Here is a 115,343-nt window from a genome sequence, read left to right on the forward strand (position 1 = left end):
GAGCTCAGATGGGCCCGGAAGATACGTAGCTGCCGCTCCGACTCCCCGACGGTCGACGGCAGCATCAATCGAATGCCCACGGCGGCCGCGACCATCGTGAGCAGCTCCTCGTGGGTCGACGCGGCGAGGGTTTCCGTATCGGCGGGCAAGTCGAAAATATCCGCGAGGTCAACGATCGAGGAGCGCACGGCCCTACGGTGGCTCGGCTCGGGCATGTCCCCGAGCACGAGCGCCTCGACACGCTCGCCGGCGCGGCGCAGGACCTGCGCCATCTCGAACGCGGCCAGCGAGCCGAACGAATACCCGCCGAGCCGGTAAGGGCCACGCGGTTGCACCTTGCGTAGCTCTTCGAGATACCGAGCGGCGATGACCTCGATCCGATCGCAGGGAGGCTCGGCCGTATCGACGCCGGGCGCGTTGAAGCCATAAAAGGGCTGATCGGGCCCGAGCTCTTTGGCAAGCGATTGAAAGACGAGCGCCGATCCCGTCGAGGGGGGCGCCATGAAAAACGGGGTCCTCGTGCCTTCGCGGACGAACTCGACGAGCAGGCCGCCCCGGCTCAGCGGCCCCGTCGCGGCCCCGTCGTCGCCAGTGCGCAGGTTGCCGAGGATTCGCTGCGACAAACCTTCGATGGTCGTGCGCGTGAGGAGTGCGCTCGTCGGCAGGTGCACGCCGAAGGCCGCGCCGAGGCTCGTGAGGAGCTGGACGCCCATGATCGAATCCATGCCGAGCGTCAGCAAATCCCGGTCGGCCGGCGGCGTGTCGGTGGGGTTCAGGTCGAGCACGCGCGCGACCTCGCCACGGACGACGTTTTCGACGAGCCACCGCGCTTTGTCGAGCTCCGCGGCCGCGACCCGCCTTCGCAGCGTGGCCGTGCCGGTTCGCGCGCCGCGCGCCTCGCCGAGGACCTCGAAGAGGGGACGGTCCGTTCGCGCGTGGTGGGATTGCTCGAAGAGGTCCCAGTCGGCCCACGCGACGAGGGTCGACGTGGGGGACCCGGATGCGAGGAGCTCGGCCGCCTGCAAGGCGAGCGGCGGCGGCATTCCCTGGAGGCCGGCGGCGAGGAGCGCGTCCTCGTATTCCATATGGCCGGCGCGATGTTCCTCGGAAAACGAGAGATGAACGACCGTCGCGGGCAGACCCGCGCGGGCGCGGAGCCGCGCGAGGCCGCTCGCGTATTCGGCGCCCACAGCGTCCGCGCCGAGGCCCTCCCAGCCGAGCGCGGCCGGCGCAGAGGAGAAGACGATGAAGAAATCGAGAGGGAGCGTCGCCGTGGCCGCGTGGAGCGAAAAAAGAGCGAGCAACGTTTGTCGCTGCGCGGCGCGGAGCGCGTCGAGGGAATCGCGGCTCGTCAGGCGATGCAGGCCGCCTTCACGGGCATGCGCGGCGTGGACGACGCCGCCGAGCTTCGATGTCGCGAGCGACAGGGCTTCGCGCACCACGTCCGCGCGGGTGAGGTCTGCCTGGGCGAGGAGGATCTTGGCCCCACGAGCTTCCAGCGCGCGTACGGCCGCGTCTCGCTCGGTCGTATCGCTCGGCGTGGCGGCCGTGACGAGGAGCAAGGAGCGCGCGCCCCGCGTGACGAGCCAATGCGCAGCCTCGATGCCGAGTTTCGATTCCGCGCCCGTCAAGAGATAGGTTCGGTCGGGACGAACCTCGATCGGCTCTTGCACGGGCGTGGCGGCGCGCGTGAGCCGTGCCACGTAGCGTTTGTCGCCGCGGAGCGCGAGGTGGTCCTCGGATCCCGCGACGGCGAGGATCTGCGCGAGCCGCGCTCCCTCTTCGGTGTTCGGCGCGGGATCGAGGTCGATCATGCCGCCCCACATATCCGGACGTTCGAGCGAAAGGACGCGGCCGAGGCCCCAGGGGCCGGCCTGCGCGAAATTCCCCGCCGCCACGCCGCCGGCCGCCTGCGCGCCCCGCGTGACGATCCAGAGGCGAGGTACCTGGACCTGCGCCGCGAGGAGCTCCACGACGGAAAGGAGCGCGAACGAGCCTTTTTGCAAGGCCTGTTCGAGCGTCTCGTCGGAGAGCGAATCGTCCGGGGCCGCGTCGAGCGCGCCGAGGTACACGACGCCGAAGAACGGCCCGGAGATCCCGAGGACGAGGGCGAGGTCGTCGACGCGCTGCTGGACGCCGGCCGCGGGCAGCGTCACCACGATGTCCCCGGCCGCGTCGAGCTTTGCGGCGAGGGAGGCGCCCACGCCCCCGGCATCGGCGATCACGACCCACCGCCGCTGCGCCGCGGCGGGCGCCATCGGGGGAGGCATTTCGCGCCAAACCATTTCGACGAAAGCTCCCTCGAGCGGCTCCTTGCCCGCGGCGCGGAGCGCGGCGGCAGGGTCCTCCGCGCGGACGTCGATGCGCCGCGCGACGCCGGAGAGCTCCCTGCTCTCGCCCACGAGCTCCATGCTCATGCGCGCGGTGAAGCCGTCGTTCGAGATCCAGTTGAGCCGCAGCCACGCGCGGCCTTCGAGCGACGTGGGCCGCACGTTGACGCCCTCGACAGCCTCGATCATCCACGCGCGGCCATGCGCCGCGGGGTGCGTGATCGACGCGATCGCGGTCGCGGCGCGGAGGACCGCCGCGGCAATGCTGCCGCTTTCGAGCGTCACGCGGGCCAGGGTCTCGACGTCGCGGCGCCAGAGCTGGTCGACGCGGAAGGCCTGCGTGTCGACGCCGAACGCCTCGAACCGCCGCTCCCAGAGCGCCGTGGGCACGCCCTGTCGCCGGCCGGGGCGCATGCTCGGCGGGGCGCTTTCCTCCTCCGCCTCGTACGTGGGCGCGATCTTGCCGTGGGCGATCCGCCTCCAGGGGCTCGCGTCGCGCTCCCGGCAGAAGATGCCCACGGAGGCCTTGCCGGGCCCCTCGGGGGTGGCGATGACCTGGAGCATGCCGGGCTCGTGCTCGTGGAGCACGGGCGGGTCGCCGAGCGAGAGATCGACCTCCCACGCCGCGTTCCCGAAGAGCTCCCTCGCGGCGGCGCACGCCACCTCGACGAGCCCGCCGGAGGAGAGGCGCACGGTCCCGGCGACGCGCTGGACGCCGATGCTGCGGCGGCTCGCATCGTCGAGGACGACCTGCCACGTGCGTGTCTCCGGGCGGTCCGCGCGGGGCTCGAGCGCGTGGCCGAGGAGGGGATGGCCGTCCGTCGCCGGGCGCTGCGGAGCGGACCGTGCGGCCTCGCCAAACCAGTATTTTTGTCGCTGGAATGGATAGGTCGGCAGGGCGATGCGCCGATAGGGGTGCGGCGCATCCATGCCGGTGAAGCGTATTTCCACACCGCGCACATACAGGGCGGCGAGGGTTTCGTGGAGGACACGAATGGGGGGACGCGAGGGCCGCAGCGATGGAAAAACGGGCGAGGAGGGCGGGGCGGCGGTCCGCGTCGCGAGCACGGGCGCCGGGCCGATTTCGAGGAGCGCGGTATATCCCTGCGCCGCGAGGTCGTTTGTCGCGGAGCCCACGGACATCCCTTCGCGAACCTGACGCTCCCAGTAGGTCGTCGTGCCGAGTGAGCTCGCCGAGAACGCGCCGCCGAGGCTCGGAAGGAAATTCCGTTTCGGAGCGCCGAGCTTCACGCTCGCGAGCGCTTGCGCGACGGACGCGACGTCCCGGCCTTCGCTTTCGAGGAGACGCGCCCGTGCCGCGGCGAGGCGGACCGCGTCGGGGAGATCGAGCATACCGGCGGCCCAGGCGGCCACGCATTCGCCGGTGCCCTGGCCGATCACCGCCGCGGGCTCGATCCCCCACGAGCCCCAGAGCTCGACGAGCGCGTATTGCAGGGCGAAGAGTGCGAGCTCGGCGTCGACAGCGTCGAGAGGGGCTCGCGCCGCCCCCTCGTCGTGCAGGATCGGCAGGACATGGCGCCCGAGGTGCGCCTGGACGGCCTCATCGGCGCGCTCCGCCGCGGCTCGGAGCGCTGGGGGCGCCGCGGCGAGGCTGCCGAGCGCGCCGGCCGCTTGCGCCGCGGTCCCGTCGAGCACGAAGGCCACGCGTTTGCGCGCCGGGCCGCCTTCCACGCGCCCGCTGACATAGGCGCTCGGAGCGCCGTCCATGAAATCCGCGAGCTGCCCCGTCACCTCCGCGACCGTGCCGACGACGGCCGCGAAGCGATGCTCGAAATGCGCCCGCCCGGCGCCGAGTGTATGACAAATGTCGCCGAGGGATTGATCCGGGTGCGAACTGACGTGATGGAGCATTTGTTTCGCTCGATCGCGCAGTGCCTCGGGAGTCTTCGCGGAGAGGACGAAGAGGTGCAGCGGCCGCTCGGGTTTGTCCTGGGCGAGCTGGGCCCGGGGCGGCTCCTCGAGGACGGCGTGGGCATTGGCGCCGCTCAGTCCCGTCGAGCTGACGCCGGCGATCCGGGGCGTCGCGCCGCGCCTCCACCGGAGCTCCGAGGTCGGAAAGACGAACGGCGTGCCGTCGATCGACGCGTTCGGATTCAGGCTCTCGAAGTGCAGGTTCACCGGGATGGTCTCGTGGTTCAGCACGAGGACCGTTTTGATGAGCGAGGCCATCCCCGACGCGGCCTCGGCGTGCCCGATGCGGGTCTTGATCGAGCCGAGCACGCATTTCGAGCCATCGGGGCGCGGGGGGCCGAGTGCCTCGCGGAGGGCCTCGAGCTCGACCGGGTCCCCGAGCGGAGAGCCATTGCTATGGACCTCGACGTATCCGACCCGCTCGGGTCCGATCCGCGCGTCCTCGAGCGCCGCGCGGACGCAAGCGGCCTGCGCCTTCGCGTTTGGCGCGGTCAGGCTCGTCGAGCGGCCGCTCTGGTTCATCGCCGAGCCCCGGACGAGCGCCCAGATTCGATTCTCGCGGCGCTGCGCGTCGGAGAGGCGCTCGAGCACGACGACGCCCACGCCCTCGGCCCGGACATACCCATTGGCGCGCGCGTCGAACGTGCGGCATCGCCCGTCGGGAGACAGGATCTGGAGCGCCGAGAGGAGATTCGACGTATGGGGCGAGAGAAGCAGGTTCACCCCGCCGACGATGGCCAGGTCGCATTCACCCCGGCGCAGGCTTTGGCAGGCCAGGTGCAGGCAAACGAGCGAGGAGGCGCAGGCCGCGTCGATGACCGTGGTGGGGCCGCGGAGACCGAGATGATGGGCAATGCGACCTGCCACGAACGAAGTGCTGATGCCCGTCGGGACATAGGCCCTCGGCTCGGGCGCATTCGCGGCGAGCAGGTCCGCGTAATCGTGCGTGCTCGTGCCCACGAAGACGCCCGTCTTGCTGCCGAGGAGGCGATCCGGGGGGATCGCCGCGTCTTCGAGGGCCTCCCAGGTCACTTCGAGCAGGAGGCGCTGCTGTGGATCCATGTCCGCGGCCTCGTTCCGGCCAATGCCGAAGAAGGGCGCGTCGAACTGGTCCACGTGGTCGAGGAGGCCGGCCCACCGGGCTGCGGCCTCGGGGGTCGTCGTCGTGGGGGCCCACCGCTCCGGCGGGACTTCCGTGACGGCGTCGATGCCGGCGCGGAGCATCTGCCACAACGTCGAGGGGCCCCTGACGCCGCCCGGGAGACGGCATCCGAGCCCGATGATCGCGAGTGGTTCGGTCTTGGCGCGCTCGGCGGCGAGGAGCTTCGCCTCCATCTTTTCGAGCGCGAGCAGGGCCCGCTCGAGCGTGGAGCCGCCGGAGGGCTGCCGGGAGGTCACGACGCCTCGCGGCCTTGCGTCGATCGTGAAGGAACGAAAGGCTCAACCATCAGCGACGAAGGCTCCGTCGACGCAGAGGCAAGGCCGGCTTGGAAGACGTGCGAACGAGGTTCGGGGGGAGGTGGCGGCTCAGACCTTCGCGCCCTGCTCGAGACCGATCCGCACGGTGTCCATACACATTCTGCAGTACCAGTTCCGGAAGAACGTAGCGGCCTGGTTGCGGTGCTTTTCGCTCATCGCCGGAATGAGGACCGATTGAAGCTGTATCGCATTGATCACGATTTGACCTGCGATGGCGGAGAGCGGCTGGCCGCCTGCGACGAGCCCGGGGACGACGGAGTTCATGTACGTATCCCGGAGCTCCGAGCTCTCCCCGCCGAGGTCCTCGGCCATCATCGCGCGAGCCCCGTCGAAGATCTGCATGAGGTCTTCCCGCGTATACTTCACGGGGAGGTACGGGTTGTTCGACGTTGCATCGAGCATCGTGTCGGCGATGACGTCACGGTTCCGCGTCCACACTTCGAGGAGCTCAGTTGCCCACGCTTCCATAGAGCCCTGGTACCACGGCACCTGTCCGTCCACAAGGGGCTAGCGGGGCGTGGTCCGGGCGCGTTCACGTGGAACCGAGGCGGAACCATGCGCTTCCGAAGCGCGCCGAGGCACCCGCGTTGTTCAGTAACAAAACGCACAGACGTGTGCGTTGTTCAGCGGCCTTCCCACACGAGCATGCCGGGCGCTCGGATTATCGCGTCCCGTCATGTATGCGGGATTCTGGCGCGAAAAATTCCTCTTGACAGGTGCGTCGAGTCGTTGGGTGGGTTTGGACGGTCCGTACACGCGAGCGCTTCGCGAGGCCCCTCGACAAACCCCTTTTTCTGCCTTTTTACGCCCTGCAGCACGCTTGTCGGGAGGAGTGTGAGGTGGATCTTGGGGAGGCATGCTCGACGCCCGGATGGTCCCAGTGAACGGTATTCTCAGGACGTACGTTGGTGGTAGCATGGGTCGATGCTCACCGAAGGCGACCGTCTGCAGCTCGCTCAATTCGTTCAAGGGAACGTCGAGAAGTACACGGACGCGCTCGCCCGCGCCGTCGAGCTCACGCAGGCGAAGGATTATCAGCGCCAGGATCTTCACCAGATCATCGCGGGGTACGTCGCGATCATGTCCGAGGCCCTCGTCGAGGATAGCAACGAAAAGCGGACATTCTACCTGGAGACGGTCATCCCTGGTCTCGTGACGAATGGGGAGACATTGCCCAAGCTCCTTTACGGCGCGGCGAGCGTCAGCCTGATCATCTCCATGGATGTGATGCACGCATTCCCCAGCGCCTCGCCGAGGAATCTCTCCGACTGGGTCGCCGATTATTTTGCATCGTTCCTCCGAGACATGATGGCCTCCGCGATCGCCACGGTGATGCACCCCCCGTCGTATTCGTCCCGCTAGAAACATCGCTGCTGCGCGACAATCATTCCACAGGCTGCTGGACCGCGACCCTCGGCGGCAACGTGGGAGATACTTGATACCGCCCGTTGTCATAAGCCCAATCCAGATGGCCACGGAGCAGATGCCCGAGCGCGGTGACGAAGCGGCGCGTGCTCTCGTCGGGATCGTCCTGGCGTAGTCGCTCCGAAAGCTGGAACCACTGGCGCATGCGCTCGTTGTGCATGCCGATCACGAGCTCCTCCGCCTGCGCGGCGCCGATTCTTTTCTCGCGCATGAGCACGAGGACGAGGTTGTGGTAATCGCCCTCCTCGAGCTCCCGCGCATACGTGAACAAATCGTTCGCCATTCCCACGAGCAAGCAAGCCAGGCTTTCGAGCTGCGAGACCTCCGGCCGCTTCCGGGCCGCCGTCCCCGCGGGACGGGCACGATCCGCGTCGGCGAGCTCGATGAGCGGATACAGGCCAATCGTGGTCTTCCGCGCCTCCAGATAGAGATCCCCGTGCGGGACGAACCGGTTCCGTCGATTGATCGCCTCCCACGCAAAACCGGCGAACAGATCCGCGACCTTGTCGACGAAACGAGCGAACCAGGCTTCGGAGAACGTATTCGTCATCCGCAGCCGGAGATCCTCGAACGCGTGCGCCATCGGTACGTCGCTCCGCGGCGGCTCGGTCCCACGCAGGACGCCCACCTGTCGACCTAGCAATGTGGCGGTATCGATCGGATGAACCTCCGCCCGCTCGCTCAGGTCGTCCGTCAGGAAAAACACCGCAAGCCAATCCGTCGCAATTTGCAACGCTTTGGCATCGATATGGGGGAAAAATCGCGCGGCGAGCGTTCCAAGCTGAATTTTTTCGAGCCGCGCGTAGCCGGTCTCCGTCGCGAGAAGGTCGTGGCTGCGCGCCCACCGGAGGGTCGCGGCCTGCGCCTCCGCGCCGTTCGGATGGAGCGCCGAAGGTAGCGGACAATATAAGGCAGAACCCATGAGGTTCATGAGGCCCTCCAGGCGCGACCGTGTTTTGCCAACGATTCCCACTTCGAGTAGAACGGAGAAAAACCCCAAAGTCAAGGGTGTTGCAGGGTACGGAAGCACAGCACGGCGCTGCGCTGATCTCGGGGCTCGCACGAATATTCGCAATGCGAGGCTCGGCCAACCGAAAATGGCGCTGGCGGCATTGGTGCTATTTCCACCGCATCTTATCGAAAAAACGAGGCGCGTTCGGATCGCCGCCGCCCCCCGCGATCCCGATGCGCTGTGCCACACCACGAGACCTCCGTTTCCCCCGCTCCCTGCCATTGCCCTCCACCCTCGTTCGGTGTCACAACCACGCCCCCGATGGCCCGCCCCCAGCTCCTCTCCATCCCCGAGCGCCTCGACGCCAACCCCCGCTTCACCGGCCGCGGCGTCGTCATCGCCCTCGTCGACAGCGGCTTCTATCCACACCCCGACCTCATGCGTCCGAAGCGCCGTATCAAGGCGTACGCCGACGCGACCCGCGACGAGGCCGTCGCCGACGACTTCTTCACGCCGCGCGCCGCGTCCTGGCACGGCACGATGACCGCCTGCACCGCCGCAGGAAACGGCTACGTCTCGGGGGGGCGTTACCGCGGGCTCGCCTCGGAAGCCGAGGTCGTGCTCATCAAGGCTCTCAGCAGCGAAGGAAAGATCACGGGCAAGAACGTCGCCCACGCGATCCGCTTCCCGCTGCGTTATCCGCACCTCGGCATCCGCGTGCTCAACGTGTCGCTCGCCGCGCCGTCGAGTGATCCCGACCAGGCCGAGGTCGAGGCCGCCGTGGCCGAGGTCGTCGCCGCGGGGATCACGGTTTTCGCGGCCGCAGGCAACACGCCCGGTCGGCCCTCGCGCCCGCCCGCGTCCGCGCCCGAGGCGATCACCGTGGGCGGGCTCGACGACAAGGGCGAGCGCGAAGGCGACGCGTCGCTCTGGCCGTCGAGCTACGGCACGATCCGCGCGGGCCTCGACAAGCCGGACCTCGTCGCCCCCGCGATCTGGGTGCCCGCGCCGATGCTGCCCGGCACGCTCGTCGCACGTGAAGCGGTCGCGCTCTTCCAGCTCCTCTCCGTGCTCGAGGAGCTCTCCGTGGAGCAGGGCTTTTCCGAGCAGAAGCAGCGCGCGAGCCACGACGAGCGTAGCAGCGTGAACGGGCTCATCGACGCGGTGAGCGCGCGCATCAACCGGCAGAAGTACATCGGCGTCGACTACCAGCACGTCGACGGGACGTCGTTCGCCGCGCCGATCGCCGCGAGCGTGGCGGCGCAGATGCTCGAAGCGAATCCGAGCCTCACGCCCGCGCAGATCCGCGAGGGCCTGCTCGCGACGGCCGCGCCCATGCCGCAATACCCGAAGATCCAGCAGGGCGCGGGTTTCATCCGGCCGCGTCAGGCCGTGATGTGGGCGCAGCAGAAGAAGCAGGACAAGTTCGTCGCCGTGGTGGAAGAAGGCGCGCTCGAGTAGCGCTCAAGGCGCCGCGTACACGGTCTCCCACGTGCGCGGAAAGACGCCGTCCTTGCCGAAAAGCTTCGGCACGACCTCGTTCCAGCCGCCGAGCGAATCGATCCGCACCGGGTCTTCGAGCTCGGGGAAGGCGGCGGCGTGCGCGGCGCGCACCTCGGGGTCGTCGCTGCGGAAGCCGTACGTCGCGAGGATGTGCTGGGCCTCGTTGGAGCTCAAATAATCGACGAAGGCCTCGGCCTCGGGCAAGCGGGCGTGCTTCTGGGCGTTGACGTCCACCACGGCCGCCATGACCTCGACGACCATGGTCGAGGTGGGGATCACCATGTCGTAGGTGCGGCCGGCGGCGCGGCCCGCGAAGACCTCGCTCTCGTAGGTGACGGCCACGTCGCCGACGCCCTTCTCGAAGGTGATGAGGCTCTCGCGTGCGCCCTTGTCCGCGATGGCCACGTTCTTCAAGACGCGGTGGAGGTAGCCCTGCGCGGCGGTCTCGTCGTTCGCGGCGACGCCCGCATGGCCGCGGAGCGCCGAGGCCCAGAGCGCGCTGACGTTCCACATCGCGCCGCCGCTCGTCTTCGGGTTCGGCATGAGCACGTCGAGGCCAGGGCGCGCGAGATCGGAAAAACCCGTGATGCCCTTGGGGTTGCCCGGACGAACCGCGAGGGCCACGATCGAGGTGGTGAAGGAGCCGCGCCGGCCACGCTTGCGCCAGTCGTGCGTGATGAGCTTTTCCTTTTCCAGGCGCGTGACGTCCGGGGCGAGCGCGAGCACGACGACGTCGGCCGGAAAGCCGGAGGCGACGGCGCGAGACTGCGCGCCGCTCGCGAGGTACGAGGTGCGCACGCGGATGCGCTTGCCCGTGCGGGCCTCGTAGTGCGCTTGAAAGGCCGGGAGGACGCCGCGGTCGAAGGCGTCACGTGGCGCCGAGTACGAGGCGAGGACGAGCGTGACGTCCGCCTCGGGTTCGCGCTGCGCGCTCGTGCACGACGCGAGCCCGAGGAAGGACGAGAGCGCGAGGGCGAAGCGCGCCCAGTGCATGGATCAGGGGAGGATCGACGGATCGAGGATGCCGCCGGTGTTCGTGACGCCGCCGCCGGGCGTGACGCCGCCCCAGATGACCATCTTGCTCCCCGTGCTGATGGCCGTGTGATGCGCGCGGCCGATGGGCGCGGTCGGGATCGGCTTCGCGCTCCAGGTGTTCGTCGCCGGGTTGTAGAGCGAGCCCGTGTTGAGGTAGGTGCCGTCGACGTTCTGGCCACCCCACACGATGAGGCGCGGCGCGATCCACACGGCCGTGTGGTACTGCCGGAGGTCGGGCGCGCCCTCGGTCGTCATGAAGCTCCACTCGATCTTCGGCTTGTACCGCGCGCCGATCGAGGCCGGCCCGAGCAGGTCGTAGCCGCCCCAGACGATCATCTCGGTGCCCGTCCATTCGGCCGCGTGACGCGCGCGCGCCGGCGGCTGGCCATCCTTGACGGCGCTCCAGACGCCCGTGCCCGGATCGAACTCGGCGCCGTCGCCGAGGTAGGTGACCTCGACGCCGTTGAAGCCGTAGCCGCCGAACACGATCATGTCCGAGCCCGTCCACACGGCCGAGTGATCCGAGCGCGGGCTCGGCGGCGCGCCGCCCGCGGGGAGCGGATCCCAACGGTCCTCGGTCACGTCGTACGCGCCGCCGTCGCCGAGGTAGTTCGTCCCGTCGAACCCGCCCCACACGATCACCTTCGAGCCGGTCCACACCATCGTGTGACCCGAGCGCGGCGAGGGCGCGCCGGCCGTGGCCATCGACGACCACGTGTTCGAGATCGGGTTGAACACGCCGCCCGTCTTGACGGGCATGCCGTTCTCGCCGCCCCAGACGACCATGTGCGTGCCGGTCCAGACGGCGCGGGCGCGGGCGCGCGGCGGCGGGACGTTCGCGGTGCTCATCGGCGTCCACGTGCCCGTGTCGAGGTCGAGCATGCCGCCGGTGTTCGTGGTGCCGCCGGCGGTGTTGCCGCTCCAGACGATCATCGTCGCGCCGGTCCACACGGCGACGTGATGCGAGCGCGCGGCGGGCGCCTCCTGCGTCGGCGTCGGCTCCCAGGCGTCGGCGCACTTGCCCTCGGTGCATGCGCCGAAGCATGCGTGCCCGCAGGTGCCGCAGTCCTGGCTGCTCGTCTGCCGATCGACGCAACGCGCGGGATCGCCGCAGAACGACTCACCCGCGGTCGGACAGACGCACTCCCCCTGGGAGCAGATCGTGCCGGGGCGGAAGGCGCAGTCCTGGATTTCGAGGCACTCGACGCACGTCGACTTCTTCGTGTCGCAGACCGCGGTGGGCGCGGGGCAATCGGAGTTCGAGATGCAGGTCGTGGGAACGCCGCCGCCATCGCCGCCGCTCCCTCCTCCTCCGCCGGTGCCTGCGCCGCCCGAGGCTCCGGGACCCTCGGGTCCCAGGGTCAACGCATCCGGGCATCCGCCGAGCAGCATCACGAGCGCTGCCGAGACACCCACGAGCCCCCACGGCCTTTGGCGAGTCGCACCCATCTCGAACCTTCCCATTCTCACGGCCTCCGAGGCGCGCCGAGCGGCGCGACAATGGATTCGAGACGTTACCAGAACGCTCGAATTTCGTCGCGGTCGTCAGGGCGCCCGGACGATCAGGGGTTCGTCGCCCGCCCGAGCCCGTCGACGAGCCGCTCGATGTCCCGCTCGGGGACCGAGCAAATCCCGACCCGGAGCGCGCCCTGGACCGGCACCACGAAGATGCCTTCCTGGCGCAGGCGCGCGGCGGCACCCAGCGCGTCCTCGCAAAACACCGTGGTGAAGAAGCCGCCGTCGTAGCGGGGATAGCCGAGGCCCGCGGTGGTCGCGAGCGTGTTCCAGCGCTCGACGCGACGGTCGAGGAGGTCCTTGTACGCCGCGCGTTCTTGATCGACGCGGGCGCGGAGATCCGGATCGGCGAGGACCCGGGCGATGGCGTTCATGCCGGCGGCGTTGCAGTTCGACCACGTGCCGCGGCTCGCGTACGTGAGCGCATTCTGGACACGCGCGCGCTCGCCGTCGTCGGGGCAGAGCGCGACGAGCGAGCCGACGCGCAGGCCGTACTGCGTGAACGACTTCGACGCGGACCAGGCGAAGAGGACCATGGCCTTGTCCGCGAGGCGCAGCGCCGGCGCGAACGTCTCCGTCAGGTTTTGCTTCGCGTACCGCCCATAAGCGACGTCGAGCAGCACGGTGATCGGTCCACGCGTGGCGGCGCGCCCGACGACGTCGACGATGCCGTTCCAGTCTTGCGCGTCGAGCGAATAACCCGTCGGGTTGTGGCAAGGCGTGTTCAGGAAGACGAGCGCGCGGCCTTGCGCGTCGAGGACGCCGGCGAGCTTGCGCTCGAAGTCGGCGACGTCGAGGCGGCCCTTGTCGTCGAACATGCGGAACGTCGCGAGGGTGCGATCCGCCTCGTCCGCGAGGGTCTTGTACGGGCTCCAGTAAAAGCCGGTCGTGAGCAGCATCTGCTGCGGTTCGAGGAACGTGGTGATGGCGTGGCGGAGCGCGCCGGAGCCGCCGGGCGTGGCGACCGCGGTCGCGAAGGAGGCCTCGGGGCGGCCGGCGAAGAGGTCGTCGATGACGCCCTGCAAGAAGGCCGGCGGGCCGGCGATCGGGGCGTACGCGGCGCCGACCTCGGGCGGCACGGAGCGCAGCGCTTCGACCACGGCGCCGATCACCGCGAGCTTGCCGTCGTCGTCGAGCAGCACGCCGACGGTCGCGTTGATGACCGGCTCACCGGACTTCTTTCTCGCCTGCGCTTCCGCGTTCAGCGCGAAGATGGGATCGTCCGCGGGGCGCGCGGTTCGCGAGGGAATCAAGAACTCCATGGAAGCGGCCGCTACCACGACTCAGGGAGCGCTGCCAAGACGCGACACACGCCGCGATGCGTCCAAGGTCGTCCCGCTCGCCGGCTCGATGCGCACGGGACCCGGCTTCCGCGCTGCGCTAGGATAACGCCATGCGAACGTCTGCCGCTCTCCGGACCACGCTCGTCGCGACCGCGCTCGTCGCCACCGCAAGCGCCGCGAGCGCCCGAGGACCTGAGCGCCCGCTCGTGGATCCCTCCCAAGCGAACGGCATTCCAGAGGTCTACGCAGACGCGCTCGGCCCGCTCTACGAGCCCGTCGCCATCGCGACGGAAGGGTTTTTGTCGACGCCGTCGGATCTCGGCGAGACGAGCTGGGACGTGCCGGGGCAGATCGTGGTGGACGCTCGGGACGACCTCGACGTGTCTTCGCTGCTCTCGCTCGCCACGGACTTCGGTCTCACGTTCACGCCGACGCAGCTCGCGCCGTCGACGAAGATCCAGATCGCGACGGTGTCCGCGGGCGACATGGCGCGTGTGCTCGACCGGCTCTCGCGCGATCCGCGTGTCGAGTTCGCCGAGCCGCTCGCGCGTGTGCGCGCGTCGTTCGTCCCGAACGACCCGCTCGCCGGCGAGCAGTGGCACATGCAGCGCATCGGCGCGCAGCGAGCGTGGGACTTTTCGGTCGGGCGCGGCGTGACGGTCGCCGTCGTCGACACGGGCATCGCTTGCGAGGACCACGGCCCGTACATGAAGGGCACCGACCTCGCCGCGACCGAGTGCGTGGAGGGCTGGAACTTCGTCACAGGCAACGAGCACGCGAACGACGATCAGGGCCACGGCACGCACGTGGCGGGCACGATCGCGCAGTCGACGAACAATGGGATCGGCGCGTCGGGCGTGGCGTTCGGCGCGCGGCTCATGCCGGTGAAGGTGCTGAACGAGAACGGCTGGGGCACGACGGCGGACGTGGCCGACGGCATCCGCTGGGCCGCCGATCACGGCGCGCACGTGATCAACCTGAGCCTCGGCGGCCCGCGCAACTCGAAGGTCTTGCAGAAGGCGATCGAACACGCGCACCGCATGGGCGCGGTCGTCGTCGCGGCCGCGGGCAACACCGGCGGCAGCGTGCAGTACCCCGGCGCCTCCGACGGCGTCATCGGCGTGAGCGCGACCGATCCGAACGACAAACTCGCGTCGTTCTCGTCGCGCGGCGAGGGCGTGGATCTCGCCGCGCCCGGCGTGAAGGTCGTGCAGCAGACGGTGTGCAACAAGGGCCGCAACAAGTGCGAGCAGTTCCCCGGCTGGAACGGCACGTCGATGGCCTCGCCCCACGTCGCCGGCGCGGCCGCGCTCGTGATGGGCCTCGGCGTGACCGATCCGGCTGCGGTCGAGGACGCGTTGCGGAAGAGCGCGCGTGTGGTCGATAGCTCCGATGGTGGAAAGCGCCTCTACGGCGCGGGTGTGCTCGACGCGGCCGAGGCGGCCGTGTCCGTGACGAAGCAGCACGCGCTCACGCGCCTCGTCGCGCTCGTGCTCATGACGGCCTTCGTCGCGCGGGCAGCGCGCAAGAAGAACAAGGACGCGAAGAGCCCGCTGCGCCTTGACTTCCTCCTGCCCGCGCTCGCCGCGGGCCCGGGCCTGTTCTTCTTCGCGCCGTGGCTCCTGCCGCGCGCGGACTTCTGGGTCGACGTCGCCGCGCGCCCGATCGCGGATCTCGATCTGCTCGTGGGCGTCTCGCTGCATCGCTTCCTGCCGCTCGCGAACGCGTTCGTCCCCTTCGCGCTCACCGCGGTGGGCTTCGGCATCAAGCGCCTGCGCCCGGCGATCGCCGGCCTTTCCGTGGGCACGGGGGCGTACCTGCTCTCGCTCGTCGCGCTCGGCGACGCGGGCGGGCCCTTCGGCCGCGTCGCGCTCGTCGCCTGGTGCGTCCTGAACGCGGCGATCTGCGCCTGGATCGCGCGTACGAACCTCGCCGAGACCCGCTAGCATCCCCGCCGGCCGAGCTCCCTCGGCTCGGTTATAGTCCGCGCATGCGTTCGCGATCCCTCCTCGTCCTGCTCGTCTTCTCGCTCTTCGGCTGCGGCGGCTCTTCCAGCGAGACGCCGTGGCCCGCGGAGCCCGAGGGGCCTGCGCTCGGTCCTGCCGGCGAGACATCGCGCGGCGAGCTCGACGACATCCGCAGCGCCGCGCCCGACGCAGGCAGCGGGGGGCCGGGCGTCGAGCCGTGACCGCGCCCCGGCGCGCCTGGTCGTTTGCGCTCGCGACCTTCGTCGCGATGCTGGCCGTGCCGCTCCTCGTGTGGCTCGTGCTGCCGAGCCCCGGCGCGCCACCTGCGAGACAGCCGCGCCCGCGCGCCACGGCAGCGGCCCTCGCAACGCCCGTGGAGACGGCGCCTGCGAGCACGACGCCTACACCACGTGCGACGTCGAAGCCGGCGATCGCCAAGGAAGATGAGCCGCCGGCCGACGACGACGTGACCGGGACCGTGCTCGATTCGGACGGGCAACCGGTCGGGCGCGCGGCCGTCGGCTGCGACGATCGAAGCGCGCAGCTCACGACGACGACCGACATGGAGGGTCGTTTCCGGCTTCCAGCGGAGGCCTCGGGCTGCATGGTCGTCGCGCATCACTCGCAGCATCCGTCGTCCGAGCGTGTCCGTGTCGAGGCGGGCAAGGACAACGTCGTGAAGCTCGGCGCGGGCGGCGCGATCGAGGGTGTGGTCGTCGACGAGCAAGGCGCAGCGGTGACCTCGTATCGCCTCACGATCGAGCTCTTCTTGCCGAACACGGAGGGCGTCGACATCGGCGCGCGTGGCCGGCCGAAGACGGTGGAGGATCCGGCAGGCGCGTTCCGTTTGGAAAAACTCCCGCCCGGGAAGTACGTGCTCGGCGCGAGCGCGGAGGCGCATCCGCCGGGCAAGAGCGAGACCGTGGAGGTCGAGGTCGGACGAACCGCGCGCAACGTGCGGATCGCGCTCCCGCGCGCGGCGACGCTCTCGGGCACGGTGCGCGACGAGGAGACACGCAAGCCGATCGTGGGGGCGACGGTGCGCCTCGACGGCATGGCGGGCGGCGGAGGTTTCGACATCGCGGCGCCCGTCACGACGGACGCGGAGGGTGCGTTCTCGCTCGTGGGCGTGCCGCCGGGGCCGTTCTCGGTGCGCGTGGAGCGCGACGGCTACAAGAGCCGCATCGTACCGGGTTTGACCACGCGCGGCGCGTCGGTCATCCGCGAGGACATCACGCTCCGCGCGCGCGGCGACGGCGGCAGCGAGAGCGAGCTCGAGGGCATCGGCGCGATCCTCGCGCCCACGCCTGGCGGCATCGTGATCACGTCGCTCGTGGAGAACGGACCGGGGGCGAAAGCAGGGCTCCGTCGTGGCGATCGTCTCGTCCGCATCGACGGCGTATCGGCCCAGGAGATGACGCTCCCCGACGCGATCCAGAGGCTCCGCGGGCCCTCCGGATCACGCGTCGTGGTGTCGGTCGCGCGCGAGGGCGAGGGCAACGCCGAGGTCACGGTGACGCGCGAGCGCATCGAGCGGTAGCGCTCGGCTGCCCGACCAATCCGCCTCGCGGCCGTGCTACATGCTCGCCCCATGGTCACCCGCAAGGCCGAGTTGCCGCCGCCGGGCGCTTCCGATGTCCTCTACATCATCGACCTGTCGGGGTACGTCTTCCGCGCCTATCACGCGATTCAGACGCCCCTGACGAGCCCCACGGGCGAGCCCACGCATGCCACGTACGGCACCGTGAGCATGCTGTCGAAGCTCGTCGACGAGCGCAAACCGGCGTTCCTCGCGGTCGCGATGGACTCGCCCGGTCGCACGTTCCGCGACGATCTCGACGAGCGGTACAAGGCGCACCGCCCTCCGCCGCCGCCGGACCTTCACGTGCAGATGGCGCGTTGCAAGGAGATCGTCGAGGCGTACCGCATCCCGATCTACATCGCCGAGGGCCTCGAGGCCGACGACCTGCTCGCGGTCGCGGTCGCGCGCGCGAAGGAGCAGGGGCTCCGGGTCGTGATCGTGAGCAGCGACAAGGACCTGATGCAGCTCGTCGACGCGGATCGCGTGATGCTCTGGGACGGGCGCGACAAGGTCTACGGCCCTTCCGAGGTCGAGGAGAAGTTCGGCGTGCCGCCCACGCAGCTCCGCGATCTGCTCGCGCTCGTGGGCGACACGAGCGACAACGTGCCCGGCGTGCCGGGCGTCGGCGTGAAGACGGCCGCGGACCTCTTGAAGGAGTTCGGCACGCTCGACGCGATTTACGCGGGCCTCGATCGCGTCAAGCGCCAGAAGATCCGCGACAACCTGCGCGAGCACGAGGCGGACGCACGCCTTTCACAGAAGCTCGTCAGCTTGCACATGGAAGCGAAGGTCGACTTCGACTTCGAGGCGCTCCGGTACGGCGGCGCGGACGTCGCGCGGCTGCGGGCCCTCTTCACGGAGCTCGGCTTCACGCGCTTCATCAAGGCTGTGCCCGCCGCAGCGCCCGTGGGCGGCAGCAGGCGCGCGATCGCGACACGCGATGAGCTCACCGCGTTCGCTGCGGAGGTGCAGAAGGCCGGCAAGCTCGCGATCGAGATCCACGCGACCTCACGCGAGGCCATGCGCGCGCACGTCTGCGGGCTCGCGCTCGCGTACGAGCGTGGCCAGAGTGTCTACGTGCCGATTGGCCATCGCTACCTCGGCGTCCCCGCGCAGGTCGGCATGGCCGACGTCGCCTCGGTCCTCGGTCCGATCCTGAAGGACCCCGCGATCACGAAGCTCGGCCACGATCTGAAGTTCGTCGACGTTCTTCTGCGCCGCCATGGCCTCTCGCTCCGCGGCATCACGTTCGACACGATGCTCGCGAGTTACCTGCTCGACTCCGAGGCATCGCACGAGCTCGCCGACGTCGCCGAGCGTGACGCGGGCGTGAAGATGCAGCCGTTCGAGGAGCTCGCGCCGAAGAAGCGCGGGCAAGCGCAGCGCGCGCTCGACGACGTCGAGATCGAGCAAGCGACGGGCTACGCCGCGGCCTTCCCCGAGGTGGTTCTCACGCTCGTCGATCAGCAGACGCCGCGCCTCGAAGCCGCGCACCTCACGGACCTCTTCACGAAGATCGAGCTGCCCCTCGCGTCGGTGCTCGCGCAGATGGAGTACACGGGCGTGCTCGTCGATCCGAAGGCGCTCGCGTCGCTCGGCGAGGAGATGGCGAAGGAGCTCGCGGTCCTCGAAAAACGCGCGCACGATGCGGCCGGCAAGGAGTGGAACCTCGCGTCGCCGCGGCAGCTCGAGACGATCCTCTTCGACGAGCTGAAGCTCCGCAGCCTGCGCAAGACGAAGACGGGCCGCTCGACGGACGCGGACGTGCTCGAGCAGCTCTCCGACGATCACCCGCTGCCGGGCATCGTGCTCGAACACCGCGCGATCGCGAAGCTCAAGGGCACGTACGTCGACGCGCTGCCGAAGCTCGTGCACCCCGAGACCGGGCGCATCCACACGCGCTGGAGCCAGGCCGTCGCGGCCACGGGCCGTCTCTCGTCACAGGATCCGAACCTGCAGAACATCCCGATCCGGACCGAGCTCGGCCGCCTGATCCGGCGCGCGTTCGTGGCGCCGCCGGGGTTCGTCGTGCTCTCCGCCGACTACTCGCAGATCGAGCTCCGCGTGCTCGCGCATCTGTCGAAGGATCCGGTGCTCGTCGACGCTTTCCGCACGGGGCAGGACGTGCACACGCGCACGGCGATGGAGATCTTCGGCGTCGAGACGTCGGAGGTGACGGCCGAGATGCGTCGGCGCAGCAAGACCATCAATTTCGGCGTGATTTACGGCATGGGCGAGGCCGCGCTCGCGAGGCGACTCGACATCCCACGCGTCGAGGCCGCGCGCTTCATCGACGCGTACTTCCAGCGTTACCGCGGCGTGCACGAGTTCATGGAGCGCACGATGACGGAGGCGCGGCACACGCAGGTCGTGCAGACGATGCTGGGCCGCCGGCGCATGGTGCCGGACGTGCACAGCTCGGATCGCGGCCGCCGCGCGTACGCCGAGCGGATCGCGCAGAACACGCCGATTCAGGGGTCGAGCGCGGATCTGCTCAAGCTCGCGATGGTTCGTCTCGGCGAACCCGTGGTGCCGGGCGCGCGCATGGTGCTGACGGTGCACGACGAGCTCACGTTCGAGGTGCCCGAGGATCGCGTGGAGGAAGCGAAGGCGAAGGTGCGCGAGGTGATGGAGACGGTGTTCCCGCTCGATGTGCCGCTGGTCGTCGACGTGGGTGCCGGGCCGACCTGGGCCGACGCGCACTAGGCGACGCGGCTAGAAGAAACCCCTCTGCCGCAAACCCCCAGCCCCTCTCCCTCACGGGAGAGGGGAGGGGAGCCAGTTTTTCCGAGACAAAATGCAACAAACCGCCGCACGCCTCGAATGTTCGAGGTGTGTAGCGGTCCGATGCGTGCTCGGCCGAGGCCGAGGATCAGCTGCGGGTCTAGGCGACCTTGCCGGCCTTGTGCAGCGCGCGGGCGAGGCGGCCCTGCAGGCGCGAGGCGCGCTTGCGGGGGATCGTGCCCTTGTGCGCCGCGGTGTCGAGCGCGCCGATGGCCTCACGAACGTTCTTCGTCGCGTCCGCGGGGGTGGCCGTGATGCTCGCACGCGCCTTCTTCAGCTCGGTGCGGAGGGCGGACTTGGCGGCACGATTACGGGCCGTCCTCTTGATGCGCTGGCGGTTGCGCTTGTCGGCAGATGCGTGATTGGCCATGGAGCAAACCTACTTCTTCGCTGCCGCGCTCGCCGCCGTGCGGGGGGCATCGGGCGCGTTCGGGTCGTAACCCTCGAGGTGGATCGGAAACTTCGGCGTGCCGTGGGCGCGGAGATCGCGCTTGCGGGCCGTGCCTGCGCGCCGCGACTTCCGCTTGCGGATGCGGCTGCTTTGCTGCGTTGCGGAGACCATGGGGGGGCGGAGTCTATTCGGAGGGTCCCGCCTGTCAAGGCAAGACACACGTTTTCCGCACGATCCGTAGCGCCGGCCGAACCAAGAAGCCCGAGCCCGGCCGGCGCGGTACGGCCGTTCAGGGCCGGATCGTCGCGCCAACCGTGAACGAGGGCTTCGAGAACGGGCCGACGTTCGCGCCCTTCAGCGCAGCCTTGACGCACCCGCTCTGCCCGTTGCTGGCGGCCCAGCCCGTCACGCTGACGTTCGTCACGGTGCCGCTCGACGAGAACGTGATCTGCGCGCGCGACACGTCGTCTGCGCCCGCGACGCACGCCTTCGCGCCCGGCATCACCGCGCCGATCGCGCTTGCAACCGAGCCCTGCGACGGCTGCTCCGGGATCGTCTGGTTGCCGCCCTTGTTGCCGCCCGCCGCGGGGACCATCTCACCCGTGCCGTCGTTCTTCTCGGCCGAACCACCCACGGCCTGCGCCATCGCGCCCGCGAGATCGCCGGGCTTCGCGCCGATCGTCGGGGCCGGACCGGCCGGAGCGGCGGGCGCCTGCTGCGCTTCCGCGCCGCCCGCGGGAGGCGTGGCCGCAGCGACCTTCGAATCGGCCGCAGCACCGCCGCCCGTCGGCTGTGCGGGCTTCTGCGCGTCCGCGGTCTCCGTCGGCAGCGAGTCCAAGGACAAACCCGTCGACGCCGGCGGCGGTGCCTCGGCGATCTTCTGCTCGACCGGCTTCGGCGCCTCGGCCGCGACCTGGGGTTTTTCCTGCCCGACGTTCGCCGTCGTCGTGTTTTGCTTCGGCGACTGACCACGCATCACGATCGCGACGCCCGCGGCGATGCCGACGACCGCGACGAGGATGCCCCACGTCGCGCCGCCGCCCTTCTTTTCAGCCTTCTTCTCGCGCGCCTCGGCGAGGTTCTTCACGTTGCCCGCGCTCGCCGCGGCGACCTTCTCGTCGCCCTCGAACGCAAGGTCGTGCGTCGCGGGCTTCGCCTTCTCGGCGGCCGCGATCTGCTCGGCCGTCGCCGTCTTGTTGATGACGTTGAGGTCGACGACGCCCGAGTCTTCCTTGCCCGTTTCCGAGAGCCTCGGCGGAGGCGCGGAGGGCAGCGGCGTGCGCGAGACGGGCGGAGGCGGCGCTTCCGACGGCGGCTTGCTGATCGATGCCGGCGGGATCGAGCCCGGGATGCTCGGGCGGGACGCACCCGCTTGGCTGGCCCGCGCGGCGAGCTCCTTCAGCGACGGACGCTTGGAGGTCGCGGCGCTCATGGGCATGCTCTCCGGGGGTTTGGCTGACGACCCGGAGTTCGAATCCTGCTGAGACATCGTTCTTTCTCCTGAAAGGAGAGGCCGCGCGGGGCCCTCCGAAGCTACCAAGCGTTCTGCCTCTCCCGCCTCGGGCGAGAGCGATGGCGGCGCGAGCAGCGCCGTAAGTTGCGCGTCGTCCACGCGCGGAGCGGCCTGTGCAGCCGCGACGATCGAAGCCGCTCGTTCCTCCCAAGCCGCATCATCCAGGTGCGGTGCAGGCCAGGAGCCAAGGAGCGTGTCGACCTTGGAACCGAGATCGGTCTTGTCGGTCTTGTCTTGGGGGCTCATGCCGCGTCCCCTCCAAACCCTTGCTTTTCGAGGTGCTCGCGCAGCTTGCGCCGCGCTTCGTGCACGCGCCAGGCGACCGTGCCCTCGGGACAATCGAGCACCCGCGCTGCCTCTTCATGGCCCATGCCGTCGATGCACACGAGGACCAGCGTGGTCCGCAGTGTGTCCGATAGCTTGTCGATGCCCTCGCACAGCGCCTTCGTGAGCTGACGCTCCTGCGCGATCCGCGCCGGATCCGAGCCGTGCGACGAGCGATGCTCCGCGAGGAGCGGCTCGATGCGCGGGTCGTCCGCGGGCACCGCGTCGCGCTTCGGCTTGCGAGCGCGGATGGTGTTGAGCGAGAGGTTGACGGCGATGCGGTAGAGCCAGGTGAATGGCTCGCTGCGGCCGTCGAAGCGGTCGAGCGCCTGGTAGGCTCGGACGAAGGTCTCCTGCGTCACGTCCTCTGCCTCCGCGCCCGTACGCACGAGGTGGAACGCGAGGCGGAAGATGCGCCGCTGGTAACGCTGCACGAGCGTCCCGAACGCTTGCGCGTTCCCGGCGCGTGCCTGCTCCACGAGCTCACGATCCGTCGGTTTGCCCATCTTGGAAGGCTCGCTGGTGCGTGAAACGAAGGGAGGGCGCCCTGGGCGGGTCCCGCCACGGTCGGACCACGGACGACATCCGTGAGTCCGACGAGGAGCGCGAAGGTGCGATGTGCCCGAGGCCCGTGGCCGGGAGCGAGGGATCGCCGGGAGGCAAGGCCCACGGGCCGTGCCCCCGACGGTCTCCCCGATGAGCGCCCCGAGCCACGTTCAGGCGCGCGAACATAACCGAACATGGCCGGTTGGACAAAGCAACGCGCCGTTGCTTGGGACGAGGTTTTCAACCGGGCGCCTGGAAGTTGCTACCCCAGGCCGGCGCGCGTCACGAACGGGGGGCCCTCTCCCGGCTCCAGGCCTCCGTAAGCCGGGCCGTGATCCAGGCCGCGGGCTGCTATGGTCGGAGCATGCGCATGTCCGCTCCCCGATGGCTCCGGACCGCCGGGCTCGTGCTTGCCGCTTTCGCCGGTGGCGCGGTGACGAGCCAGGCCGTACACGCGAGGAACCAGTCGAGTAGCCCGTACGACCCCTTCGACCAGCTCTCCTGGGTGCTCGTGCTCGTCGAGAACCACTACGTCGACCCAGCGCAGCGCAATAAAATCGTCGAGGGGGCGATCAAGGGGATGGTCGCCGAGCTCGATCCGCACTCGGCGTACATGACCCCGCAGGAGTACACGCTCTTCCAGAGCGACACCGAGGGGAAATTCGGCGGCATCGGCGTCGAGGTCGACTTCCGCGACGAGCGGGTGATCGTGCTCGCGCCGATGGAAGGTTCGCCCGCGGCGCGGGGCGGCGTGAAGGCAGGCGACGAGATCGTGGCGATCGAGGGCAAACTCGTGCGCGGCGAGCGGCTCGAGAAGATCATCGGGCTGATGCGCGGTCCGGCAGGATCACGCGTGCGGATCACGCTGCGTCGGCAAGGTGTGTCCGAGGCGATCCAGCTCGACCTCGCGCGCGAGGAGATCCACGTGGCAAGCGTGGTGGGCAAGCGGCTCGACAGCGACATCGCGTACGTGAAGCTGCGGCAATTCCAGGCCGGGACGCACGAAGAGCTGCTGCGCGTGACGGCGAAGCTGCGCGCCGAGAGCTCGCGGCCGCTGCGCGGCGTGCTGCTCGACATGCGGAACAACCCCGGTGGTCTCGTCGACGAGGCCGAGGCCGTGGCCGACGAGATGCTCGATACGGGCGTCATCTACACGACGCGGCATCGAGGCAAGGTGATCGACGAGGCAAAGGCGAGCGGCGGCGGCGCGCTCGCGAACCTGCCGATCGTGACGCTCGTGAACGAGTACTCCGCGAGCTCGTCGGAGCTCGTTGCGGGTGCGCTGCAGGATAACCGCCGCGCGTCGGTGATCGGGTCGTCGACGTTCGGTAAGGGGAGCGTGCAGACGATCTTCGATCTGCCAGGCGGCGCGGGGATGCGGCTGACGACGATGCGGTACTACACGCCGAGCGGTCGATCGATCCAGGCGCAAGGGATCCAGCCCGACGTGCGCGTCGAGGCGAGTCGGCCGTTGCAACCAGGCGAGGTGGTGCGCGAGAGTGATCTCGACGGTCATCTGCCCGCGGAAGCAGGAGGCGGGACCGCCAACACGAACGTGGCGCGAGGGCCGATCGTACGAGCAACCGCAGACGATACGGGGCCCGCGCGTGACGTGCCGACGGACCCGACGAAGGGATCCGATTTCGTGCTGGCGACGGGTTACAAGATGCTGATCGAGCGGCTCGGCGCAGCGCCGCGTTAGGCCGGCTGAGCGGCGGCGCGGCCCGCGCGCAGGCCCGAGGCGACAGCTTCGAGCAGGGTGCGCGGGCGAGCCGCGAGGACGTCGCCCGCGACGAAGATGCCGGGCGCCGCGCGGCCGCCGGGCGCATGCACGCCGACGGCTTCGAGCGCGGAAGGCGCGGCGTCCTTGGGCCACGCGATCTGATCGAGCTCGGGGCCGTGCATGGAGGCGACGACGTCGAGCGGGCCTCGGCCGAGCGCAAGCGCGACGGGCGCGTCGATGGAGAGCGCGAAGGGGATGGCGCCACGCGCTGGGAGATCTTCGCCGGCGTCGTGCTCGGGCGGATCGTAGACGATGCCGCCGCCCGCGACGCCGCCCATCGCGATGACGGCGGCGTCCGCGGCGGTCTTCGCGGTGTCGCGCGCGCGGGTGAGGAGGATCCGATCGCCATCGCGGACGAGCGATACGGCGCGATCGGCGATGCGCTGCACGCGGAGCGCGTCGAGGAATTTCTTCTGCGCCGCTTCGAAGCGCAGGCCCGCGGCGGAGCCCACGCCGACGAGCACTTCGCCGACGGGAAGACCGATTCGTTCGGAGAGCTCCTCCGCGCGGGCCGCGCGCGCGCCGAGCCAGGAGCCGAGCAGCACGGCGGAGGCGGGTTCGTCCGGATGAACGCGCGCGTCGGATGTGAGCGCTTCGCGCATGCGCTCGCCGAGCCAGGCGATCCGCGCCGGATCGTCGTGCCGCGCCGCGAGGTCGCCGTCGGAGATACGCGCCTCGTCGGCGAAGCGCAGGATCGGCGTGTCGATGGCCTCGAAGCGCAGGCCCGTGCGGCGCGCGAGCGGGTCGTCGGAGAGCGTCGCGGCGATGGCATCGGCATCCCAGCCGGCGCGTGGAGCGCGGGGCAAGAGCACGCGTTTGCCGTGGAGCGCGCCGAGATCGAGCAGGCCCTTGTCGCGGCCACGCGCCGGGCGCAGGCGGCCCGCGATCGTCGCGACGAACGGCGGCGGCGCCCGATCCGGGAGGTCCCAGATCCCGAGCGCGTTCGAGAACGCGGCGACGTCCGCAGGCAAGCTGTGGAGCTCGATCGGGCTGCCGAGCACGCGCGCCGCGTGCATGCGTTCTTCCCAGGGGACGTCGTCGACGGCGCCTCCGCCGAGCGAGCTCGCGCCCGCGCCGGCGGAGACGAGGATGACGTCGGCGCCACTGTTTCGCGCGGCAAACGCAGCCGAGAGGCCAGCGACGCCCGCGCCGAGAATGAGGACGCGGCGGCTCACGCGGCCTCGCCTTCTTCGAGGTCGCGCACGTCGACGCCGAGCTCGGCGCGGACCGCCGCGATCGCCAGCGCTTCCTGTTGCGCCTGCTCGGGTCCGAGCGCGACGGCGCGCGTCTGCGCCTGGCGCGCGAGGAAACGCGCGGCTTGCTCGAGGCCCTCGCGCGGCGAGAGGTCGAGCTCCTGCGCCACGATCTGCCCACACCGCGCCGCGCATCGCATGCCGCCGCACGCGCCGAGGCCGAGGCGTGTCCGGCGCGAGACGTCGGAGACCGAGCGGGCCCACTCGGTCCGCACGACGTGTCGGACCTCGGCCTCGATCACCGGCTCGCACGCGCAGACCGTCACCGCCTCGCGAGGCCGTTCTTGCACGCGCTCGGCGATGTGGAGCGAGCGCGAGCCGTGACGGAACACGAGCCGTCGCGCCGCGACCGGATCGATCTCCATGCGCGCGGCGAGCGCGATCGCGTCGACGGGTTTGTCGCCGCCCGGCAGCGGGCGCTCGTGCGTGGCGCAGCGCGCGCCGATGTCGAAGCGCGCGGCGAGGATGTCGGTCATCTCCTCGGCGAAGATGCGATAGCTCGCGAGCTTGCCGCCGACCATCGAGTAGACGCCGGGCGCGTCGTGCGCGGCGTGGTCGATGATCTGGTGCTCGCGCGAGAGCTGATCCTCGTGCGGGCCGTAGGCGTAGAGCGTGGGGCGCACGCCGGCGTAGGTGCCGATCGCGCGCGCCGTGTGGATCTGCGGAAAGACACGCGCGACGCCTTGCACGAGGTAACGCACCTCCTCGCTCGTCGCGCGGACCTGGTCGAGGTCGCCGTAAAAGTCGTCGTCGGTCGTGCCGACGATCGTCATGTTCTGCCAGGGCGCGACGAAGATCTGCCGGTCGTCGATGGTCTGCGCGGCGACGGCGTAGTTCAGAAGGCGCCGGTCGTAGACGATGTGGATGCCCTTGCCGGGGCGGACGCGCGCGCGCGTCGGCGGGATGCGGCCGAGCGAGGCGGTGATCGGGGCCCACGCGCCCGTCGCATTGATGACCGTGCCCGTGCGCAGCTTGCCCGTCTTGCCCGTGCGGCGGTCGCGGTAGTGCACGGCGACGACCTCGCCCGTGTCCTCGCGCCGCTCGATGCGCTCGACGGTGCAGCCGACGAGGATGCGCGCGCCGCGCTCGCCCGCGTCGACGGCGTTCGCCGCGCAAAGCCTGGCGCCGTCGATGCCCCACTCATCGAAGCTGATGCCGCCGACGATGTTGCCGCGCAGCCCCGGCTCGAGCGTTTGCATCTCCTCTGCCGTGAGCATCGCGTGCTTTTTGCCGCGCTTGAGGGGCTGGTAGCGGTCGTACGCCTCAAAGAAGGCGTCGATGAGGGCGAACATGATCTTCGCGCGGCCCTTGTTCTCGACGGGCATCAAGAACGGGACGCGGTGGAGCATGTGCGGCGCGATGCGCTGGATGTAGCCCGAGTCGCGGCACGAGGTCGCCGTGACGTTCGGGTCGTTCAGCATGTACCGCGGGCCGCCGTGAATGAGGCCGCTGTTGTTGCCGCTCGCGCCGAAGGCGAGGTCGTTGCGCTCGAGCAGCGCGACCCGAAGGCCGCGCATCGAGGCGTCGCGGGCCACGCCCGTCCCGTTCACGCCGCCGCCGATGACGACGATGTCGACGTCGTGGTCGGATCGTCGAGGTTCTACCTTTCGGGAGCTGTTGACGGGACGCGGCATGGTGCGCGTCATAGCACGCCGCGGCGAGGGTCGCAGAGGCGCGCGACGGGCTCGCTCGGCGCGGGGACTAGCCCTTGATCCGGATCGCCCAGGTGAGCTTGGCGAGGCTCTTCAGCACGTTCGGCACGCGCTTGACGAGGTTGATCGAGGGTGGACGCTTTTCCTTCACGCGGACGGGGATCTCCTGGATCGACAGGCCCGCGCGGTAGGCGCGGATGACGAACTCGCTCGCGAAGACATCCTTCTCGACCACACACGCGCGGGCGATCGGCAGGAGCGTTCGCCGCGTGAACGCCTTGAGGCCGTGTGTGTCCGTGCCCTGGAAGCCGAGCGTCACGCGGAGCAGGCCGTTGTAGAAGATGCTGGCCGCGTGCCGAGCGAGCGGGCGTTCGTCCGCCGATCCGTCGAGCAGCTTTGAGCCGATCACCATGTCCACCCCGCGGCCCGCTTCGAGCAGCTCGACCGCGCGCTTGTGGAAATCGGCGTCGCAGAGGTCGATCTCGTCGCAGATGATGATCTCGCCGCGTGCCTCTTCGACGATGCCGCGCCGGAGGGCACCGCCGTAGTTCGGCTCGCCGAACGAGAAGAAGCGGACCTCAGGGTATTTCGCGGCGAGCTCGGCGGCGATCTCGACCGTGCGGTCGCGCGAGCCATTCTCGGCGAGGACGATCTCGTAGGACCAATCGAAGGGGCGCAGCCGCTCGCGCAGGTCGACGACCGCGGCGTGCAGAATGGCCTCCTCGTTGTAGACCGGGATGACGATCGATATCCGGGGATCCATCGGGCTCACGGCTCCTTCGCCGCGCTTTCGCCGAGCGAGGAGACCGCCTTCGCCGCGGCCTCACGGCCGAAACGCAGGGCGTCCTCCATCGACGAGTAATTCCATCCGCCGTACCGGCCCGCGGTCACGATGCCGTTCCTTTCGAGGAACGGCAAGACGACCTCGAGCGATTCGAAATACGCATGGTCGAAGATCACGTACGCATGGTCGATGCGGCGCACCCGGGCGAAGCGGATCTGCTTCGGCGAATCGATGAGCCGCATCTCCGTGAGGCCCTCGGCGACGCGGGGCAAGAGCGAGGGGAGGTCGGGTTCGCTGCGGTCCGCGAGCTCGACGTAGAGGTTCGCTTTGCCGGGCGGGGCCATTGCATCGGAGAAGTTCGAATAACAGCCGACCCGGTAAAACGGATACTTTTCCTCGGGCACGTACACCCAGTGGAGCGGCTCGCCGCAAGGGCCGTCGAGCGCGATGTCGAGGTAATAAAGGTGCGTGCAGCGCAGGCGCCGCGCCGCTTCCACGACGTTCCGAGGCGCGCCGGCGAGGCGCTCGACGAGCACCGGCAAGGGCGCCGTGGAGACGAGCACGTCGTACGGGACGGTCTCGTCCTCGAAATGGAGCTCGCGCGCCTCGAAATCGATCGACGCGGGCGCACGGCCGAGCTCGATCCGCGCGGGCAGGTTTTTCGCCATGCCCTCCGCGAGCTTGCCGATGCCGAGCCGTGGATAGACGAACCGCGCATTGTATCCGAGCTCCCGGTCGTTCAGGCCCACCGCGCCCGCGAGCACGTCCTCGAGCTTGGGCAAAGGCACGAACCGCGAGCACCACGCGGCCGTGATCTCCCGCGGCGAGACGCCCCAGAGCCGCGTGTTGTAGGGGATCATGAAATGCTTGCTGATTCCCTCACCGAAATGCTGGAGGCAGAATTCCTCGAAGTTTTTCGGTGCAGGTTTGTCAGGGTTATGGTACGCCCGGACGAACCCGTGCAAGCACTCGTAGGCGACCTCGGGCGGGAGGCCATAGGTGTTCGCCTGGAAGGGATAACGGGTGTAGGTGCCGTGCGACCAGATGCGCGAACGGCGCTCGACCTCGACCCAGTCGTCGCCGATCCAGCCGAGCGCGAGCGCGCGTAGATCCGGGTCGCGCAGGTGCAGGAGGTGGCCCGTCCGATCGAAGCGGTAGCCCTCGTCCTCCAGGGTGATCGCATGCCCGCCCGGTCGGCTGAGCCGCTCGAAGATGCGATGCGAGGCGCCCGCGCGGCCGAGGTGGAACGACGCCGACATGCCAGTCAGGCCAGCGCCCAGGATCGCGACAGGGGTGCGGGGAGAACGAATCATCCGGTCGAGTCGGAAATCCCCGCGAGCCATGCGCAGGGAGCGCCGGACTCTAGCAGGCCTTCGCCAGGCCGGGAGAGACGTTCCGCACGATCCGACTAGCGCCGCCGCAAGACGCGACCGCGCGGCCGGTCGAGGCGCGTGACGCCACGATCCACGACGACATGGCCGCCGAGGACGACCTTGTCGATGCCGACGGGCGGCGCGTTCGGGCCGCCTTCGCCGACGACGCGCGGATCGAAGAGCACGAGGTCGGCCGCGTAGCCAGGCGCGAGGCGGCCGATGCCAGGCAAGCCGATACGCTCGGCAGGGAAGGAGGTCATGCGGCGGACGGCCTCTTCGAGCGAAAAGAGGCCGAGATCGCGGCTGTAGCGGCCAAGCACGCGCGGGAAGGTGCCGAAGGAGGCAGGGTTGTGGAAGCGGCCGCGGCGCGTGAGGATCGCGTCGGTCTCGAAGGCGCAGAGGCGGTGCGAGAGGACGGCGCGGAGCGGCTCTTCATGCGTGTCGTCGCCGGAGTAGGTGCCGATGAGGACGCGCGCCGAGCCCGAGCTTTCCCGCGAGACGTGGACGTACGCGTCGAAGGGCGAGATGCCGAGGCGGCGCGCGATCGCGGCGATGTCGAGGCCTTCGAGCGGTTCGAGCGAAGGTTTGCCGCCGCCCCAGGTGACCGTGATGTCGGACCAGTCGAGGCCAAGCGCGAGGCGAAACATCGCGAACTCGCGGCGGAGGCGCGCGAGGACCTTGGGGTCGCGGATGCGCTCCTCGAAATGGTCGAGCACCCACGCGGGCAAGATCGCGTTGATGGTCGTGTTGCCCACGGTGTAGGGGAAGGCGTCGAAGGCGACGTCGACGCCGGATGCGACGGCCTCCTCGATGCGCCGGAGGACGGTGGGGTAGGTGCGCCAGGTGCGGCGGCCGATGAAGATTTGATGCGAGAGCTGGAGGCGCGCGCCGCCGCGCTTCGCCGCCGTGACGAGCTCGTCGACGGAGCGCACGTTGTGCGGCGCACCGAGGAGCATCGGCTTGTAGAAGGGCGAGATCCACACGTAGGCGCGGCCGTGCACCGTGAAGATCGCGCCTTCCTCGGCGACGACGCTGCAAAGGGAGGCGAGCTCGTCCGATTGCGCGAACACGCCCGGCTTGTAGGCGAGGCCCGCGGAGAGGCCAAAGGCGCCTTCACGCAGCGAATCCCGCGTCGCGCGCCGGAGCGCATCGAGCTCGTCCGCCTTGGGTGCGCGGGGCGCGTTGCCCATGACCGATTGCCGGATCGTCCCGTGCCCGGCGAGGAACGCTACGTTGAAGGCCACGCCGCGCGCCTCGATCGCGTCGAGCATCTCGGCGGTCGAGCGCCAAGCGTAGGGGAACGCGCGGTCGCGCAGGATCTCCGAGGATGCGTCGGCGAGGCGCGTGGAATCTTCGGTGACCGGCGCGAGCGAGTGGCCGCAGTTGCCGACGACGAGCGAGGTGACGCCCTGCCGCAACATCGGCGCGAGGATGTCGCCGTGATCGGCGAGCGGTAGCAGCCAGTCGGCGTGCGAGTGGATGTCGACGAAGCCGGGCGCGACCACGAATCCGCGGGCGTCGAGCGTCTCCGTGCCCGTGATCGCGCCGGGAACCGTGAGCGCCGCGACGCGACCTTCCTTGATGCCGACGTCGGCCGCGAAGCGTGGCCTGCCCGTGCCGTCGATGACGTCGCCGCCGCGGACCACGAGGTCGAATTCGTCGGTCATCCCGGGCAGGTTACCACGCTAGGATAGTCCTCGTGCTTGCCGTCGCCCTCGTCGTTTGCCTCTGCCTCGCGGCCGTCCTCGTGTTCGTTTTGCTGGGGCTCGGGCGCAAGCAGGACGCCGAGCGCGCCGAGCTCGACCGACGCTTCCTCGCGCTCGGCACGGCCCTCGGCGCGAAGAACGAAGGCAGCGCGCTGCGCGTCACGGCGAACGAGCAGCCGTTCATGCTGCGGCTCCGGCACGGGCGCGCGGGGCGCGCGGAGCTCGAGATCGAGGCCACGGCCGGAGGCGCCGAGGCGCGGCTGCCGATCGTGATCCGGCGCGAGACGTCGGTCGACATGCTCGGCAAGAAGCTCCGGATCAACCGCGAGGTGCAGACGGGCGACGCGACGTTCGACGCGGCCGTGTACGTGGAGTCGGACGCGCCGGACTTCGACGTGCAGCGCGTGCTCGGCGAAGCGCGCGTGCGGCAGCGTGTCCTCGCGCTACTCGACGCGGGCTTCTCGGCCGTCGCGATCCTCGACGGCGGCGGCAAGCTGCTCGCGGTGCGGGACGCGGGCGAGCGCTTCGATGCGGACGCATTGCGCGTGGCGTGTGGCGAGCTCGGCGCGATCGCCGAGGCCTTGCCGGCGCCGAGCGCGAGGCCCGGTCCGCCGCCGCTCTGGCTCGCCGGGCCGATCGCGGCCGTGGTGTCGGCCGTGCTCGCGTTCGTCGGGTTTTACCTGCTCTCCTGGGCGCGTGGTGCGTACTACCCGCTCGGCAGCAGCGCGACGATCGTGGGCGCGGCGCTCGGGTTCGTCGCGTGGCTCTGCGCGCTCCCGCTCGTGGGCGTGCTCGTCCGCGGCCGTTCCGTGAGCTTCCGCCTTTTCGGCGCGTGTTTCTGCTTCCTGCTGCTCGCCATGCCGCTCTCCGGCGCGGGCGCGGCGATCGCGATGAACGGCCGCATGGACGCGGATCTCCCGATCTGCCTCGGGGCGCGCGTCGCCTCGAAGGGATCACGGTCGTACAAGACGAGCACGTCGTACTTCGTGCACCTCGTCGGTTTGCCGAAGGAGCCCGCGCCCGTCGAACTGCCGGTGCAGCGCGAGGTCTTCACGTCGCTGCACGAGGGGCAGGACGTGTTCGTGGAGGTTGGTCGCGGCCGCTTCGGGTGGGAGTGGCTGAAGGGAATCCGTTTCGACGACTGCGGCGGGTGGTAGGTCCGGTCGTGCCACGACGCGTCAAGTCGCGCGAAAAATTTGCGGAAAGTCCGCATTGGATCCGGCCTCGGGATCGGGATAAATCACCGTGTCGGCGCTAGAGGTCCCGTTCTTTCGCCGTGAGGGTCGAGGAGGAACATGCCCATCCCCCGTCGCACATCGGTCCGCCCGAGCGGACGCATCCTGTACCTGACCGAGGATCCCGAGACGCTTCGCGCGCAGCTCGCCGGAGGCTCGATCGAGTTCGACCCCGAGCGCCACGCCCTCGTCAACAACATCTCGACCGACGAGCTCACGCCGGGCTGGGTTTGTTACTACTACGACGAGACGCTCGCCCGGTACTGCCTGGTCGGCCTGCGCGGCGGGCTCATCGAGCGCGACAGCATCAAGAACGGCGGCTTCGGCGTGATCGTCAGCGGCCGCTCGAAGGGCTGCGGATCATCGCGCGAGACCGCGCCGTACTCCGAGCGCGAGGCGGGCATCCAGATCGTCGTCGCGAAGAGCATCGAGAAGATCTACGGGCAGAACTGCCAGAACATCGGCCTGCTCACGACCACGGATTTCGGCATCCTCGACCGCGTCCGCCGGGGTGAGGAGATCCCGATCGCGGAGTTCACGCGCGGGCTCGATCCGATCAGCCGCGACGTCGTCGAGTACGGCGGCCTCTTCACGTACAACAAGGCGCGCCTCGCCGGTGAGGTCTCGCCGCCGACGATCGACACGCCGCCGCGGCCGATGACGCTCTGCGAGAAGATCATCGCCTCGCGCGCGATCGTCGACGCGAAGACGGGCGCGATCGGCGTCCCTTCGGTCAAGCCCGGCGACTCGCTCTTCGTGCGCACCGACGTCCGGTTCTCGCACGAGTACGTCACGCCCATGGCGGAGTCGCTCTTCCGCGCGGGCTTCGGGCCCGACGCGAAGGTGGAGGCGCCGGAGAGCGTGTACGCGTTCCGCGATCACCTCACGTTCCTCGACCTCGTGATGCCCGAGGCGCACAAGAAGATGGGCCTGAAGGAGCAGGCCGCTTCGCTCGCCACGGTGCAGGAGACGTTCACCCAGAAGCATCGCGTCAAGCTGTACGGCGAGGTCGTACGGGACGGGAAGACCGTCGGCTCCGAGGCGATCTGCCATAACAAGGTGATCGAGGAGATCGCGCTGCCCGGAGAGGTCGTGGCGGGCACGGACTCGCACACGTGCATGGCCGGCGCGCTCGGCTGCTTCGCGTTCGGCGTCGGCTCGACGGACATGGCGAACGCCTGGCTCACGCGCGACATCCGCGTCGCCGTGCCCGAGTCGGCGCGCTTCAACCTGCACGGGAGGCTGCGCCCCGGCGTGACCGCCAAGGACGTGATGCTCTACCTGCTCTCGCAGCCGTTCTGGAAGAGCGGCGAGGGCATCGGCAAGGTGCTCGAGTTCGCGGGCGAGGGCGTGCGCGCGATGGGGCTCGACGAGCGCGCGACGCTCACGAACATGGCCGTCGAGGCAGGCGGCTTCACGGGGATCATCGAGGCCGATGAGGTCGTGGTCGACTACCTCGTCAAGCAACGTGGCCTCGACGCGGACGCCGTGCGCGCGAAGATCGTGCGGGCCGACGAGGGCGCCACGTACATGGCGGTCTTCGACATCGACCTCGGCGCGATCGAGCCGATGGTCGCGACGCCGGGTGATCCGCGGAACGGCGTGCCCTTGCGCTCGCTCGCCGAGGTCGCGGGCGGCGACGTGAAGATCAACGTGGCCTACGGCGGCTCGTGCACGGGCGGGAAGAAGGCGGACATGGACATGTACGCCGCGGTCCTGCGTGCTGCGGTCGAGCAAGGAAAGCGCGTCGCCGAGGGCGTGCACCTCTACATCCAGTTCGGCTCCCAGGACATCCGCCGTTACGCCGAGCAGAAGGGCTACATCGAGATCTTCCAGCGCGCCGGCGCCGAGCTCGTGGACCCCTCGTGCGGCGCCTGCATCAAGGCGGGGCCGGGCGTGTCGTTCACGGCGGACGAGGTCACGGTCTCCGCGATCAACCGCAACTTCCCCGGCCGCTCGGGCCCCGGGAAGGTCTACCTCGCGAGCCCGCTCGTCGTTGCCGCGAGCGCGATCGCAGGCCGGATCGTCGAGCCTGCCGCGATCGCCTAGTTCCCACCTCGCGACGACTTGATCACCTGCTCGACCTCGAGCCCGCGGAGCGTGCCTCGCATGGCCGCTTTCTCGGCGGAGAGGTCGGGCTTCGCGGCGCGCATGCGCGTGCTCGTCCGCTCCTCGTCGGGCAGCGCCGGCGTGGGCGTCGTGCGCTGATCGAAGCTCGTCAGCGTGCTCGTGAGCTCGGCCGGACCCGGCGCGGGCGCGACCTCCGGATTCGGCGCGAGCACGATCTCCGGACTCGACGGGGACGAGACCTTGCCGCTCGTCATGCTCCCCATGCGGATCTCGGCCGCCGCCTCCCCGAGCTTGAGCCCCGCGACCGACTCCGAGACCCGCGCCCCCGCCGACGTACTCCCGAGCCGGAGCCCCGCCGCCGTATCGCGCAAAAACCGCCTCCCAGCGGCCGTATCCTCCAGCCGGAGCCCCGACGCCGTCTCCCCGAACCGCAGGCTCGCCGCCGCGCGCAGCCCCGCGATCGACTCCGTCAGCTTCAGGCTCGACGCCGTGTCGCGGAAGAGCCGCTGACTCGCCTCGATCTCTTGCGCCAGCCGATCACTTGGCGCGGTCTCGTTGAACGCCGCGATGAGCAGCGCCCCGAGCTGCTGCGCGCCCGGCGGCGCCGGCATCGGCTCGCGGGGCACGAATCCGAACTGTGTCCCCGACCACGTGAGCGCTGCTTTCAGGGCTTCGAGCGGGGAGATGCTCGCCTGATCGAGCGTCCCGCTCACGATCACGCCGGAGGCGATGTACATGGCGAGGCGGCTCGGGCTCGTGGCGCCGGAGAAGCGCAGCTCGCCGCTTCGTTGTTCGAGCTCGAGCGCGCCGAGCACGCTGGCGATCGACATCTTCGTCGGATCGCCGAGCACCGCGAACGCTTCGCCGTCGCTCGCGGGCGGCAGGAGCGACTGGCCACGTTCGAGCTCGCGGATTCGCTCGCCCATGGCGATCATGGCGTTCACCTGGGCCACGAGCTCGACGGGATCGATGGGGGCGGAGAGCACGACGTCGGCGCCGCTGCCGAGCACGGCGAGGCGCGTGGCTTCGGTGTCCGACTCGGTCAGGACGACGAGCGGCGTGTATGCGACGCGCGTATCGTGGCCGCGGATCACCGAAGCGAGCTCCAGCGCGTCGGCGTCGGGCAAGTCCAGCGAGGCCACGATCACGTGGGGTTCGAGTACGCAGGCGACGTTGAATCCGGCGCGCGCCGTGGCGACCGAGACGACATCGTACGTATCGGACGGCAGCCCTTCCACGAGCGCCCGGTAAGCGGAGAGATCCGCATCTACGACGAGCACGAAATCGCCCGACATGAAGCGAACCTACCATGCCGGCTGACGAGAGCGGAGCGTCCGTGCGTGGACGGACGGGGGTTCGGCGGAAGCTAAGATTTCGACGATTTCAATGTGGGGAGGGCCACGGCCAGAGCGTGAGCTTGCTCCCGCGATGCTTCCTCGTGCATCCCGCGTGCGCTAAGGTATTCCCTTGTAGCTCTAGCTCACGCCTTCGGGGAGCCATGAACGACAAAGACACGCTGGCGAAGAACAACGAGGCGTCGAAGACCGACAAAAGGAAGCAAAGTCTCTACTTCCCGGAGTCGATGCTCCAGGAGATCAAGGAAGAAGCGGCGCGGCTCGATCGGTCTTTGTCGTGGGTGGTGCAGCGCGCGTGGAAACTCGCCCGGCTCGAGATCAAAAAGCTGCCGAGCGTGAACGAAGTCGGTGAAGGCGAAGAGGATCTCGGCGATTGACGACGAGCAGTTTGCCCCCTCCCTCGAGCGGGAGCGCCCCCCAGACCGCCTCGTTCGCCCTTGCACCCGACACGACACGCCTCTTCGTGCGGCGGAGGCGGGGCCCCTCGGATCTCACGGTCCTGCTCACCGACGGGATCGCCTGCGATGGCTTCATCTGGAAGTACCTGTGGGACGACCTCTCCTCCGTGGCCAGCGTTGCCCACTGGAACTACCGCGGCCACGGCCGTAGCAGCCTGCCCGCCGACCCGAAGCGCATCGAGCTCATCGACCACGCCCACGACCTCGACACGGTCCGGCGCGCCGTCGGCGACCCCGAGGTCGTGCTCGTGGGCCACTCGATGGGCTGCCAGGTCTTGCTCGAAGCCTACCGGCTCCGGCCCGAGAAGGTGCGCGCGCTCGTCCTGATCTGCGGCGCGCCGGGTCGGATCACCCACACGTTCAAGGGCACCGACGTGCTCGCGCAGATGCTGCCGAAGCTCATCGCGCGCGTCGACGCCCACCCGGAGATCGTGCGGGCGCTCTGGGGACGGGTGCCGGCCGAGGCGGCGCTCAGGCTGGCGATGCTGACGGGGGAGATCGATCGGTCGATCCGTCCCGAGGACGTGATGCCGTACCTCAAGCACATGGTCGACATCGACGTGTCCATGTTTCTGCGGATGCTCAGGTCCGCCGGAGATCATTCGGCCTCGGACCTCTTGCCGAAGGTGGCCGTGCCGGCGCTCGTGATCGCGGGGGATCGCGATACCTTCACGCCGCCCCGTTACGCCGAGGAGATGGCCGCCGCGCTGCCGCACGGCGAGCTGCTCATGGTGAACGGCGGCTCCCACGCCGTGCCCATCGAGCGCCCTGATCTCGTGCGCGACCGGATCCAGCGGTTTCTGCGCGAGCGCGTGCTCGCATGATCCCCCCGGACGGCGCGCTCGCGCGGATCGCCGCGGCGGCGCTCGTCCTCGGGGCCTGTGGGCGGGACCCGCCGGATCCGCCGTCCGCGAACGCCGCGTCGTCCGCCGTGACGGTCGCGAGCGCCGCGCCCGCCGCCAGCGCGGAGAAAAGACCCCCGCCGAAAGAGCTCGATGTCGAGGCCGATCCCGTGCGGCGCGAGCTCCTGCACGCCCCGCTCGCCTCGGTCTCCCTCGTCGGCTGGCACCGGCCGGGGCTGTTTCGCGTCACGATCGAACGACAAAACCCGCCCGGACCTGCGCCCGCGTTGCTTCAGCTCGCGCTCACGGAAAACCCCATCGCGTATCGGCGGAGCCTCGCGTTCGAGCGGCTCGCGCGGGCCCTCGGCATGCGTGTCGTCCCCGCCGCCGTCTTCCGGCGGATCGGCACCGGCGAGCTCGGAGCCCTCTTCGCGGGCCAGCGCGACCTACGCGACTACCTCGCGCTCCACGCCGCCGTGCAAAACGACGGCACCGTCGACGCCTTGATGTTTGCCGCCGGCCGCGGCGACGGCCCGGGCGCGTGGGCCCTCCCGGCCGGCCATGACGTCACGCTCGACCACTCCCTCGAAGCCGAAACCTGGGCCCGCTGGGCCGCCTCGCCCGACCCGCACCCTGGCGAAAACTCCTCGCTTCTCGCCGACTACATCGAAACCCTCGTCCTCGACTACCTCGCCGGCCACGTCCTTCGCCGCTCGGTCCATTTCGACGACGTCGCCCAGGCGATCCTCCTCACCGACAATGCCGCCGCGTTCCCGTCGAAGGTCGATCCCCGCGCCCTCGACGTCCTGCTCTCGCGCCTCCGCCCCGTCACGCGTTTCCCGCGCGGCCTGCAAAAGGCCCTCCTCGCGCTCGATCGTGACCATGCGCGGGACCTCCTCGCGTCGGGCCCGTTCGAGACCTGGCTCGTCTCGCCGCGCACCCTCGTGGACCTCGACGAACGCCGGAAAAGCCTCCTCACGCTGATCTCGGCCCGCGTCGCCGAACGTGGGGAGGTCGCGGTCCTCGCCTTGTGAGACTTTTTCCAAGGCCCCACACCGTTTCCGTGCTCAGCGCGGCGGATCGCGGTATCGTGGCCGCCCATGGCCGATCTGGGGGGTGATGCGTCGCTCGAAGAGCTGATGGCCGTGATGGCCCACGACCTCAACAACCCCATTGCCGCGCTGATCACGAACCTGAGCTTCCTCGAAAGCTCGCTCGCGCCGGGCACGAGCACGGAGACGGCCGAGGCGCTCGCCGATGCGCAGATGCTCTGCGACGTCTTGCGGCGCCTCGCCGGCAACATCGACCTCATGGCGCGGCGGGGCGGGCCTTCCTCGGGCGCGAACACGGCGAGTGATCTCGTCCTCGTCGGGCGAGAGGCGATCGGGCGGCTCGCCAAGCAAGCTGCGGCGGCCGAGGTCGAACTCGTGCTGGATGCGGGGCTGCGGCAGGGCGATGTGATCGTGCGGTGTGATCGAGGGCTCTGCGCGCGGGCGATCGACAACCTCATCGCGTTCGGGATCGAGCGTGCGGCGCCGCGGACGCGCCTCGTGGTGACGGCGGCGCGGGAGGGGACGGAGGCGCGGGTCGAGGTCCGGTACGCGTCGCGATCGCAGCACCACGTCGATCCGCCGCCCACGGGGGCGCCGCCGGCGCAACGTCGGCGGTACATCCAGGCGGCGTACGGGCGTGGGCTTTCGCTCTACTGCGTCCACCTTGCGGCGACGCTGCTCGGCGGCCGGCTGGACACAACGCACGAGCACGACGGCCGGGCGCGGCTCTGTCTCGTCGCATCTTGCCCGGAAGAACGCTAGGCTCCGTCGCGATGGACGTCGAGACGGTCCGCGGTTGGCTCGAGAGGCTCGATTACGAGGTCAAGGACGAGGGCCCGAAGACGCTGCGTGTCTTCCCCCGGAGGCCTGGCAACGAATCTTTGCCCCCGTACTTCATCCAGTGCAGCGAGCACTGGCTGTTGCTCTCGCTCCTGCCGGTGCTCTCCTCGCGTATCCAGCCCTCGCCGGAGCTGCCGCGGCGCCTGCTCCTCCTCAACCGGGACATGCGCATCGCGAAGTTCGCGCAGGGCGGCCAGGGCGAGGTGGTGCTCTGCGCGGAGCTACCGACCGAATCGCTCGACTTTCCGGAGTTTGCCGACGCGACCGAGCGACTGGTGAAGTATTTCCACCATTACCACGATTACCTCGCGTCGCCGTAGCGGGATTGCCGCTCAGTTCTTTTTCAGCTCGATCAGACGCGCGTTTCTCGGGGCAAAACAGATTCGATCGGCGTACGGGTCCGGGAGGTTCGCGCGGAGGTGCGCGACGACGGCGTCGCCTTGCGCCTTGCTCTTCACCATGACGCCGAAGTGCTGGGCGCCGCCCTCGGCGTACTCGACGCCGCTGATCTCGGCGAGGGCGGGGAACGTGGCGAGCGCCTCGATGGCCTTCTGGAACGTGGACTCCGCGCCCTCCGGTGGAGGCACCTCGCCGAGGTAGACGAACGGCATCGTGCAATCGTCGAGGCTCGGCTCGCCGTTCGATGCGCGCAGCTTGGCGGGCCCGGCGTACCCGACCCAGAAGGTCCCCTCGGCGTCCATTCCCATCGCTTTGAACTTCATGGGATGGGGCAGGTTCGCGACGCGGGTCCAATGGCCCGCGTCGAAGCGGAAGATCCCGCGGCCCGCGAGCGCGTGCAGCTTGCCGGTCGGCGAGACGAAGAGCTTCCCGAGCGGCGCTCCGATCGGCGGCAATGCCTCGAACGTCCCGGCCTCGTAATGGATCACGGGGGTTGTCGAGAGCCACAGCTCGTCGCCCTTGCCTGGGATCACGACCGGCACGACACCGGGGGTTTTCGTCAGGGGAGAGAGCTCCACGATGCGCGATTTCCCGCCTTGATCCCAGACCTCCGCGGCCAGCGCCTTCTCCCGGTTGCAGAGCATGCCCACGGTCATGAACGTGCCCGCCCCGGTCGCGCCGATCCAGTTGTAGGGCAGGGCGGGCGGCACGGGCTCTTGTCGGGATTTCGGGACCTCCTCGGGCTTGCAGCCGCCTTTTTCGGCGGTGATCGGCTCGAACTTGCGCGCGGGCCCTCGAAGGGTCGCGAAGTGCCGGCCGGTCATGGGATCCTGCGCGGCCACGATCGTGCTCGCGCCGACGCGGGCCGTGCCCTGGATCCAGGCGCCGTGCTCGTCGTCGCCGAAGGTCCGCCGCGCGCCTTTCCCGGTGAGCGGAACGATCGTGGGGCGCCACCCGTAGCCTCGTTTGCCCGAATAATACACATCGACGCCGTCGGGCCAGTACCCCGTGACGAGCCGGATGTAATTGCCGCCGATGTCGTGGTTGTCGTCCGGGATGTCGCCGATCCACGCGACGCGCTCGCCTTCGATCCGGCCCACGTGCAGGCCCTCGGTCACGATCTTCGCGCCGTCGATGACGTAGAGCTCCGCTGATTTGCCTTTCGTGGCCTCGAACGGCTCGGGCACCAGCGTCGGCACCTTCGGTTGCGGGGGCTCGGGCGGCGCGGCGGCTTGGCTTGCGCTCGCCGTCGGCGCAGTCGTCGGCTTGTCCTCGGGCGGAGGCGGCGATTTGCGACACGCGACGAGCGCGCATCCCAAAAGCCACGACGCGAGGACCTTCTTCATGGTCACTTCTGCGTGATCACGACGCGCCCGTCGTCGCGGTAGGTCACGTTCCCCGATTCGCCTCGACAATCCCAGCACGTCGCCCACGACAAACGTTTGCGCACGTAACCGTTGAAGCCGAGCGCGATCGGCCCCTTCTCGTCTTTGAGCACGAGCGTCGAGGCGATGCGGTATCGATCCCCCGGCAACCGATAAAACGCTACGACGAACGAATCCTTCGCGGCGCGGCCCGCGAGCACCACGATCTGCTCGCCGGGCACCGGGTTCCAGAGCAAGGGCGACGTCGTCAGCACCGTGTTCGCCGGCGGCGCGCCCGCGTCGCCCCGCGCGAGCACCACGTTCACGTCGTCCGGCTCCTTGAAATACGTGATCTCCCGGTCGAGCGTGGAGAGCGCCGGCACCGAGGCGAGCATCTCCGCGAGCTCCTTCGCCGGCAGCTCCACGCGCCGGTAGGTCTGCTCCCATTGCGGCGACGGGATCGTGGCCGCGTTCGGCGCGCCGCGACAGCACCGGAAGCCGAGGTCCTCCGCGCTCGCGCCCGGATCGATCGCGGTCCGATGCGCGCACCGATGATCCGGCCCGACCGCGCTCCCGCGCGCCCCGCGCACGGCCGCCGCGCGTGGCTGCATGTCCTCGATCGGCAAGACCTCGCTCGCCGTCCATTCCCGGTACGCCGCGCCCATCCCGAGCACGCCGAAGCCCGACGCGCACGAGGCCGGCTCCTTCGCGCATTTTGCATCCCACGACGCGCTGCCCGCGAACGTCGTCCCCTCGGGCCCCTTGCACGCGCGCTCCCATTCGAGCTCCGTGCAAAGCCGCCCGCCCGCCTGCTCGCAGAGCTCGGCCGCCTTCGCGCGGGACACGCCCGTGAGCGGCGGCTTCGTCGGGTCGTTCGGGTAGAGGTAACGATCGATCGCGTAGGCGCCGAGCTTCACCTCGAGCTCGGCGGGTTCGAGCACGGGGTCGCGGCCTTTGTCGCCGGGGGTCGAGCCGGCGACGAGCGTGCCGGCGGGGATGTCCACGCGTTCGCTCTTCGCGGCCTCGGCCTTCGAGGCGCCTGCGTCCGGGTCGGCCTGGTTCTCGGCGGCTTCGAGCACCTTGCCCTTCGGCGAGAGCACGACGGCTGGCCCGCCGTCCGCGCCGCCCGTGGAGCCGCCTCCGCCCGAGGTGCAGCCTGCGAGGGCGGCGAGGGCGCCGAGGAGCGCGAGGAGGGTCTCGTTTCCCGGGATTTTCATGCGGGGACGGCGGTTTATGCCAGACACGGCGCGCCACGGCAAAGCCTCGCGCTATGCTCCCGGCTCTCGTGCTGATGCTCGGCGACCTGCCCCCCTCGTTCCTCTACGGCTTCGCGCTGGTCTTCGGCCTGCTCTGGGGCAGCTTCCTGAACGTCGTGATTTACCGCGTTCCCCGCGGGATGAGCGTCGTCCGCCCCGCCTCGCGTTGCCCCGCGTGTGAGACGCCGATCCGCCCCTGGGACAACATCCCCGTCTTCGGATGGCTGTTTCTCCGCGGCAAAGCGCGCTGCTGCGGCGCTCCCGTCTCGCCGCGTTACCCGCTCGTCGAGGCGATCGGCGGCCTGCTCTCGGTGGCGATCGTGCACGTGATCCTCGCGCCGCTCGATCCCACGACCTCGCTCGCGCGCGCCGGGGCCATCTACATCGCCGCGCTCGCGCTCGCGCTTGGCCTCGTGGCCGCGGCGTTCATCGACCTCGAGCACATGATCTTGCCCGACGAGATCACGCTTGGCGGCGCGGTGCTCGGCCTCGCGACGGCTTCGCTGCGCGACCTCTCGTTCGTCGACTCGCTGATCGGCGCGGCCGTGGGGTTTGCCGTCGTGTGGCTGCCGTTCATCGTGATCTACCCGCGTTTGCGCGGCGGGGTGGGCATGGGGCTCGGCGACGCGAAGCTCCTCATGCTGGCGGGCGCGTGGTTCGGCTGGGGAGGCGCGCTCGTGGTGCTCTGCGCGGGCGCGGTGCAGGGCACGTTCGCGGCGATCGGCGTGCTCGCGGTGCGCGGCAAGATCGAGGAGCCTGAGGCGGTGCGGCTCGAGCGCGAGGAGATCCGGAAGGAGCTTGCGGCGATGACGCCGGAAGAGCGAGCCGAGGCGGAAAAAGAGCTCGCCGAGGACCCGCTCGCGGAGGAGGCGGGCGAGGGGCTCGGTCAGGCGCGTGTCGCGTTCGGGCCGTTTTTGGCGCTCGCGACCCTGGAGTACCTTTTCTTCGGCCGCGCGGCCGTCGAGGCGTTTTTCGGATGGGCCGGGAGCTGATCCTCGTCGCGTTCCTCGGGCTCGTGGGCTGCGGCGGTTCGCCGATCCCGCTGCCCGAGATCGGCCCGCACGTGCGTGAGGCGCCCGTGCTCGTGCCGTACCCGCCACCGGCCGCGCGCGTGGAGATCGTGCCGCCGCGGCCGGGCAAACAAGAGGTCTGGATCGACGGCGAGTGGACGTGGGAGCGACGGCGCTGGGTGTGGCGTCGTGGTCGCTGGGAAGTGCCGCCGCCGAACAGTTATTGGGCGCCGCCGGTGACGATGCGGCAATCGGATGGATCGCTCGGGTTTTTCGGGGGCGGGTGGCGGACGAAGGGCAGTGGCTTGCCGATCGGCGAGCAGGCGCCGGCTCAACCCGCGCCCGCTGCGCCTGCCTCCGCTCCACCCCCTGCGCCCGCCGCGCCCGTCGCGGGCGGCGCGACGTCGAGCGCCCAGCAATAGAAGCAAAGTTCATCGACGTCCTGCTCGATGAGCGCCGTGAGCGTGGTGCCGCCGCCGTGTCCCGAGCCCCGGAGCGGCAGCAGCAAATACGGCCCGCCGACTGTGTTTTCCGCCTGGAGCCGGGCGACCATTTTCAAGGGATCGTACGGCGGCGCGATCCGATCGTTGAGGGCCGGGACAAATGCGATCACGGGGTAACGGCGGTCGGCTCGAACGTTGTGATACGGCGAATACCCGGCGAGGTAGGCGCCTTCGACGGGATCGTCGGGCGATCCGTATTCGACGGTCGCCGAGCTCATGAAGCCGAATTTCGGAAATTGCAGCATGTCGAGGGTCGGCGCGCGGCAGAACACGGCGCCGAACGCCTCGGGCGCTTGCATCGCGGTGACGGCGACGAGCACCCCGCCGTTGCTGTTGCCGCGCGACGCGAGCCGGGAGGGCGTCGTGTACCCTGCCGACACGAGGAAACGCGCCGCGGCGATGTAATCGTCGAAGGCGTTTTGCCGCCGCGTCTTGACGGCGGCCTCGTGCCAGGCGCGGCCATATTCGCCGCCGCCTCGCACGTTCGCGAACGCGAGCACGCCGCCGAGCTTCAGCCATGCGGCGGTGACGGCCGAAAAGCGCGGCTGGAGTGAGATGTTGAATCCTCCGTAGCCGCTCAGCCGCACCGGCATGCGCCCGTCGCGCGGCAGATCCTTCCGGTGGATGATGAACATCGACACCCGCGTGCCGTCGGCTGATTCGTACCAGACCTGATCCGTCACGTACGCCGCGGGGTCGAGCCCGACGTCGGGCACGTGGTACGGCGTCAGGCGGTCCGACGCGTAATCGTACCGATAATGGGAGGGTGGCTGCACGTACGACTCGAAGCTCACCCACACCTCGTCGCCCTTCCAGGCGCCGCTGACGCCGCTGACGATGCCTTCCCCGTCATTCCGATTGACCGAGCCGAGCGCCGGCAGCACGAGGTCGCGGAGGTAGGCGCCGTCCTCGGCGTGGATGCGGACGCGATGGGAGGCCGCGTGGCAATAGACCGCGTAAAGCCGACCGGAGACGCCTGCGACGGTCTGCAACGTGTCCTCGTTCTCGGCGATTAGCGTCCGCCACTCGGTCGGCGCCGCCAGCGACGCAATACAAGCGCGGCCGCGTGGCGCATCGAGATCGGTATGGATCAGCAGCGAATCCCCGATCACCTGCACCTGGTTGAGCGACCGCATGACGGGCGCCACCGGCAAGAGCGCGTCGTCGGCGAGCCTGAGCAGGTAGACCACGCTCGCGTGCACGTAATCCCATTTGTAAAGCACGGCGAAGCGGCCGCACTCGCTGACCTTGACCGAGCACCAGTATTCCTTGTTGTGCTCGTCCCCGAAGACCCGGCGCGCCGGCGTGTTCGATCCGATCCGGTGCTCGTAAATGGCATTCCAGTGCGCCTCGTCGCCCGCGGGCACCTCGCCCGGGTCGGGACACGCTGAATAAAAGAAGCCGGATCCATCGGGTCGCCAGGCCAGCGACGCATGGCCCGTCCCGCGAGGCCGATCCGGAAGCACACGCCCCGTCTCGACGTCGAGCACATGAATCACCGCCTCGTGCGTGCTCCCCACGGCCTTCCCGAACGCGACCCGCGTGCCGTCGGGCGAGGGCACCGCGAACACCAGCGCCTCGTCGCTCGCCCACGTATTCGGGTCGAGCACCGTTTCGAGCGGCGCGCCTCGTTCACGCCGCAAGAGGAGCTTTGGCTTCTCGTCGTCCGCGTCGGCCTGCCAGACGAACTCGCGACCGTTCGAGCCCGTACGAATCGGCGGCGAGCGTCGCGCATACCGCGCGGAGCGGGCGACCGCGTCCCTGAGCCAGTCGCGCCCCGGCACCACGCCGAGCACGCCGCGCGTGATGGCCTCTTGCGAGGCGAGGAAGCCTTGGGTCTCCGCGTCGTCGAGCCGTTCGAGCCAGGCGTACGGATCGTCGAAGCGCCTGCCGTGCACGGTGAAGCCGCTTTCCGGATCACGTCGGGTCGGGGGGAATCGCAGCGGTTCGGTAAGCTTTTTCATGCGGGTAGCGCTTCCTTTTCGGGCGGGTGGGGAGGGCGGGGGCGCGGCGATCGGAGGGTAGACGGGAGCTCTTGCCCGTCAGCCTTCTCCGAGCCGCCGGAGATGGGGTCGCCCTCCGGCTTCTTCCACGACGACCCAGGGATCCTTCCGATCGTAGGCCGTGACGCCCCAGATGGGGAATGGGGGGGCTTGGTCGAGGGAGGTGAGGCCGTCGTGGAGGAGGGAGCGGCCGTGGGCGGTGAGCGAGTAGAGCGCCCGCCACATGTGCGGCTGTCCGTGAAGATCGGCGATGAGCGCGGCGGGCTCGTGCGTCGCCCATTGGACGATGCGCTTGAAGTGGATGACGTCTCCGGTGAGGTCGAACCACTGGCGGAATACATCGCCCTTCGCCCCCTCGCGCATGAAAATGCGTGCGGGGGTCCTGGGCGTGTCATCGACCAGATCGAGCATGAGGGTATCGACGGTCGAGAGCGAAAGCCCGCGCTCGCTCAGCCGGGGGAAAAAGCCCGCTTGGTAGGCGCCGAGTTCAAAGAACTCCTTGCGTGATCGTGTCTCGCGGGGGGGGTTTCCGGAGAGGATTGGCGAAGGAGCCGTGAGCTTCTTCCAGAAGAGCGCCTTTTCGCGGACCTCGCGTAGGGAGAGAGAACGCATTGTCTCCCACGCGCGACGCGCCATCGCGGGCTTCAGGCTGACATAACCGATGCCGAACGTGATGGGCGGCTTCCGCTCCTCGTGCTCTCCCACGACGACGAGCGAAAGATCGGGCTCGGTGGGCCTGTGCTGAAGCCGCTGGAAGCAAAGCGCCCAGAGCGCGACCCGGTCGTCCCACGAGGGAGACGTCCAGATGACGACCGGCTCATCCGCGGCGAGCGCATCGAGGGCCCGGCGGTAAGGGACGAGAAACTTCCGGCGATCCGTCCCTCGGTACTCCCAGTAATCCGCGCGCATGCGCATCTGGTCCTGGAGATCCCGAACGCAGGGACCTACGAGCCAGCCGTCGGCGACCACGTTCACAGGGAGGCGCATCCCGCGGCGAACAACACGCGCGACAGCGTCGGAGGTAGCGATGTGGAGGGTCATGGCACGCTCAGAACCCACAAGCCCGGCAATCTGATGATGGGTACGCCCCGCGTTCGCACTCTTTCTGGCAGAACCTGCAGACTGTATCGCTCGTTTTGGGTATCGTGTGCATGCACGGGTGAAAGGGAGCATGCTCGATGCACCACATATATTTGTCGTGGCATGTGATGATGGCTCCGTGCTCGCAATTGTCCTGGCACGCCTTGTACTTCGCATGCGCCGTATCCTGACAAGCCCTCCGCTGTGCGTCGTCCGCGATCTTGGCGCATTCGATGGAGTCGGCATCATACTGCGCCTGACACTTGTCATCACACGGCCCACCCGAGATGATGTTGCACACGGGCTCCTGATCCGGATCCACGCTCTGCGGCTTGAACGGCACCTGCCCATACCCGCCTGCGCCCACCCCGGTTGGGACGATCGGCCCGCCCCCCGCCCCCACCGTCTCGTACAGCTCCTCCCGGGGAAAACACTCCCCGTCCGTGTAGTTGCACGCCATGAAGCACGAGCCCAGGACGGCCGCAATCCCCAGATATCCTCTCGTCTTATTCACTTCGACCTCCATCGAAACACAGGGCCCGCCACGAACATCGCCGCCCAGCCCCCTGGAAGCACGGCACTCTGCCCACCCACCCAATCCACGTTCGCGCTGACCGACACCCCGACGGGACCGGCGAAGTAGACGTTCGCCAGCGCATGCCCACCCGGCGCCAAACCCACGACGCGCCCGCACAACGCCACCCCGCACGCCGGCATCGAGTAGAGCGAGAACGAAGGCCCTATCCGGACCTCGCCATCCTTCCACGCGTACCCGAAGGCAACGGACGTCTGGTTGTACACCCCGACCCCGAGCCTGCCCGTTCCGGGCAGGATGCTGCAAAGATCGTCCACGCCAAACGAGAAACCACTCTCCCGGCGCCACGCGAGCGCCACGTGCGGGCTCACCGCGAAGCGCGGCAGGGTCCCGACGAGGATCCCTCCCAGGCCCACGCCACCGCTGAGCTCGTACGCCTCCGCCGGCGTCGCGAACGCGAGGAGACCGCCGCACGCCAGAGCGAACGCCCGGATGATGAGACGTGGAACGTTCACCCCTCCGCCCCCCCGCAGGTAGGTGTGCCCACCATCGAGAATGTGACCTACCCAATGAACAGCGTGCGATCAAGCGCAAATCGAGCGGTCGCGCCTGCGCGGTGGTGCTTGCGTCGGCGCAAGAGGGGTCCTGGCGAGTGCCGGAAGGTGTTTGCGCCGGCGCAAGAGGGGTCCTGGCGAGTGCCGGAAGGTGCTTGCGTCGGCGCAAGAGGGGTCCTGGCGAGTGCCGGAAGGTGTTTGCGCCGGCGCAAGAGGGGTCCTGGCGAGTGCCGGAAGGTGTTTGCGCCGGCGCAAGAGGGGTCCTGGCGAGCGCCGGAAGGTATTTGCGTCAGCGCAAGAGGGCTCCTGGCGAGCGCCGGAAGGTATTTGCGTCAGCGCAAGAGAGGTCCTGGCGAGCGCCGGAAGGTGTTTGCGTCAGCGCAAGACACGCCATGCAGATGGCCTACCGGCCGTTGCGCCAGCGCAAGGCACTCCCCACACGCTGGACGAGGCGCCTCGCGCCACACCCACGCACCACCGCCATCATCCATCCTCTCGCCGCCGTCCCACCCTGTGCGGCAAGAACCAATCCGACCGATACCGCTCCATCGCCGTCCGCACGAGCCGCTCCACCAGCCCCTCGAACGTCATCCCCGCGGCATACGCCGATTTCGTGAAGCACGAAATGTAATCGAGCTCCGGGTAAATCCCCGGCAGCGGGTTGACCTCCAGCACGTACGGTTTTCCCGCGCCGTCGAGCCGCAAATCCACCCGCGCCCAGTCGCGGATCCCGAGCGCCTCGCACGTGCCGATCGCGAGAGACTCGATTTCACGCTGGAGCCCGCTGTCGACCTGCGCCGGGCAGAGCATGTGCTTCGTGCTGTGCCACGTGAACTTCGCGTCGTAGCCGTACACGCGCCGCGGGCTCCGCGGAATGGCGGTGAAATCGATCTCCACGAGCGGCAGCACCTCGAACGATCCCCGATTGCCGATCACCGCGGCCGTGAACTCCCTGCCCGGCAAGAATTCCTCGACGAGCAATGGCTGGCGATATCGATCGAGGTACGTGCTCACGATCCCCGCGAGCGCCGCGTCGTCGTCGACCACGTTCGCATCGTAAATCCCTTTGCCCGCCCCTTCCGCCACGGGCTTCGCGATCACCGGAAAAGCAAGGCCGAGCGCGCGATCGAGCGGGCGATGAATCACCGCCGCGCGCGGCGTCGGAATGCCCGCGCGGTCGAGGATACATTTCGTGTACCACTTGTCGTGCGTGATTCCGAGCGTCACCGGATCGCTGCCCACGTACGGCCATTGCAGCCATTCGAAGAGGGCAGGGGCCTGGGCTTCACGGCCGGTGCCGTAGATCCCCTCGGAGAGGTTGAAGATCAGATCGGGCCGGCGCTCCGCGGCGATCTCCTTCGGCGAGAGGGTCGTGGTGTCCCACACGCGTACGCTGCCGAGCCGTTCGAGCGACCGAACGACCGCGTCCCGAAGCTCCGGGCTGTCGAGCTCGGCCAGATCCTCGTCCCCGAGGTGCGAGGTGTCCTTCGGGGTGAGCGAGATGCAGAGGGCGAGGTCCATGAAGGTCCCGCACTCCTATCATCACGCGCCTCGCTCCTGCTCGTCCGCATCCTGCGCTATCTTCCGCGCCGTGAACCGGAAGGCCTTCGAGAAGAACCCTCGCCTCCTCCTCCTCGCGCTGCCGCTCGTCCTCGCGCTCCTCGCCGGCTGCAAGCGTGGCGTCGAGTGCACGACCGAGATCACCGCCGGCGCGGGGACGTTCAAGGGCACGGCCCACGGCGAGGGCGAGAAGGGCCCGGTCATGAAGGCCGCGCTCCGCAACGCCTGCCAGAAGATGTGCGTCGACACGAAGTCCCCCATGCTCGACGCGTGCATCACGCGCTGCACCGTCGACGTGGGCGCGACGAAGATCGGCGCGCGCAGCTCGTGCAACGACTGAAGCAGAGGCTCCCATGATGCTCGCCTGGTCCTTCTCCGCGCGCACGCTCGAAGAGATCGAGCGCCTCCTCCGCGCCCTCGGCAAACACCGCTACGTCCGCGAGGTCGATCATCGCATCCACTGGACCGTTGATCGCGCCCTCGCCGATCTCCCCGCCTTCGCCCCGCACGCCCAGGCCTTCGCCGCGCGTCGCAGCCGCGAGAAGGGGCTCGAGATCGCCTCGCGTGATCCCTCGCTCTGGCGCTCGGCCACGGCGGACGAGATCTGCGCCGTCTTCCGCGCCTTCTGGACGCCGGGCGAGGACGCCGAGCGCTACAAACAAGCCCTGCGCGCCGTGCTCGCCGAGACGGGCCTGCCCCCCGCGACACACGAGCCCTTCGACGCCTCCGCGGACGAGCCCCCGCACCCCGAGCTCATCCTGCTCGACTGGGAGCTCTTTCCCGTCGACGAGCTCGACGCCGATCGGCATCGCGGCGCGCTCGAAGCGATGGAAGAAGCGGGCGAGGAGGTCGACGCCTCCGCGCCCGTCTTCCAGGAAGGCCCGATCCTCGCCGCGCCGGAGCTCCTCGACGGCGCCCCGGGCGGCGAGCTTCGAGACGATTTTTTCGTGTGGTCCGACGGACCCTACAGCTACTCGGATTACGTGTTTCGCGGCGCCGCGAAGGTCGCAAAACTCGCCGAGCCGCCGGTCGGGTATAACGACATCGACTAGGTCGCTACGGTCCGATCATAGGCCTTGATCGGCCCGGTTCGCCCGGGAGCGTCACGCCTGGCAGGTCCGCCTTGTGGACGCCCTCCTGGACCGGCGACTCCGTCGCGCTGATCGGCACGGTCTCGCTCACCCGCCCCGAGCGCATCGCGCGCACCGCGCCGAAGAAGGCGACGACGAACAGCACACCCGCGAGGATCGCGAGCCTGCCCGCCACCGAGGGGATGATCGCCCCGAGCCCGATCATCACCGCGATGATCGCCAGCACGGCCGCCGCGGCCCCGGAGATGAAGGCCACGAGGCCCCACACCACACGCGGCACCATCTCGCTCACGGCGCGCTGCGCTTCGAGTTTCCCGAGCGCGATGCCGTCCCGCACGAGCTCCGTCGCCACGTCGATCGTGTCCCGCGCGACGGCCGCGATCGCCTCTCCGGTCGACATCCCCACGCCGGCCGGCGGCCGCGCGATCGGCGGCAGCTCACGCTCCGTGATGCCGGGCGGCATCCTCGAAGGGCCGCGCACGAGCGCGTGCCCGTTTCCGTTCGATGGTCGCTCCTGCTTCATCGCTCGCCCTCCTTCACAGCGGGCGCCAAGCGAGGCGCCGACGCCGACGCACCACGGCCGACACGATCCCGAGGAGCAAGAGCCCTCCGATCGTGACCGCGGCGCGCACGATGTTCTTGCGCATCGAGCCGGCGCTCGATTTCAGCATCGACGAGACACGACTGAGATCCGCGACGAGGCGCTCCTTCGCCAGCTCCAGCCTGTGCTCGAGCGCTCGTCGCTGTTCGTCCACGGGGATCATCGTCGTACCCCTCGCCCTCAAATCCTGGTCGCTGACACGGTTCACGCCCGGCGAACGTGCAAGCCGCGTTCCCTACCTGTGCGGCGCGTGTGCGCAGCGAGCGGCCGCGGCCACAGGCGAACTTTGGGGTTTCGTTCCCTCGCCCGACGTGCCAAATCGGCCGGCGAGTAGGCATCCTCATGAAGATTCCGCGCCACATCTTCCGCGAGTACGACATCCGCGGCGTCGCCGAGCGCGACCTCTCTGACGACCTCGCCCGCGAGCTCGGCCGCGCCTTTGCGTTCGTTCTTCGCAAGGACGTGGAGACCCCGCGCGTCGCCGTCGCGCGTGACGGACGCCTGTCGAGTGATCGCCTCTTCGCGGCGCTCACCGAGGGCCTGCTCGCGGGCGGCGCCGACGTGATCTACGTCGGCGTGGGACCAACGCCGATGCTCTACTTCGCCGCGCATCACCTGGAGACGCACGGCGCGGTGATGATCACCGCGAGCCACAATCCCGCGCCCGACAACGGCTTCAAAATGATGCGCGGCAAGGGCTCGTTCTACGGCAAAGACATCCAGGCCCTCGCCGACCTCATCGAGCAAGAAGCCGCGCTCGCCGCGCCGCCCGCCGCGCGCGGCGAGCTCAGCGAGACCAGCGTCCAGGATGCGTACATCACGTCCGTCCGCCGATCGAGCCGCCTCGCCCGCACCGACGTTCGTTTCGTCGTCGACGCTGGCAACGGCGCGGCCGGGCCGCTCGGCGTCGCGACGCTCTCCGCGCTCGGCCTCTCGCCCGAGGCGCTCTATTGCGACATCGACGGCCGCTTCCCGAACCATCACCCCGACCCCACGGTCCCTGCGAACCTCGCCGCGCTGCGCGAGCGCGTGCTCGCCACGGGCGCCACGCTCGGCGTCGCGTGGGACGGCGACGGCGATCGCATCGGCGCGATCGACGAGACGGGCGAGGTCGTCTGGGGGGACAAACTGCTCCTGCTCTACGCCCGCGCCCTGCTCCGCGAACATCCCGGCGCCACGATCCTCGGCGAGGTGAAGTGCTCCGAGACGCTCTACGCCGACATCACGAAGCACGGCGGACGGCCGATCGTGTGGAAGACGGGGCACTCGCTGATCAAGACGAAGATGAAGGAAGAACACGCGCTCCTCGCAGGCGAGATGAGCGGCCACATGTTCTTCGCGGACCGCTGGCCGGGCTTCGACGACGCGATCTACGCGACGGTGCGCCTCGTGGAGATCGTCGCCTCCGAGGGCAAGACGCTGCGCGAGCTGCTCGCCGACGTGCCGTCGACGTTCGCCACGCCGGAGATCCGCGTGGATTGCCCGGACGCGGTCAAGTTCGACGTCGTCGCGGCCGTCGTCGCGCACTACCGCGGCAAGCGGCCCGTGCTCGACATCGACGGCGGGCGCTTCGATTTCGGCGAGGGCGCGTGGGGCCTCTGCCGCGCGTCGAACACGCAGCCCGTGCTCGTGCTGCGCTTCGAGGCGGCCACGCCCGAGCGGCGCGACGAGATCCGGGCGGAGGTCGAGGGCGTGGTCGCAGACGCGATCCGCCGCGCGACCGAGGCAGGCGGCTGCCCGTGACGGCGACGCGCGCCGAGGCACCGGGCGAGACGTGGACGATCCGTCGCGTGCTCGCATGGGCGGTGGACGACCTCAAGAAGCGAGGTTTTTCCTCGGCGCGCCTCGATGCCGAGCTCTTACTCTGCCACGTCCTTCGCACCGACCGCATCAAGCTCATCGTCGACGCCGAGCGCCCACTCGACAAGGCCGAGCTCGGCAAGTACCGCGAGCTCTACCAGCGCCGCCGCGCCGGTGAGCCGATCGCGTACCTGCTCGGCGTACGCGAGTTCTACGGCAGGCCTTTCCGCGTCGATCGGCGTGTCCTCATCCCGCGCCCCGACACCGAGACGCTCGTCGAGGTTGCGCTCGCGCGCACGAGGCACATCGACCTCTCGGCGCGCGTCCTCGACCTCTGCACGGGCTCCGGCTGCGTCGCGATCTCGCTCGCGCGTGAGCGTCCGACCACGTGTGTCCTCGGGCTCGACCTTTCGCCGGATGCGGTTACCGTCGCGCGGGAGAACGTCGTGCGCCTCGGCGCCACGAACTGTGCGATCGGCGTCTCGGACCTTTTCTCCGCGCTCGAAGGCCGCGGCGCCGTCTTCGACCTCATCACGGCGAACCCGCCGTACATCCCGGAGGCCGAGATCGACACGCTCGCGGTGGACATCCGCGGCTTCGAGCCGCACCTCGCGCTCTCGGGCGGGGCGGACGGGCTCGTGCTGCTCCGGCGCATCGCCGCGGAGGCGCCGCGGTACCTCGCTCCGGGCGGCGTGATCGCGGTCGAGGTGATGTCCGGCCAGGCGCCCGACGTGAGCGAGCTTTTTGCCGCGCAGGGTTTCACGGAGATCGAAATCCAAAAAGACCTCGGCGGGCACGATCGAATCGTATCCGGAGTTTTTCGACCATGAGGGCGCCCGGGGGTCGCGCGTCGGGGGATTCGCCCTTGGATGGCGAGGCGTTGCGCATGATCCGCCAGCGCTCCCTCTTCATGGCGCGGCGGCTCGGCTATCCGGTCGACGTGAGCTTGCCGCTGATCACGGACCGCGGAGTTTTACGGGACAAGGACGAGGTCGTCGATCGCATGCTCGCGCTCGACGCGGTGATCGCCTGCGCCTCCGGGATGCCGCCCGAGATCGCATTGGAGTGGGTGTCCGAGATCGGCATCACGGGCTCGCTCTCGCCCTCGGAGGCGCGTGTCCTCGAAGGTCGCGCGGAGGAAGTGCCTGCGGGCCTGCTCGACCGCATGGAGGCGCTCTGGGCGCTCGGCTGGTCGGCCTCGCTCTTCCGGGCCCTCGATTTTTCGCGCATCTGCGGCCCCGAGCTCGGGATGATCTTCGGCGAGCTCGACGACGCCCGCGACGTGCGCGCCTTGCGCAAGCGCAGCCGATTGCGCCGCCACGAGGAGGTCCTCGCCGCCTGCGACCTCGCCCGCTGCTTGCACCGCGGAATCGAGATCGCCGCGCGGAAACGAATGAGCTTGCCGGGTAAGGTTCAGCCGAACGTCATTCTGGAGCGGAGGAAGGCGCTCGAATGGTTGCTCGGCGAAGAGGAGTGGGATGAGGTGTTCGTCGGGGTTTGAGCCCGCCGGCGCGCTTCACTTCTGCCGCGGATAAAACGCCGTCCGCCACCCGAGCACGAAGGCCCCGCCGCGGATCGAATTGCCGTACATGTAATCGTACGCGAGATACGGCCCCATCCCGACCTTCGACCCGAACCGGAACCCCTCGAAAAACACCCCGGCCCCGAGCGCCGAGGTCAAACCTCCGTCGACGAGCAACGTGTCCTGGTCGTCGGCCGGCGTCACGATCGCCGTCCCCACGCCCGTCTCCACCATCAGCCCGAGGTCGCGCAGTGCTCCGCCGAGCGAGTAGAGCGGAAAGATCTCCGTGTGAAACCCGACCATCCCGCTGAACATGACCTTGTCGCCCGCGTCGATCCCGAGCGACCCGAACGTCAGGCCGAACGTCAAGAAATCCCGCAAGGCCACGCCCACCCACGCACGCGCGCCGAAGCCCGCGCCGATCCCCGTGTCCGTGTAGTAGCGGAGCAGGCCGATCTTCGTCGGATCGTTCGGGAACCCCGCCGTGCTGCCGAGCGACGCGCCGATCGCGAGACCAAACGTAAAACTGCTTCGCCGCTCCGGCGTCACCACGCGTAACGTCGGGTCGTTCGGATCTTCGAGGCCGCTCGTTCCGAGCGTCCGCACGCCGGCCTCTTCCTTCTTTGCCTCGGCCGCCGCCTCCGTCGTGCTCCGGCCGCCGCGCGGGCCTTGTTGCGCGCTCGAAGGCGAGGTCCACGACGTGATCGCCGCGGTGAGGGCGATGGACAGAGCGGCCACTTTTTTCGGGGAAACAACCTTCGCCATGCGGAGCCCTTCCCTTATACGATACGGCCGATGTCCCGCATCGCGATCGTCTTCCCTCCGATCCGCGTCTCGCGCGACTTCATCGACTACCCGTACTTCGCCGACCTCGGCGCCCTCCAGGCCGCCGCCGTCTTGCGCGCGTCGGGCTTCGAGGTCGACCTCGTCGACGCGCTCGCGATGGAGGGCGCGACGCTCGCGAGCCACGACGATGACCCGGGCTACGTGCAGCTCGGCGCGCCGCTCGACAAGGTCCTCGCGCGTGTCTCCGACGAGAGCGACGCCGTCCTCGTCGCGTACACGCCGTTTCACAGGCCGCCCTCGCGCGACGATCTGCTTGGGAAGCTCCTCGCTGGTCTCGCCGCGCATCGTCCGGATCGTCCCCTTGTCTTGGCAGACCTCTACCAGAGCGGCCAGCACGTCGTCGACGTCCCGTCGAGCGAGATCCTCGCCGCCTATCCGGAGGTCTCCGCCCTGATCCGCTACGAGGCCGAAGGCGTGCTCGCACGGGTTTTTTCCGATCTCGTACGACAAGGCCGGCCGAAAGAACCGTTCGCCCTGGTCCCCGAGGAGCCGCCGCGCCTCGACGACCTGCCCTTGCCCGCGTGGGACCTCGTCGATCTGCCGGCCTACTTCGCCTTCCACGAGGCCACGATCCGCGGCCTCGGCCGGCCTCACTGGGCCTTCCCGATCGACGGGAGGAGCGCGCCGATCCTCACGAGCCGCGGCTGCCCCTACCGCTGCGTGCACTGCTCCTCGAACCCCACGGCCCGCAAGGATGGCGAGCTCGTCCGGCCGAAGACCCAGCGCCGCTACGGCCCCGCCTACCTCGACCGCCTCCTGGGCGACCTCGCCGCGCGCGGCGTGCGTCGCGTCCACCTGCTCGACGAGCTCGTGAACGTGAACGAGCGGCACTTCGACGTGGTGCTCGATCTCCTCGAAAAGCACGATCTACGCTTCGAGATCCCGAACGGCGTGCGTGCCGACTACGTCCTTCCGCGCCACGTCGAGGCCATGAAGGGCCGCATGACCACGCTCAGCGTGAGCGCGGAGAGCGGCGTGCAGCGCGTCGTCGACGAGGTCGTGGACAAGCAGCTCGACCTCGGCGCCATCAAGGAAGCGGCGAAGCGCGCGCACGAGGTCTCGCTCCCGATGCTCGTGCACTTCATGATCGGTTTGCCCGGCGAGACGAAGCGCGACATCAACGGCACGCTCGCCTTCGCGCTCGACCTCTTCGAGGAGACGGGCGCGTTTCCAAGCGTGCAGTTCGCCACGCCGCTGCCCGGCACGCGCCTCGGCGCCGAGGCCAAGAAGAAGGGTCGCGCGCTGCCCGTCGTGAACGACTGGGGCCCGCGTTTCCAGCAAACGCCCACGATCGAGACCGACGCCTTCACCGCGGAGGACCTCCGCCGCTTCAAGTGGACGTTCGATCAACGCATCGGCGCCTCGCAGGGGCCGAAGAAGGTGATCATGAACGTCACCTACAAGTGCAACAACCGCTGCACGTTCTGCGCGACCGGCACGCGCACGCAGTTCGACGGCGACGTCGATCGGCAACGCGAGCTGCTCGTGAAGTACCGAAAGCTCGGCGTCACGCTGCTCGACTTCGACGGCGGCGAGCCCACGCTCAATCCGAACCTCGTCCGCCTCGTGCAGTTCGCCCGCCGCATCGGCTACGAGCGCGTCAACGTCACCACGAACGCACGCATGTCGAGCTACGAGGAGTTCGCGAAGAAGCTCGTCCACTCCGGCGTCACCTCGATCCTCACGAGCATCCACGGCCCCGACGCGCAGACGCACGCGCAGAACGTGGGCGTCGCCGAGGCCTTCGATCAGACCATCGCGGGCGTGAAAAACTTCGTCCGCCTTGCGCCGCCCGGCGTCGAGCTCGGCGCGAACATCACGATCACGAAGTCGAACCACAAGAAGCTGCACGACGTCGCCGCGCTCGTCTTCGATCTCGGCCTGCGCTGGTTCAACATCCAGTTCCTCACGCCCTTCGGCCGCGCGACGAGCTCGGTCTGTCCGGACACGAGCGTCGCGGCGAAGGAGACGATGCGCGTCATCGACGACTTCCGCGATCGCATGAAGATCCAGGTCATCAATCTGCCCTTTTGCTTCATGCCCGGCTACGAAGAGTTCCTCCTCGGCGACATGCTCAAGCTCGAGCGACACATGCTCTTCGTGAACAACGAGGAGGTGAACCTCTTCGAGTACCTGCGCGAGCGGCGCGTGAAAAAGCCCGTCTGCGCGACGTGCCCGCACGAGGTCTTCTGCGGCGGTTTTTACGAGCTCGAGGACGTCCCCGAGCCGACGTGGCTCATCCAGCCCGAGGATCTCGTCCGTCCGATCGCAGCGGATGTTCCGCGACCGTTCGCGCGCCACTGAGGAGCCCCTTCGCGACCACGGCCGCGACGAGCACCACGATGCCGAGGACCTTGAGCGGCCAGTCGAGGTAGAGCACCCAGCCGTCGTGCTCCAGGCTCACGAGCGCGAGCGAGAGCCCCACGAGCCCCGCCACGACCTCCGTCACCCGGCTCCGCGTGGTCTCCTCGCCCGTCTTCTTCGGCGTGTGCGAGAGCGCGTGCAGGAGCAGCCCCGCCACCGCGGCGATGAGCCACGGCCGGATCGAGGTGATCCGCGCCTCGCCCACGAGGTCGAGCGAGAGCGCGCCGCCCACGGTCGAGAGCGCGCAGCCGGCGAGCGTGAGCGCCGCGATGACCTTGCTCTTCGGCCCTGACACGTGGTCGAGCGCCTGGATCGCAACCACCATCGCGAGCGGCACCGTGTGCCCCGCGATCGCGAGCACGATCGTCGGGTGAAGCTCGGCCGCGCGCGCGAGCGACGCGACGGCCGTCCCCTCGCCGGCCTGGTGCAGCAGCACCGCGACGTACCCCATCACGAGCGTGGGACCGTCCGCGTGCGCGTGCGCATTCCGTTGCGGCACGAGCCGTTCGATCAGGAACGGCACGAGGAAGCCGGCCGCCGCGGCCGCGAGGGCCAACCAACCGGCATCGGCGATCGCCTCGGGCAAGAGGTGCAGGAGCGCGATCGCGGCCGAGCCGACCATCGCGAACGTCCCGAGGCCGGGCATGACGCGTTGCCCGTGGTCGCGCCAGATCGCGGCGATCCCGCCGAGCAGGACGGCGAGCGCGAGGACGGCGAGCCCGGCGGGGAGGGACACGGCGCGCGTCGTAGCATGAATTCGGGCCGGTCCGGTCGAGAGCCTTCTTCCCTCGCGGTGTGTCCCGGACAAGTGTACTGTCGGGCCCGTTCGTCGAGGGAGCGCCAAGCGGCGCGAGGGAGGATGGATGAACCCTGCAGAACGCGGTCTTTTGTCAGTGCTCGGGGGCGTCGCCACCGGGGTGCACGTCCTGGTGGCCATCGCGGTGCTCGTGCTGGGGCTCGTCCTCGTGCGGCCGGTGAACCAGAACGCGGGTTTGATCTTCGCGGGTGCTGGCGGCGTGCGGCTCTTCGGCCTCGGGCTTGATCTCATCCTCGACGCGATGACGGTGACGCCCGACGCGATCATGACCATGCACGCCATCGGCACCGTGATCTGGCTCGGTACGGGCACGGTCTTCTTCGGCGGGATCGCGTTCGGGTCGTACAAGCTCGCGGAAACGCGGCAGCAGAAGGGCGGTGGGGCATGGGCGGGATGAGCGGACTCGGGATGAGCCTGCTCGGCCTCGCGAGCGCGGGCGTGCTCACGCTGCTCGGGGTCGCCCTCGTCGTCGTGGGGCTCGGCACCGTGAAGAAGGTGCATGACCTCGCGGGGTTTTGCCTCGCGGGCGCGGGGGGGCTCATGACGGTCGCCTCGGTCTTGCGTCAGCTCATGAGTTTTGCGCTGAGCTTCGCGGGCATGGGGTTCGGGACGCTCTTCACGCTCTCGCAGATCCTCACGATGGGCATGCACATCCTCGCGGCCGTGCTCCTGCCGGTCTCGATCTTCCTGCTCGCGAACGCGGTGAAGCAGGGGGCCGGGCAGGTCCAGGCGCAGGGACCGCGCATCCACTACTGATCTCCGGCCGCGCCTGCCTGCACGGCCTTCACCCTCGACGCTCCGCAACTCGCGCCCGGCTCCGGCATCCGAAGGGCATGGGCAGTGAGACCTACCACGAGCCGTACGACGTCTTGTCGCCAGCGGCTCGCGACATGCACCGAGCGCTCTGGTCCCTCATCGAGGAGCTCGAGGCCATCGATTGGTACGCGCAACGCGCCGAGGTCACGAACGACGCGGAGCTTCGGGCCGTCCTCCTGCACAACCGTGCCGAGGAGATCGAGCACGCGATGATGAACCTCGAATGGATCCGCCGGCAGGATTCGTTATTTGACAAGAATATCCGCACCTATTTGTTGAAGGACGTCCCGATCACCGAGATCGAGGAGCGCGAGGAAGGAAAAGAAGGGGGCGGAGGCGAAAGCGAAGGCGCGGGTGCATCGCTGCCCGAGCGAGGTGGCTCGGGTCGTGGGCTCGGCATTGGCAGCTTGAGGGGGAGGTGAATCGTGGCCCTGGATCTGCTTCGTCGTGACCTCGCTCCGGTCCTGCCCGAGGCGCTCGCGCTCATCGACGCGGAGGCGCGGCGCGTGCTCCAGTTGAGCCTCGCGGCGCGCAAGCTCGTTGATTTCCGCGGGCCGTTCGGCTGGGGGTACGCCTCGGTCAATACGGGCCGACTCCGTCCGCTCGGCGAGGGCCCCGTGCCCGGCGTCTCCATTGGCCAGCGCCAGTCGCAGCCGCTCCTCGAGGTGCGCACGCCCATCGTGTTCGACCTCGCGGACCTCGACGCTGCGTCGCGCGGCGCGATCGACCTCGACCTGTCTCCGGTGGTGGAGGCGGCCGAGCGGATTGCGCGGGTCGAGGACGGCGCCATTTTTCATGGTTATGCCGAGGGCGACATTCACGGCATCGTGCAGAAGAGCCCGCACGCGCCCGTGCGTATTCCGACGGTCACGGCGTTCCCGGCCGCGGTCGTGCAGGCGAAGGAGGTTCTCCGATCGGCGGGCGTCACGGGTCCGTACGTGCTCGTGGCGGGCTCGCGTGAATACGACGAGCTCGCGGCGGGCTCGGACGACGGGTATCCGATCTTGAAGCGTATCGAGCGGCAGATCATCGATCACCCCGTCGTGTGGGCGCCTGCGCTCTCCGGCGCGGTGCTGCTCTCCGTGCGCGGCGGCGATTTCGAGCTCACGGTCGGGCAGGACCTTTCGATCGGATACGCGTACCACGAAAAACAGAAGGTCGAGCTCTTCCTGACCGAGTCGTTCACGTTCCGCGTCCTCGAGCCGCAGGCGGCCGTCGTCCTGCGCCGCGGCTAGAACATCGATCGGTTTGACAACCGCTCGATGCTCTAGCCTTCTTTCGTCCCGAGGGGGACGCCTCGCGTCCCCCTCTCGTCCGGGCAAAGCCCGGCCGATTCACCCCCCGAGGCGATCTCGCTTCGCGATCTCGCAGAGCGCCGAACCGTTCGGCGCTCTAGATCCCGCCTTCCGTTCGCCCTCGCCCTCGTGTACGGTGCCCTGCCGCCCGAACGGCAGGACCACCGGCCTCATGAAAAACCCCTCCCTGCGCGCCTTTGCCGCGCTCGTCCTCGCCTTGCCTCTCGTCGCCCTCGGCTGCTCGAAGGAAGCGAAGGCCAAGGGCACGCTCGAAAAGTACGAGGCGGTGTTCCGGGTATGCAAGGAGGAGACGGAGAAGGCGAAGCTTTCGCCCGGGGAGCATCGTTGCTCGCTCGTGGCGAGCATCGCCGTCGATCTCGGCCTCGAAGAGTCGGGGCTCGAGGAGCCGAAGCGGCGCGAGTTGCTCTCGGCCTGGCTCGAAAAAAAGGGGTTCGGGGCCCATTACGTGCCGCCGGAAAAGCGGCCCAAGGAAGAGCGCTGAAGGCGCGAGAAAGGTTTGTCATGTCCGAGGAAGGGATCGACGATCCGCGGAGCGTCCTGTCGCTCGCCGCGAACGAGCTCGGCGCGGGGCAATTCGAGGCTGCGCTCGCGCGCGTGAAAGCGCTCCAGCCGTCGCTTTCGGCCACGCCCGACCTGCTCGCGCCGTCGCGCGCGCTCGAAGCGCGTGCCCTCGCGAGCCTCGGGCGCGGGGAGGAGGCGCTCGCGGTGCTCGATCAAGGGCAGAAGGACGCCGAGGCGGCGAACCTGCCCGCGCACGTCGAGGGCCTCGGGCGGCTGCGGGCCGGACTCGCGCAGGCGTTCGAGATGGAGCAGCTCGCGGCGATGTCGGCCGAGGATCTGGAGCGACAAACCGACGATCCGGCCCAGCGCGCTGTGCTTTATTCGAACAAGATCGTCGCGTCGCTCGCCGTGGGCGACATCGAAGGCGCGCGCAAGCTCCTGCCGCGCGCCCGCGTGGCCGCCGAGCAGGCCGAGGATCCGGCCGCGCTCCTGCCCGTCCTGCTCGCGACGACGCAGCTCTGCGTGGCGACGGACGACGTGAAGACGGCGAAACGCGCGCTCGAAGCGGCCCGCAAGGTCGCCGAGGCGCACGAGCCGGACGTGATCCCGATGATCGATGAAATGGCGGGGTATCTCTTGCAGGACCCCGAAGCCTGATTCCCATCTCCCTCTCCCGCAGCGCGGGAGAGGGGCAGGGATGAGGGTTTTCCTATTTCGGCTCCACCACCATCGCGCTCCCGCCATTGCGGCGCACCGGCTCCGCGACGGCGGTCATCGTGCCATCGTCGTTCAACCGAATCGCCGTCGCCGCGCCGATGAGGCCCGCGTCCGAAAAAGCGTGGCCCTTGGCCTCTAGCGCCGTCGCCTCGGGCGAGCTCATGAACAGCGGCTCGGCGTTGCTCGTGGCGTTCGGCGCGTTTCGTTGCGACACGCGCGGCGCGGCCAGCGCCTCGTCGATCGGCATCTTGAAATCAAGGTGGTTCACGAGGATCTGCATCACCGTCGTGATGATCGTCGCGCCGCCGGGCGAGCCGATCGCGAGCACGGGCGCGCCGTTCGAGAGCACAATCGTCGGGCTCATGCTGCTGCGTGGCCGCTTGCCCGGCTCGAGCACGTTCGGGTGCGGCGTGTCCGGCGTGGCCGGGATGTTGAAATCGGTGAGCTCGTTGTTCAGCAAGAACCCGCGCCCCGGCACGACCATGCCATTGCCACCCTCGTATTCGATCGTGCAGGTGTACGAAACCCAGTTCCCGAACGAATCCGCCACCGTGATGTGCGTGGTCTCCGGATCGAGATCGGCGGGCGACTCCCCGGCATGAACCCAGGCCGGCGGCTTTGCTTTCGCGCCGCTCGGATCCACCTGGTGCGCGAACGGATTGCCCGCGGGCTTGGCCTCGGTGGAGGCCGTCGTCGCATCGATGAACGCCCGCCGCTCGGCGGTGTACGCCGCCGACAGCATTCCTTCCACGGGCACGTTCACGTACTCGGGATCACCCATGAAGGTATTTCGATCCGCATACGTGAGGCGGGAGGCTTCGAGCCACAAATGCAAAAAATCCGTTTTGCTCATCGAGGCCGGATCGAATCCTTCGAGCAGGTTCAGCGTCATGCCCGCGGTGAGCCCGCCGCTCGAAGGCAATCCGACCCCGAGGATCGTGAGCCCGCGATAGGTCGTTTGCACGGCGGGGCGCACGCGCGCCTCGTACGCCGAGAGGTCTGACAGGGCCATGAAGCCCGGCCGAGAGACGATCGTCGCGTCGGCCGTGAACGGCGGGTTCGTCACGGTCGAGACGATGTCCTTGCCGATGTCGCCGTCGTAAAACACGGCCGGGCCGTTCTTCGCGATGAGCTCGTACGTCGCGGCGAGGTCCGGGTTCGTGAAGATCGAGCCGACGGGGAAGGGATCGCCGGCCGCGTTCAAGAAGAGCGCGCGTGTGCTCTGGATCTGCCGGAATCGATCGATGTTGCGTGTCGTCTGGTCGAAGAACGTCGCGTCGACGTCGAACCCCTTCTTGGCCACGAAAATGGCGAGCTTCAGCGCGTCGGCGAGCGGGAGTTTTCCATATCGACGCAGCGCCTCGTCCCAGCCGCGCAGCGTGCCGGGCACGCCGACCGAGAGGCCGCTCGTGAGCAGATCGTTGAATGCAATGGGCGCGCCGTTCTCGTAATACGCCGTGTGCTTCATTCCTTGCGGCGTCGTCTCGCGGTGGTCGATCACCACGGCCTGCTTCTTGTCGGCGAGCCATACGAGCATGAACCCACCGCCGCCGATGCCGCACGAAAATGGATCGGTCACGCCGAGCGTCGCGGCTGCGGCGACCGCCGCGTCGATCGCATTGCCGCCGGCTTTGAGCGCCTCGATCGCGGCCCACGTCCCGCGATGGTCCACCGTGGCCGCGGCGCCGCCCTTCCCGGCGGCGGTCGGCACGAACATCGTGGGCGGCACCGGATCGGGCGGCGGCTCGGCATCGGCGGGGGCATCGGTCCCCGCGTCCGTCGGTTCGGGCCCGGCGTCGTTTCCGCCACCACCCGCGTCCGGATTCGTGGTGGGAGGGGTCGGCTGCGAATCGAGCGAGCAGCCGAGGAGCGTGGCCGCAAGAAGAAGAGCGAGATTCGTGTGACGCATGGCGTCGAGGAGAACACGGCCACGAGGGCGAATCCATCGAGAAATGACGAATTCACGGGCCGTCCCGGACGCGGCGTTCGGTTAGCCTCCTTCGGAGAGCCGCCTCGCCAGCCGCACGTGGAGCGCGTGCCCCGCCTTGAATGCGAGGTAATGCGCCCGCGGCAGCGGATCCAGGAGCGAAAGATCTCCCACGAAATCCAGCAGCTTGTGGCGCGCGGGCTCATCCGGAAAGCGCAGCGGCCCGTTCAGCCATTTCTCCTCGTCGCAGACGATGGCCGTATCGAGGCTCGCCCCCGCGAGTAGGCCCCGCGCCCGCATCGCCTCGACGTCGGAGACCACCCCGAACGTCCGCGCCGGCGCCACCTGCGCCAAAAATCGCTCGGGCGAGGCCACGAACGACGCCCATTGCTCGCCGATCGGCGCCGCGTCGAACGCGATTCCACAGGAAAAACGTAATTCCGGGGAGGGGATCGCCGCGACGAACGCGTCACCGCTCGAAGGCACCCAGATCGGCGCCTCCAGGACCGTTTGCAGCCGCGGCGCATATGCCGCCGAGAGCCCGACGCGCGCGATCGCCTCGGCCCATGGCAGCGCCGAGCCGTCGAGGATCGGCACCTCGGGCCCCGTGATCTCGATACACGCGTCGTCCACGCCCATCCCCGCGAGCGCGGCCAGCAAATGCTCCGGCGTCCGTACCTGCGCCTCGCCATTCGCGAGTGTCGTCGAGCGCGTCGTATCGACGACGAACGCCGCGCGTGCCCGGACCACCGGCTCGAAAGGCAGATCCTTCCGCACAAAAAAGCGCCCTTCGCCTGCCGCGACGGGGCGGATTCGCGCCTCCACGTGCGCCCCCGTGTGCAGGCCTCGCCCCGCGAGCACGACATCTTCTGCGACGGTTTTTCGCTTTTCGACCATTGTTCGTTCGTGGGGGCTTCGGTCTTCGTTGCACCATCGTCCCCCTGCGGCAGGCGCGAAAAACATTTCGCGGCGCGCCTGAGAGTGGAGAACGAGGCCGGTTCGATCTTGTGGCGCGCGGTCATGTCGTGGCAAGGGTTAGGTCGATGAAGCCGCTTCTCATCGTGAACCCCCAGTCGGCGGGAGGAAAGACGGGCGCGCTCTTCGAGAAGATGCGCGGGCCGATCGAGCGTCACCTCGGGCACGTCGACGTCGTGTTCACCGAACGTTCTCGGCACGCGGTCGACATCGCGCGCGAGGCGGCGAGCGAGGGGCGGGAGATGGTGGTCTCCGTCGGCGGCGACGGCTCGATCCACGAGGTCGTCTGCGGGCTCATGGAGGCGCGCGACGCGGGCAAGAAGCTCCCGAAGTTCGGCATCATCGGCGCCGGCACGGGCGGCGACTACCGGCGCACGCTCGGCTTCGAGAACCGCCTCGATCGTTATTGCGAGGCCATCGCCGAGGGCAAGACGCGCGCGGTGGACATCGGACGATTCTCCTACGCGACGCACACGGGCGAGCGGAAAAGTTCTTACTTCGTGAACATCCTCTCCGTCGGCATGAGCGGCCTCGTCGATCAGCTCGTGGCCGAGTCGACGCGCACGCTCGGCGGCACGATGGCGTATTTCACGTCCTCGGTGAAAGGCCTCGCGCGGAGCGTCGTGGGCCGCGTCAAATGCACGATATGGCGGGAGGACGGCTCGCGCGAGGAGACGATCGAGACCCGTTGCATGGCGATCTGCAACGGCCGGTACTTCGGCAGCGGCATGCAGGTCGCGCCGATGGCGCACCCGGACGACGGGCTCTTCGACGTCGTCGACCTCGGCGCCGCCTCGCGCCTGCGCTTTTTCATGGTCTCGTCGCGCATGTACACCGGCACGCACGTGCACTCGCTCGATGTGAAGCACTACCGCTGCGAGCGCATCCAATTGGAACTTTTGAACGAGGACGTCGCGGATCGTTTCCTGCTCGACGTCGACGGCGAGCCGCTCGGCCGCTTGCCTTTGGAGATCGAGATGGTGCCCGGCGCCATCGAGGTCCTCGTCCCCAAGCAATAATGCGTTGCGGCATTGCGGAATGGGCTCGCGTCGCCCGCCATTCGATGTAGAATCGAACGTCCCATGAGCCAAGACGGCGTCTCGAGCGGCGCGCGCTCCTCTGGACCGCGCTTTCTGGTCGTTGGATGTGGCGGAATCGGTGGCCTCGTGGCCGCGCACCTGTTCGCAGGTGGGCACGACGTCACGGCGCTGACCACGAATACACGGATCGCGGACGCGATCAATACGAAAGGCCTGCGTGTCCTCGGCGAGAACAGCCCCGGCGCCGTGCGCGGTCGGGCCCTCACCGAGCTTCTGCCGGGCACCGAGCCGTTCGATTACATCCTGCTCGCCACGCAGCCGCCACAGGTGGAAGAAGCCGCTCGTGGCGTCTTGCCGTTCCTCGCGGAGACGGGCGCGATGGTGACGTTCCAGAACGGCCTCTGCGAGCCGCGCCTCGCGCAGATCGCGGGCCCGGAGCGGGTGCTCGGCGGCGTCGTCGCGTGGGGCGCGTCGATGATCGAGCCCGGCGTGTACGAACGCACGTCCCCCGGGGGGTTTGTCCTGGGCCGCATGGACGGGCAGCCGGACGACAGGTTGTATCCGCTGGCGAAGGCGCTCGGCTCGATCGGCGAGACGATCATCACGGACAACCTCGCCGGCGCGCGCTGGTCGAAGCTCGCGATCAACTGCGCGATCAGCTCGCTCGGCGCGCTTGGCGGCGACAGGCTCGGCGCGCTTTTGCGCCATCGCTTCATTCGACGGCTCACGCTGGAAATCATGACCGAGGTCGTGCTCGTGGCGCGCGCCTCGGGCGTGAAGCTGCAAAAGGTCTCGGGCACGCTCGATCTCGACTGGATCGCGCTCTCCGACGCCGATCGGATGGCCGTCGCGTCGCCCTCGCTCTTCGCGAAGCACGCCATTTTGCTCGCGGTGGGCACGCGCTTCCGCAAGATGCGCTCGTCGATGCTCGCCGCCATCGAGCGGGGCCGGCCGCCCGCCGTGGATTTCTTGAACGGGGAAATCACGAGCCGTGGCCTCTCGCTCGGCATCGCGACGCCCATCAATGCGGCCATCCAGGCCGAGGTGCACGCGCTCGCCGCGAACCGCACGCCGCCGTCGCTCGCGCTTTGCCGCGCGCTTTATGAGCGGACGCGTTCGCTCGTGAATGCGCCGTTCTCGATCCCGCCGCCCCCCGCGGAGGCGGATCCGGCCGCGCTCGACCCGGAGATCCCGCCGCCGCCCCGCAAGGCGACGGCGTCCCGCATCTCTTCGCTCGAACTATGACGTGACGCCGACAAGGCGTTCGGCCGCCGGATAGATCGGACGGATATCCACGGGGATATCGCCGAGCTTGCCGAGCGCGCGCGCGAGCGGCTCGCTCATCACGCCGTATTTCGACAGCATGGCCCGCGCGCCTTCCTTGTCGCCGCGGGCCTGCACGAGGAGGATTTCGCCGAGCAGCGCGCGGATCGCGCCGGGCACCTTTTCGTGATCGATCGAGAAGAGCCCGCTCGACGTATCTTCACGGATCACGCCTTTCTCCATCAGCCAGTGGAGCTGGAGCGCCGTCCCTTTGCCGTGCGCCTCCTCGATGCCGAAGCGCGTCGCGCGGAACATGCCGGCGAGGAACGTGGAGAAGAGCGCGGAGCGCCCCTCGGCGGCCAGGACGCCACGATCCATCAAAAAGAGGATGTTGTAGATCCCCATCACGTCCGCCTTCGCCTCCTCGAACGGCGAATGCAGCTCCTCGAGCCGCAGCCGCACCTCCGTCGAGGTGCCGTCCACGACGATTCGGCCCGGTCCGAGGCCGTGCGAGAGCTCGTGCAAGAGCGTGTGATGGAAGAAGGCGTCCGCCGAGAGGCGCGAGAGCTCCTCGGCCGCGAGGACCCGCGCCGCGATCGGCTTCAGGATCCCCTCGAATTTTGCCTTCATCACGTTGCGGAGCAGGACATTCTTGCTGCCCTTCGCCTCGCGCACCCGCTCGTCATTGGGCAGGTTGAACGCGAGCGTCTGCACGCCCGCCCTCGTATCGCCGGCCGAATACACGAGGTCGGCCACGCGAATCGGCGAATCGGTGCCGCGGTTCGGGTTCTTGTGCTCGTCCGGGATCGGGAGGTTTTGCTCCATCGCCGGAAGCTCGGACTTCAATCGCGCGAGCGTGCCGCTCGCCGACGGGTCGATCACGGTCACGAACGAGGTGAACGCGGCCTTGTACCCGAAGAGCCGATCTTCATACGTCTCGTACGGACCGATCGTGACCTCCACGCGGCTCTCCATGTCCATCCAGGCGAGGTCGCTCTCGTAATACTCGTCCGCCCCGAGCGCCTTCACCACCGCGCCGAGATACCGCGCGAGCCCCGCGTCCTTCGTCGCCGCCGCGGCCTTTCCGAGCTCCGCGACGACGGGCGCGAGCAGCGACCGGAACGCCGTCGAATACGGAATCGTGACGAGCCCTTTTTCCCCGCGCTGGACGAGCGTGTAGAGGCTCCGCAGCGCGTCGGCCTCGGCTGGATGCGCGGCGATCCATGCCTCGAACTCGTCCTTCGTCATGTCGACCGGGTAATACCCCGCGCCCGGCGGCCGGAGCATTTCGCCCACGAACGGCTCCTGATCGAGCCGATCCCAGGGTCCGGCCGAGAGATCGAAATACGCGAGCGCGTCCTTTGCGAGCGGCGACGTCTCCTTCGCCAGCTCCGCGCGCATCTCCGGCGCCTCCGCGAATGATTGCCGCAGGAAGATCGCGTCGATCGGCAGCGACGCGCGGACGAGGTGCAAAAGAACCTCGCGCTCGTCCGGCGTGAGCACGTCGAGGTCGGCGTCGATGGGCGTGGGCACGAAGCGCGCGAGGCGCGCCGAAACATCGGGCAGGATGTGCATGGCTCCGGCGGGGAGATGTAGTCGGATCAGGGAGCCTTGGCGAGGTCCATCCTCGGTTGCTGGATCTCGGCCCGACCGAGTTCGTCTCCTCGTAATGGTCCCCGGCCGCCTGGACGCAGCATTCGTATCGGCCGCGTCCTCGCCGCGCGTCAAAATGGGCGACGCCGCGGCGCGTTCATCCCTCGGTCCTCAGCGCGACCACTGCGATTGCTGATTGTTTTGCCGCGCCGCGCAGCCGCAGCCCGGATCGGCTGCGGGAGGCGGCGCCCGGTGCGAGGAGCAGCCTGCGAGGAGGGCCGAGAGCGCGACGAGAGCAAGGAGGAAGTGGCGCATGGCTGCCATCGTTTCCGAGCCGATGCGGCAGGTCAAGCGCCCGCGCTTTTCTCGGGGTGCGCTTCGGCGATAGCCTCTCGTTTCGCATGGGACGAAACCTCGGACCCCGCATCCGGCGCGTGGTCCTCTCCAAGGAAGGCCTCGCCCACGTCGAGCGACGCGGCAGCGCGGACGGTAGCTTCGAGCTCCCCTTCGGCCGCGCCGAGCTCGGCGAGGTTCTCCGGTCGCTCGTGGTCTGGGTCGAGCGCGGCGAGGGTCGAACGACGGCGCTCGCCTTCGACGCGCCCGAAGACCCGGACGCCGCGCTCGCCGAACGAAAACTGCGCTTCGAGCCAGGGACGACGCTGCGCGGCATCGTGCACGCCGCGCGGGGTCGGCGCGTGCGGACCTTCGGGAGCGACGGGCCGATCGAGGGCGAGGTGCTCGGCTTCGAAGAATCGACGAGCGGGCAAGGGCCACGCAGGTGGCTACTCCTGCGCACGGGAGCCGGGCAGATCGAGGTCGTCGACATGGCGTCCGTGCGGCAGATCGAGCTCGCCGATCCCGCGCTGCAAGGGAGCCTCGACGTGCTCGTGAGTCGCGGGCGGGCCTCGGCAGGTGGAGATGGTCGCGCCGTGCGCGTCGGCCTCGCGGGTCGTGTGGAGGACGTGCGCGTGCTCTACGTCGTGCCCGCGGCGCCGTTTCAGCTCTCGTACAGGCTCGCGCTCGCGGGCGCGGAGGCGCGGCTCTTCGCGTTCGCGCTCGTGCAGAACCCGCTCGACGAGGATCTCGAAGACGTGGAGCTCGTGCTGTCGTCCGCGCAGGCGGCCGCGGCGTCGAGTGATTCGTACGGGCGCGGCGATCGACGGATCGACGACGAAACCGAGAACGCGACCAAGCTCGAACGCACGCGCAGGGCGCACGGCCAGCCCGCCACGATCCGCGCGGCCGCGCCGCTCGGCACCCTCGTCGCGCTCGCGGGGCGCGCGCCGGAGCGCATCGACGATGCCGACACGATGGACACCGAGCAAGCGGCCGCCGAGCTCGCCGCCGTGGCCGCCGCCGAGCCGAGGGAGTGGGTCGCCGAAGGACCCGTCTCCATCCCGCGCCGCGGCGCCGCGATGATCCCCGTGCTCGCCACGAGCGTCCGCGTGCGCAAGGAGCGCCTCTTCCGCGAGGGCGCAGGACCCAGCCCCGACCTCGTGCTCTGCTTCGACAACGACACCGGCGTGCGCCTCGACGAGGGCCGATGCGCGGTCTACGACGAGGGCCGCTACGTCGGCGAATCCGCGATCGGAGCCGCGACGCGCGGCGCGCTCGTGCGTGTCTCGTTCACGAAGGACCCGGGCGTTCGTTGCCACCGCACGAGCCGCAAGGACACGACCTTCGCGGGCGTCGTCTTCGAGGCGGGCGGCCTCATCGAGCAGCGGCGCGTCGAGGAGCGTCACGCCTACTGCGTCCGCAGCGATCACTCGACGGTCGTGGACGTCGTGATCGAGATTCCGCGCAAAGACGGCCGCACGCTCACGGCCGAGGGCCTCACGCCCCTCGCCGAGACGCCGCGCGTCACGCGCTTCCGCGTCGAGGTCCCGCCGCGCGGCGAGGCGACGATCGAGGTGCGCGAGGTGTGGACCGAGTCGACGCGCCTCGCCTACGAGTCGGTCGAGCCCGGGCAGATCGAGACCTGGCGCGCCTCCGGGCGGGTTGCCGCTTCGCGGCTCGACGTGCTCTCCGAGCTTTCCCGCAACGTCGAGGAAGCGACGCAGCTCGAGGCCGAGCGGATGCGGCTCGATCGTGAGCTCGTCGAGGTCTACACCCGGCACGGAAAGATCGCCGAGCAGCTCGCGGTGCTGCGTGACGCGGGCCCGGAGGGGGCGCTGCGCGCGCGGTACGTGAGCGAGCTCGACGCCATGCAGCAGCGCATCGGCCCGATGGAGACGGAGATGCGCAGGCTCCGGGACGAGGCCGAGACGCGGAGGCGCGCTGCGGAGCGAGCGCTCGCGAGCCTCGCGCAATGCGCGTAACGCGCTTCGACGAACGCGGCGTGGCCTTATACTCGCCGCGTGCTGCCCCTGCTCGCGCTCGGCGTCATCGTCGTCCTCACCGTCGGCTACTTCTCCTACGGTCGCCTCATCGCGAGGAACTACGCGCTCGACGACAGCGCCGAGACGCCCGCGGTGCGCCGCGCGGACGGCGAGGACTTCGTGCCGACGAAGCCCTTCTACCTGCTCGGCCAGCACTTCAGCGCCATCGCCGCGGCCGGCCCCATCGCCGGCCCGATCCTCGCGGCGCAGATGTTCGGCTGGGTCCCGTGTGTCCTCTGGATCGGCTTCGGCGTGATCTTCATCGGCGCCGTGCACGACTTTTCCGCGCTCGTGGCGAGCGTGCGTCACGAGGGCGAGAGCGTGGCCGAGATCGTCCGGCGGCAGCTCGGCCGTCGCGCGTGGCTGCTCATCCTCACGTTCATCTGGCTCGCGCTCATCTACGTGATCGTGGCCTTCGCCGACATCACGGCGAGCACGTTCGTCGGCAAGACCGAGGAGTTCGAGGGCGGCAAATACAGCTTCAACCCGGGCGGCGCCGTCGCGGCGGCGAGCACGATGTACCTCGGCCTCTCGGTCCTGATGGGCCTCATCGACCGGCGCCTGAAGCCCCCGCTCTGGCTCACCACCATCCTCTTCGTGCCCGCGACGCTCGTCGTCGTCTGGCTCGGCACCAAGATCTCCACCTCGTTCGTGCTCCCCTTCGAGAACCCGCAGCGCGCGTGGGGCCTCGGCATCCTCGTCTACTGCTTCGTCGCCTCGCTCCTGCCCGTGTGGCTGCTCCTGCAGCCGCGTGGCTACCTCGGTGGATTCGTCCTCTACCTCGCGCTCGCCGTCGGCACGATCGGCCTCTTCTTCGGCGGCCTGCGTTATCCGGGCGAGTTCGACATCCGCATGCCGGCCTTCAAGACCTTCGACGCCGGCGGCCCCTTCGGCGCGCTCTTCCCGTTCCTCTTCGTGACCATCGCGTGTGGCGCCTGCTCGGGCTTCCATGGCCTCGTCTGCTCGGGCACGACCTCGAAGCAGATCGCCAAGGAGTCGCACACGCACCCCGTCGGCTACGGCGCGATGCTGCTCGAAGCCTTCGTCGCCATCATCGCGCTGACGACGGTCATCACGCTTGCGCCTGAAGGAAAGCTCCCCGGCCCCGGCAAGATCTACGGCGACGGCGTCGGCCGCTTCATGACCGTCATCCTCGGCAAGGAGCACTTCCTCTTCGCCGCCACGTTCGGCGCGATGGCCTTCTCCACCTTCGTCTTCGACACGCTCGACGTCTCCACGCGCCTCGGCCGTTACGTCCTCGAGGAGCTCTTCGGCTGGAGCAAGAAGCGCAAGGCGGGCGCGATCGCCACGGCGCTGACCTTGCTCCCGCCCGCGTACTTCGTCGCCACCGCGCGCCCGCCCGCGCCCGGCGTGCGGCCCGCCTACCTCGATTTCTGGACGCTCTTCGGCACGAGCAACCAGCTCCTCGCCGCGCTCACGCTGCTCGCCGTCACCGTGTGGCTCCACCGCGAGAAGCGCCGCGTCTGGTACACGGCCGTGCCCATGGTCTTCGTCATGACCGTGACCCTCTGGGCGCTCATCGCCCAGATTCGCCACGCCTTCGGCGCCATCCGCGAGGGCGGCTTCTCCCTGAACACGGCGACGATGAACGGCGTCGTCGGCGTCCTGCTCGTTGGCCTCGCGATCGCGCTCCTCGTCGAGTCGTCCCGGGCGCTCCTCGGCCGGACGCCCGCGCCGGCCGAGACGCGAGCCAGCTGAGCCCCGGCGCTGCCAATTCCCCTGCAATCCCCGCTGTTTCGGGTCCATGTCGCTTTTCTGGAACCCGCCCCGGATCTCGCTGTCGTTAGGTACGTGGACGCGATGCTGAACGACGGATGAGACGCGCGGCCGCCCTGGAGAGGGCGCCCGACGAGTCGCCCGCGTATCCGCGCTTCACGGAAACACGGCAAGAGCGATCCCCGCCGATGCGCGGAGGAAATCAGGAGAGGTTTGTCATGGATCATCGCAACGAGAAGAAGCCGGCACTCGACTCGAACAACCCGTTCGTCGCCAAGGCGCCCGTGGATCTTTTCGGCGCGACCCAGGCGCGCCCCTTCGATCCCCGCGCTCTCTTCGCCGACAAGGCGAGCGAGCCCGAGATTGTGGCTGCCGACGCGCCCGAGGGTTCGTACACGTACGCGCTCCTCAAGAGCGGCCCCGAGGTCCCGGCCGAGGAGTGCGAGCGCGCGGACGAGGCGATCGAGATCATGATCCTCTGGGGCGACTCGGTTCTGCACGTCGCGCACCTCTCGCCGGTTCGTCCGTTCCACGTCGGCGAGGAGAACGCGGACTTCGTGATCCCTGCGGCCACGCTCGGCGCCTCGCGGCTCCCGGTCGTGCTCGTGGGTGCGGATGGCAAGGCGCGTGTCGTGGTGCCCGCGACGGCGAAGGCCTCGCTCGAGACCGAGGGCCGCCGTGCTTCGGTCGACGCGACGAACGCGATGCCGTGTGCGGCGCTCGCGGGCAGCGTCGAGGTCGCGCTCTCGCTCGGCGCGCGGGTGAAGGTGGAGATCAGCGGCCTTGTGATTCAGGTCGCGAGCGTGAAGGCGGGCCGGAAGGTCAAGGGCGGCGCCGTGGCGATGCAGGGCAAGGGTCTCTCCTGGCACGGCGTGTCCCTCGCGGTGCACGCAGGGTTGCTCGCGGCGGCCGCGTTCTTCCTCCCGCCCCTCGGCGTGACGGACGAGGACGCGATCTCGGAGGAGGACAGGTACTTCATTCAGCACGCGCTCGACGTGAGTGCGGAGCGCGAGGAGGAGAAGAAGGAGACGCCCGAGCTCGCCGAGAACACCGAGAAGTCCCCCGGCGGCAGCTCCGGCGCGCGTGCGCAGGACAGCGAGGGCAAGATGGGCAGCACGACGAGCCGGAAGAGCGACGGTCGGTTCGCGCTCGCCGGGGACAAGAACAACACGGACCCGCAGATCGCGCGGCAGGCCGCGATCGACGAGGCGCGCACCTTCGGCATGATCGGGATGCTCAACGTGATGAACGGCGGCGACCCGAACGCCATCACGGCGAAGTGGGGCGGCGAGACCTCGTTCGGCAGCGACGAGCGCAGCGCGCTCGGCAACATGTGGGGTTCGTCGATCGACGACGCGGCGGGCTCGGGTGGCCTCGGTCTGACGGGTCACGAGGAGGGTGGTGGTGGCAAGGGTGAGGGCATCGGGCTCGATCGCATCAACACGATCGGCGTGAACCTCGGCGGGCCTGGCGGCTTCAACCGCCAGCTCAAGCCGAAGGACCACAAGACGAGCGCGCCCATCATGCGTCCGCAGGGCGTCTCGTCGAGTGGCCGTCTCCCGGCCGAGATCATCCAGCGGACCGTGCGGCAGAACTTCGGTCGCTTCCGGTTCTGCTACGAGCAGGGCCTGCGGACGAACCCGAACCTCCAGGGCCGTGTGGCCGTGCGGTTCGTGATCGGTCGCGACGGCAGCGTCTCGCAGGTGTCGAACGGCGGGTCGGATCTGCCCGACCAGAACGCGGTCTCCTGCGTGGTCCGCTCGTTCTACGGGATGAGCTTCCCGGCCCCGGAGGACGGCATCGTCACCGTGACGTACCCGATCATGTTCCAGCCCGGCAGCTGATCCCGAACCAGCTGCGGTGAACGAAGCGCCGGGGCCACCTCCCACATGTGGAAGGTGGCCTCGGCGGTCTCGTTTTGTGGGTCTCACGTGCGTGCGTCGCCTTCGCCGAGCGCCCGGGGCGCGTGCCACGTGTGTCACTCGTCTTCGCCGCGCGTCTGGGGCGAGGACCACGTGTGTCACTCGCCTTCGCCGAGCTGCCGGGGCGAGTGCCACGTGTGTCACTCGTCCGCGCCGACCTCCTCGGAGGATCTCCACATGTGGCAGGTGGGCTCGGGGGGTCTCCTTCGTCGGGTGCCACGTGTGTGCATCCTCGTGCGAGGACGGGAGCGCCGTCTTGCACGTGTGTGATCCGCTTCCCGCGATGCCGGGCCTCATGTAGCCTCATCGAGGGTCCGGCTGGAACGATCGGGAGGGTGACGTGGTCGGTGTGTCCGTGGCCTCCGATCCGCCGGTTCTGGATGCAAGGGTGAGCGCGGCCGCGGCGCGCGCCGTGGACGTCGTCGTGCGGTGGGGGAGCGACTGCGTGCTTCGAGCCGTGGAGCTCTCGCCGCCGCGTCCGTTCTTCGTCGGGGAAGAAGAAGGCTGCGACGTCGTGTTGCCCGCAGAGATCGCGGGCGGCTCGCGCGTGCCCGTGCTGCTCGCGCGCTGGGACGGCGACGTGCGCGCCGTCGTGCCGAAGGGCGCGCGTGTCGTGTTCGATGGCGAGGGCAAAGCGATGACCCCGGCGCGCGCCATCGCGCGTGGCCTTGCGGAGAGCTCGCGCGCGTATCGCGATGCGGCGGAGATTCCGCTCGGGTCTGGCAGGACGATCGCCGTGCGCATGGGGCCGATCACGATCGAGATCACCGGCAGCGTCGGTGCTCCCCGCGTGTCGAGGCAGCCCGTGCTGGAGCGTCGCACCGGGCTTTCGCACCTCGCGTCGGTGCTGCTCCATCTGCTCGTCTTCGCGGCCCTTGCCTCGCGGTTCCAGCCCATCGAGGACGACGACTTCGACGGCGTCACGGACGATCAGAAGTTCTTCATCCAGCAGATGCTCCGCCGCAGCGACGAGCGGGAGATGGAGGGGCTTTACGCCGACGAGATCGCGGGCCTCGAGTACCGGGCGCGGCGGCGGCAACGCAAGAACCGCGCGGAGATGGATCTCGAAGCGGCGTGGATGCGCTCGCTCCAGGAGGCTGGCGAGCGCTGGAGCGCGGAAGAGTTCGCACGCGCGCGCACCGGTGAGCCCGAGGACGCCCGCGAGACCGGCTTGATCGGCCTGCTGTACGATCGCCCTCCGCGGCCGGCCCCGACCACGGCTTCGATCGTTCCTTACCCAGAACACCCCGAGCCCAAAGGACGTGGTGCAACGCAGTCGCGCCCGGGCGCCATGTCTCTGAGCGGTCGATTGCCTCCCGAGGTGGTGCGGCGGATCATCCGGCAAAACTTCGGGCGCTTCCGCCTCTGTTACGAGAACGGTCTGCGGAACAACCCGAACCTGCAGGGGCGCGTCTCCGTGCGGTTCGTGATCGGCGCCGACGGCGCGGTGTCGAACGTCGGCAACGGCGGCTCCGACATGCCCGACGGCGGCGTCGTGTCATGCATCGTGCGCTCCTTCGAACGCCTGAGCTTTCCGAGGCCCGAGGGCGGCATCGTGACGGTGGTCTACCCCATCATGTTCTCGCCGGGCGGATGAGCCAAACGCCGAACCTTTGCTAGTCTCGCGCCCGTGCGTCTTTTGCTGATCCACACGGGGGGGACGCTCATGATGCGCGGCGGCGATCCGACGCCGCTCGAACCCGACGTGTACACCCGCGACCTCGTCGCGGAGCTGCCCGTCCTTCGCAAGCTCGCCGAGATCGAGACGAAGATCCTCTACAACCTCGACTCGGCCGACTTCCAGCCTCACCACTGGGTCGAGCTCGCCAAGACCGTCCACGGCTCGCTCGATCGATACGACGGCTTCGTCATCGTGCACGGCACGGACACGATGGCCTACACCGCGAGCGCACTCGCGTTCCTGCTCCCCGGACTCGATCGTCCGGTGATCCTCACGGGCGCGCAGAAGCCGCTCGCGGACGTGCGCACCGACGCGCGGACGAACCTCGTCGACGCGTGTCACCTGGCGACGACGCGTATCCCCGAGGTGGGCATCGCGTTCCACTCGGAGCTCTTGCGCGGCTGTCGCGCGACGAAGCTCGACGCGTGGGGGATGAAGGCCTTCGGTTCGCCCGCGTGCCCGCCGCTCGCGGAGCTCGGCCTCGGCGTGAACCACGCGCCGCACGTGCTCGCGCCGCGACCCTGGGCGCCGTTCGATGGCCGGCTCGAACCCCACGTGCTCGCGGTGCGCACGTTCCCGGGGCTCGATCCGCGGCTGCTCCACGGAGCGCTCGCGGTGGGCGTGAAGGGCATGGTGATCGAGGCGTTCGGCGCGGGGAACGTGCCGCGCCTCGAGAACTCGCTCGTGCCCGTGATCGAGGCGGCGCGCGCGGCGGACGTACCCGTGGTGATCGTCAGCCAGTCGATGCGCGGGGCCGTGGATCTGACGCGGTATCACGGCGGCGTCGCGGCCGCGCGGGCAGGGGCGATCGGCGCCGGGGACATGACGACGGAGGCCGCGTTGACGAAGCTCATGATCGTGCTCGGTCGCGCGGAGGGCGTGAGCGAGGGCCGCACGTCGGCGGTGCGCGCGGCGTTCACCGCGTCGTGGGCCGGCGAGATCAGCCTGTGAGCGGCGCGCGTTCGAGGCTCGAGGGGCGTGGCCGCGCGGCGTTGTTCGTGACGCTCGCGAGTTTGTCCTTCGCCGTGAGCGCGCCGATGGCCGTGGTGGCGAAGCCCGCGCACCCGCTGTTCCTCGCGTTCGGCCGCGTCCTGCTCGCCTCGCTCCTGCTCTTCGCGTTCGATCCGGCGGGCGTCGTGCGTCACGCGCTCGCACTGCCGCCCGCGGTGCGCCTTCGGATCCTCGCGTGCGGGGCGCTGCTCGGCGCGCACTTCGCGCTCTTTCAGGTCGGCCTCTTCGCGACCTCACTGCCCGCGGCCGTCTCGCTCGTCTCGCTCGAACCACTCAGCGTGGTCATCTTCGCGTTCCTCGTGCACGGCGTGCGCCCGACGCGCCGCGAGCAGGCGGGCGTGCTCCTCGCGACCGCGGGGGCCGTGGTGATCGGGCGAGCGGCGGGAACAGGAGAGCACAAGCTCGCGGGGGATCTGTTCGTGCTCGGCGCGGTCTCGCTGTACGGGCTCTACGTGGCGGCCGCGCGCGCGATCAAGGACGCGCTCCCAGCGCGGCATGCGGGCTCGTTGATCTACGGCGTCGCCGCGATCGTGATCTTCGTGGTCCTGCCGCCGCTCGGCGTGCTCGACGGCGTGACGAGTTTGCCCGCGAGGTCGTTCGTCGCACTCGCGGCGATCGCCGTCGTCCCCACGATCATCGGACACACCTCGGTGCAGGCCGCGGCGCGCACGCTCCCGCCTGCGATCGTGGCGCTCGTGTCGCCGGGCGAGACGCTCGGCGGGCTCGTGATCGGCGCGCTGTTCCTCGGCGCCAAACCCACGGGGATGGAGCTACTCGGCGCGGCCATCATCCTCGCCGGCGTGCTCGTCGCGATCGTCGGACCTGAGCCCAGGACGGACGGGCAAGAGGACGCGAAAGCCCCGGACGCACGCGGGTCGACCCGGGCGTGATCGAGGCTGATTTCCCGCTGGATCGAGCACATCCGCGCGCTTGACACGGGCCTCTCGGAGAGGACGCTCGCTGCGATGTACGCGAGCCTGTTCCAGTCCGTGCTTTTCCCGCTGTACGAGACCCACCTCCGCAAACGCGACACCTTGCGCGCGCTCGCCGAGCTCGAACAGTCGCAGTGGCGCACGCCCGAAGAGGTCGCCGAAGACTCGTTCCGACGGCTCCTCGAAGCGCTCCGCCACGCCGAGACGAACGTGCCGTTCTACCGCCGTCGCTTCGCGGAGTACGGCGTGCGCGCAAGCCAGGTGAAGGCGCCCGAGGACCTCGCGGCCTTCCCGATCCTCACGAAGGAAGACGTGCGCCAGCACGGAAGCGAGCTCGTCGCCGAGACACACGTGGGCCGGCTCCACCCGAGCTCGACCGGTGGCTCGACCGGAGAGCCGATGCGCTTCGCCTACGATCATCCGACGTACGAGCGTCGCGTCGCGGCCGCGCTACGCGCCGACGGCTGGGCCGGCGCGGAGATGGGCGAGAAGGAGCTCCACGTCTGGGGTCGTCCACCCGGCGAGAAGAAGGGGCTTGGTACGACGAAACGCACGGTGCAGGAGACGCTCTGGCGGCGCAAATACATCTCCACGTTCCACCTGCGCGCCGATCGGCTCGGCGAGACGGTCCGCGAGATCGTCGACTACGCGCCGCGCGTGGTGGTCGGTTACACGACGCCGCTCTTTCTCCTCGCGCGCGCCGCGCTCGAGCACGGCATCGAGATCCCGCCGCCCCGAGGCATCATCACGGCCGCAGAAAAACTCTTCGATCATCAGCGCGAGGTGATCGAGCGCGCGTTCGGGGCGCCGGTCTTCGAACGGTACGGCTGCCGCGAGGTGATGCTGATCGGCGCCGAGTGCGAGCGGCACGAGGGCCTGCACCTGCACGCCGAGGGCGTGTTCGTCGAGCTCTATGGCGGAGGTCGCCCCGCCCCGGTGGGCACGCCCGGCGAGGTGATCCTCACCGACCTCTACAACCGCGCGATGCCGTTCATCCGCTACCGCAACGACGACGTCGCCGTCGCCAAGGTCGGCAGTTGCGCGTGTGGTCGAGGGCTGCCGCGGCTCGCCTCGGTCGAGGGCCGCGTGCTCGATCTGCTCGTCGGCGAGGACAGCCGCATCGTGGCCGGCGAGATGATCCCGTTCCTGTTCAAGGACCTGCCGGTCGAGCGCTACCAGGTCCACCAGCGCGCCGATCGCACCGTGACGCTGCGCATCGTGCCCGGCCCGACCTACGGGCCCGAGGTGACGAAGCTCGTCGACGAGCGTCTGCGGCTCGTGCTCGGCCAAAGCGCGCCGCTCACGGTGGAGATCGTGCGCGACATCCCGCTCACCGCCGCGGGCAAACATCGGGTCACGGTCTCCGAGGTGCCTGTCGATCTCGGCAGCGTGTCGATCAAGAAGTCGCAGGACAAGCCCGCGCCCCGCGCCGCCACGCCGAGGCCCCGCACGCGCGTCGCGCACGTGGTGCTCGGTCTTCGAGCAGGCGGGCTCGAGCGCGTGGTGCTCGATCTCGTGCAAGGCATGGACCGCTCGCGCTTCGATTCCATGGTGATCGCGCTCGACGAGCCGGGCGAGCTCGCGTCGCGCCTCGCGCCGATCGACGTGCCGCTGCGGCTGCTCCCGCGCGGGCAGGGGCTCGATCCGTCCGTGATCGGCGAGCTCGCGGATCTGTTCGGTCGTGAAGGAATCGACCTCGTGCACACGCACAACCCTCGTCCGCACGTGCACGGCGCGCTCGCGGCCCTCGCCGCGCGGCGCGTGACGGGCAAGCGGCCGCGCGTGGTGCACACGAAGCACGGGCGCAACTACCCGGGCGACCTCGGGCGCGTGCTCGCGAACCGCATGGCCTCGGCCCTCTCGGACCGGATCGTGGCCGTGAGCGACGACGCGCGGCGGGTGGCCCTCGAGATCGAGCGCGGCAGCGCGCGGCGGCTCGTGACGATCCGCAACGGCGTGGACACGCGCGCCTACAAGCCCGGCGACGTCGAGCGCGCGAGGCAAGCGCTCGACGTGCCCACGGGCGTGCTCCACGTGGGCTGCGTGGCGCGCCTCTCGGCCGAGAAGGACCACGCCACGCTGATCCAGGCGTTTGCACGCGTGCGCACGAGTCACCCCGGAGCACGGCTCACGCTCGTCGGCGAGGGGCCCGAGCGTGCTTCCCTCGAAGCGCTGGTCAAGAAGTTCGGCCTGCAAGGCGCAGCGCATTTCCTCGGCCATCGCGACGACGTGGCCGCGCTCCTGCCCGGCTTCGACCTCTTCGCGCTCGCGTCGCGCACCGAGGGCACGAGCCTCACGCTCCTCGAAGCCGCAGCCGCGGGCCTGCCGATCGTGGCCACGCGGGTCGGCGGAAATCCCGAGATCGTGACGGACGGCGAGACCGGTCTCCTCGTCCCCGCCGGTGAGCCCGTCGCGCTCTCCGACGCGATCGGGAGCCTGTGGGCGCGGCGCGATCGCGCGCGCATGGGCCAAGCCGGCCGCGCGCTCGTGGAGGCGCGCTACGGCATGGGGAAGATGATCTCCGCCTACGAGACCCTGTACGCCGAGGTCCTGCGCCTCGCCTGAGGCGTTTTGCCCTTGCCAAGCCCGCGCGCCGGCCTCCGAGCGGGCGCGCGCGGCTTGCGGCTCGCGCATTCCGGGCTTGGCGAGATGCGCGCTTACAGGGTATCGGAGAGGGGATGTCCGACGGTCACCAGAAGCTCCCGCCCAAGAAGGAGGTCGCGCTCGCCCTGCTCGAGGGGCCGAGCATGTACGTGCACCTCGACCCGCGACGTTCGGGCGTGCTGGTGCCGAAGCGCTTCCTCGACAAGCCGCAGCTCGTTCTGCAGATCGGGATGAACATGATCATCCCGATCCCCGATCTGAAGGTCGACGACGAGGGCGTCACCTGCACGCTCTCGTTCGATCGGGCCCCCTTCTGGTGCCGCATGCCCTGGAACGCGATCTACGCGCTCGTCGGCGAAGACGGCCGGGGGATGATGTGGCCGACCGACATCCCGCCCGAGGTGGTGGCGCAGATGCAGGCCCCGCAGCAGGCGAAAGACGCGCAGAAGGCCGCGCAGAAGAAGCCGCGCAAGCTCGCCGCGGTCTCGGATACGGAGCCTTCGCCCGAGCGCAAGCCGCTCGCCGAGGATCCCGCCCCGGCGCAGACCACGTCCGACGAGGAAGCTGCCGCAAAGGAAGATTCGTCGGGCGAAACGGCGGCGGCGAGCAACGCCGAAGAGCCGAAGACCGTGGAAGCAACGGAGTCTCCGCGTCCGCAGGCGGCGCCCGCGCCCGGTCCGGGTCGCAAGCCGCGCCGCGAGCTGCCGCCCTACCTGCGGGTGGTGAAGTAAGAAGCCGCGTCGCTCCTGCTTGACCGTGGGAGCCGGTCGCGCGAGTTTTCACCCGCCCATGTCCCCCTCGACGGTGGCAGACGGTGCTCGGACGAGCCGAGCCGCGTCGCCCAACCCCCTCCTGCGCCGCATCCTGGTCACGCTGGCCCTTCTCGGCGCCGTCGTGGGGCTCGAGTTCGCGTTCGACACGCTCGTGCCCGACGCGGCTCTGCAACAGCTCGTGCTGTTCGCCCTGGTGAACGTCGTCGTGGCCCTCTCGCTGAACGTCATCAACGGGATGGCGGGTCAGTTCTCCATCGGCCACGCGGGCTTCGTCGGAATCGGCGCGTACACGGCCGCGATCGTCGCGGGGCACATCCACAAGGCGCTCGGCGTCGACGACATCCTCTTCTCGAACTCGTTCCTCGTCATGCCCGCAGCGATCCTCGCGGCGGGCGGCGTGGCCGCGATCTTCGGGTTCGTCGTAGGGCTTCCGAGCCTCCGCCTCCGCGGCGATTACCTCGCGATCGTCACGCTCGGCTTCGCGGAGATCTTCCGGCTCGTCATCGCCACGGCGCAGACGGGCGGCGACGTCGAGGGGCCGATCGCGCAGTTCCTCGCCTACCTCGGCGGGCAGAACGGCTACGCGGGGCCCGATCGCAACGGCGTGCCTCAGTACGCCGGCCCGTTCTGGATCTTCGGCGCGGCCGTGGTCGCGGTGATCATCGCGTGGCGGCTCAAGTTCTCGGGCTGGGGGCGCGCGCTCCGGGCGCTGCGCGAGGACGAGATCGCGACGGCGAGCGTGGGCGTCGATCCGACGCGGTACAAGGTGACCTCGTTCGTCATCGCCGCGACCGGGGCCGGCATCGCGGGCGCGATGCTCGCGTCGATGCGCAACGGCAACCCCACCGTGCAGCCCGATCAGTTCACCTTCGCCTACTCGTTCGACGCGATCACGATGGTGATCCTCGGCGGCTCGGGCAGCGTGTCGGGCGCGATCGTGGGCGGCGTGTTCGTCACGTTCACCGTGAAGATGATCGAGCAGCTCCAGCGCTTCGAGTCGGTGCAGGCGCTCCAGGCGGCCTACCCCTCGCTCGACCTCAACGCGCTGCGCATGGTCGTCTACGCCTCCGTGCTGATCGGCCTCATGATCCTGCGCCCCGAGGGCATCTTCGGCGAGCGCGAGCTCCTCCGGCGCAAGCCTCGAAAGCGCACGAGCCACGCACCGCCCGAGCCCTTGCCTGCGCGCACCGAGGTGGAGGCGAATCCCAAGAGCGAGACGGGTCCCCTCACGGGAAAGGCGGACAAGTGAGCGCGCTCGAGCTCCAGGGCGTGACCAAGACCTTCGGCGGCCTGCGCGCCGTCGGGGGCGTGACCTTCAAGGTGCCCGAGCGCTCGATCTTCGGCCTCATCGGCCCGAACGGCGCGGGCAAGACGACGGTCTTCAACCTCGTGACCGGCGTCTACAAGCCGGACTCCGGTTCGATCCGCTTCGCCGGCGAGGAGCTCTCGCTGCTCAAGCCCGCGCAGATCGCGCGCCGCGGTGTCGCCCGCACCTTCCAGAACATCCGCCTCTTCGGCCAGCTCACCGTCCTCGAGAACGTGCTCGTCGCCTGCGAGAACCGCCGGCGCTCGGGCCTCTTTTCGGCGCTGCTCCGTTCGCCCTCGTTCTTCCGGGACGAGGCCGAGATGCAGCGCCGCGCGATCGAGCTGCTCGCGATCTTCGACCTCGACAAGCTCGCCGACGAAACCTCGACCTCGCTCTCCTACGGCAACCAGCGGCGGCTCGAGATCGCCCGCGCGATGATGCTCGAGCCGAAGATCCTGCTGCTCGACGAGCCGGCCGCGGGCATGAACTACGGCGAGGCCGAGGGCCTGAAGAAGCAGATCCACTGGCTGCGTGATCGCTTCGACCTGACGGTCATCCTCGTCGAGCACAACATGCAGGTCGTCATGGGCGTGTGCGAGGAGATCCACGTGCTCGACCACGGCGAGACCATCGCCCACGGCACGCCCGAGGAGATCCGCAAGAACCCCAAGGTCCTCGCTGCGTACCTCGGCGAAGAGACCCCGGACGAGGCCACGTCCGCCGCCGCGAAGCAGGAGGAGGCCGCGACGTGAAGACCGCGCACCCGACGCGAAAGGCCCCGACGGCCGAGACGGGCAAGCCGCTGCTCGTCGTGGAGAACCTCGCCGTCTCGTATGGCGGCATCAAGGCGCTGAAGGGCGTGAGCCTGGAGGTGCGCCGCGGCGAGATCGTCGCGATGATCGGCGCGAACGGCGCGGGCAAGACGACGACGCTGAAGACGATCGTGCGCCTCTTGCCGATCGCGGCGGGCAAGCTCGTCTACGACGGCAGGGACCTCGCGGCTGTCGCGGCCGAGGAGATCGTCGGCCTCGGCATCTCGCTCGTCCCCGAGGGGCGCGCGATCTTCCCGAACCTCACGGTGCGCGAGAACCTGGAGATCGGCGCCTGGAACCACAAGAACCGGGGAGCGATGGACGAGACGCTCGAGGACGTGGTGCGTCTCTTCCCGCGCCTCGGCGAGCGCATGAAGCAGGAGGGCGGCACGCTCTCGGGGGGTGAGCAGCAGATGCTCGCGATTGGCCGCGCGCTGATGGCCAGGCCTTCCATGCTCCTGCTCGACGAGCCCTCGCTCGGCATCGCGCCGCGGCTCGTCGCGGACATCTTCGAGGCGATCGCCCGCGTGGCGCAGGCCGGCACGACCATCCTGCTCGTCGAGCAGAACACGCGCCTGGCGCTGAAATACAGCATGCGGGCGTACGTGCTCCGCACCGGCGAGATCGCGATGACCGGCGATTCGAAGGAGCTCGCGGCGAACGAAGAGGTCCGCGCGGCGTATCTCGGCGGCTAGCGCTCCCGATCGCGCCCTCGCTGCGAAATGACGCGGCACGTGATGTGCAATCGCGATCGCACCGCGCTGCCCCGTGCGCCGCGCCGAACCCACTTCCCGCGGGTTCACCGGTTCTTGGGCCCGCGGGCGCGTCTTTTGCTAAGGGCGAACCATCATGGATAACGCATCGATACGCGTCCTGGTCATCGACGAGAACCCCACGAGCGCCGGTGATCTCGCGTCGTTCCTCTCCGCGCATCATTACGACGTGTCGACCTGCTCTGCCCTGGACGGGGCCCGGAGCGCGGTCTCGTCGCGCAGGCCGCACGTGCTCGTGCTCGCGACGAAGGATCATCCGCACGCCGAGGTCGAGGAGGTGCGCAAGGTGTATCCCCGTCTGCCGCTCGTGCTCCTGACGGAGGAGGCGGGCCAGGAGCTCCTGCTCGACGTCGAGGCGTTCGCCCCCGCCGTCCCTGCCTGCCCCGCGCGCGGCTTGGGCCACATCGAGTCGGCCGTCGAAGCTGCAGCGCACTTTTCCTGACCCACATCACTTCGATCCTCGGAAGGGTCCTCGTGTTCGTCGTGGCTCGACGGACACGTAGGTGTGTCCGCGCGCCGCGCTTGCGCAGCGCAGCGGGAAAGGCGACGATTCGGCCCCCTGGTCGAAGGACCGACCAAGGGATGCGGCGCGCCCACCTTCCGCCGGCGCGCCCTCGCGAGGCTTCGCCTCGTTCGCGCCCTTCCCGGAGGACCGATGTCGAAATTCAAGGGCTTCCTCGCCGTCCTTGCGGCGCTTTGCGTCTTTGTGTTCGCAGGGCGCGCGGAGGCGACCCATTTCCGTTACGGCAACATCACCTGGAGCGTCCCTGACCCGGTCTCGGCTCCACGCACCGTGCGCTTCGACGTCACGATGGCGTGGCACGTCAAGTCGTTCATCGGGTCGACGACCCTCTACTTCGGTGACGGCGGGTTCAACCCGAATACGCAGGGCGCCTTCGTGGGCTCGGGCTACGACGCGACCGGCGACGAATACCACTTCTATCGCTACGCCGCGACGCACACGTACAACGCGCCCGGGCAGTACACGGCGTACTTCAGCGACTGCTGCCGCATCTCCGAGCTGATCAACGCGCACGACGAGAACTTCCGCGTCGAGGCCAAGGTCGACCTCACGCCCGGCAACACCGCGAACCCGGTCTCGGTCGTCCCCGCGATGATCCAGATGCAGGTGAACGGGATCCGGACCATCCAGATCCCCGCCGTCGATCCCGACGGGCAGCCGGTCACCTGCCGCTTCTCGACCATCCCCGAGGCGAACCCGAACCCCATCTACCCCGCGGTCACGCACTACCCGCCGAAGATCCCCTCGACAGGGGCGGTCCCGACGCTCGCCGTGAGCAACACGCCTCCCGGCTGCACGCTCACCTGGAACACGAACGGCGGCGTGGCCGGATCGAGGTTCGCGGTCCAGGTCATGCTGGAGTCGCAGAACCCTAACAACGGCAACATCAGCAGCGCCGCGCTCGACTTCATCATCGAGCTCGTGCAGTCGCCCGTGCCCACCTGCACGGGCAGCGGCGACTACGTCGTCGACATGGGGCAGACGTTCAACACGAGCTTCACGGGCACGTCGAACTCGTTCCTCAAGATGACGTCGATCGGCTCGTTCGGCGTCCTGAACCCGATCCCCGGCACGACCCAGCCGAGCCCCTTCACGACGAACCTCACCTGGTCGCCGGGTCTCGGCGAGGAAGGCACGCGCGTCCTCGCGGTCATCTACACGAACCAGCTGAACGTCAGCGGCTACTGCACGCTCACCGTCACGGTGCCCGAGTGCGCCGTGTACGGCACACCCTGCTCGACCGGCATCGGCGCCTGTCTAGGTACGGGCATCGAGCAGTGCGTCGGGCCGAACGTCGAATGCACCGCCGTGGCGAAGGATCCGATGCCCGAGATCTGCAACGGCATCGACGATGACTGCAACGACACGATCGACGACAACAACCCCGAGGCCGGCACGGTCTGCCCGACGAACCTTCCTCCGGCCTGCGGCACGGGCCTGACGAACTGCAACGCCGGCGTGCTCGAGTGCATCCCCGACGTCGCGCCCGGCAGCGTCGCCGAGACCTGCAACGCGATCGACGACGATTGCGACGGCACGACCGACGAGGGCTTCAACCTCGGTACGTCGTGCATCGTGGGCAACGGCGTGTGCGAGGCGGTCGGCAAGCTCATCTGCGACGCCGCGGGCGGCACGATGTGCGACGCCGTCCCCAGCGTTCCCATGACGGAGGCGTGCGACGGCGCGGACAACGACTGCGACGGCGTGGCCGACGAGGACTTCGGGCTCGGCGATGCCTGCACGAACGGCGACGGCGAGTGCACGGCGAGCGGCGTTTTGGTCTGCAACGCCATGGGCGGCGCGGTCTGCAACGCGGTGCCCGGCGCGCCGGTGGCCGAGGTCTGCGGCGACGGCAAGGACAACGACTGCGACAAGGTGATCGACAACGGCTGCGGCGATCAGGACGGCGACGGCCTGCACGACGGCCTCGAAGAGGAAGTCGGCACGAACCCGAACGACGCGGACAGCGACGACGACGGCGTCATCGACAGCGAGGAGCCCCTCTGGGACGAGGACTCCGACGGCGACGGGCTCATCAACGCGCTCGACCCCGACAGCGACGACGACGGCCTGTTCGACGGCACCGAGCTCGGCAAGGACTGCAGCGATCCCGCCACGGAGGCGCAGTTCGGCCACTGCAGGGCCGACGGCGACTCGGGCCAGACGGGGACCGATCCGCTGAACCCCGACAGCGACGGCGACGGCAAGAGCGACGGCTCGGAGGACCCGAACCTGAACGGCGTCGTCGACATGAACGAGGGCAACCCCGAGAACCCCGGCGACGCGAACCTGACGAAGGACTTCGACGGCGACGGCCTCGGCGACGAGCTCGAGATGGCGCTCGGCACGAACGAGAAGGACGCGGACTCGGACGACGACGGCCTGCTCGACGGCGACGAGTCGAACCCGACCGACGACACGGACGGCGACGGGATCGTCAACGTGCGTGACGTCGACAGCGACAACGACGCGCTCTTCGACGGCACCGAGGCGGGCAAGGGCTGCCAGCACCCGGCGACGAACGCCATGGCCGGTCACTGCCGCGCCGACGGCGATCTCGGCGGCACGAAGACCTCGCCCGTCGCGCGCGACTCCGACGGCGGCGGCGTGAGCGACGGCGCCGAGGACGGGAACCTGAACGGCGTGATCAACGCGGGCGAGCTCGATCCGAAGGCCGGGTCCGACGACGCGGACGTGATCGACACCGACGGCGATGGCCTGAGCGACGGGCTGGAGAAGGCGCTCGGCACGGGCGTGAACGACGCCGACTCGGACGACGATGGCCTGCTCGACGGCGCCGAGCCGAACCCGAGCGACGACACCGACGGCGACGGCGGCATCAACCTCGAAGACGCCGACGCCGACAACGACGGCCTCGCGGACGGCACGGAGGCGGGCCGCTCGTGCGACGGCGAGGGGACGGACGCGGCCGCGCAGAAGTGCACGGCGGACGCGGACAATGGCGCGACGAAGACGCTCGTGCTCGTCGCGGACACGGACGGCGGGTCGAAGCTCGACGGCGCCGAGGACACGAACCTGAACGGCGTGGTCGACCCGGGCGAGACGAACCCGCTTTTCGCGGGCGACGACCTCACGCAGCCCGAGTGCACGACGGACGCGGACTGCGGCGACGCGTCGAGCGGCAAGATCTGCCAGGATCAGCGCTGCGTCGCCGGTTGCCGCGGCGTGGACGGCAACGGCTGCCCCGACGGTCAGGTGTGCACGTCGACGTCGGACTCGGTGGGCCAGTGCCAGGCCGAGCCGCCGCCGGACAACCAGCCCGAGCCGACGAATCCCGAGGGTTGCGGCTGCCGCACCGCGCCTGCGCAGGGCGGCGCGCTGCCCCTCACGCTCACCCTCGTCGCGGGCCTGCTCTTCGCGACGCGCCGCCGCCGCGCGGCCTGACGTCCCGCCTCTCTAGCCCTCTCCCGCGCCCGTGGGAGGGGGCTCATCCGAAGCCACGAGCCCGTCGTAAAACTCTGCCACGATCGAGGCGAGCCAGCTTTGCGCGGCCGGCGTCCCGATCGTCGCCGTGAGCGCGGGGAACGTCGCGTCCGCGAGCGCCGTGACGATCTCGCGCGGAGGTTTGTCCGGAAGCCCGAGCGACGCGAACACCTCGGACACCGGCTTCGCCTCGTTCTCCTTCACCCACGCGAGCACGAACGCGCGCCGCCGCGTGGCGAGCTCCTCGTTCGCCGCGAGGTGCGCCGCGATGTCGACGCCGATCCGCGTGCCTTGCTTCGTCGCCTCGACGTCGAGCAGCACCTCGGCGAACCGTTGCTCCAGGAGAAACCCTGCGAGCCTCTGCCGGAGCGCCACGAACGGCGGGTCCCCCGCCCGCGCGACGATCGACTCGGCCGCGTTTTTCACGGCTTTTTGCGAGAAGCCGAGCAAGAACTTCCGGATCTCCGGATCGAGCCGCTTCTCGAAGTCCACGCGCAGCCCGTCGATCGACTTGCCCACGCCGCCGAGGCCAAACGGCCCGAGCTTCTTCATGAGCGAGGGCAAACCCCACTCCGCGACGAACGGGTTCACGCGCTCGGAGAACTGCTTCAGCGCGTCGTGCATCACCTCGCGCATCACCTCGCGCGCGGCCTCGCTCTCGGCGATCTCGCGCACGAGCTTCGGCGGCAGCACGTCGGGCCGCGCGAAGAGGGCGGCGAGATCCTTCTGCGCTTGCCCCGAGACGAACGATCCGATCGTCGCGCGCTCCTTCACGAGCACGGCGTGCACCTCGCGCGCGAGCCGCTCGATCGCAGGCCGCAGCGAGCCGTCCACGGTCTGCTTCGTGATCGCGGAATCGAGTGCTCGCGCGAGCGAGCTCGGCTCCACGAGACGACCGAGCGGCGCGAACCTGAGCTCGTCGAGCACGTCGGCCACGGTCTTCTGCCACTCGGCGCGCGCGGCGGGCGAGGTGAGCCGCGCTTTCAGGAAGGCGATGTGCCGCGTTTTGAGGTCCTCGAGCGCGGCGCGGGTCGTCTGCACGGATCGTTCGTTCACCATCGGAAGGTAACCCGCGTGCCTGGGCCGCGCGAGGCGGCGGCTGCCTCCGGGTCGTCACGAGCCTTCGCGAAGTGTCGAGGTTCGTCAGGACTTGTCACGGGCGGCCGGGGAGTCGCGGCAGCTCGTGACGAGCAGAGACAAACCGAGACAACATTTTACAAGTCCATGACAACTATGACGGCCGGCCTCTGGTACTCCCTCGTCGTTCCGCAGTTTTTTTGCGCCCGAGGGAGGCGCGCACGATGCTCCACACGATGCTCGTCGTCCTGTACTTCGCCGTCCTCCTCGCTCTCAGCGCCTACGGTCTGCACCGGCTGCACCTCGTGATCCTGTGCGTGCGGCATCGCCGCCAGATCGAGCGCGCGAAGCAAATGCCTCACGTGGCCGAAGAAGACCTGCCTCGCGTGACGATCCAGCTCCCGCTGTTCAACGAGTCCACCGTGGCCGCTCGCCTGCTCGATGCGACCGCGCGCATGGACTACCCGGCGGACAAGCTGGAGATCCAGGTCCTCGACGACTCCACCGACGAGACGCAAGCGCTCGTCCGCGCGCACGTCGACCGCCTGCGCGAGCGCGGTGTCGACGCCGTCTACCTGCACCGGACGAACCGCGTCGGCTACAAGGCGGGCGCGCTCGACGAGGGCCTCAAGGTCGCGAAGGGCGACCTCGTCGCCATCTTCGACGCGGACTTCATCCCGCAGCCCTCGTTCGTCCGCAGCATCGTCGGTCACTTCGCGGACCCGAAGATCGGCATGGTCCAGACGCGCTGGGGCCACCTGAACCGCGAGCACTCGGTGCTCACGAAGGTGCAGGCGCTCATGCTCGACGGCCACCACCTCGTCGAGAACCGCGCGCGCTACGGCGCCGGCCTGCTCTTCAACTTCTCGGGCACCGGCGGCATGTGGCGCAAGAACGCGATCCACGAGGCCGGCGGCTGGCAGCACGACACGCTCACCGAGGACCTCGACCTCTCGTATCGCGCGCAGCTCGCGGGCTGGAAGTTCGTCTACCGCGAGGACGTGGTCTCGCCGTCGGAGCTGCCGGAGGACGTCTCGGCGCTCCGCGCGCAGCAGTACCGCTGGGCGAAGGGCACCGTGCAGACGGCCCGCAAGCTCCTCAAGCGCGTGCTCTCCTCGAACATCAGCTTCGCGCAGCGTCTCGAGGCGCTCTTCCACCTCACGCCGCACTTCGCCTACCCGCTCATGGTGACCCTGAGCGTGCTGCTCCTGCCCGCGCTCGTGCTCCTGCCGGCCACGGACACGCTCACGATGCTCATCGTCGACCTGCCGCTCTGCGTGGCGACGACGGGCTCGCTCGCGGCGTTCTACATGTTCGCCGAGGCGGCCCAGGGCCGGAGCCGCGCGAACGTGCTCACGCGGCTGCCGATGCTCATCGCACTCGGCACGGGCCTCGCGCCGCACCTCTCGAAGGCGGTCTTCGAGGGCATGCGCCACATGGCCGGTGAGTTCGTCCGGACCCCGAAGCACGGCACGAACAAGGGCCGCTACCGCGCCCGCGCCGACCTGCCGCTCCTCGAGACGGGCCTCTGCCTGCTCTCGTTCGGCTCGACGGTCGCCTCGCTCCAGACGGGCCACTACTTCGCCACGCCGTTCGCCGCGCTCTTCACGATTGGCTACGGCTACGTGGCGATGCTCGTGGCGCACGAGCAGTCGACGCGCCGTCGCGAGTCCGCGCCCATGCTCCTCGCCACGCCGAGCGAGCGCCCCAGCGAGCCCACGGCTGCCGAGCAGCCTGTCGGCAAGCTCGCCGCCTGATCGCCCCTCCCTCCCTCACGCGCCGCCGCGGCGCCCCTCCTCGCCTTTCCGCATCACTCCCCCCTGGATATTCCTGGCCCGGGCTCTTATCCTCGGCGTCGTAAGGGCGGGACTTCGTCTATGACCAAGGCCGAAATCGTACAAGCCGTCTACGGTCGGCTCGGGGGGTTCTCGAAGAAGGAGTCGGCGGACCTCGTGGATCTCGTCTTCGAGACGATGAAAGAGACCCTCGGCCGCGGAGAGAAGATCAAGATCTCGGGCTTCGGCAATTTCGTTCTGCGCGACAAACGCCAGCGTCAAGGCCGGAATCCGCAGACGGGCGATCCGATCGTGATCACCGAGCGCCGCGTCCTCTCCTTCAAGGCGAGCCAGATCCTCAAGCACGCGCTGAACCCGCGCGTCGCTGGGACGAGCGGCGCCGCGGCTTCCGCCGTCGCGGAGGAGTGAGCGGCTTGTCCGGGCGCCGAGAGCTTCCTGCGAAGCTCTACTATCGCATCGGAGAGGTCGCCGGGATCGTCGGCGTCGAGCCGCACGTGCTCCGTTACTGGGAGAGCGAGTTCCGCTCCATCCGGCCGCAGAAGTCCGCCAAAGGGCAGCGTGTCTACTCGCGTCGCGACGTGGAGACGCTGCTCAAGGTGAAGGACCTGCTCTACGCGCACCGCTTCACGATCGCAGGCGCGCGCCGCAAGCTGCGCGAAGGCGGCATCGAGCCGCCGGGCGAGGATGATCCGAGCGTGGAGCAATCACGAAGGATGCGCGAGGCGTTGCTCGACATCCGGACCGAGCTCGTCGCGATGATGCGTGAGCTCGACGAGCCCAAGGCACCGGGCAAGAAGAGCTAGAGCGGCGCGCGATGAGCGAGCGGCGCGAGGAGGCGCTCTCCGGCGGGGCGATCGTGCGCTTCGGCGTGCCCGCGGGCGCGACGGAGGAGCGCGCCAAAGCGCTGCCGCGGATCGAGGTGTCGAGCCTGAAGGGCGCGCGCGTGGGCCTCGGGCGTGGCTTCGTGGACGAGGCGGGCCTGCGGCTGCGCGTTGCGTGTGTGGAGGCGCCGTCGGACCGCTTCGCGCCGGGCGTGGAGGAGATCGTGCTCGGCATGGCGACGTCGATCGCGCGGGGCGCGGTGTCCGACGGCCTCACGCTCGAGCGCTGGGATGCCGAGGGCATCACGCGGCACGAGGGCCGCTTCGAGCAAGCGCTCAATGGGCAGGGCATGCGCGGCGAAAAGCCCGTCGTGCTTCGCGGCCGGCACGTGCTCGGCTTCGAGGGCGCCGCGAGCGAGGCGGTGCTGTGCACGTTCGTCTGCGAAGAGCCACGCGCGAGCGAGCGCTGCGCCGACCTCGTGACGAGCGCCGAGCTCGCGTCGCTCGTGCCGCCGCCGCCGCCGAGCCTTCTGGTGCGTACGATCTTGATGGCAGCCGAGCGGCCGCGAGATGCGGCCTTGCTCGGCCTGGGGATCGGCGTGCTCTTCGTCGCGGTGCTGCTCGCGCGAAGGCCGCGACCTTCGCCTTGATCAGAACGGGATGTCGTCGCCGCCGTCGTAGCCGAAATCATCCGGCGGAGGCCCGGGATCCGGCGCGGGACGACCGCCGCCGCCACCGCCGCCGCCACCGCGACCACCGCCGCCACCACCACCACCGCCGCCGCTGCGACCGCCGCCGTAGCCGCCACCGCCACCGCCGCGGCCGCCGCCGCCACCACCACCACCGCCGCTGAAGTCGCCGTAATCGCCGCCGCCGCCGCCGCCGCCGCGTGCGGGCGGACCGGAGAAGTCGGCGGGCGGGCCCATGTCGTCGCCGGCGGGCGCGCCGCGACCGCGGCCGGCAAGGATCACGTTGTTCGCGATGACCTCGGTCTTGTAGCGCTTGTTGCCGTCGCGATCGTCGTAGCTCGACGTGCGCAGCGAGCCCTCGACGAAGAGCGACGAACCCTTGCCGAGGATCTTCGCCAGCGCCTCGCCGCGCTTGCCCCACACGACGACGTTGTGCCAGTCGGTGCGCTCGCGGCGGACCTTGTCTTTGTCGAGGTAACTCTCGGTCGTGGCGAGGCGGAGGTTGAGCACGGCCTGGCCACCCTGGGTGAACCGAAGCTCGGGATCCGCGCCCAGATTTCCGAGCAACATGACGCGATTGAAGCCTTCCGCCATCGTTCCTTCCTCTCGTCCTCTCGTCTGGATGTCCCCCGTTCGTGACGATGCGTCAAGGGCGAGGGTTTTTCGTCGCGCTCGTTCGCCTGCTCGGGGAACTGCGTTCGTCTCGATACTAGTGCGCGCCTGCCGCAGCTTTCGCGATCACCTCGGCGAGCAGGAGCTTCGCCACGTTCAGATAAATCAAGATCCCGAGCACGTCGATCAAGGTTGCGATGAACGGCGTCGAGCTCGTCGCCGGGTCGAGACCGAGCTTGCGCAGAAGGAGCGGCAACATCGAGCCCACCGTGCAGCCCATGATCACGATGCCCATCAGCGTGATGCCGACGGTGAACATCAGCGCGTAGCCGTCGCCCCAGAGGTGGATGCGCGTCATGCCGATGATCGCGAGCATGAGCCCGAGCACCACGCCCTGCCCGATCTCGCGCACGATGACGCGCTTCCAGTCCGTCGGCTTCACGTCGCCCACGGCGAGGCCGCGGATGATCAGCGACGACGACTGCGAGCCGGTGTTACCGCCCGTCGAGATGAGCATCGGCACGTAGTAGGCGAGCTTCGAGACCGCCTCGATGATCTCGTCGTAGTGCCTGAGCACCGTGCCCGTGATGAACTCGCTCACGAGCAGCGCCGCGAGCCATGGCGCGCGCTTCTGGATGAACGTCCAGAATCCCGTCTGGAAGTAGCCCTCCTCCATCGGCTCGACGGCCGCGAGGCGCTGCAGGTCTTCGGTCTGCTCCTGCGTGAGCACGTCCATCACGTCGTCGACCGTGATCACGCCGAGCAGCTTTCGATCGGGGCCGACCACGGGCATCGCGGCGAAGTCGTACTTCGCCATCTTCCGCGCGACCTCCTCCTGATCGGTCTCGGGGCTCAACGCGAAGATGTTCTCCGTCATCACGTCCGTGATCCGGTCCGTGGGCGCGGCGAGCAGCAGATCACGGAGCGACAGGATGCCGAGCAGGCGCTCGTCGTCCGTTAGTACGTAGACGTAATAAATCGTCTCGGCGTCCTGGGAGGACTTCCGGATGCGCTCGATCGCCTCGGCGACGGTGATCGTGGGCGGCACCGAGACGTAGTCGGTGGTCATCAGGCCGCCGGCGCTGTCCTCGGGCCATTTCGCGAGCTCCTCGACCTCGGCGGCGGCCTCGGGATCGACCTTCTCGAGCGACTCGAGCAGGTTGTCGCCGACCTCCTCGGGCAGGGCCTCGATGAGGTCGGTCCGCTCGTCGGCGGCCATCTCGGAGACGATGGGCGCGGCGTTCTCGACGCCGAGCTCCTCGACGAGCGCCTCCTGCTGATCCTCGTCGAGGCGTTCGAAGATCGGCGCGGCCTCCTCGGGCTTCAGCGTCTTGAGGATGAGGGCCGCTTCGTGCTCTTCGAGCATGCCGAGCAGGTCGGCGAGGTCCTCGTCGTGGATCTCCTCGAGCAAGGCGCCGATCTGCGCGGGATCCTCGGCGAGGAGCTCTCGCACCTCGGGCAGCATCGCGACGGCGACTCGCATCATCGGGCGCCAATCAGCCAGAGGAGCCGCTCGCCCGCAAGCAGGATCGCGGGGCGCGGCGAGGCCTGCGGGCATGGCCCTCCCGGCCTTCCGCCCCCGGTCCCGGACCGGCTCGCTCGTTGTCCATGGTGCCAACTCAGTTGGCCGATGACAGAGCAAGATCTCCGCGCGAGTCAGGATCCGATGCCGGCACGCCTGTTGCTGTCACCCCTCCTCGGATCCCGGGGTTTCCTGCAAATAGGCCGTTCCCGAGCCGGATCTCGAATTGACAGCCTTCCCGGGACATCCCTAGCATCGAGGCCATCGATCACGGACGGGCCCGGCAGCATGGGTCCCGTTCGTCGCGGCAACTCCGTTTCTGGGACGAGCCCAGCGTAAGGTCGGCTAAGGAGCTCAGCATGAAAGGCTTACAGCGTCAGAAAAGCTTCCTGGGGAAGCGCGCGGCCCGAGCGGCCCTCTCGATGGTCGTAGCGACCACGGCGGCTGGCGCCGCTGGCTGCCTCGATCGGCCCGTCGAGACGGTCGAGCCCCGCATCACGGCGACGATCGTCGAGCGGCTCACCCAGAGCTCGGTCGACAAGATCGACATCCTTCTCGCCATCGACAACTCGCGCTCGATGGCCGACAAGCAGAACATCCTCGCGCTCGCGGTGCCCGACCTCGTGACGGGCCTCGTGAACCCGCGCTGCATCGACGACAACGGCGTGCCCGTGTCCGCGATGATGCAGCCGAGCTACCCGACCGACGACTGCCCGGCCGGCACCAAGCGCGAATTCGAACCGATCGTCGACATCCACATCGGCGTCATCAGCTCCTCGATCGGCGGCCACGGCGCGGACTCGTGCCCGAACTCCGACGCGAACAGCAAGGAGTGCTCGCCGGCGCCGAACACGACGAACAACGACAAGGGTCACCTGCTCTCGCGCCTCGACCAGTGCGGCGGCGCCTCGGTCGACACCTATCCGTACGGCACGGGCAGCACGGACAAGGGCTTCCTCGCCTGGGATCCGAAGAAGAAGCTCTCGCCGAACGGCGAGCTCGACATCCCGAGCCTGCAGCAGGACCTGCGCGACATGGTCATCGGGACGGGCCAGATCGGCTGCGGTTACGAGTCCCAGCTCGAGAGCATCTACCGCTTCCTCGCGGACCCCGAGCCCTACGAGACGATCTCCGTCGTCAACAACCGCGCCACGCCCGACGGCACGGACACCGTCCTCCTGCAGCAGCGCGCCGAGTTCATGCGGCCCGACTCGCTGCTCGCGATCGTCATGCTCACCGACGAGAACGACTGCTCCATCAAGGAGTACGGCCAGTTCTACTACGTCGGCCAGCTCCGCATCGGCAACACGAACGTCCGCATGCCGCGCGCGCGTCAGGAGTGCGCGGCGGATCCGAACGATCCGTGCTGCAAGTCGTGCGGTCAGGACAAGGGGAGCTGCCCCGACGATCCGACCTGCACGAACCCGCAGGGCGGCCCGGCGCTGCTCGGCGTCGAAGAGGACGACATCAACATGCGCTGCTGGGATCAGAAGCGCCGCTTCGGCATCGACTTCCTCTACCCGACGGACCGCTACGTTCAGGCGTTCTCGGCCTCCGAGATCGCGAACCGCGCGGGTGACCTCGTCCCGAACCCGATCTTCTCGGACCTGAACCCGCAGGACAACATCACGAACATCCGCGACTCCGGCCTCGTGTTCTTCGCCGGCATCATCGGCGTGCCCTGGCAGGACATCGCCCGCGACAAGACCGACCTGTCGAAGGGCTTCAAGAACGCGAACGAGATGAACGCGCCGATCGGCGCGGGCGGCGAGTCGACCTGGGACGTCATCCTCGGCAGCGAGAAGACGGGCGGCAAGCCGCTCGATCCGCTCATGATCGAGTCGATGGACAAGCGCACGGGCACGAACCCGATCACGGGCGATGTGCTCGTCGACGCCTCCACGCCGAACGCGAACCCGCTGAACGGCCACGAGTGGACGATCACCGCGAAGGACGACCTCCAGTTCGCGTGCATCTTCCCGCTGCTCCCCACGGATCAGCGCGACTGCACGAACACGAACCTCACGGCCTGCGACTGCTTCGAGGCGACCAACGACAACCCGCTCTGCCAGCAGGACCCGAACAACAACAACGCGCCGACGCTCCAGGTCCGCGCGAAGGCGTACCCCGGCATCCGCCCCCTCGAGGTCATGCGTGACCTCGGCGATCAGGGCATCGTCGCCTCCGTGTGCCCCTCCACGATCGACCCGGCCGACATCGAGAAGCCGGACTACGGGTATCGCCCGGCCATCGGCTCGATCATCGACCGCCTGAAGAGCGCCCTCAAGGGCCAGTGCCTGCCCCGTACGCTCACGCCCGACGAGAACACGGGCGACGTGCCGTGCCTCATCCTCGAGGCGCGCAACATGCAGGGCGGTGCTTGCGTCTGCGACGAGAACGCGGCGCGCGCCCCGATCCCGAGCGAGGGCCCGAAGGCGAAGGCCGTCGAGCTCGCGAAGGAGGATCCGGCGTACGACAAGGCCAAGTGGGACTGCTTCTGCGAGATCACGCAGACGACGGGCGACGCGCGCACGGCCTGCCAGGACGACGCGAGCGAGCAGCCGGAGCTCAACGGCCAGCCGGTCAACGGCTGGTGCTACGTGGACGGGACGACCACGCCCCCGACGGGCAACGTCGAGATCGTCAAAGACTGCCCGGCGAACGAGCAGCGCATCATCCGCTTCGTCGGCGCGGGTGAGGCGCAGGGCGGCGCGACGCTGTTCATCACCTGCACGGGTGACACCGGCGACTGAGCCTGGCCGTACCTGACGACATAACGCACGAACGTGACGAGGCCCGGCATCGGGCCTCGTCGCGTTTTGTGGTAAGACCGCGCCCCGAGGTGACGTCGAAAAAGAAGATCCTGATCATCGAGGACGAGCCCCACATCGTCCTCGGCTTGACCGACGCGCTCGAGTTCGAGGGGTTCTCCGTCGTCTCGGCGGGCACGGGCAACGCCGGCGTGCAGCTCGCGCGACAGGAGAAGCCCCAGGCGATCCTGCTCGACCTCATGCTCCCCGACACGAACGGGTTCAAGGTCTGCGAGGAGCTGCGCCGCTGGGATGCGTTCATCCCGATCATCATCCTCACGGCACGTGGCCAGGAGCTCGACAAGATCCGCGGCCTCGACGCGGGCGCTGACGACTACGTCACGAAGCCCTTCAGCGTGGGCGAGCTCATCGCCCGCATGCGCGCGATCTTCCGGCGCACCACGCGTGGGCCGGGGGATCCGACGCCCGAGGTCTTCACGATCGGGCAGGCCAAGATCAACATGACGACCCACACGGTCGCGCGCGGCTCGAAGTCGAGCCCGCTCTCGTTCTACGAGGTCGAGCTCCTGCGCCTGCTTTACGAGCGCGTGGGCCAGCCCGTCTCGCGCGAGGAGATCCTCCAGAAGGTCTGGGGCGTCGAGGGTTCACCCACGAACCGCACCGTCGACAACTTCATCGTCAAGCTGCGCAAGAAGGTCGAGAAGTCCCCGGACAAACCGCAGCACATCCTGACGGTGTACGGGCACGGCTACAAGCTGGCGCCCTGAGATCAGCGCAGCGGGAGTGCGTTACGCACGTCCACGGGGACGCTGACGATGTCTTCGCGGAGCCGCGCGGCGTCGAGCCCGCCGAGGCTCGTGCCTTCGCGGAGCTGACGCGCTTCGAGGTAGAGGCCGGGGCGACCGCGGAAGGCGCTGTCGCCGACGAAGCCGATCTCGTCGCCCGCTTCGAGCGGCGCGCCCACGACCGCGCGTTCGCTCGGCCGATCGAGGTTTCCATGCACGAGGAGCACCTGCCGCAGCCGGCCTCCGTCGCGCACGAGGTGCGCCATGACGACCGTCTCGCCGAGCATCTCGCCGACGAACGCGACCTCGGCCGGCCCCTCTTGCCCTTCGAGCGAGAGCGCCACGACCGCATCGCCGCTCGACGCCTCGAGCAGCACGGCGCCGGGCCCGGTCGCGACGTCGCCCGCTTCGACCGACAGATCGAAGGGCCGATCGAGCCCCGCGAGCACCGACGGCGCTGCCTCGGCCGTCAGCGGGAAGCGGTACGCCCTCACCTCGGCGGGCCGCTCGGGCCTTCGCGGGACCAGCGTGCTCCGCTCGGCCGTGGTCTCCGGGCCCACCGGTAGCGCTTCGCGTCCGTCCGGCTGCGGCGCCCGACCTGGCGGGGGCAGGGGAATGCACACGTCGCCCTCGGGCAACGTGCGCGGGCCACACGATGCGGCCACGGCCGGGGCGACCGTAGAGGGCGCTTTCGCGGGCTCGGGCGCCTTGGGCCTCGGGGTTTTCCCGAGCGCACCGAGGGCCGCGAGCAGGGCGGCGAAGGCGGCGGCCCGGACGAGCGGCTGCATCACCCTTCGCTATAGCCCAGTCCGAGGCGCCGTTCGAGCCGAGGACGGCCCCTCCGCTGGGGACGGCGCCCTACGAACGTTCAGGGGGCCCCTGCAGCGCGTCCGTAGGCGGCTCGGCTTGCGAAAGCGCGACGCTGTTGATAGCTCCTGTCTTCGTGCAAGACCGCTCTTCGATCGAAAAGTCTCTGAACGCGCTCTTCGACGCCGAGCGCACGGTTCGCCGCCTGCACGACGAGCTCGCCGACAAACCCGAAGGTACGCTCCTCGACGTGCTCACCGACGCGATCGCGGCTGCTCTCAAAGAGAGCGACGAGGACGAGTCAGCGCTGCGGCTCGTGCGGACCGCGGCGCTGCTCGGCGAGCTCCAGGGGCCGCGGGTCGTCGACGCGATGATCGACGTCCTCTCGTCCGAGCACCCGGAGGCGCGCCGCGCCGCGGGCGAACAGCTCGAGGAGCTCAGCTTCGAGCGCTTCAAGGAGGTCGCGCTGGGCGTCGAGCGCGCGCTCAGGCGTTTGCCCGTCGGCTCGCCGGCGCTGCCCGAGCTCCCGTACATCCTCGCCGAGGTCCCCGAGCCTGGCGTCACCAAGGTGATCGGCCAGTTCTTGAAGCACGGCGATGCCGATGCGGTCGCGGCGGCGATCGAGGCGCTCGTGCAGATCGGCGACCCGGCTTCGGCGCGGCTCATCGAGGCGCTCGTCGACGACACGCGCACTGTCGAGCTCGAAGAGGACGGCTCGGATGCGACGACCGAGGTCACGATCGGCGAGCTCGCCGAAGAGGCGCTCGAGATGCTCGAGGCCGTGGGTGACGACGACGAAGGGAACGGCGGGAACGGGAGAGCTTCGTGAGCCTCGGGACCCCGCTCACGGGAGCGGAGGCCGCGGTTTTCGACACGTCCGTCATCCCGCGGTACCTCGCGTATTTCGGCACGTCCGCGGTGGAGATGGTCATCCCGTATTCGTCGGCGTCCGTGGCCGACATCGGCTGCCGCACGGGGTACGTCGAGCCCATGCTCGCGGAGAAGCTGCCGGGCGCGAACATCGTCGGCGTCGATCCTTCGCCTGAAGCGCTCACGCTCGCGCGCTCGAAGGCGTCGGAGCTTTCGGGTGTGAATGTGAGCCTCGAGCTCGCGACGGGCATGCCGTTGCCGCTGCCGGATGCGAGTTTTACGCACGGCCTGCTCGTGCATCCGGTCGTGAGCGCGCAGGCGCGGTATGCGCTGCTCGCCGAGCTTCGGCGCATCCTCGTCGTGGGCGGGCAGGGCCTCGTCGCGCTGCCCGTGCGCGGCTCGTTCCCCGAGATCTACGACATGCTGCGCGAGTACGCGCTGCGGCAGGACCTCGCGGATTTCGGCAAGGCCGTGGAGGTCGCGGCGGCGAGCCGTCCGACGATCGAATCGCTCTCGGAGGAGCTCGAAAAGGTCGGCCTCGGCGAGGTCGACGTCGATGTGCAGCTCATCGGCGTCGCCTTCAACAGCGGCAAGGAGTTCCTGGAGGATCCGATCGCGCAGATGATCGTCTTCCCCGACATGCGCGCACTGCTCGAAGCCGACCCGAGCGGCGTCGAGGCCGGCTTCCGCTACGTGAGCGACGCGATCACGAAGTACTGGTCCGAGGGCTCCTTCGAGCTCACGGTCAACATCGGCTGCGCGAGCGGCCGCCGCTTCGAGTAGTCAGCGCAGCACGAAAAACGGCACGAGTGCCCAACCGCCCGCGTCTACTTTGACGTCGAACGTTCTGCGTTGACCCCGCACCTCGAGCGTGACCGCATGTTTCCCCGCGGGGACACGCGTCCTCGTGATCGCGATCCGCGCCGGCAGGGTCGACCAGCTCCGCGTGTCGGGCGTGTCGAGCGCCGACATCGTCAGGCTCGTGGCGAAGCCGAGCAGCATGCCCACGGCTTCCGCGCTCCCGTCGCGCCGCTGCCGATCGTCCTGCGCTGCGTTGATCCCGGCCGCCGTCGCGCCGGCCACGGCCACGCTCGCCGCCGTACGCGCGAGCAGCCGCGTGATCGCCGCGAGCACGAGCGTTCCCTCGCGCTTGTGCCACGCCGATCGAACCTCGCCTTCCACGTCGAGCGCTTGCTCCAGCGGCAAGATCTCCTCGCCGATCGAAGCCTTCGGCGTCTCGTAACCTCCGCGGCCCTGACCCAGCGTGGGATAGTTGATCCACGCCACCGCGCCCTGGAGCACGAGCGAATCGACCTCGCGACGCTCCATCGGTGACAGCTCGTGCCCCACGATCTGCATCGCCATCCCGATCGGGATCCGCACCGGCGTCTTCGGCGGCACCCGCCCGAACCCCACGACGACCAGGAGCTCCGCCTCGCCCGTCTCCTCCACCGGCGCCAAAGGCTCCGCGCCCTCCACGAGCGCGTCGACCGCCTCGTGTATCGTCGTCTTCTGCCCGCGCGTCAGCACGCGCAGCGGATCGCGCAGCGACTTGTACCGCGCGTACGCGAGCGCCTCTTCGTAATGCAAGAGCGCCTCGTCGCGTTGCGTCGACTTCTCGTACGTAAAACCGGCGAGGTAACTCCCGAGCCCGAGCAGCGCGCCCTCGTCGCCCAGGCTCTCGATGTACTTCTGCATGACCACGAGCCGCCGCGCCTCCACGCGCGCCCCGTTGAGGTCGTGCCGCGCGAGGTAGCTCAGCATGTTGAGCGTGTTCAAGAGGAGCTTCTCGTACGCCGGCGCCTTGTACGCCCCCGCGTCGTCCGAGAACACGTAGCGGCCGAGGTCTGCCGCTTTGCTCGTCGAGAGGTCGAGCACCTCGATGGCCTGATCCGCGGCGCCGAGGTCGCGCGAGGCCTGCTCGTACTTTCCCATCGCGAGGTGGATGCTGCCGCGGTCGAGCAAGAGCAGCGCCTCGTCCTGCTTGACGGGCGGGATCTCGCCCGGCGACTTCACGCCGAGCTCTCGATCGAGCGCGGCGACGGCTTGTTCCATCGAGCCACGATCGAGCGCCGCGAGCGAGTCGCGGACGCGCACCTCGTGCCCGGCGCAGCCCGCGTTTCCGAGCGCGCCGAGGGCGAACGTGATCACGCAGGCGGCGCGCCGGAGGCCGAGGAGCGGGCGCACATCAATCCTGGTTGATGAGGGCCTTCGTGAAGGCCGCCTTGTTTTGCCAGCGGACCGCGCTCGTCTCGGTCTCGATGACCTGCATGAACATGAAGTATTGCACGCGCCGCCCGCCGGCCGTGCGCTCGTCCGAGGTGTAGACCTTGCCGGTCATGTAGTACTTCGCGCCGAGCTGACGGCCGTACTGAGCCGCGTGGTTCGGATCGAACTGGCCGCCGTGCTGCCGCTCGACCTCGGCGATCATCTGGTTCTGCCGTTCGCGGCTCACGACCGTGACGAGCTGCGAGTTCACCATGAACGTCTCGGCGTCCGAGAGCACCGCCTGGAGCTGGCTGTCCACGTGCTGGCTCGTCTCGTTCAGCATCGGGAAGATCGCCAGCGTGGGCTTGTCGCCCGCATCGGCCCAGGCCTTGGCGAGTGGCGAGGCCACGAGGTGCTTCATGTTCTCGTGGAGGAGCTGCTCCATGTCGCGTTTGTCGATGCCCGTGCTCATCGGCGGGTCATCGAGGCCCTCGACCTCCGAGCCGCGGACGAACACGGGGTCGCTCGCGCAGCCGACGACGAGCGGCGCGAGCAGGAAAGCGACGGCGGGGACGAGGCGAAGGAAGCTTCCGTTTTTCATGGTGATGTGACGCTCAGGCAACCACGAGATTCACGATCTTTCCGGGTACGTAGATGAACTTCTTCAGGGTCTTGCCGGTCGTGAACGCAGAGACACCCTCGGCTGTGAGCGCGGCGTTACGGGCCTCGTCTTCGCTGGCCTTGACGGGCAGCGTCACGCGGCCGCGGACCTTGCCGTTCACCTGCACGGCCATCTCGATGACGTCGTCGACGCAGAGCGTCGGATCGAACGTCGGCCAGGCTTCGAGCGCGATCGAACGCTCGTTGCCCCACAGGCGCCAGACCTCTTCGGCCACGTGCGGCGCGAATGGCGAGACGCAGAGCAAAAGGCCCTTCGCAGCCTCGCGCGGCAGCTCCTTCAGCGAGCCGAGGTGGTTCAGGAGGACCATCATCGCAGAGATCGCCGTGTTGAACGAGAGCGACTCGATGTCCTCGGTGACCTTCTTGATGGTCTTGTGCACGAGGCGCTTCGTGGCGTCGTCGATGGCGTCCACGAGCGGCCGGCCCGTGAGGATCGAGAAGATGCGGTCGCGGAAGCGGACGACGCCCTGGATCTGCGCGGATTGCCAGGGTTTCACCGCTTCGAGCGGGCCCATGAACATCTCGTAGAGGCGCAGGCAATCGGCGCCGTAGCCCTTCACGATGTCGTCGGGGTTCACCACGTTGCCGCGGGCCTTCGACATCTTCTCGCCGTCCTCGCCGAGGATGATGCCCTGGTGGACGAGCTTCAGGAACGGCTCGGGGTGCCTCACCTTGCCGATGTCGAAGAGCACCTTGTGCCAGAAGCGCGCGTAAAGCAGGTGCAACACGCCGTGCTCGGCGCCGCCGATGTAGAGGTCGACGGGCATCCAATCGTCGTAGGCCTTCTGGCTCCACGGCTCGGCGTCGTTCTTCGGATCGGCGAAACGCAGGTAGTACCAGCACGAGCCAGCCCATTGCGGCATCGTGTTCGTCTCGCGCGCGTACCACTGCCCGTCTTTCTGGAAGAACCTCCAATCGACGGCGCGGGCGAGCGGGCCCTGCGGGTCTTCGCCGGGACGGAAGTCGACGAGATTGGGCAGGCGCAGCGGCAGCTCGTTCTCGGGCACCGCGATGGGTTTGTCGTAGCGGATCACATGCTCGTCGCCCTTGCGCGGGTCGCCGGCCGGATCCTTCATGTCGACGGGGAAGTAGACCGGGATCGGCTCGCCCCAGTACCGCTGCCGGGAAAACACCCAGTCGCGCAGCTTGTACGTGATCTTCGGCGCGCCTTTGCCCAAGGCGACGAGCTCGTCCACGATGGCGCGTTTTCCGTCGGTGGACTTGAGCCCGTCGAACTTGCCGCTCCGCACGAGGATGCCCTCGTCGACGTAGGCCGCGTCGAGCGAATCGTGGAGCTTGCCGTCGGGGCTCACGACCTCGATGACGGGCAGTTCGAACGTCTTGGCGAACGCGAAGTCGCGCTCGTCGTGGCCCGGGACGGCCATGACCGCACCCGTGCCGTAGCTACCGATGACGTAGTCCCCAACCCAGATCGGCACGGCCTGGCCCGTGAGGGGGTGGATCACCATCGCGCCCGTGGGCACGCCGGTTTTCGTCTTCTCCGAGGTGCGGTCGAGGTCGCTCTTGCTCGCGGCGGCCTGCATGTAGGCCCGGACGGCGGGGAGCTTTTCGGCCGAGGTGATCTTCTCGACGAGCGCGTGCTCGGGCGCGAGCACGACGTAGGTACACCCGAGCAGCGTGTCGGGGCGCGTGGTGAAGACGTCGATCTTCGCGCCCTCGAATCCTTGGACGTCGAACGAAATGGTCGCGCCCTCGGATCGCCCGACCCAGTTCCTCTGCATGCTGACGGTGCCCTCGGGCCAGTCGACGAGCGAGAGGTCCTCGGCGAGGCGGTCGGCGTACGCGGTGATGCGCAGCATCCACTGGCGCAGCGGGGTGCGGACGACGGGGTGACCGCCGCGCTCGCTCTTGCCGTCGATGACCTCCTCGTTGGCGAGGACGGTGCCGAGGGCGGGGCACCAGTTGACGAGGACCTTGTCCTGATAGGCGAGGCCGCGTTCGAAGAGCTTGACGAAGATCCACTGGGTCCAGCGGACGTAGTTATCGTCGATCGTGCCGAACTCGCGCTCCCAGTCGTAGCTGAAGCCGAGCATCTTGAGCTGGCGCCGGAAGGTGTCGATGTTCTTGCGCGTGGTCTCGGCGGGGTGGGTGCCGGTCTGGATGGCGTACTGCTCGGCGGGCAAGCCGAAGGCGTCCCAGCCCATCGGATGCAGGACGTCGAACCCCTTCATGCGGCTGTACCGGCAGTAGATGTCGGTGGCCGTGTAGCCCTCGGGGTGCCCGACGTGGAGGCCCGCGCCCGAGGGATAAGGGAACATGTCGAGCACGTAGCGCTTCGGCCGACCTTCATGGCGAACGGCGCGGAAGACGCCGGTCTCCTCCCAGAAGCGCTGCCAGCGAGGCTCGGCCTCGGCGTGAACGTAACGAGCTGGCTCCTGCGCGGCCGGAGCGCCGTCCGCAGGCGTGCTCGGCGAGGTCGTGTTCGCGGTGGGGGACGTCATGGCGACCGTACGATTAGCACCGACACGGCGCGTGTGTCAGCGGGCGGGCGCCCGGAGGCGCGGCGCGCGAGAGAAGCGGGAAAGAACGAGGCGGTAGGGACGCACGAAGCGCCGGCCAGCCTCAACGCGGCGGCGACGGCCTCGCCAGCGCAAGCTCCGCCGCCACCCACCGCCGCAAGATCTCCGCGTCCTCTGCCCGCGCGACCCGCGCTTCGAGCCTCGGCTGGGTCATCGCCGCGGCCAGCTCCTCCGCGTCGAGGGGCCTCTTTTTCGCGCCGTCGATCACGATGAACAGCTTCCGCGCCGCCTTGTCGACCACGAGGCAAGCCCAGCCGGGCCCTTCCTCTGCGTGGACGAGCGTTCCGGCGATCACGCTGTCGAAGGGCGTTGCCGTTCCGTCGTGCATCACCCGCATTCGCTCACCGTCGTCGGCCAGGTAGGCGTGATATCGGCCGTCGGCGCTGAACGTCAGATCGCCCGCCCATGCGAAGGGCCTCTGCTCGCGCCCGTCGATCACAACGAATCGCGTCCCGCGGCTCGCGGCCACGTATCCGAATTTCGCCCCGCGCCGCGCGAAGACCGGCCGATCCACCGCGTCATAGGCCGGACCCTCCTGCCCATTTTCGACGATGTGCCAATCGCGCCCGCGCCGCGCCGCATACGCCAAGCGCCCGCCCTCGCCGCCGAAGACCAGGCTCCCGGGCGCGATTTCTTCGTACGGCGGGCCCTCCACGCCATCGAGGACGATGACCTCACCGTCCGCGCGCTTTCCGGCATACGCCACGTGCGCGCCGTCGTCGCTGAAGAGCACTTCCGAGATGCGGGCATACGGCGCGGATTCGACGCCGTCGACAGTCACGCGCCATTGCCCGTTGCGCTTCGCCACATACGCAAATCGACCCCTGCGCGGCGCGAGCGCGTGGTACGCGATCGCCTCCGCGGGCGCCGATTCACGCCCGTTCATCCAGAAAAACGCCTCCTCGCCGCGACGCCCCGCGTGCGCCACCGCGGCACCGTCCTCGCTGAATCGTAATGCGCCGATGCCGTCGTAGCGTGGTCCGGGGGTGCCGTCGATGATCGCGCGAACGAAGGCGCCTTGCCGCGCCACATAAGCGAAGCGGCCGCCGCGTCCAAAGAGCAGCGTGCCTTCCAGAATGGCATCGAATGCAGGCCCGGGTGTTTCATCCAGCACCACGAACCACGCGCCTTTTCGCTGCGCCGCGTACGCCACGTGCGCGCCGTCCGGGCTCAGGACGACCTCGCCCAATCCGTCGAAGCTCGGGCCCGCCCGCCCATCCACCACGAGCGACCAGCCCTTTTCCCGGCGCGCGGGGTAGGCGAGACGGCGACCGTCCGCGCTCCAGACGAGTGATTCGATCCCGATGCCCAGATACTCCGCGCCGTCCACGCCATCGACGCGCACGCGCTGCTTGCCGGAGCTCTCCAGCACCTCGATGTGGTGCCTTCGATCCGGGCTATGGCCCAGCCAAACCACGGACGGCCCGCAGCCCGCCAAAAAGAGCAGGGCGAGCGAGAGAGCAACGGGCTTCATCCGAAAATCGGCGCGGGCAGCGGCGGGATGCTGCGCGTGCTCGTCATCACGCCCTTCGCCACCGTGCGCCCCTCCACGCGGGCCTCGACCTCGTACCGCGCGAGGTTTTCCATGAGATGCGATTGCGAAACGATGTACTCGAGCCGCTGCCCGGCGAAGACCGGCTGGAGCAACTTCACGTCCACCGACGCGCTCATTCCCACGTGCAGATTCGAATGCGTCTTCAGCGACTCGACGAGCGCCGCCGAGACCTCGGGCTTGTACCCCGGTTGCAGCCGATATCCGAGCGCCAGATTTTGCAGGGCCTCGATCACTTCGTTCGGATCGTGGCCCTTCGCTTCCCACGCATCCTGATACGCGGCGATGATGCCGAGCAGGTTACTGCTTTGACCGAGCCCCTCGATCGTGTACACGCCGGGCCAGAGGTGCAGGCCGGGGAAATGGCCCTCGAAGACGGGCTCGTTTGCCGAGATGCAGCGCGCGGCGCGCAAGGTCGGCCGCGGCGTTCGCTCGTACGATTCGATGACGTCGACCATCGAGAACGGGCGGCGGTGCGGGATGAGCAGGTTGATGACGTCCGCGCCGAGGGACAGTCGCGCGCTCGTTTTCATGAAAGGCTCCACCGCAGCGCATCCACGGTGCGCCGGAGGTCGGTCGCGTTTTCGGTCGTGTGGACTCGCACCTGCGTGCCCAGGTTCGTCCGGACGAGCGATCGCAAGACCGCCCCCGGGGCCATGGTCACGAAATCGGTGACGCCGCGGGTTTTGAGCGTCGCCATGACGTCGGTCCAATGCACGGTATGGACGAGCTGGCCGGCGAGCAGGCGCGGCACGAGCCCCTCCTCGGCGAGGTTTCCGGTCGCATTGAGCACCATGGGCACCTGCATGGCCCCGCAGTGCGCGCGCGTGAGCGCCGCTTCGAGCTCGGGGACCGCGTCCTTCATCGATTCGCTGTGCCAGGGACCTGCGACGGGCAAACGTTTCGCGCGGAACCGTGTGTCAGGATGGTCGACCTTGAACGCATCGAGAGTATCCTCCAGGGTCTTCAGCAAGACGTGGATGGTTTTCTCATCGCCGCTCACGACCAGTTCATCGGGTGTATTCGACGCCGCGACCTCGAGCCCGCAACGCGCGAGCGCGCGCTGGAGGATCCCTCTCTCGCTCATCGAGAGTCCGGAGAACGCGAACATTGCACCCGGGTGCCGCGCCGCCTCCTTCGCCATCAGCCGTCCGCGGAGCGCCGCAATCGTGATCGCATCCTCGGGCGTGATCGCGCCCGTCGCGGCCCAGGCCGCAAGCTCACCGAGGGAATGACCTGCCACGACATCGGGCTTGACCCCCGCGGCCACGAGCTCTGCGTGCACGAAAAGCCCGATCGCGGTGACCACCGGTTGCTGGACCTCGGTGCGCTCGAGCGCCCGCCCGCCTCTCGCCAGGAGATCGGCCGTCGCAATGCCAGCCGCTTCCGCTGCGCGATCGAGCATCTCGTTCCCGCGCAGCTCGCTCGCTGCGAATGACGCAGCGGCGAACAAGTCTTTCGCGCCCTGACCCGGAAACAGAAACGCCACCGTCACAACGTGAGCCCCCCATCCACCACGAGCGCCTGCCCGATTACGTACGAAGCTTCCTCTGAGGCCAGAAACAAGACCGCCCGCGCCACCTCGTCGCCCGTCCCGAAACGCCCGAGCGGAATCTGAACGCGCGCCTTTTCCGCGATCCGTTTGTCCAGGCGCTTCGCCATTCCCGTGCCGAGCAGCCCCGGCACCACGGCATTGACCCGGATCCCGCGCGGCGCGAGCTCGGCCGCGAGCGTGCGCGTGAACGCGAGGATCGCGCCCTTCGAGGCCGCGTAATTCGATTGCCCCGGGCTCGCGTGCTGGCCCGCGACCGAGGCGACGTTGACGATCGCGCCCCGCCGCTTCGCCATCATCGGCCGCACCACGGCGCGGCAGCCGTGAAAGGCGCCTCCCGCATTGACGCGCATCACCTCGTCCCAGCTCTCCTCGGCCATGAGCGGGAAGAGCTCGTCTGCCGCGACGCCTGCATTGTTGACGAGCACGTCGATCGCACCCCGCGCGGCGAGCGCGTGCTCCACGGCCGCGTTCATCGACGCTGCGCTCGTGACGTCCATCGCGAGCAACGCGCCACGCCCGCCGGCCTCTTCCATCGCGCGGAGCGTCTCTTTCGCCTCGTCCTCGCGCGACCGGTATCCGACGAAGACGAACGCCCCCTCGGCGCCGAACGCCGTCGCGATGCTCCGGCCGAGGCCCCGGGAGGCGCCGGTCACGATCACCGTGCTGTCTTCGAATCGCGCACTCATAAAGGCAACACGAACGGCGGCATCTTCGACATGTCCCGGTCACGATAGCTATGCCGTTGCGGGCTCACGTACAGGCTGCGGTTGTTGATGAGCGGCGCCGAGACGGTGCGGATCGGCCGGCGCTCGCCCGCGCTCCGGACTTCGTAGCGGTCGATGCCCGCGTACGCATAAGGCCGATCGAGCAGCAACAATGCCACCCATTCGCTGCGGATCACCGAAAATCCGGATACGAGGACATGGCCGATCCGCTGATCGTCCAGAAAAACCTCGTCCCCCTCGGCCACGGGCGCGCCGGCGACGGCCCACACGACCCGCGCCTTCGCGCCCGCCTCGCGCCGCGCACGCAGCGCCGCGGAACCCACGTATTCCTTGCGGTACGAGACGCGCCATTGCAGGCCGAGCTCCAGCGGCGAGAGGCCGGCCCGGCCCTCGCGCCGGATGTTGAAGAATCCATTTTCGAGCGCGCATTGATCCAGCGCAGGCAGGCTCGCGAGCGCGAGGTCGAACGCCGCGCCCTCCCTGAGCAGCGATTCGCGTACGGTCTCGATTTCGCCCGTGGGGATCAGCAAATCATACCCGTACTCGCCGGTTTTCCCCGACCGGAAAAACACCGCGTCGTCGGCGCGGTAAAACGCGAGGTACGGAAGGCTCCCGACGTCGGGGCCGAGCACGGTCGTGCAGAGCTCCCAGGCATACGGCCCGTGCAAGGAGAGGAGCGTCCCGTCACATGGCTCGACGGTCGCCTCGACGCCTTCAGGAAAACGTTTTTCCAGGAACGCGACGAGCTCCTCGGGCGACGGCCCCTCGGCAAGCAAAAAGAACGATTCGTCGTCGCGGGCCACGTGGATGTCCGCGAACGGGCGGGCCTCCTCGTCGAGCAGGAGGCTCGGGCGCATCTGGCCATCCTGCAAGAAGAGATCGCAGGCGACCACGTGATCGAGCGCCTCGTACGCGCCTTCGCCCTCGATGCGCAGGCACGTGACGTGATCACCCGCGGCGAGCGCCACGCTCGTGCGCAAGGCGCGGATCTCGTCATCCATCGACATCGTCCGTCCTCCCGTGGGCGAGGGCCAGGTCGACCAGCGTATTCACGGTGCGCATGGCCGGTCGTGACAAACCTTCGTGAGGCAGCTTCACGCCGAGCTCGGATTCCATGCTGACCAGAAGCTCGACCGCGTCCACCGAATCCAGGCCGAGCCCCGTGCCGAAGAGCGGCGCGTCGGGGTCAATTTCGTCGGGCGCGCGGCTCACGTGCAGACGTTCGACGAGGATCGTGCGCACCTTGTCGAGGATACGCTCGCGACGCTGGATGTACCGGGCAAGCTCGGGGTTCATGCGGCTCCTTTTCGGCTGAAGACGACGGCGGTCGCAGCGGTGCCGCCCGGGTCGGGGACCAGCACGTGCTCCCAGGTCCCCCGCAAGATCGAAGCGACGGCGAATGCGCAGCCGAACATGGCTGCGGCCCCCGGCGCGGGGCCGAGCACGGGCGTGACGTCCGGCATCACGAAAACGTCTTTTGCGTCGACCCCGGCCATTCGAATGGCGAGGCGCGTGGCCTCCTCCACGTCGCCCGGACCAGCGAGCCCGAATCCCGCGAGGCGAACGGTCTTCGAGGTCTCGGACGCCGGTGTTTTGCCGAGGACGAGGCACGCCGCGCCTTCGCCCTCGTGCGCGTCGGGTTCGACGGAGACACGCTCGTCGACGCCGGCCGCGAGAAGCAGATCGACGTCGGAACGCGTCGCGAGGTGCAATGCAGCATAGATGAGCGCGACGAGGCCGCTGCCTTCGCCCGTGGTGAGCGTCGTGGTCGGTCCTTTGAGCGCACAGAGCTTCGTGCACGTCCCCGCGGACGCATTGAGGACCATACGCGTGAACGCCGTGGCCGAGAGCCGCACGAGCCCACGCTCGCGAATGCTTTCCCTGAATTCGCGCTCGCTCTCCGTCGAGGCGCGCGTCGTGCCGACGAAGAGCCCCGCCCGGTCGCGTTTCGCGCCGCGAAGCGTGATTCCCGCGTCGGCGAGCGCGAGCGCCGCGGCGGCCGAGAGGTACCGCGAGGCAGGATCCATCCCGCGCCCATCCGCGGTGGGAATCAGGTTTTCGATGCGAAACGTAGGCGCGCGGCGGCGGAGCGGCACGTTCGCGGCGAGCGCGGCCCCGAGCGCGTCGAGATCCATCCCGTGCGGGCCCACGGCGGAGGCGCCGAGGACCAGCACTTCGGCCTTGGTTTGTCTCGGAGCAACATGCTCCGCCCTGCCTACGATCACGGCTGCATTCGCTCCCCCGAACGCGGAGTTGTTGCAAAGCGCGCGCTCGATGCGGGCCACGCGGGGCCGGTCGCCGGCGACCGGATCCGCCGGAGAGCGCGGCCGCGGTTTTTCGTAATGCAACGTGGGAGGGATCTTGTCCTCTGCCATGCCGCACAGGGTCGCGATGAGCTCCAGCACGCCCGCGGCGCCCTGGGCGTGGCCGAGAAAACTCTTCGTCGAGCTCACGGGCAAACGCGCCACGCGTTCGCCGAACACCTGCTCGATGGCGCGGTATTCGGCGGCGTCGTTGGCCGCGGTACCCGTGCCGTGGGCATTCACGTAATCGATACCCTCGGCCTCCATCCCCGCATCGAGGAGCGCGCCTCGCAGCGCGCGCGCGACGCCGGCGCCCGTGGGGTCGGGCGTGGTGGGATGATAGGCGTCGGCCGAGAGGCCATACCCGAGCATCGTCGCGAGCACCCGCGCGCCCCGGGCGCGGGCCTCGGCACCACGTTCGAGCACCAGAAACCCGGCGCCCTCGCCCAGCGTGGTTCCCACGGGCTCGCTGAACGGCGCGCATTTCGAGGGGCAAAGCAGCCCGAGCGCGTGAAAGCCGGCAAAAATCTCCGGCGTGAGCTCGTCCGTGCCGCCGGCAATGGCCAGATCACAAAGCCCCGCTTCGAGCAGATCGCGGCCGAGCCCGAGCGCGTTGGTCGAGGAGGAGCACGCCGTCGAAACGGTGAGCGTCGGCCCCTCGATCCCGAGGGCACGCGCGACCTCCGCGGCGACGAGGTGCAGTCCGTCCACGTGCATGCCGAGGCTCGTGCCGAGGATCAGGGCCACACGGCGCGCCGCAATGCCACCCGGCCCGATCTGCAAGCCGGCATTCGCGAGGGCCTCACGCGCGGCGGTCGTGGCGAATGCGATGCACAGATCGCCCGAACCCGCCCCCGGCACCATCCCGCCGAGCGACACGGAAAAACCTTCGGTCGAGAATCGCTCGATCGGGCGAATCCCGTCGTGGCCCTCCTCGATGGCGGCCCACAACGCGGGCGCGGTCGCGCCGAGCGCCGAGACGGCGCCCATTCCCGTGATCGCAACCGGGAGGCTCTGCATTGGCGAGAGCATGCTGCGCGGCGAGATCAGCCCTCGGCCGCCCGCATGATCGAGCCCACGATGAGCGTGATGAGCCCCGCAATGCCGAGGATCGCGCCGGCCGTCATCGCGAACACGCCGCCGCCCAAGCTGGCCGAGACGCAGATGCCACCGATCAGGAGCGCGAGCGCGCCAACGCCGAGCAGAATGCCGCCCACCGAGAGTACCGTGCTACTGCGTTGATGCGGGTCCGACTTGGGTGCATACGGCCCATTGGCGTCGTTCGTCGGATCGGTGCTCGCCACGTTCCAGCGCCGCGCGTGCATCTCCGTGCGCTCCCGGAGCTGGAAAAACGCATCCTCGCCCATTTGCGCGACGAGGCGGCGCTCGAACTCCGCAGCCGTCGCCGGCCGCGCCGCGACCTTGTTCACCTTGGTCACGTATTCGTCGATGAGCAGCGGCGTCGATTGCTTCATGCGCGCACACGCCTCGGCCGCAATCGAGCGCAGATGCAGCCGCCGCTCCATCGAAATGCCGGCCTTGGCCGCGTCCTCGTCGATCGCCTCGACGATACGCATCCCGAGCCCCGGGTCCTTGCGCATCCGGAGGCCGATGTCCGCGCGTTCGGTGGGGGTCAAAGCTTCGAGCTCGCTTGTCATGCCGAGCATCGCTTCGTCCATCTCGCCCATCCCGTTCCACATCCGCGCCTGCATGCCTGGATGCACGCGCGCCTCCTCGGGCAGATCGTTGAACGAGCCCACGAGGAGCAGCGAGCGGAGCGTCTTGCGGACGAGCTTCTCCTGCTTCGGATACTTCGGATCCGTAACATCGAGCTTCGGATACATCGACGTGAGATGGCCTTCGCCGGTCTTCAGCGCGTCGAGGCCTCCATCGAGGCGCGCGAGGAACCGGTCCATTTCCGCGGGGCTCATCACCGCGATCGGCGACGCAGCGGCGCCGGTCGTACCCGCGCAACCGAGCGTGCCCACCGCCGCCGTCCCCGCCCCGCCGATCACGCCCACCTTCAGGAAATCACGTCGTTCCATGGCCCACCCCGAACGTTGGAGAAGAAAAGTTCCTTCGTGAGGATGCCCAATTGCATAGAGGCGTCAAGCCGCGCCCGGTGACGCACCGAGCCACGCCTCCGCGAGCGTGAGCGTGCGGGCGTTGTCCGGAACGGCGCGCAGGAAGCGCGTCCGGCGCGCAGGATCGCCGATCTTCTCGGCCCGGCCGAGGAGATGCGCGCGCGCGGCCGAGAGCGCTTCCTTCGCGCGTTCGTGCTGGCCGTTCGCGTCGAGCGCCTCGGCATACACGAGCCGCACGAGCGGCTCGTCCGAGAGGAGCGCGCCGATCTGCTCGAGGAGCTGCGTCGCCTCTTCCGCGGCCGAGAGCGCCTCCGCAGGGCGGCCACACGCGAGCAGCACGCGCGCCAGCGTCGCGAGGTACGAGCAGCGACGGTTCGGCGGCGCGTCGACGAGCGCCACGGCCTCGATCGCGGCGCGCTCGGCGGCCTCGCTATCGCCCTGCCGCACGAGCACGAGCGCGAGGAACTGCCGCACGTCGTGCGCGGAGAGCACGAGGCCCGCGTTCGTGAGCGTCTCCAGGATGTCTTCGAGCAGCGCGCGCGCCTCGGCGAGCGCCCCGCGCGCCGCGAGCGCTTCGGCGAGCCCGTGGCGCGCGCTCGCCGCGAGCATCGGCAAGCACTGCGCTTCGGCGCGCGCGACGAGCGTGGCGAGCTCCTCCTCGGCGCGCGCATGATCGCCGAGGTCGCAGAGCACGAGCGCTGCGTAGATGCGCATCGAGATGCCGAACCTGTCGACCTCGGCCTCCTCGAAGCACCGCGCGGCTTCGAGGAAAAACTCGTACGAGGGTTCGAGGTCGCCCTCGACGAGCGCGCGTGTCGCCGAGACGGCCGCCCACTCGGCCCGCACGATCGGCTCGCCACGCGCGGATTCGGGCGCTTGGTGGAACCGCTCGGTGAGCGTCTCGGCCGCGCTGCGCTGCCCGGAGCGCAGGAGCATCCGCGCGATCCAGCCCATCGCCGCGAGCCTGCGCGTGAACGGCGAGGCCTCGCGATCGGCGCGCTCGAGCATCGACTCCGCGATCCCGAGGAGCTGCCTTCGTTCGCCACGCGAGCTCTCGGCCCACGCCGCCGCGCTCGCCGCGCCGAACCAGAGCGGGCTGTCGGGCGAGAGGAGCTGCATCGCCTCGCGCGCGCGCCGCGCCGCCTCCGCGAGCTCGCCGCGGTAGAAATGCGCCTCGGCCTGCGCTTGTCGTACCTCGCCGAGCAGGCCGCCGTCCGCGCCGCACGCCTCGGCGCGCTCGGTCCGTTCGAGCACCGCCTCGAAGTCGTTCGCGCTGAGGGCCTGTGTCGAGGCGCGCACGAACCACACCGCGGCCTTCTCGCGCTCCTCGCCGCGCTCGCAGTGCTCGGCGAGGACCATCGCATCACGCTCGCCCGCGACCTCGAGCCACTCCGCGGCGAGCCTGTGGCCGAGCGCGCGATCGACCTCCGTCAACGCCCCATACGCGACGTCGCGCAGGAGATCGTGCCGGAACGCGAGCTCCTCCTCGCCGGGAAAACGGCTCTCGCGGCGACGCATGAGCAGCTCGCGGTGGACGAGCGTCTCGATCCAGCGACCCGCGTCGACCACGCTGCTCTCGCCGCCGAGCAGCGCGCGCACGCCGCCGGTCCAGAACGTCTCGCCGAAGACGCT

At 69.2% G+C, this 115,343-nt stretch carries 99 protein-coding genes (2 of these 99 cut by a window edge); 51 read left to right on the top strand and 48 right to left on the bottom strand.

All coding sequences use genetic code 11. The features are described from left to right. Both KEG57_RS10095 and KEG57_RS10100 read right to left on the bottom strand, forming a co-directional pair. Positions 1–5,660: the 5' portion of a type I polyketide synthase gene (locus KEG57_RS10095; RefSeq protein ID WP_272419464.1), read on the bottom strand. The gene continues 250 nt to the left of window position 1, outside the view; the window shows 5,660 of its 5,910 coding nt (coding positions 1–5,660); the start codon lies at positions 5,658–5,660; its stop codon lies beyond the left edge, outside the window. A gap of 129 nt (positions 5,661–5,789) precedes the next feature. Next, the gene (locus KEG57_RS10100) at positions 5,790–6,209 is read right to left on the bottom strand and encodes a hypothetical protein (RefSeq protein ID WP_272419465.1); all 420 of its coding nucleotides are present in this window, start codon (positions 6,207–6,209) and stop codon (positions 5,790–5,792) included. Between the two features lie 456 nt (positions 6,210–6,665). Between KEG57_RS10100 and KEG57_RS10105 the strand changes: the two genes are divergently transcribed. Further along, positions 6,666–7,103 (top strand): hypothetical protein, encoded by a 438-nt coding sequence (locus KEG57_RS10105; protein WP_272419466.1) that lies wholly within the window; start codon positions 6,666–6,668, stop codon positions 7,101–7,103. Positions 7,104–7,125: 22 nt separating this feature from the next. Here the strand turns inward: KEG57_RS10105 and KEG57_RS10110 are convergent, their stop codons facing one another. Continuing rightward, complete coding sequence (locus KEG57_RS10110) at positions 7,126–8,097, bottom strand: terpene synthase family protein (RefSeq protein WP_272419467.1); 972 nt, start codon at positions 8,095–8,097, stop codon at positions 7,126–7,128. 342 nt (positions 8,098–8,439) lie between these two features. Here KEG57_RS10110 and KEG57_RS10115 point away from each other — a divergent pair, with 342 nt between their 5' ends. After that, positions 8,440–9,579 (top strand): S8 family serine peptidase, encoded by a 1,140-nt coding sequence (locus tag KEG57_RS10115; RefSeq protein WP_272419468.1) that lies wholly within the window; start codon positions 8,440–8,442, stop codon positions 9,577–9,579. A gap of 3 nt (positions 9,580–9,582) precedes the next feature. Here the strand turns inward: KEG57_RS10115 and KEG57_RS10120 are convergent, their stop codons facing one another. The 3 genes from KEG57_RS10120 to KEG57_RS10130 form a co-directional block, all read right to left on the bottom strand. Further along, entirely contained in the window at positions 9,583–10,614 is a 1,032-nt protein-coding gene (locus KEG57_RS10120; RefSeq protein WP_272458409.1) for a sulfate ABC transporter substrate-binding protein, read from the bottom strand. Positions 10,615–10,617: 3 nt separating this feature from the next. Then, positions 10,618–12,105, bottom strand: a complete 1,488-nt coding sequence (locus KEG57_RS10125) for a Kelch repeat-containing protein (protein ID WP_272419470.1) — start codon at positions 12,103–12,105, stop codon at positions 10,618–10,620. A 113-nt stretch (positions 12,106–12,218) separates the two neighbouring features. Next, a complete protein-coding gene (locus KEG57_RS10130; protein ID WP_272419471.1) occupies positions 12,219–13,433 on the bottom strand; it encodes an aminotransferase class I/II-fold pyridoxal phosphate-dependent enzyme in 1,215 nt (404 codons plus the stop codon). Between the two features lie 131 nt (positions 13,434–13,564). Between KEG57_RS10130 and KEG57_RS10135 the strand changes: the two genes are divergently transcribed. From KEG57_RS10135 to polA, 4 genes are read left to right on the top strand one after another with little or no spacing between them, the layout of a single operon-like run. After that, on the top strand, positions 13,565–15,400 hold the full coding sequence (locus KEG57_RS10135; RefSeq protein ID WP_272419472.1) for a S8 family peptidase: 1,836 nt from the start codon (positions 13,565–13,567) through the stop codon (positions 15,398–15,400). Positions 15,401–15,444: 44 nt separating this feature from the next. Continuing rightward, complete coding sequence (locus KEG57_RS10140) at positions 15,445–15,642, top strand: hypothetical protein (RefSeq protein ID WP_272419473.1); 198 nt, start codon at positions 15,445–15,447, stop codon at positions 15,640–15,642. Beyond that, entirely contained in the window at positions 15,639–16,961 is a 1,323-nt protein-coding gene (locus tag KEG57_RS10145; protein WP_272419474.1) for a carboxypeptidase regulatory-like domain-containing protein, read from the top strand. Before KEG57_RS10140 ends, KEG57_RS10145 begins: the two co-directional genes overlap by 4 nt. Positions 16,962–17,012: 51 nt before the next feature. Continuing rightward, positions 17,013–19,709: a DNA polymerase I gene (gene polA / locus KEG57_RS10150; protein ID WP_272419475.1), complete on the top strand. Its 2,697-nt coding sequence runs from the start codon at positions 17,013–17,015 to the stop codon at positions 19,707–19,709. Positions 19,710–19,887: 178 nt separating this feature from the next. Here polA and rpsT read toward each other — a convergent pair whose 3' ends face one another. From rpsT to KEG57_RS10170, 4 genes are all read right to left on the bottom strand, one after another. Next, positions 19,888–20,157, bottom strand: coding sequence for a 30S ribosomal protein S20 (gene rpsT, locus KEG57_RS10155; RefSeq protein ID WP_272419476.1), 270 nt, complete (start codon positions 20,155–20,157; stop codon positions 19,888–19,890). Positions 20,158–20,166: 9 nt separating this feature from the next. Further along, a complete protein-coding gene (locus tag KEG57_RS10160) occupies positions 20,167–20,349 on the bottom strand; it encodes a hypothetical protein (RefSeq protein ID WP_272419477.1) in 183 nt (60 codons plus the stop codon). 118 nt (positions 20,350–20,467) lie between these two features. Further along, on the bottom strand, positions 20,468–21,667 hold the full coding sequence (locus tag KEG57_RS10165; RefSeq protein WP_272458410.1) for a hypothetical protein: 1,200 nt from the start codon (positions 21,665–21,667) through the stop codon (positions 20,468–20,470). 266 nt (positions 21,668–21,933) lie between these two features. After that, entirely contained in the window at positions 21,934–22,521 is a 588-nt protein-coding gene (locus KEG57_RS10170; RefSeq protein WP_153821614.1) for an RNA polymerase sigma factor, read from the bottom strand. A gap of 410 nt (positions 22,522–22,931) precedes the next feature. Between KEG57_RS10170 and KEG57_RS10175 the strand changes: the two genes are divergently transcribed. Then, positions 22,932–24,263, top strand: a complete 1,332-nt coding sequence (locus tag KEG57_RS10175) for a S41 family peptidase (protein ID WP_272419481.1) — start codon at positions 22,932–22,934, stop codon at positions 24,261–24,263. Here the strand turns inward: KEG57_RS10175 and KEG57_RS10180 are convergent. The 5 genes from KEG57_RS10180 to KEG57_RS10200 form a co-directional block, all read right to left on the bottom strand. Next, positions 24,260–25,519 (bottom strand): FAD-binding protein, encoded by a 1,260-nt coding sequence (locus tag KEG57_RS10180; RefSeq protein ID WP_272419482.1) that lies wholly within the window; start codon positions 25,517–25,519, stop codon positions 24,260–24,262. The genes KEG57_RS10175 and KEG57_RS10180 overlap by 4 nt on opposite strands. Next, positions 25,516–27,231, bottom strand: a complete 1,716-nt coding sequence (locus KEG57_RS10185; protein WP_272419483.1) for a glycerol-3-phosphate dehydrogenase/oxidase — start codon at positions 27,229–27,231, stop codon at positions 25,516–25,518. Before KEG57_RS10185 ends, KEG57_RS10180 begins: the two co-directional genes overlap by 4 nt. A 67-nt stretch (positions 27,232–27,298) precedes the next feature. Next, the gene (locus tag KEG57_RS10190) at positions 27,299–28,012 is read right to left on the bottom strand and encodes a glycosyltransferase family 2 protein (protein WP_272419484.1); all 714 of its coding nucleotides are present in this window, start codon (positions 28,010–28,012) and stop codon (positions 27,299–27,301) included. A gap of 5 nt (positions 28,013–28,017) precedes the next feature. Beyond that, positions 28,018–29,376 (bottom strand): protoporphyrinogen/coproporphyrinogen oxidase, encoded by a 1,359-nt coding sequence (locus KEG57_RS10195; protein WP_272419485.1) that lies wholly within the window; start codon positions 29,374–29,376, stop codon positions 28,018–28,020. A 65-nt stretch (positions 29,377–29,441) separates the two neighbouring features. Further along, positions 29,442–31,073 (bottom strand): N-acyl-D-amino-acid deacylase family protein, encoded by a 1,632-nt coding sequence (locus KEG57_RS10200; RefSeq protein ID WP_272419486.1) that lies wholly within the window; start codon positions 31,071–31,073, stop codon positions 29,442–29,444. A gap of 32 nt (positions 31,074–31,105) precedes the next feature. On the opposite strand from KEG57_RS10200, the gene KEG57_RS10205 reads away from it, so the two are divergent. Continuing rightward, a complete protein-coding gene (locus KEG57_RS10205) occupies positions 31,106–32,269 on the top strand; it encodes a hypothetical protein (protein WP_272419487.1) in 1,164 nt (387 codons plus the stop codon). Between the two features lie 138 nt (positions 32,270–32,407). Continuing rightward, entirely contained in the window at positions 32,408–34,396 is a 1,989-nt protein-coding gene (locus KEG57_RS10210; RefSeq protein WP_272419488.1) for an aconitase family protein, read from the top strand. Here KEG57_RS10210 and KEG57_RS10215 read toward each other — a convergent pair. Continuing rightward, positions 34,393–35,712, bottom strand: a complete 1,320-nt coding sequence (locus KEG57_RS10215; RefSeq protein WP_272419489.1) for a response regulator — start codon at positions 35,710–35,712, stop codon at positions 34,393–34,395. The two genes, KEG57_RS10210 and KEG57_RS10215, sit on opposite strands and share 4 nt — an antisense overlap. 203 nt (positions 35,713–35,915) lie before the next feature. On the opposite strand from KEG57_RS10215, the gene KEG57_RS10220 reads away from it, so the two are divergent. The 5 genes from KEG57_RS10220 (at position 35,916) to KEG57_RS10240 (ending at position 39,284) form a co-directional block, all read left to right on the top strand. Continuing rightward, on the top strand, positions 35,916–36,149 hold the full coding sequence (locus KEG57_RS10220) for a TIGR04563 family protein (protein WP_136926995.1): 234 nt from the start codon (positions 35,916–35,918) through the stop codon (positions 36,147–36,149). Beyond that, entirely contained in the window at positions 36,146–37,054 is a 909-nt protein-coding gene (locus KEG57_RS10225) for an alpha/beta fold hydrolase (protein ID WP_272419490.1), read from the top strand. The genes KEG57_RS10220 and KEG57_RS10225 overlap by 4 nt, the downstream gene beginning before the upstream one ends. Next, positions 37,051–38,106 (top strand): hypothetical protein, encoded by a 1,056-nt coding sequence (locus tag KEG57_RS10230; protein ID WP_272458411.1) that lies wholly within the window; start codon positions 37,051–37,053, stop codon positions 38,104–38,106. The genes KEG57_RS10225 and KEG57_RS10230 overlap by 4 nt, the downstream gene beginning before the upstream one ends. Positions 38,107–38,172: 66 nt before the next feature. Next, on the top strand, positions 38,173–38,886 hold the full coding sequence (locus tag KEG57_RS10235) for a sensor histidine kinase (RefSeq protein ID WP_272419493.1): 714 nt from the start codon (positions 38,173–38,175) through the stop codon (positions 38,884–38,886). Between the two features lie 11 nt (positions 38,887–38,897). Continuing rightward, positions 38,898–39,284: a YbjN domain-containing protein gene (locus KEG57_RS10240; protein WP_272419494.1), complete on the top strand. Its 387-nt coding sequence runs from the start codon at positions 38,898–38,900 to the stop codon at positions 39,282–39,284. A 12-nt stretch (positions 39,285–39,296) separates the two neighbouring features. Here KEG57_RS10240 and KEG57_RS10245 read toward each other — a convergent pair whose 3' ends face one another. Then, on the bottom strand, positions 39,297–40,709 hold the full coding sequence (locus KEG57_RS10245; RefSeq protein ID WP_272458412.1) for a hypothetical protein: 1,413 nt from the start codon (positions 40,707–40,709) through the stop codon (positions 39,297–39,299). 2 nt (positions 40,710–40,711) lie between these two features. After that, positions 40,712–41,944, bottom strand: coding sequence for a formylglycine-generating enzyme family protein (locus KEG57_RS10250; protein WP_272419497.1), 1,233 nt, complete (start codon positions 41,942–41,944; stop codon positions 40,712–40,714). 53 nt (positions 41,945–41,997) lie between these two features. Here KEG57_RS10250 and KEG57_RS10255 point away from each other — a divergent pair, with 53 nt between their 5' ends. Further along, positions 41,998–42,975, top strand: a complete 978-nt coding sequence (locus KEG57_RS10255; protein WP_272419499.1) for a prepilin peptidase — start codon at positions 41,998–42,000, stop codon at positions 42,973–42,975. After that, complete coding sequence (locus KEG57_RS10260; RefSeq protein ID WP_272419500.1) at positions 42,960–43,415, top strand: hypothetical protein; 456 nt, start codon at positions 42,960–42,962, stop codon at positions 43,413–43,415. The genes KEG57_RS10255 and KEG57_RS10260 overlap by 16 nt, the downstream gene beginning before the upstream one ends. Here KEG57_RS10260 and KEG57_RS10265 read toward each other — a convergent pair. The 5 genes from KEG57_RS10265 to KEG57_RS10285 all read right to left on the bottom strand — a co-directional run bounded on the left by KEG57_RS10265 (position 43,325) and on the right by KEG57_RS10285 (position 49,189). Continuing rightward, positions 43,325–45,460, bottom strand: coding sequence for a prolyl oligopeptidase family serine peptidase (locus KEG57_RS10265; protein WP_272458413.1), 2,136 nt, complete (start codon positions 45,458–45,460; stop codon positions 43,325–43,327). The genes KEG57_RS10260 and KEG57_RS10265 overlap by 91 nt on opposite strands. Positions 45,461–45,538: 78 nt before the next feature. After that, positions 45,539–46,486: a hypothetical protein gene (locus KEG57_RS10270; protein ID WP_272419502.1), complete on the bottom strand. Its 948-nt coding sequence runs from the start codon at positions 46,484–46,486 to the stop codon at positions 45,539–45,541. 61 nt (positions 46,487–46,547) lie between these two features. After that, on the bottom strand, positions 46,548–47,093 hold the full coding sequence (locus tag KEG57_RS10275) for a hypothetical protein (RefSeq protein ID WP_272419503.1): 546 nt from the start codon (positions 47,091–47,093) through the stop codon (positions 46,548–46,550). Further along, on the bottom strand, positions 47,090–47,629 hold the full coding sequence (locus tag KEG57_RS10280) for a hypothetical protein (RefSeq protein ID WP_272419504.1): 540 nt from the start codon (positions 47,627–47,629) through the stop codon (positions 47,090–47,092). The genes KEG57_RS10275 and KEG57_RS10280 overlap by 4 nt, the downstream gene beginning before the upstream one ends. Before the next feature lie 522 nt (positions 47,630–48,151). Then, positions 48,152–49,189, bottom strand: coding sequence for a D-alanine--D-alanine ligase family protein (locus tag KEG57_RS10285; protein WP_272419506.1), 1,038 nt, complete (start codon positions 49,187–49,189; stop codon positions 48,152–48,154). 70 nt (positions 49,190–49,259) lie between these two features. Between KEG57_RS10285 and KEG57_RS10290 the strand changes: the two genes are divergently transcribed. Both KEG57_RS10290 and KEG57_RS10295 read left to right on the top strand, forming a co-directional pair. Further along, on the top strand, positions 49,260–49,568 hold the full coding sequence (locus tag KEG57_RS10290; protein WP_272419507.1) for a hypothetical protein: 309 nt from the start codon (positions 49,260–49,262) through the stop codon (positions 49,566–49,568). Positions 49,569–49,581: 13 nt separating this feature from the next. Then, positions 49,582–50,280 (top strand): hypothetical protein, encoded by a 699-nt coding sequence (locus KEG57_RS10295; RefSeq protein WP_272419509.1) that lies wholly within the window; start codon positions 49,582–49,584, stop codon positions 50,278–50,280. A 4-nt stretch (positions 50,281–50,284) separates the two neighbouring features. On the opposite strand, the gene KEG57_RS10300 is transcribed toward KEG57_RS10295, so the two are convergent. Both KEG57_RS10300 and KEG57_RS10305 read right to left on the bottom strand, forming a co-directional pair. Further along, complete coding sequence (locus tag KEG57_RS10300) at positions 50,285–50,842, bottom strand: phage holin family protein (RefSeq protein WP_272419511.1); 558 nt, start codon at positions 50,840–50,842, stop codon at positions 50,285–50,287. 13 nt (positions 50,843–50,855) lie between these two features. Further along, positions 50,856–51,083: a hypothetical protein gene (locus tag KEG57_RS10305; protein ID WP_272458414.1), complete on the bottom strand. Its 228-nt coding sequence runs from the start codon at positions 51,081–51,083 to the stop codon at positions 50,856–50,858. 179 nt (positions 51,084–51,262) lie between these two features. Here KEG57_RS10305 and KEG57_RS10310 point away from each other — a divergent pair, with 179 nt between their 5' ends. The 3 genes from KEG57_RS10310 to KEG57_RS10320 are packed head-to-tail and all read left to right on the top strand — an operon-like array spanning position 51,263 to position 54,221. Next, on the top strand, positions 51,263–52,663 hold the full coding sequence (locus KEG57_RS10310; RefSeq protein WP_272419513.1) for a phosphomannomutase/phosphoglucomutase: 1,401 nt from the start codon (positions 51,263–51,265) through the stop codon (positions 52,661–52,663). Continuing rightward, on the top strand, positions 52,660–53,550 hold the full coding sequence (gene prmC / locus KEG57_RS10315; RefSeq protein ID WP_272419515.1) for a peptide chain release factor N(5)-glutamine methyltransferase: 891 nt from the start codon (positions 52,660–52,662) through the stop codon (positions 53,548–53,550). The genes KEG57_RS10310 and prmC overlap by 4 nt, the downstream gene beginning before the upstream one ends. Before the next feature lie 56 nt (positions 53,551–53,606). Beyond that, the gene (locus KEG57_RS10320) at positions 53,607–54,221 is read left to right on the top strand and encodes a DUF4272 domain-containing protein (protein ID WP_272419516.1); all 615 of its coding nucleotides are present in this window, start codon (positions 53,607–53,609) and stop codon (positions 54,219–54,221) included. 15 nt (positions 54,222–54,236) lie between these two features. On the opposite strand, the gene KEG57_RS10325 is transcribed toward KEG57_RS10320, so the two are convergent. After that, a complete protein-coding gene (locus KEG57_RS10325; RefSeq protein ID WP_272419517.1) occupies positions 54,237–55,007 on the bottom strand; it encodes a hypothetical protein in 771 nt (256 codons plus the stop codon). 30 nt (positions 55,008–55,037) lie between these two features. Here KEG57_RS10325 and KEG57_RS10330 point away from each other — a divergent pair, with 30 nt between their 5' ends. Then, positions 55,038–57,392 (top strand): radical SAM protein, encoded by a 2,355-nt coding sequence (locus KEG57_RS10330; protein WP_272419518.1) that lies wholly within the window; start codon positions 55,038–55,040, stop codon positions 57,390–57,392. Here KEG57_RS10330 and KEG57_RS10335 read toward each other — a convergent pair. Continuing rightward, positions 57,325–58,188, bottom strand: a complete 864-nt coding sequence (locus KEG57_RS10335) for a ZIP family metal transporter (protein ID WP_272419520.1) — start codon at positions 58,186–58,188, stop codon at positions 57,325–57,327. The two genes, KEG57_RS10330 and KEG57_RS10335, sit on opposite strands and share 68 nt — an antisense overlap. Before the next feature lie 127 nt (positions 58,189–58,315). Between KEG57_RS10335 and KEG57_RS10340 the strand changes: the two genes are divergently transcribed. The 4 genes from KEG57_RS10340 to KEG57_RS10355 all read left to right on the top strand — a co-directional run bounded on the left by KEG57_RS10340 (position 58,316) and on the right by KEG57_RS10355 (position 60,320). Beyond that, positions 58,316–58,666 carry a hypothetical protein gene (locus tag KEG57_RS10340; RefSeq protein ID WP_272419521.1) on the top strand — a complete coding sequence of 117 codons (351 nt, stop codon included), beginning with the start codon at positions 58,316–58,318 and terminating at the stop codon, positions 58,664–58,666. Then, the gene (locus KEG57_RS10345) at positions 58,663–59,025 is read left to right on the top strand and encodes a hypothetical protein (protein WP_272419522.1); all 363 of its coding nucleotides are present in this window, start codon (positions 58,663–58,665) and stop codon (positions 59,023–59,025) included. The genes KEG57_RS10340 and KEG57_RS10345 overlap by 4 nt, the downstream gene beginning before the upstream one ends. Positions 59,026–59,102: 77 nt before the next feature. Continuing rightward, a complete protein-coding gene (locus tag KEG57_RS10350; RefSeq protein ID WP_272419523.1) occupies positions 59,103–59,507 on the top strand; it encodes an encapsulin-associated ferritin-like protein in 405 nt (134 codons plus the stop codon). Between the two features lie 3 nt (positions 59,508–59,510). Beyond that, on the top strand, positions 59,511–60,320 hold the full coding sequence (locus KEG57_RS10355; protein ID WP_272419524.1) for a family 1 encapsulin nanocompartment shell protein: 810 nt from the start codon (positions 59,511–59,513) through the stop codon (positions 60,318–60,320). A gap of 99 nt (positions 60,321–60,419) precedes the next feature. Here KEG57_RS10355 and KEG57_RS10360 read toward each other — a convergent pair whose 3' ends face one another. Continuing rightward, on the bottom strand, positions 60,420–60,554 hold the full coding sequence (locus KEG57_RS10360; protein ID WP_272458415.1) for a hypothetical protein: 135 nt from the start codon (positions 60,552–60,554) through the stop codon (positions 60,420–60,422). Here KEG57_RS10360 and KEG57_RS10365 point away from each other — a divergent pair. Both KEG57_RS10365 and KEG57_RS10370 read left to right on the top strand, forming a co-directional pair. Then, entirely contained in the window at positions 60,553–60,882 is a 330-nt protein-coding gene (locus tag KEG57_RS10365; protein WP_272458416.1) for a hypothetical protein, read from the top strand. The two genes, KEG57_RS10360 and KEG57_RS10365, sit on opposite strands and share 2 nt — an antisense overlap. A gap of 20 nt (positions 60,883–60,902) precedes the next feature. Beyond that, positions 60,903–61,559: a hypothetical protein gene (locus KEG57_RS10370; protein WP_272458417.1), complete on the top strand. Its 657-nt coding sequence runs from the start codon at positions 60,903–60,905 to the stop codon at positions 61,557–61,559. Between the two features lie 52 nt (positions 61,560–61,611). Here the strand turns inward: KEG57_RS10370 and ggt are convergent, their stop codons facing one another. Together ggt and lpxC are read right to left on the bottom strand one after the other, a co-directional pair. Then, complete coding sequence (gene ggt, locus KEG57_RS10375; protein WP_272458418.1) at positions 61,612–63,528, bottom strand: gamma-glutamyltransferase; 1,917 nt, start codon at positions 63,526–63,528, stop codon at positions 61,612–61,614. 81 nt (positions 63,529–63,609) lie between these two features. Next, positions 63,610–64,443 carry a UDP-3-O-acyl-N-acetylglucosamine deacetylase gene (gene lpxC / locus KEG57_RS10380; protein WP_272419529.1) on the bottom strand — a complete coding sequence of 278 codons (834 nt, stop codon included), beginning with the start codon at positions 64,441–64,443 and terminating at the stop codon, positions 63,610–63,612. A gap of 146 nt (positions 64,444–64,589) precedes the next feature. Here lpxC and KEG57_RS10385 point away from each other — a divergent pair, with 146 nt between their 5' ends. Together KEG57_RS10385 and KEG57_RS10390 are read left to right on the top strand one after the other, a co-directional pair. Then, positions 64,590–65,540: a diacylglycerol/lipid kinase family protein gene (locus KEG57_RS10385; RefSeq protein ID WP_272458419.1), complete on the top strand. Its 951-nt coding sequence runs from the start codon at positions 64,590–64,592 to the stop codon at positions 65,538–65,540. A gap of 63 nt (positions 65,541–65,603) precedes the next feature. After that, positions 65,604–66,806: a ketopantoate reductase family protein gene (locus KEG57_RS10390; protein WP_272419531.1), complete on the top strand. Its 1,203-nt coding sequence runs from the start codon at positions 65,604–65,606 to the stop codon at positions 66,804–66,806. Here KEG57_RS10390 and KEG57_RS10395 read toward each other — a convergent pair. Together KEG57_RS10395 and KEG57_RS10400 are read right to left on the bottom strand one after the other, a co-directional pair. Continuing rightward, complete coding sequence (locus KEG57_RS10395; RefSeq protein WP_272419532.1) at positions 66,801–68,399, bottom strand: DUF8614 domain-containing protein; 1,599 nt, start codon at positions 68,397–68,399, stop codon at positions 66,801–66,803. The two genes, KEG57_RS10390 and KEG57_RS10395, sit on opposite strands and share 6 nt — an antisense overlap. A 189-nt stretch (positions 68,400–68,588) precedes the next feature. After that, complete coding sequence (locus tag KEG57_RS10400) at positions 68,589–68,732, bottom strand: hypothetical protein (RefSeq protein ID WP_272419533.1); 144 nt, start codon at positions 68,730–68,732, stop codon at positions 68,589–68,591. A gap of 86 nt (positions 68,733–68,818) precedes the next feature. Between KEG57_RS10400 and KEG57_RS10405 the strand changes: the two genes are divergently transcribed. The 13 genes from KEG57_RS10405 (at position 68,819) to KEG57_RS10465 (ending at position 88,274) form a co-directional block, all read left to right on the top strand. Beyond that, entirely contained in the window at positions 68,819–70,735 is a 1,917-nt protein-coding gene (locus KEG57_RS10405) for a hypothetical protein (RefSeq protein ID WP_272419534.1), read from the top strand. Between the two features lie 39 nt (positions 70,736–70,774). Continuing rightward, positions 70,775–72,514 carry a carbon starvation CstA family protein gene (locus KEG57_RS10410; protein ID WP_272419535.1) on the top strand — a complete coding sequence of 580 codons (1,740 nt, stop codon included), beginning with the start codon at positions 70,775–70,777 and terminating at the stop codon, positions 72,512–72,514. Between the two features lie 236 nt (positions 72,515–72,750). Continuing rightward, positions 72,751–74,376 carry an AgmX/PglI C-terminal domain-containing protein gene (locus KEG57_RS10415; protein ID WP_272419536.1) on the top strand — a complete coding sequence of 542 codons (1,626 nt, stop codon included), beginning with the start codon at positions 72,751–72,753 and terminating at the stop codon, positions 74,374–74,376. 418 nt (positions 74,377–74,794) lie between these two features. After that, positions 74,795–76,051: an AgmX/PglI C-terminal domain-containing protein gene (locus tag KEG57_RS10420; protein WP_272458420.1), complete on the top strand. Its 1,257-nt coding sequence runs from the start codon at positions 74,795–74,797 to the stop codon at positions 76,049–76,051. A gap of 33 nt (positions 76,052–76,084) precedes the next feature. Continuing rightward, complete coding sequence (locus KEG57_RS10425; protein ID WP_272419538.1) at positions 76,085–77,086, top strand: asparaginase; 1,002 nt, start codon at positions 76,085–76,087, stop codon at positions 77,084–77,086. After that, positions 77,083–78,036, top strand: coding sequence for a DMT family transporter (locus KEG57_RS10430; RefSeq protein WP_272458421.1), 954 nt, complete (start codon positions 77,083–77,085; stop codon positions 78,034–78,036). Before KEG57_RS10425 ends, KEG57_RS10430 begins: the two co-directional genes overlap by 4 nt. A 75-nt stretch (positions 78,037–78,111) precedes the next feature. After that, the gene (locus KEG57_RS10435; RefSeq protein ID WP_272419541.1) at positions 78,112–80,643 is read left to right on the top strand and encodes a glycosyltransferase; all 2,532 of its coding nucleotides are present in this window, start codon (positions 78,112–78,114) and stop codon (positions 80,641–80,643) included. A gap of 113 nt (positions 80,644–80,756) precedes the next feature. Continuing rightward, positions 80,757–81,413: a ClpXP protease specificity-enhancing factor SspB gene (locus KEG57_RS10440; protein ID WP_272419542.1), complete on the top strand. Its 657-nt coding sequence runs from the start codon at positions 80,757–80,759 to the stop codon at positions 81,411–81,413. Between the two features lie 58 nt (positions 81,414–81,471). Then, a complete protein-coding gene (locus KEG57_RS10445; RefSeq protein WP_272419543.1) occupies positions 81,472–82,704 on the top strand; it encodes a branched-chain amino acid ABC transporter permease in 1,233 nt (410 codons plus the stop codon). Further along, positions 82,701–83,513: an ABC transporter ATP-binding protein gene (locus tag KEG57_RS10450; protein ID WP_272419544.1), complete on the top strand. Its 813-nt coding sequence runs from the start codon at positions 82,701–82,703 to the stop codon at positions 83,511–83,513. The genes KEG57_RS10445 and KEG57_RS10450 overlap by 4 nt, the downstream gene beginning before the upstream one ends. Next, entirely contained in the window at positions 83,510–84,268 is a 759-nt protein-coding gene (locus tag KEG57_RS10455; RefSeq protein WP_272419546.1) for an ABC transporter ATP-binding protein, read from the top strand. The genes KEG57_RS10450 and KEG57_RS10455 overlap by 4 nt, the downstream gene beginning before the upstream one ends. 154 nt (positions 84,269–84,422) lie before the next feature. Then, positions 84,423–84,788: a response regulator gene (locus tag KEG57_RS10460; RefSeq protein ID WP_272419547.1), complete on the top strand. Its 366-nt coding sequence runs from the start codon at positions 84,423–84,425 to the stop codon at positions 84,786–84,788. 213 nt (positions 84,789–85,001) lie between these two features. Further along, on the top strand, positions 85,002–88,274 hold the full coding sequence (locus tag KEG57_RS10465) for a MopE-related protein (RefSeq protein WP_272458422.1): 3,273 nt from the start codon (positions 85,002–85,004) through the stop codon (positions 88,272–88,274). A 12-nt stretch (positions 88,275–88,286) separates the two neighbouring features. On the opposite strand, the gene KEG57_RS10470 is transcribed toward KEG57_RS10465, so the two are convergent. Next, complete coding sequence (locus KEG57_RS10470; protein ID WP_272458423.1) at positions 88,287–89,354, bottom strand: hypothetical protein; 1,068 nt, start codon at positions 89,352–89,354, stop codon at positions 88,287–88,289. Positions 89,355–89,614: 260 nt separating this feature from the next. Between KEG57_RS10470 and KEG57_RS10475 the strand changes: the two genes are divergently transcribed. The 4 genes from KEG57_RS10475 to KEG57_RS10490 all read left to right on the top strand — a co-directional run bounded on the left by KEG57_RS10475 (position 89,615) and on the right by KEG57_RS10490 (position 92,657). Then, complete coding sequence (locus KEG57_RS10475) at positions 89,615–91,147, top strand: cellulose synthase family protein (RefSeq protein ID WP_272419552.1); 1,533 nt, start codon at positions 89,615–89,617, stop codon at positions 91,145–91,147. A gap of 120 nt (positions 91,148–91,267) precedes the next feature. Next, on the top strand, positions 91,268–91,594 hold the full coding sequence (locus tag KEG57_RS10480; RefSeq protein WP_272419553.1) for an integration host factor subunit alpha: 327 nt from the start codon (positions 91,268–91,270) through the stop codon (positions 91,592–91,594). A gap of 5 nt (positions 91,595–91,599) precedes the next feature. Then, positions 91,600–91,989, top strand: coding sequence for a MerR family transcriptional regulator (locus KEG57_RS10485; protein ID WP_272419554.1), 390 nt, complete (start codon positions 91,600–91,602; stop codon positions 91,987–91,989). An 11-nt stretch (positions 91,990–92,000) separates the two neighbouring features. After that, positions 92,001–92,657: a hypothetical protein gene (locus KEG57_RS10490; RefSeq protein WP_272419555.1), complete on the top strand. Its 657-nt coding sequence runs from the start codon at positions 92,001–92,003 to the stop codon at positions 92,655–92,657. On the opposite strand, the gene KEG57_RS10495 is transcribed toward KEG57_RS10490, so the two are convergent. Continuing rightward, positions 92,658–93,290, bottom strand: coding sequence for a single-stranded DNA-binding protein (locus KEG57_RS10495; RefSeq protein ID WP_272419557.1), 633 nt, complete (start codon positions 93,288–93,290; stop codon positions 92,658–92,660). It abuts the gene before it with no gap. A 115-nt stretch (positions 93,291–93,405) separates the two neighbouring features. Next, entirely contained in the window at positions 93,406–94,794 is a 1,389-nt protein-coding gene (gene mgtE, locus KEG57_RS10500; protein ID WP_272458424.1) for a magnesium transporter, read from the bottom strand. 395 nt (positions 94,795–95,189) lie between these two features. Here mgtE and KEG57_RS10505 point away from each other — a divergent pair, with 395 nt between their 5' ends. Continuing rightward, entirely contained in the window at positions 95,190–97,583 is a 2,394-nt protein-coding gene (locus KEG57_RS10505) for a hypothetical protein (RefSeq protein WP_272419559.1), read from the top strand. 89 nt (positions 97,584–97,672) lie between these two features. Then, a complete protein-coding gene (locus KEG57_RS10510) occupies positions 97,673–98,368 on the top strand; it encodes a response regulator transcription factor (protein ID WP_136927041.1) in 696 nt (231 codons plus the stop codon). Positions 98,369–98,370: 2 nt separating this feature from the next. Here the strand turns inward: KEG57_RS10510 and KEG57_RS10515 are convergent, their stop codons facing one another. Beyond that, positions 98,371–99,174 carry a hypothetical protein gene (locus KEG57_RS10515; RefSeq protein WP_272419561.1) on the bottom strand — a complete coding sequence of 268 codons (804 nt, stop codon included), beginning with the start codon at positions 99,172–99,174 and terminating at the stop codon, positions 98,371–98,373. A 155-nt stretch (positions 99,175–99,329) separates the two neighbouring features. On the opposite strand from KEG57_RS10515, the gene KEG57_RS10520 reads away from it, so the two are divergent. Together KEG57_RS10520 and KEG57_RS10525 are read left to right on the top strand one after the other, a co-directional pair. After that, positions 99,330–100,022: a hypothetical protein gene (locus KEG57_RS10520; protein ID WP_272419562.1), complete on the top strand. Its 693-nt coding sequence runs from the start codon at positions 99,330–99,332 to the stop codon at positions 100,020–100,022. Beyond that, positions 100,019–100,846, top strand: coding sequence for a class I SAM-dependent methyltransferase (locus KEG57_RS10525; RefSeq protein WP_272419563.1), 828 nt, complete (start codon positions 100,019–100,021; stop codon positions 100,844–100,846). Before KEG57_RS10520 ends, KEG57_RS10525 begins: the two co-directional genes overlap by 4 nt. On the opposite strand, the gene KEG57_RS10530 is transcribed toward KEG57_RS10525, so the two are convergent. The 12 genes from KEG57_RS10530 to KEG57_RS10585 form a co-directional block, all read right to left on the bottom strand. Then, complete coding sequence (locus tag KEG57_RS10530) at positions 100,847–102,250, bottom strand: COG3014 family protein (RefSeq protein ID WP_272419564.1); 1,404 nt, start codon at positions 102,248–102,250, stop codon at positions 100,847–100,849. It abuts the gene before it with no gap. Position 102,251: 1 nt separating this feature from the next. Next, the gene (locus tag KEG57_RS10535; protein WP_272419565.1) at positions 102,252–102,872 is read right to left on the bottom strand and encodes an LpoB-related protein; all 621 of its coding nucleotides are present in this window, start codon (positions 102,870–102,872) and stop codon (positions 102,252–102,254) included. Positions 102,873–102,885: 13 nt separating this feature from the next. Further along, positions 102,886–105,414, bottom strand: coding sequence for a leucine--tRNA ligase (leuS, locus tag KEG57_RS10540; protein ID WP_272458425.1), 2,529 nt, complete (start codon positions 105,412–105,414; stop codon positions 102,886–102,888). A 121-nt stretch (positions 105,415–105,535) separates the two neighbouring features. Continuing rightward, the gene (locus tag KEG57_RS10545; protein ID WP_272419569.1) at positions 105,536–106,966 is read right to left on the bottom strand and encodes a hypothetical protein; all 1,431 of its coding nucleotides are present in this window, start codon (positions 106,964–106,966) and stop codon (positions 105,536–105,538) included. Further along, on the bottom strand, positions 106,963–107,577 hold the full coding sequence (locus tag KEG57_RS10550) for a 3-hydroxyacyl-ACP dehydratase FabZ family protein (protein WP_272419570.1): 615 nt from the start codon (positions 107,575–107,577) through the stop codon (positions 106,963–106,965). Before KEG57_RS10550 ends, KEG57_RS10545 begins: the two co-directional genes overlap by 4 nt. Continuing rightward, positions 107,574–108,533: an ACP S-malonyltransferase gene (locus KEG57_RS10555; RefSeq protein WP_272419571.1), complete on the bottom strand. Its 960-nt coding sequence runs from the start codon at positions 108,531–108,533 to the stop codon at positions 107,574–107,576. The genes KEG57_RS10550 and KEG57_RS10555 overlap by 4 nt, the downstream gene beginning before the upstream one ends. Positions 108,534–108,535: 2 nt before the next feature. Further along, positions 108,536–109,285, bottom strand: a complete 750-nt coding sequence (gene fabG / locus KEG57_RS10560) for a 3-oxoacyl-ACP reductase FabG (RefSeq protein WP_272419572.1) — start codon at positions 109,283–109,285, stop codon at positions 108,536–108,538. Continuing rightward, complete coding sequence (locus KEG57_RS10565) at positions 109,282–110,331, bottom strand: glycine cleavage T C-terminal barrel domain-containing protein (RefSeq protein ID WP_272419574.1); 1,050 nt, start codon at positions 110,329–110,331, stop codon at positions 109,282–109,284. Before KEG57_RS10565 ends, fabG begins: the two co-directional genes overlap by 4 nt. Further along, positions 110,318–110,620, bottom strand: a complete 303-nt coding sequence (locus KEG57_RS10570; protein ID WP_272419575.1) for an acyl carrier protein — start codon at positions 110,618–110,620, stop codon at positions 110,318–110,320. Before KEG57_RS10570 ends, KEG57_RS10565 begins: the two co-directional genes overlap by 14 nt. Then, positions 110,617–112,647 (bottom strand): beta-ketoacyl-[acyl-carrier-protein] synthase family protein, encoded by a 2,031-nt coding sequence (locus tag KEG57_RS10575; RefSeq protein ID WP_272419576.1) that lies wholly within the window; start codon positions 112,645–112,647, stop codon positions 110,617–110,619. Before KEG57_RS10575 ends, KEG57_RS10570 begins: the two co-directional genes overlap by 4 nt. A gap of 26 nt (positions 112,648–112,673) precedes the next feature. Continuing rightward, a complete protein-coding gene (locus KEG57_RS10580) occupies positions 112,674–113,672 on the bottom strand; it encodes a hypothetical protein (RefSeq protein WP_272419577.1) in 999 nt (332 codons plus the stop codon). Between the two features lie 63 nt (positions 113,673–113,735). After that, on the bottom strand, positions 113,736–115,343 hold the end of the coding sequence (locus KEG57_RS10585; RefSeq protein ID WP_272419578.1) for a serine/threonine-protein kinase. The gene runs 2,313 nt beyond the window's last position; the window shows 1,608 of its 3,921 coding nt (coding positions 2,314–3,921); the start codon falls outside the window, past its right edge; its stop codon occupies positions 113,736–113,738.

The organism is Polyangium jinanense (assembly GCF_028435365.1).

Excerpts from the sequence above, each read along its gene's own strand:
- KEG57_RS10100 (WP_272419465.1), bottom strand. The coding sequence starts at position 6,209 with ATGGAAGCGTGGGCAACTGAGCTCCTCGAAGTGTGGACGCGGAACCGT.
- KEG57_RS10105 (WP_272419466.1), top strand. The coding sequence starts at position 6,666 with ATGCTCACCGAAGGCGACCGTCTGCAGCTCGCTCAATTCGTTCAAGGG.
- KEG57_RS10110 (WP_272419467.1), bottom strand. The coding sequence starts at position 8,097 with ATGAACCTCATGGGTTCTGCCTTATATTGTCCGCTACCTTCGGCGCTC.
- KEG57_RS10115 (WP_272419468.1), top strand. The coding sequence starts at position 8,440 with ATGGCCCGCCCCCAGCTCCTCTCCATCCCCGAGCGCCTCGACGCCAAC.
- KEG57_RS10120 (WP_272458409.1), bottom strand. The coding sequence starts at position 10,614 with ATGCACTGGGCGCGCTTCGCCCTCGCGCTCTCGTCCTTCCTCGGGCTC.
- KEG57_RS10125 (WP_272419470.1), bottom strand. The coding sequence starts at position 12,105 with ATGGGTGCGACTCGCCAAAGGCCGTGGGGGCTCGTGGGTGTCTCGGCA.
- KEG57_RS10130 (WP_272419471.1), bottom strand. The coding sequence starts at position 13,433 with ATGGAGTTCTTGATTCCCTCGCGAACCGCGCGCCCCGCGGACGATCCC.
- KEG57_RS10135 (WP_272419472.1), top strand. The coding sequence starts at position 13,565 with ATGCGAACGTCTGCCGCTCTCCGGACCACGCTCGTCGCGACCGCGCTC.
- KEG57_RS10140 (WP_272419473.1), top strand. The coding sequence starts at position 15,445 with ATGCGTTCGCGATCCCTCCTCGTCCTGCTCGTCTTCTCGCTCTTCGGC.
- polA (WP_272419475.1), top strand. The coding sequence starts at position 17,013 with ATGGTCACCCGCAAGGCCGAGTTGCCGCCGCCGGGCGCTTCCGATGTC.
- rpsT (WP_272419476.1), bottom strand. The coding sequence starts at position 20,157 with ATGGCCAATCACGCATCTGCCGACAAGCGCAACCGCCAGCGCATCAAG.
- KEG57_RS10160 (WP_272419477.1), bottom strand. The coding sequence starts at position 20,349 with ATGGTCTCCGCAACGCAGCAAAGCAGCCGCATCCGCAAGCGGAAGTCG.
- KEG57_RS10165 (WP_272458410.1), bottom strand. The coding sequence starts at position 21,667 with ATGTCTCAGCAGGATTCGAACTCCGGGTCGTCAGCCAAACCCCCGGAG.
- KEG57_RS10170 (WP_153821614.1), bottom strand. The coding sequence starts at position 22,521 with ATGGGCAAACCGACGGATCGTGAGCTCGTGGAGCAGGCACGCGCCGGG.
- KEG57_RS10175 (WP_272419481.1), top strand. The coding sequence starts at position 22,932 with ATGTCCGCTCCCCGATGGCTCCGGACCGCCGGGCTCGTGCTTGCCGCT.
- KEG57_RS10185 (WP_272419483.1), bottom strand. The coding sequence starts at position 27,231 with ATGCCGCGTCCCGTCAACAGCTCCCGAAAGGTAGAACCTCGACGATCC.
- KEG57_RS10190 (WP_272419484.1), bottom strand. The coding sequence starts at position 28,012 with ATGGATCCCCGGATATCGATCGTCATCCCGGTCTACAACGAGGAGGCC.
- KEG57_RS10195 (WP_272419485.1), bottom strand. The coding sequence starts at position 29,376 with ATGGCTCGCGGGGATTTCCGACTCGACCGGATGATTCGTTCTCCCCGC.
- KEG57_RS10200 (WP_272419486.1), bottom strand. The coding sequence starts at position 31,073 with ATGACCGACGAATTCGACCTCGTGGTCCGCGGCGGCGACGTCATCGAC.
- KEG57_RS10210 (WP_272419488.1), top strand. The coding sequence starts at position 32,408 with ATGCCCATCCCCCGTCGCACATCGGTCCGCCCGAGCGGACGCATCCTG.
- KEG57_RS10215 (WP_272419489.1), bottom strand. The coding sequence starts at position 35,712 with ATGTCGGGCGATTTCGTGCTCGTCGTAGATGCGGATCTCTCCGCTTAC.
- KEG57_RS10220 (WP_136926995.1), top strand. The coding sequence starts at position 35,916 with ATGAACGACAAAGACACGCTGGCGAAGAACAACGAGGCGTCGAAGACC.
- KEG57_RS10230 (WP_272458411.1), top strand. The coding sequence starts at position 37,051 with ATGATCCCCCCGGACGGCGCGCTCGCGCGGATCGCCGCGGCGGCGCTC.
- KEG57_RS10235 (WP_272419493.1), top strand. The coding sequence starts at position 38,173 with ATGGCCGATCTGGGGGGTGATGCGTCGCTCGAAGAGCTGATGGCCGTG.
- KEG57_RS10240 (WP_272419494.1), top strand. The coding sequence starts at position 38,898 with ATGGACGTCGAGACGGTCCGCGGTTGGCTCGAGAGGCTCGATTACGAG.
- KEG57_RS10245 (WP_272458412.1), bottom strand. The coding sequence starts at position 40,709 with ATGAAGAAGGTCCTCGCGTCGTGGCTTTTGGGATGCGCGCTCGTCGCG.
- KEG57_RS10250 (WP_272419497.1), bottom strand. The coding sequence starts at position 41,944 with ATGAAAATCCCGGGAAACGAGACCCTCCTCGCGCTCCTCGGCGCCCTC.
- KEG57_RS10255 (WP_272419499.1), top strand. The coding sequence starts at position 41,998 with ATGCTCCCGGCTCTCGTGCTGATGCTCGGCGACCTGCCCCCCTCGTTC.
- KEG57_RS10260 (WP_272419500.1), top strand. The coding sequence starts at position 42,960 with ATGGGCCGGGAGCTGATCCTCGTCGCGTTCCTCGGGCTCGTGGGCTGC.
- KEG57_RS10265 (WP_272458413.1), bottom strand. The coding sequence starts at position 45,460 with ATGAAAAAGCTTACCGAACCGCTGCGATTCCCCCCGACCCGACGTGAT.
- KEG57_RS10270 (WP_272419502.1), bottom strand. The coding sequence starts at position 46,486 with ATGCGCCTCCCTGTGAACGTGGTCGCCGACGGCTGGCTCGTAGGTCCC.
- KEG57_RS10285 (WP_272419506.1), bottom strand. The coding sequence starts at position 49,189 with ATGGACCTCGCCCTCTGCATCTCGCTCACCCCGAAGGACACCTCGCAC.
- KEG57_RS10295 (WP_272419509.1), top strand. The coding sequence starts at position 49,582 with ATGATGCTCGCCTGGTCCTTCTCCGCGCGCACGCTCGAAGAGATCGAG.
- KEG57_RS10300 (WP_272419511.1), bottom strand. The coding sequence starts at position 50,842 with ATGAAGCAGGAGCGACCATCGAACGGAAACGGGCACGCGCTCGTGCGC.
- KEG57_RS10305 (WP_272458414.1), bottom strand. The coding sequence starts at position 51,083 with ATGATCCCCGTGGACGAACAGCGACGAGCGCTCGAGCACAGGCTGGAG.
- KEG57_RS10310 (WP_272419513.1), top strand. The coding sequence starts at position 51,263 with ATGAAGATTCCGCGCCACATCTTCCGCGAGTACGACATCCGCGGCGTC.
- KEG57_RS10320 (WP_272419516.1), top strand. The coding sequence starts at position 53,607 with ATGATCCGCCAGCGCTCCCTCTTCATGGCGCGGCGGCTCGGCTATCCG.
- KEG57_RS10325 (WP_272419517.1), bottom strand. The coding sequence starts at position 55,007 with ATGGCGAAGGTTGTTTCCCCGAAAAAAGTGGCCGCTCTGTCCATCGCC.
- KEG57_RS10330 (WP_272419518.1), top strand. The coding sequence starts at position 55,038 with ATGTCCCGCATCGCGATCGTCTTCCCTCCGATCCGCGTCTCGCGCGAC.
- KEG57_RS10340 (WP_272419521.1), top strand. The coding sequence starts at position 58,316 with ATGAACCCTGCAGAACGCGGTCTTTTGTCAGTGCTCGGGGGCGTCGCC.
- KEG57_RS10345 (WP_272419522.1), top strand. The coding sequence starts at position 58,663 with ATGAGCGGACTCGGGATGAGCCTGCTCGGCCTCGCGAGCGCGGGCGTG.
- KEG57_RS10350 (WP_272419523.1), top strand. The coding sequence starts at position 59,103 with ATGGGCAGTGAGACCTACCACGAGCCGTACGACGTCTTGTCGCCAGCG.
- KEG57_RS10365 (WP_272458416.1), top strand. The coding sequence starts at position 60,553 with ATGAAAAACCCCTCCCTGCGCGCCTTTGCCGCGCTCGTCCTCGCCTTG.
- KEG57_RS10360 (WP_272458415.1), bottom strand. The coding sequence starts at position 60,554 with ATGAGGCCGGTGGTCCTGCCGTTCGGGCGGCAGGGCACCGTACACGAG.
- KEG57_RS10370 (WP_272458417.1), top strand. The coding sequence starts at position 60,903 with ATGTCCGAGGAAGGGATCGACGATCCGCGGAGCGTCCTGTCGCTCGCC.
- ggt (WP_272458418.1), bottom strand. The coding sequence starts at position 63,528 with ATGCGTCACACGAATCTCGCTCTTCTTCTTGCGGCCACGCTCCTCGGC.
- lpxC (WP_272419529.1), bottom strand. The coding sequence starts at position 64,443 with ATGGTCGAAAAGCGAAAAACCGTCGCAGAAGATGTCGTGCTCGCGGGG.
- KEG57_RS10385 (WP_272458419.1), top strand. The coding sequence starts at position 64,590 with ATGAAGCCGCTTCTCATCGTGAACCCCCAGTCGGCGGGAGGAAAGACG.
- KEG57_RS10390 (WP_272419531.1), top strand. The coding sequence starts at position 65,604 with ATGAGCCAAGACGGCGTCTCGAGCGGCGCGCGCTCCTCTGGACCGCGC.
- KEG57_RS10395 (WP_272419532.1), bottom strand. The coding sequence starts at position 68,399 with ATGCACATCCTGCCCGATGTTTCGGCGCGCCTCGCGCGCTTCGTGCCC.
- KEG57_RS10400 (WP_272419533.1), bottom strand. The coding sequence starts at position 68,732 with ATGCGCCACTTCCTCCTTGCTCTCGTCGCGCTCTCGGCCCTCCTCGCA.
- KEG57_RS10405 (WP_272419534.1), top strand. The coding sequence starts at position 68,819 with ATGGGACGAAACCTCGGACCCCGCATCCGGCGCGTGGTCCTCTCCAAG.
- KEG57_RS10415 (WP_272419536.1), top strand. The coding sequence starts at position 72,751 with ATGGATCATCGCAACGAGAAGAAGCCGGCACTCGACTCGAACAACCCG.
- KEG57_RS10435 (WP_272419541.1), top strand. The coding sequence starts at position 78,112 with ATGTACGCGAGCCTGTTCCAGTCCGTGCTTTTCCCGCTGTACGAGACC.
- KEG57_RS10440 (WP_272419542.1), top strand. The coding sequence starts at position 80,757 with ATGTCCGACGGTCACCAGAAGCTCCCGCCCAAGAAGGAGGTCGCGCTC.
- KEG57_RS10445 (WP_272419543.1), top strand. The coding sequence starts at position 81,472 with ATGTCCCCCTCGACGGTGGCAGACGGTGCTCGGACGAGCCGAGCCGCG.
- KEG57_RS10460 (WP_272419547.1), top strand. The coding sequence starts at position 84,423 with ATGGATAACGCATCGATACGCGTCCTGGTCATCGACGAGAACCCCACG.
- KEG57_RS10465 (WP_272458422.1), top strand. The coding sequence starts at position 85,002 with ATGTCGAAATTCAAGGGCTTCCTCGCCGTCCTTGCGGCGCTTTGCGTC.
- KEG57_RS10475 (WP_272419552.1), top strand. The coding sequence starts at position 89,615 with ATGCTCCACACGATGCTCGTCGTCCTGTACTTCGCCGTCCTCCTCGCT.
- KEG57_RS10480 (WP_272419553.1), top strand. The coding sequence starts at position 91,268 with ATGACCAAGGCCGAAATCGTACAAGCCGTCTACGGTCGGCTCGGGGGG.
- KEG57_RS10490 (WP_272419555.1), top strand. The coding sequence starts at position 92,001 with ATGAGCGAGCGGCGCGAGGAGGCGCTCTCCGGCGGGGCGATCGTGCGC.
- KEG57_RS10495 (WP_272419557.1), bottom strand. The coding sequence starts at position 93,290 with ATGGCGGAAGGCTTCAATCGCGTCATGTTGCTCGGAAATCTGGGCGCG.
- mgtE (WP_272458424.1), bottom strand. The coding sequence starts at position 94,794 with ATGATGCGAGTCGCCGTCGCGATGCTGCCCGAGGTGCGAGAGCTCCTC.
- KEG57_RS10505 (WP_272419559.1), top strand. The coding sequence starts at position 95,190 with ATGAAAGGCTTACAGCGTCAGAAAAGCTTCCTGGGGAAGCGCGCGGCC.
- KEG57_RS10515 (WP_272419561.1), bottom strand. The coding sequence starts at position 99,174 with ATGCAGCCGCTCGTCCGGGCCGCCGCCTTCGCCGCCCTGCTCGCGGCC.
- KEG57_RS10535 (WP_272419565.1), bottom strand. The coding sequence starts at position 102,872 with ATGAAAAACGGAAGCTTCCTTCGCCTCGTCCCCGCCGTCGCTTTCCTG.
- leuS (WP_272458425.1), bottom strand. The coding sequence starts at position 105,414 with ATGACGTCCCCCACCGCGAACACGACCTCGCCGAGCACGCCTGCGGAC.
- KEG57_RS10545 (WP_272419569.1), bottom strand. The coding sequence starts at position 106,966 with ATGAAGCCCGTTGCTCTCTCGCTCGCCCTGCTCTTTTTGGCGGGCTGC.
- KEG57_RS10550 (WP_272419570.1), bottom strand. The coding sequence starts at position 107,577 with ATGAAAACGAGCGCGCGACTGTCCCTCGGCGCGGACGTCATCAACCTG.
- fabG (WP_272419572.1), bottom strand. The coding sequence starts at position 109,285 with ATGAGTGCGCGATTCGAAGACAGCACGGTGATCGTGACCGGCGCCTCC.
- KEG57_RS10565 (WP_272419574.1), bottom strand. The coding sequence starts at position 110,331 with ATGTCGATGGATGACGAGATCCGCGCCTTGCGCACGAGCGTGGCGCTC.
- KEG57_RS10570 (WP_272419575.1), bottom strand. The coding sequence starts at position 110,620 with ATGAACCCCGAGCTTGCCCGGTACATCCAGCGTCGCGAGCGTATCCTC.
- KEG57_RS10575 (WP_272419576.1), bottom strand. The coding sequence starts at position 112,647 with ATGCAGAGCCTCCCGGTTGCGATCACGGGAATGGGCGCCGTCTCGGCG.
- KEG57_RS10580 (WP_272419577.1), bottom strand. The coding sequence starts at position 113,672 with ATGGAACGACGTGATTTCCTGAAGGTGGGCGTGATCGGCGGGGCGGGG.